The sequence below is a fragment of the Microbacterium sp. SWDP-B6 genome (genome assembly GCF_059803615.1).
This window is the reverse complement of the sequence record NZ_JAPFGV010000010.1, coordinates 1-115343: the sequence shown is the minus strand read 5'-3', so window position 1 is coordinate 115343 and position 115343 is coordinate 1. Positions and strand designations below refer to the sequence as shown.

Genomic DNA, 115343 nt, shown 5'->3' with positions numbered 1-115343 from the left:
TTCCGCCGCGCCCCGCAGATCCGGCCGCACCTCCGGCCGCACCGCCGATCGACACGCCCGACCCCGGCAAGCCCGGCCTCCCGCCCACCTCGGCGGGAACCGTCTGATGTCCGACGCAGACCGCGCGTCCGACCCGTCGGCGACACCCGCACACCCCGCAGTACCTCCCGTGCCTCCCGCGCCTCCCGCGCCTCCCGCGCAGGGCCCGATTGCACCGGCGCCTGTGTACGGCTACGCGCCGCCGCAGCCTCCGGGATATGCGCAGCAGCCCGCGTCGCAGTCACCGGGGTACGCGCCGCCCGCCGCTCCCGGCCAGGCTCCGGCGCCTCAGCAGCCCGTCGGCTATACCCCGCCGCAGATGCCTCCTTCCCAGGGGCATCCGGCACCCGGCTATCCGGCACAGGGCTATCCGGCACAGGGCTACCCCGCGGGGACCTATCCCGCCGCGGTACCGCCGCGCGGGCTTCTTCCATGGGCTCTCGGCCTTCTGATCCTGATCCCGTTCCCGTTCGTCGGCGGACTCGCGTCGGGGATCGCCATGGCCGTCAGCGGCGGGACATCGCGTCGCTTCGGAGGCGTGGCCGGCGAGAACGCTCGGGCGGCCGCGAACTGGGGGCTCACATACCTGCTGGTGTCGACGGTTCTGCTCATCTCGCACTTCGTGATCCTGTTCTCACTCACGGCCGATTCTCCGTCGAGCGGGTTCTACCCCATCGGCATCCCGATCACGATCTACTTCGCGCTGTCGGCCTTCCACGTCGTCCTGGTCATCATGGGCATGGTGAAGGCGTCCGGCGGCAGAGTCATGCGCGTACCGTTCGCGATTCCCTACCTGCGCGCCTGATGGTCGAGATCCTCGTCGATCTGCCCGCCGGACCGGTCGCCATCTCGGCTGACTGGTCGGCAGGGGACAGCGGATCGACCGTGATCGTCGCGCACGGCGCAGGCACCGGCAAAGACCACCCCTTCCTCACCGGCTTCGCCGAAGAGCTCGCCTCCCGTGGACACGCCACGCTGCGCTTCAACTTCCCGTACGTCGAGCAGGGACGCCGGATGCCAGGGCCGGCGACTCATGCGATCGCGACCTGGAACGCCGTGGTCGCGTTCGCGCGTGAGCAGGACCCGGATGCGGCCATCTGGGCGACCGGCAAGTCGTATGGCGGGCGGATGGCGTCGATGGCCGTCGCGCAGGGACTCTCCGTCGACGGTCTCGCGTACCTGGGATACCCGCTGCACGCACCGGGCAAGCCGGAGAAGCCGCGCGCCGAGCACCTTCCGGCCATCAGCGTTCCGCAGCTGTTCATCGAGGGCACGAACGATCCGTTCATCCAGCCGCTGGCGCAGTTCGAGGAGGTCGTCGCAACCTGCCAGGACGCGCGCATCATCTGGATCGACGGCGGCGGTCACACCTTCGAGGTGAAGGGACGCAAGCGCCCCGCATCCGAGATCGGCGCGTCGCTCGCACCCTTCGTCGCGGAGCTCGTGCACCCCTGATGAGGGGTCTGCACCATGTCGAGATCTGGGTGCCCGATCTCGACGAGGCTTCGCGAAGCTGGCACTGGCTGCTTACTCGATTGGGGTTGCAGGCGGCCCGGATCACTACGCCGGGTGGGTCGAGAACGACCAGGGATTCAAGGTCGAGATCGTTGCGGATCCGCCGGCGTAGGCATCACGTGAGCGACATCAGCTCTGCGTCGTCGAGCAGACGGCGCACCGTGGAGAGTCCGAGAGCACTCATCGCGGGACTCGAGTCCTCGTAGTACCAGCCGAGTCCCATCGCCTGCTGCAGCGCCCACCCGGCGCCCCGCTGCCATTCGACATCCGACGCTCCGACGCGCTCGCGCACCATGCATCGGCGAGACGCGTCGAACAGATGCCAGGCGGCGACCAGATCGAGAGCGCGATCAGCAGGGCCGAATCCGCCGCCGTCGAGGACGCCCACAACGCGATCGCCCGCGACCAGCAGGTTGAACGGGGTGAGATCGCGGTGGCTCATCACATCCTGACCGGAGCGCGGCAGACCGCGCAGAGCCCGCCACAGTCGTCGCACCCGGGCCGGATCGACCAGATGAGCGCTTCTCTCGATGCAAAGTGCGACCCACTCGTCGTGATCTGTGAGGACGCCACCACGCCCCTGACCGTCGAACTCGCGCCCGCGCACATCGGCGGCCCGTAGCGACGCGATCAGCGCGGCGACGTCGAGCGCCAGGGCATCAGAAGTCGCGTGAAGGTCTCGGCACGCTGTGTCGCCAGGCACCCATGTCTGCACCGACCATGCGGATGGATACTCTGCCGTCGGCATGCCGATGCCGAGAGAGCGAGGCGAAGGCACCGCGCAGACGTCTGCGAGCTCCTCCATCGCCGCGGCCTCAGCAGCGAGTGCCTCTGCCGATTCGACGACGAGGGGGAACCGCGCCGCGAACTCGTCGCCGATCCGGGTGATCGTGTTCACGGTGCCCGCGGTGCGTATGCGCTCGACCGGCAGGTGGGCGAGCGCGGGAAACCGCTGCGCGATCAGTCGCGCAGCGGTCTCCTCCGTGAGTGCGAGCTCGCCCTCGTGCATGCAGCGGGCTCAGCTCTGGATGCGAGCGATCCAGGCCTCGACCTCGTCGGCGGTGCGGGGGATGTCGGCGGACAGATTGATCGGACCGTCCTGCGTCATCAGGATGTCGTCCTCGAGGCGCACGCCGATGCCGCGGTACTCCGCGGGCACGGTGAGGTCGTCGATCTGGAAGTACAGGCCGGGCTCGATCGTGAACACCATGCCGGGCGCGAGGATGCCGTCGTAGTACATCTCTCGACGGGCCTGAGCGCAATCGTGCACATCGATGCCCAGATGGTGCGACGTGCCGTGCACCATGTAGCGACGGTGCTGTCCGCCGGCATCTGCGTCCAGCGCCTCCTGCGCGGTCACCGGCAGCAGGCCCCATTCGGCGACGCGGGCGGCGATCACGCGCATGGCGGCCTCGTGCACCTCGCGGAACCGCACGCCGATCCGTGCCGCGGCGAAGGCGGCGTCCGCAGCCTCGCGCACGGTCTCATAGACCCGGCGCTGGACCTCGCTGAAGGTGCCGGAGACGGGGAGAGTGCGGGTGATGTCCGCGGTGTAGAGGCTGTCGGCTTCGACGCCCGCGTCGACGAGGATCAGATCGCCGGGGACCACGGTGCCGTCATTGCGGGTCCAGTGCAGGTAGCAGGCGTGGGGACCCGATGCGGCGATCGTGTCGTACCCCTCGCCGTTGCCGTCTTCGCGGGCGCGGCGATGGAAGACGCCCTCGACGACCCGTTCGCCCCGAGCGTGCGCGATCGCGTCGGGAAGCGAACGGATGACGTCTTCGAAGCCCTGGGCGGTGATGTCGACGGCACGACGCATCTCGGCGATCTCGTACTCGTCCTTGACGAGACGAAGCTCCGAGACGAACCGGGTGAGGTCGTCGTCCTCGTCGAGCACGAGTTCGCCGTCAGCGCTCGTGAACTCCGCGAGGTGCTCGGTCGCGACATCGAGGTCTGCGGCGACCCCGGCGAGCGAGGGGCGCGGGCCGATCCAGAACTCCCCGACGGTGGCATCTGCGTAGAACTCGGTCGTGGTGCGGTCCGCGCGCTCGCGAAAATACAGCGTGACGTCGTGGCCTGAGTCGGTGGGATCGAACACGAGGATCGAGTCGGGTTCGGCGTCCGATGCCCAGCCGGTGAGGTGTGCGAAGGCCGAGTGGGCGCGGTACGGATAGTCGGTGTCGTTGCTGCGCTGCTTGAGCGACCCGGCAGGAATGACCAGGCGCTTGCCGGGGAATGCTGCCGAGACGGCTGCGCGGCGCACGGCAGCGAACGGCGCCTGTGCGCGGGGCGCGGGGATCGACTCGGGGCGCTCGGCCCATCCGGTCGAGATCGTGTCGAGGAACCCGCGGGGGAAGGGCTGCTTCCGGTTCGTGGTGGTGGCTTCGACGGGAGTCTCGGTCGTCGGCTCTGCGATCGTGTCGCGTTCTGCGGTGCTCATCCCTCCAGTCTGTCACCTGCGTGACGACTGCGGGATGTCAGCCTGCGGGCTCGAGCTGCACGACCAGGCCGCGGTGATCGCTGCCACCCCCGCCTCCGATCACGACCGATCCGGTCGCCGTCCAGCTGGGCGATGCCATGACGTGGTCGATCGGCGTGCTCAGCAGAGCCGGCAGCGAGCTCGGCCAGGTTCCGCTGAAGCCGTTGCCCGATCGGGTCGCTGCGTCGCGGCAGTAGCCCATGTCGCCGCCGTCGACCCCGAGGCCCGCCATGTGGTCGATCGTCGCGTTGAAATCTCCGGCGAGGATGAAGTCGCCCGCGGGGCACTGATCGGCGATCCAGCGCAGATCGCTCTGCCACTGCGCCATGTCGTCCATGCGCGGTGCGACGGCATGCACGGCGACGATGGTCGGACCTGCGCCATCGACCGGCATCAGCACCGCACTGGGAACCGAGCCGGTGTTGTTCGAACCGTCTTCCGACGACGCGATCACGGAGTACTCGCCGAGGTCGGGGGATACCAGGACGGTCGTGTGCCACGATTTCGGGCCGTCGACGACGTCGGGTTTGAACTGCACGTGGTGCACCCACATCGGGTGGTCCTGATCACGCAGCAGCACAGCGACCTGTTCGCCGACCTCCTCCGTGGTCTCGGGGAGCGCGACGATATCGGCGCCTCGATCGAGGATCTCGCGGGCGATCTCCTCGGCTGACACCTCGTCGCCGGCGGTGTTCCAGGTGAGCACGCGGAGGCTCGACTCGGTGGGGGCGGGGAGCGTGTCTGCGCCGAATCCGCGCAGGAAGCCGATGGCTACGGTCGCCCCGGCTCCGAGCAGCGCGACGATCAGGACCGATGCCGCGAAGCCACGCAATGGCTTCGCGAAGAGGAGAAGCAGTGACAGCGCGGCGATGACGAGGAATGCTGCGAGCACGACTCCACGGGCGGCGACGATCTGAGCGAAGGGGAACGTCTGCTCGAGATGGAAGAACTGAGGCCACACCACGACTGCCGTCGCGATCGCGAACAGCACGGTGAAGAGGATCCCCAGTAGTCGAAACATCCCCACCAGCCTAGAAGTCCCCCCTGTGAAGTCCCTAGAGCGACGGCATGCGCGACCGGCGTCCGCGGTCGTCGGTACGCTCGGAGCATGGCCTCCGCTCCCTCACGCCGTTTCGCCGGTCCGTCCGACCTGCACATGCACTCCAATCACTCGGACGGTACAGAGACGCCCGCTGAGGTCGTGCGCCAGGCGCACGCGTACGGCTTGCGCACCGTGGCGCTGACCGACCACGACCGCAGCACCGGGTGGGACGAGGCGGCAGCGGCCACCGCAGGACTGGGGATGACGTTCATCCCCGGCATGGAGCTCTCGGCGAAGCACGAATGGCGCAGCGTGCACGTGCTCGGCTACCTGTTCGACCCGCTCGACGAGGCGCTCACAGCCGAGACCGATCGGATCCGGGGCGATCGGATCGGCCGAGCAGAGAGGATCGTCCGCAGCATCGGTCGCGACTACGACCTCGACTGGGACGACGTCCTCGCCCAGACCACGCTCGACGCGACGGTCGGCCGCCCGCACATCGCCGACGCTCTCGTCGCTCGGGGAATCGTCCGCGATCGCACCGAGGCGTTCGACGGGATCCTGCATCCGCGTGAGGGCTACTACGAGCCTCACTACGCTCCGGATCCGCTCACCGCGGTGCGTCTGATCACGGATGCCGGGGGAGTGGCGATCATCGCGCACCCCGCGACCGTCGGCCGCGACCACATGATGCCCCTGCACTTCATCGAGCAGCTGATCGCCGCCGGTCTGGGCGGTTTCGAGATCGACCACCGCGAGAACACCGCGTCGGGCAAGAAGGCGCTGCATGCGATCGCGGCGAAGCACGACCTGATCATCACGGGCTCGAGCGACTACCACGGCACCGGAAAACCGAACCTGCCGGGCGAGAACACGACCTCCGACGAGATGGTGCAGCGGCTCATCGAGCGCGCGAGCGGAACCGCACCGCGCTACGCCTGACGCCGGGCGTTCCGTCGACCGCTCGGTGCGGTGTGCCCGGGGAGACGGCAGAGGGGGCGGATGCCGCTGCTGCAGCATCCGCCCCCTCTGAGGTCGATCAGGCTCCGGAGACCGGAGCCGCTCCCGCTCCGCCCGAACCGCCGCGACGACGACGGCGACGGCGCGCGGGAGCCGGCTTGCCGTCGTGGTGCTCCTTGCCTGCGCCGTCGTGGGTGCCGGCGCCTTCGGCACTGCGGTCGGCTGACGTCGTGGACTGCGAGTCGTCGGCTGGCGCCTCGGAGGTGCCTTCTGCGAACGTGGAACCCACCGGGGTCGAACCGCCCCGACGACGCCGACGGCGACGGGTGCCGCCCTCGTCGGTGCCCTCTGCTGCCACGTCTGCTGCACGCTCGGGGCGCGGAGCCCGCTCGGTCTTCACCGACTGCGTCTTGGGCGCAGACACCAGACGGCCCTTCGTGCCGGCGGGGATGTCGAGGTCTTCGAACAGGTGCGGGCTGGACGAGTACGTCTCGGTGGGTTCGGGCTGGCCGAACTCGAGGGCGCGGTTGATCAGCGCCCACTTGTGCAGGTCCTCCCAGTCGACGAACGTCACGGCGATACCGGTCTTGCCCGCCCGACCGGTGCGGCCGACGCGGTGCAGGTACGTCTTGTCCTCGTCGGGGATCGTGTGGTTGATCACGTGGGTGACGTCATCGACGTCGATGCCGCGGGCGGCGACGTCGGTCGCGACCAGCACGTCACGCTTGCCGGCCTTGAAGGCCGCCATCGAGCGCTCGCGCTGATCCTGGCCCATGTCGCCGTGCACGCCGCCGACGTTGAATCCGCGGTCGGAGAGCTCGTCGACCAGACGCTGCGCGGCACGCTTGGTGCGCGTGAAGATGACGGTCTTGCCGCGGCCCTCGGCCTGCAGGATGCGCGCGATGATCTCGTCCTTGTCGAGCGAGTGAGCCCGGTAGACGAGGTGCTTGATGTTCGCCTGGGTGAGGCCCTCGTCGGGGTCGCTGGCGCGGATGTGGATCGGGTTCGACATGAACCGACGAGCGAGCGCGACGATCGGGCCGGGCATGGTCGCCGAGAACAGCTGCGTGTGCCGCACCGCGGGGACCTTCTGGAAGATCTTCTCGATGTCGGCGAGGAAGCCCAGGTCGAGCATCTTGTCGGCCTCGTCGAGCACGACCTCGGTCGCGTTCGACAGATCGAGAAGGCGCTGGCCGGCGAGGTCGATCAGACGACCCGGCGTGCCGACGACGATCTGCGCGCCGGCCTTGAGCTGGTCGATCTGACCCTCGTAGGCCTTGCCGCCGTAGATCGCGACGACGCTGGTCGAGCGGTTGCTCGTGAGCAGGTCGATGTCTTCGTACACCTGCACCGCGAGCTCGCGGGTGGGAACGACGATGAGCGCCTTGACGCCGTGCTCGGGGTTGAGCCCCAGTCGCTGCACGACAGGGATGCCGAATCCGAAGGTCTTGCCGGTGCCGGTCTTGGCCTGGCCGATGATGTCCTGGCCGGGGAGGCCGAGGGGGATGGTCTGCTCCTGAATGGGGAAGGCGTCGACGATGCCCTTGGCGGCGAGTGCGTCGATGATGTCCTGATCGATTCCGAGATCAGCGAAGGTTGTCAATGTTCAGAGTGCCTGTCCGGCGACCTGCGAGGATCGCCACGTTCACGGATCCACGCCGTCTTTGTGCCACAGGCGCGGGCCCCGCTCCGACGGCGGGGACACCGACAGCCTACCCGAGGGGGTGGCGGCGCCCGGAAGGCCCCTCTCGTCCGAGTATTGTGAACCCCGTGGTGAACTGGTTCTGGAAGCGAAGGACGCCCCGGCGCACACTGACGTTGCGCAGTCGAGGGGATCAAGGCGCAGCGACGCGCGTCGACTTCGCCGAACTCGCGCCGGAGCTGCCACGATTCCTCGGACAGGCCGCGTACCTGCAGCTGGGCTACTTCGAGACGCTCACCCGACTGATCAGGGCGACGCCCGAGCTCTCCGAGAAGGAATCCCTGTCTCGCGCGGCCGGCGCCGCTCTCACGAAGCATCGAGCCATCGTCGACCTGATCGCCGAGCGCGGTGACGATCCGACGCAGCTCATGCTCCCGTTCCGCGAGAACCTCGATGCATTCCGTCGCAAGACGATCGGGGCGCGTCCACGTGAGACGCTGCTGGCCGTCTACATCACCGCAGGGATGCTCGACGACTTCTACTTCGCGCTCGCCTCGAGCTACGGAGAGACCGGCGAGCGGGTGGCAGCCATCCTGGGCGAGGACGACGCCCGTCACGAGATCGTCGCGATCATCCAGGAGACCATCGACGGCGACGGGGAGTGGCGATCGCTCCTGTCGATGTGGGCGCGCCGCCTGGTCGGCGACACGATCCTGGTGTGCCGTTCAGCCCTGCGTCAGCCCGAACTCGCGGCCATGAGCGAAGACCGCGTCGAGCTGGTCTACACCGAGCTGATGGGCGCGCACGCGCGTCGCATGGACGCGATGGGGCTGGCCTCCTAGCCCGCAGCGGTCTGCGTGCGCATCCGCTCGAGCCGCCTGGTCAGACGCCAGGCGGCGACGGCGGGGACTGCGCCCACCACGCCGAATGAGATGTCGATGAGCTGCCAGCCGAACGGGATGCCCCGGATGCTGCCGGCGATGAGCGCGAGCGGCACGACATGACACCGCTGACCACGAGGTCGAGCATCAGCACGCCGACGCTGACGCGGATCCACCGCAGCGTGCGACGCTCGCTCACGAATGCTCAGATGCCGAGCGCGGCCCTGGCCGATGCGTCCGACCGACGGCGCGACGCGACGATCGCGACCGTGAGGCCTGCGGCGACCGCGACGGATCCGACGATGCTCGCGAGCCACAGCCAGATGCTGTCCTCTCCGACGCCCAGCCACTGCATGCCCGTATAGAAGAGCGCGGCGAGGGCCGTGGCCATCGCGGGCGTCAGTGCGACCCCGCGCAGCTCCCGGCCACCGATCATGTAGTGGGCCGCGATGCCGAGCGCGCACGCTCCGACGAGAGCGAGGAGGATGTACATCGTGGCGTCAGGCGAAGAAGCCGACGCGACGAGACTCCTCGGTGCCGAGCTCGATGTACGCGAGGTTCGCGGTCGGAACCAGGTAGGAGTTGCCCTTCACATCGGCGAAGCTCAGGTGAGAGGTGTTCTGCTCGAGAGCCGAGGAGACCTGTGCGCGAACCTCGTCCGCGCTCGAAGCGGTCTCGAAGCTGAGCTCGCGGCCGGTGTTGATGATGCCGATGCGGATTTCCACGCGTACTCCTGTATTCCAGTCGACGATGCTGTGGTCGAGTCGACCTCGGAGGTCGACGACTGCGCCCAACTCTACCGGGCGGCGAGACGACGGGATCCGCCGATCGGGTGGGTTTCGCCCTGAGCGCACAGCGTCGTGAGACGGCGGCGGGCGGCGATGTCCGTGCGCCGCAGTAGCGTGGAGGACATGACAGAGGACGCCGCGCAGAACGCCGTGATCGGCGCAGAGGTGTCGGCATCCGGTGTCATCATCGGGGCGCCCGGAACGGGCAAGACCCGCACCCTCACCGAGCGTGTGGTGCATCTGCTCGACACCGTCGGGATGCGCCCCGAGCAGCTCCTCGTCCTCACGCCGAGCAGGCAGGCGGCCACCGCGTTGCGCGACCGCATCGGAGTCAGAATCGGTCAGGCCACCCCCGGCCCGCTGGCCAGGTCGCTCGGATCGTTCGCCTTCCAGGTCGTGCGCGGAGCGATGGTGCGCGCAGGAGCAGAGCCGCCGGCCCTGCTGACAGGGGCGGACCAGGACCGTCTGATCGCCGAGCTGCTCGCGGGCGATGCGGAAGACGAGCGCATCGTATGGCCGCAGGCGCTGAGCCCCGCGGTTCGCGCATCGAAGGGCTTCCGTTCCGAGCTTCGTGCGTTCCTCGCCGAGTGCGTCGAGCTCGGCGCGCAGCCCGTGGAGCTGCGCGCGGCCGACGATGCGGCCTGGTCGGCCGTCGCCGACTTCCTCGTCGAGTACCGCGCGGTGCTCGATCTGGCGCGGGCATCCCACCGTGACGCCGCAGATCTGCTCGCCGAGGCGCGCACGATCCTGCAGACGGCCGAGTCGACTGTCCTGGGGCCCCTCGCGGATCTCAGGGTGGTGCTGATCGACGACGCGCAGGAGCTGACACGTGGCGGGATCGCGATGGTCGAGGCGCTGCGCGCGCGAGGCACGGCAGTGCTCGCGTTCGGCGACCCTGACATCTCCTCCGGAGCCTTCCGCGGTGCGAGCCCGGAGCTGTTCGCTCAGCTCGCCGCCGCGCTCGGCGAGGTGCACGTCCTCGACAGGCCCCATCGGCAGGCGCCCGCTCTCACCGCGCTCACCCGCACCGTCACTCAGGCGATCGGGGCGTCGGGCCGCATCGACCACCGACGCGCCCCCCAACCGCTCGACGCACAGGAATCAGGCGCCCCCACCGACGTCAGCACCTTCATCGCGCCGTCGCCGCACGAAGAGCTCGACCGCATCGCCGGCGTCATGCGCGAATGGCATCTCACAGACGGTGTTCCGTGGGATCGCATCGCGGTGATCGCGCACGACACCCGGCAGGTGACGCACCTCGAGTCCGAGCTCGCGGCACGCGAGATCCCGACGAGAGCCGCGGGTGTGCAGCGGCCCCTCGGCTCCGAGCCGATCGTGCGCGACATCGTCGGCATCGTGCGCCTGGCCCTCACCGCACCTGACGACCGGACCTCCCAGGACTGGGAGGAGGCGCTCCGCACTCCTTTCGGCGGCATGGATGCGATCGGTCTCCGGCGTCTGCGGGCACGTCTGCGTCATATCGAGCTCGACCTCGGCGGGTCCACGCCGGCTCGGGAGCTGCTGCGCCAGGCGCTGGCCGCGCCCGACCACTTCACTCTCATCGATGCGCAGGAATCCCGCCTGGCCGCGCGCTTCGCCTCGACCATCGCCGAGGTGGCCTCCGCGGCGGCTGACGGCGAGACGATCCACGATCTTCTGTGGCGGGTCTGGGATCAGTCCAGGGCAGTCGACGGGCGCAAGCTCCAGGTCGCGTGGCGCGAGATGTCGCTGCAGCCCAGCGGTGCGGAGACCGCGAGAGCCCTCGACGCCCTCGTCTCCCTGTTCGGTGCGGCGAAGCGGTTCGTCGAACGCACCCCGAATGAGAAGCCCGAGGTGTTCGTGCGAGACATCCTCGACAGTGAGGTGCCCGAAGACTCCCTGTCGAGTCCCGATCGGCCGGGACGGGTGACCCTGCTCACACCTGCGACAGCGCTCGGCACCGAGTTCGACGCCGTCGTGGTGGCCGGAGTGCAGGACGGCATCTGGCCGAACGTGCGTCTGCGCGGCGGGATGCTGCAGACCTGGCGCCTCGCCGATGCGCTGCTCGCCGCCCGCACCGGAACCGTCGAGCACCCGCCCGAGACCCTCGACCGGCGCCGCGCGGCACTCCACGACGAACTGCGGCTCTTCGTGCGCGCGATCTCTCGCTCGCGCCGCCGGCTCCTGGTCACCGCGGTCGACGACGACGACCTGATGCCCAGCCCGTTCTTCGGTTTCCTCCCGCCGCCCGATCCGCCCGAGCTGCATGCATCGGCGGAGCATCCGCTCACGTTGCGCGGGCTCGTCGCCCGTCATCGCCGGGTGCTGACGACCTCGACCTCCCCGGCCGCGCGAGAGCACGCGTCCGCGCAGCTGGCGGTGCTCGCGAGAGAGGGCGTGCCGGGCGCGGACCCGTCCGAGTGGTACGGCGTGGCTCCGCCGACGACCGACGCCCCACTGCACGACCTCGCGGTCGATGCCGCTCGGGTGTCGCCGTCACGCATGGAATCGTTCGAGGAATGCGAGCTGAACTGGGCGGTCTCCGCGCTCGGCGGCGACACCGTGATGCCGCCGTCGGCGGGTATCGGCACCATCATCCATGAAGCGATGGAGCAGGTGCCCGACGGGGAACTGGATCGCCTTCGCGACGTTCTGGCCGAGCACTGGCCCGAGCTCGACTTCGAGACGGCCTGGATCGGCAGGAAAGAGCGTCGTCGAGCCGACCTGTACATCGATCGACTGCACAGCTATCTCTCGGACGTGGCAGAGGAAGGCGGTCGCGTGATCGCCGGGGAGGTCGAGTTCCGATTCGCGGTCGAGGTTCCGGAGGAGATCGGCGTCCCGCCTGCTGTCCGCCCGGTGAGCACCGAACCGGACGACCCCCACCCGCACCACGCGATCGTCCACGGTTTCATCGACAGGGTCGAGGCGTACACCGCCGGGGGCGGGGAGCATGCGAAGGCCCGAGGGCAGAGATGGACGCGTATGGCCGATGCGCAGGGAGGAGAACGCGTCGTGGTGGTCGATCTGAAGACCGGCAAGTACGAGCCGGAGAGCGAGCAGAAGGTCGCAGACCACGCGCAGCTCGCCGCATACCAGGTGGCTGTGCAAGAGGGGCTCATCGAGGGAGCGGATCCGGCGGCGCTGGCCGGAGCGCGGCTCGTGCTGGTCGCCAAGACCCTTGCCGGGAGCGATTTCCGCGTCGCACACCAGCACACCCTCGCCGGCGAAGAGCGGGTGCAGTTCCTCGGACGCATCGCCGAGGCCGCGCGAGGCATGTCGGCGTCCAGCTTCACCGCGCACGTCGAGGCGCACTGCGCAGACACCCAATGGCGGGTCCAGCCGTGCCGCATCCACACCGTCGCCGCGGTGAGCGCGTGACTGCGTGGACGGGAGCGGGGCACGGGATCTCTGCACTGGACGTCGCCGCCGCTCTCGGCCTCCCGGCGCCCACGGAGGCGCAGCAGAGGGTGATCGAATCGCCACCCGCACCTGCGCTCGTGGTCGCGGGAGCGGGCAGCGGCAAGACCGAGACGATGGCCGGTCGCGTCGTCTGGCTCGTCGCGAACGGGCACGTGCGCCGCGATCAGATTCTCGGGCTGACCTTCACCCGCAAGGCCGCCGGTGAGCTCGCCGAGCGGATCGGCGCCAGGCTGGCGCTCATCGACGAATACGGAAGAAGGGGGCTGCTGCCGCACCTTCCCGAGATCGTGGCGAGCCACGCTCTCGATCGCGTGTCGAAAGCAGCGAACGGCCGTCAGCGCGAGGTCGTCCGATCGCAGGTGCTCGATGAACTCGCCCAGCGCTTCGGCACCGCGGGCGACTCGGCCCCCCTGTCGGCCGAGGACCTGCTGATCCGTCCGAAGGTATCGACGTACAACGCATTCGCAGACGGCATCGTGCGCGAGCACGCGGCGCGCATCGGCCGCGAGTCCGACGTCGCGATGCTCAGTCAGGCGGCGTCCTGGATGCTGGTGCGCGACGTCGTGCTGCGCGCCGACCTCCCCGAGCTGGAACAGATAGACCGATCTGTGGCGGGAGTGGTCGATGCGGTGCAGAGGCTGGCCGGTGACTCGCTCGACCACAGGGTCGACCTCGACCGCGCGGACCGGATCGCGCTGCGTCAGGCCGAGGCGTTCGAGCCGTACTCGAGCAATGCGGATGTCGCGACCGCGGTGGCGAATCTTCGCGCTCTTCCCGCTCTGTCGGTGCTGGTCCGCGACTACATCGCCGAGAAGGAACGACGTGGTGTGCTGGACTTCGCCGACCAGGTGAGCGGCGCCTACGACATCGTCGAGTCGTCACCCGATGTGCGCGAAGATCTCCGACAGCAGCATCAGGTCGTGCTGCTCGACGAGTACCAGGACACCTCTGTGATCCAGACGCAGTTCCTCGCACGGCTCTTCCGAGACTCCGCCGTGATGGCGGTGGGCGATCCCCACCAGTCGATCTACGGATGGCGAGGCGCCAGCGCCGACAACCTGCACGCCTTCGCGCGGACCTTCTCCGAGCAGGAGACCGTCGGGAACTACAGTCTGATGACGAGCTGGCGCAACGACCGGAGCATCCTCGGCGTCGCCAACCGCATCCTCGGTCCTCTTCGCAGACCTGGGCTGGACGTGCCGCCCCTCGAGGCCCGCCCGGGTGCGGGCCCCGGGGCGGTCGAGGTGGATTTCCCGCTCACGGTCGATGAGGAAGCGCGCGCGGTCGCCGAGTGGTTCGCCGCGCGTCGTGCAGCACACGACGACCCAGCCAAGCCGCACACCGGGGCGGTGCTGTTCAGGTCGAAGCGCCACATGCAGACCTTCGCGGCAGCCCTGGCCGCGCAGGGCATTCCCCACCGGATCCTCGGCCTCGGTGGTCTCCTGGCCACGCCCGAGGTGGTCGATGTCGTCTCGACACTGCGGGTGCTGCACGATCCCACCGCCGGCTCAGCTCTGATCAGACTCCTCGTCGGCCCTCGCTTCTCGGTCGGGGTCGCCGACATGGCCGCGCTGCAGGGGCTTGCAGCGGAGCTCTCGCGGAGAGACAGCGGTCTGCTGCCGTTGGACGACGAACTCCGAAAGCGCATCCGCGCGTCACGAGGCGCGGACGAGGCGCTGTCCATCATCGACGCCGTCGATGTGCTCCGCGGCCTCAGCGATGACTACCGCCTTCTGTCGGGCATCACACCGGAGGGTCGCTCTCGCATACGCGCAGCGGGGGAGATGCTCGAACGTCTTCGCAGAGCCTCGTCGCTGCCGCTTCCCGACATGCTGAGGCTCATCGAGCTCGAACTGCGTCTGGACATCGAGCTCGCTGCGAACGAGACGAGGGGGCCGGCTCGTATCGCCGCCACCCAGCTGCGTGCGTTCACCGACGAGGTCAGGTCGTTCCTCGCCGCCGACGAGCGCGGGACGATCTCGAGCCTCCTCGCCTGGCTCGAGAAGGCCGAGAGCACGGATGAACTGGTGCCGCGCCCGGAGCCGCCGGAGCCGGGAGTGGTTCAGCTTCTGACCGTCCACGGTTCCAAAGGCCTGGAATGGGATGCGGTCGCCGTGGTGCGCATGGTCGAGGGGGAACTGCCGTCGCGACCGACGGACACCTCGGGGTGGTTCGGCTTCGGGGTGCTGCCCTTCGCGTTGCGCGGCGACAGCGCGGCGCTGCCGACGTTCAGTTGGATCGCCCCCTCTGACGAGGAGCTCGATCCGGCCAAGCGGCTGAAGGCCGGGATCGCATCTCTGACGAGCAAGAGCAAGACGGCGCCGGGCGCGATCACCGTCTTCAAGGACTCCTATCGCGAGTATCAGCAAGAGGAGGAGCGCCGACTGGCCTACGTCGCCGTCACCAGGGCGCGCAGCCACCTGCTCCTGACCGGAGCGCACTGGGCGGGGCAGAAGCAGCCGAAGGCGCCGAGCCCGTACCTGATCGAGGCCATGGAGGTGCTCGGTCGCAGGCCGATCGAGCCCGTGGATCCTGACGAGAACCCCTATGAAGGTCCGGGCGCCACGCTCACCTGGCCGCTCGACCCACTCGGTGCTCGGCGAGGCATCGTCGAGTCCGCGGCCGCAGCTGTGCGCGCTGCCGCCGAGGGCGACCCTGTGGCCTCCCCGGAGCTGGTCCGTCTGCTCGCCGAGCGTGCCGCTCGACTGCACGGCGTCGATGCGCCACCCCCGACTCGCGTGCCCGCTTCCCGCTTCAAGGACTACGTCACCGACTTCGCCGGCACGGTGTCTTCCCTCGTCCGCCCGATGCCCGAGCGACCCTATCGGCAGACTCGCCTGGGCACGCTGTTCCATGCCTGGGTCGAGCGGCGCAGCGAACTGGTCGGCGTGGGCCAGCGCGTCGACGAGGCACTCTGGGAGGTAGACGAAGACGACCTCTCCTTCGGCGAGAGCGCAGGCGGAGCGGAGGTGTCGTCAGCCGACGCCGCAGACCTCTCGACTCTGCAGGAGATCTTCGAGGCCAGCGAGTGGGGATCCCTCAAGCCCATCGCGGTCGAGATCGAGATCGACTTCGCGCTGGGTGGCGGCGCGCTGCCGGGCGATGAGGGCCATATCGTCATCTGCAAGCTCGATGCGGTCTACCGACGCGAGGACCGGGGCGGGCGCATCGAGATCGTGGACTGGAAGACGGGCAAGGCCCCGCGCACACCCCAGGAGCGGGAAGAGCGGATGCTGCAGCTCGCGCTGTATCGCCTCGCCTACCATCGCCGATTCGGCGTGCCGCTCGACGAGATCGATGTCGCGCTCTACTACGTCGCAGACGACCTCGTCATCCGCGGTGACCGGGTCTACTCCGAGCCGGAGCTCTTCCAGCGCTGGAGCGCTGCTCGGGCGGCCCGCTGAGCTTCATCTTCCGGCGACCCCTCGTCGGAGCCATCCGCCTTCTCGGGCTTGTCGGCATGATGAGCATCGCCGGTCGTGCGCTGCTCCGCACCGCGGTCTTCCGAGAGCTGGTCGCGCACCCCGGACAGGTCCTCGGTCTCGAGGCCACCCACCTGGAGGCGATGGGCGGCATCCGCCGTCTCACTGAGATCGCTCGTGCTCTGGGCGTCGCTGTCGTCGCGCCAGAGGTCGTCCGGGTTGTACGCGTCGGTCTGCATCGATGTGTCGACCCCGGAGACGGCGCTCGACGGAACCCGGTCGAGCGCATCGAGAGCAGACTCGACACCCTCGTTGCGCGATGCGATCACGCCGAGATCGTCGCTGTGCAGTCCGTCTGCGAGCGCCTCGAGGAGAGCGGCGGCATCGTCGACGATGTCGGGTCGGTGCAGCGAGTCCCCATGCACCAGCCAGCGGGCGAACTCGAGCTCGGCGAGCAGCCGAGCGCGCACCTCGAGTGCTGCGTCCGGGCCGCGATCGGCGGCACGAGCATACGACGCGTGGACGTCATCTGCGGCATCAGGGGCGGTCGACAGCCACGAGAGGTCGATCGCCGGGTCGCCCACAGCCAGCGAATGCCACCCGACGAGTCCGGTGACCTCGGGGCCGAGCTCCGGGTCGTCGCGGAAGATGAACGAGGTGGACTGCACTCCACCCAGCACGACCGTCGATTCGAAACGCCAGAGGTCGTCGTCGGCGATGGCGTCGCGCCACCTCACCGTGAGTCGAGCGGGGACGCGCCCGGTCGATGCGGCGGCGTCGACGAGTCGAGCGAGTTCGTCGCGACTCTCCTGAGCAGACCGTGTGGTCAGACCGGCGCCGCGCACGACCGACGTGGGGAGCGCGTGGACGGCGGCGATCGCCGCGCCCATCGATTCGGCGGCGCCCCGGCCCGCTGGCACCATCGCGGCTTCGATCTGGAAACCGGGCAGCAGCTCGGTCACCAGTGCGTGTGCGTCCGCCAGCCGGGTCTCGCCGATGTACTCGGGAGCTCTGAAGGGCAGCATCGCCCGCGCACCGGCCGTCAGCGCTCTGAGGGCGAGGGCCTCGGCGGCGAGCTCCCGAGAGGTCTCGTCGTCGTCTGCCACGCGGATCGCGAGCTCGCGTCCGTCGGCGAGCGTGGCGACGGCGGAGTCGAAGCGGCCGTCGCCGTCGGCACTGAGCGCGCGCGCCCCGGTCACCTCGGCGCCGGGCAGTGCGGCAGTCACCGCCGCGGCTAGAGTGAATGGAGAGCGTCCCATGCCTCCAGGGTAGGTGGACGTAGGGGCGGTCCCGCTTCCGCCACGCCCGTGAGAGAGGAGCCGATGATCGCCGACAGCAGCACTTCCCTCGACCGCGCAGCCGATCTGCGCATCGAGCCAGGGATCCTCGATCGACTCCGCGCAGAGGAGGCGACGAGGGTGATCGCCGTGCGCGATGGTCGGGTGCGCATCTCGGGCGCCGATCTCGATCCGGCCACTCTGCTGCGGGTGCCGGCCTCCGAGATCGTCGACGCCACCTGGGCGCTCCTCGGGCGCGACGGTGACGGAACCGCTGTGCTTCTCGCGGTACTGCCGCCGGAGGGCGACACCGTCGACACCGCCCCGGATGAGGTCTGGCTGGGCCTTCGCGACCTGGGCGCGCGTCTCGGCTCCGGCGACACAGAGCTGCTCATCGAGGCCCTCGCGCTCGGCGGCTGGTTGCGCGACGCGCCGTTCTGCCCCCGCTGCGGGGGAGCGACCGAGCTGCGGCAGGCCGGATGGTCGCGCCGATGCCTCGTCTGCGGTCGCGAGCACTTCCCCCGCACGGACCCTGCGGTCATCGTCGCGGTCGAGAGCTCGGACGGCGAACGGCTCCTGCTCGGAGCGAACGCGAACTGGGGCGGACGGATGTACTCCTGCTTCGCCGGATTCACCGAGGCGGGCGAGTCGCTGGAATCGACGGTGCATCGGGAGCTCGAGGAGGAATCGGGCGTACGACTGGCCTCACTGCGCTACGTCTCGTCTCAGCCCTGGCCTTTCCCCCGCTCGCTCATGCTCGGCTTCCGTGCGGTGGCGCTGGACGATCACGTGCTGCGTCCGGACGGCGAGGAGATCATCGACGTGCGCTGGTTCTCTCGCGACGAGATCGGGTCCGCTCTCGCAGGCGACGGACCGGTCGGTCTGCCTGGGCCCGCATCGATCGCGCGCGCACTCATCCTCGAGTGGTTCGAGGAGCGCGCGTGAGCGCGCTCGAAGCCCTCGACGATCGACAGCGGGAGGCGGCATCCGTTCTGCGTGGTCCCGTCGCCGTGCTGGCCGGCGCGGGAACGGGCAAGACGCGTGTGATCACCCATCGGATCGCCCACGGCGTCGACACCGGGGCGTACTCGCCGTCTCGGGTCATGGCGGTCACCTTCACCGCGAAGGCCGCGGGAGAGCTCAGGGGACGCCTGCGCGCTCTCGGTGTCGAGGGGGTCGCCGCGCGCACTTTCCATGCCGCCGCGCTCGCCCAGCTCAACTTCTTCTGGCCGACGTTGGCCGGCTCGCCCGCGCCGTCGATCATCGACAACAAGGTGAGACTGCTCGGCCAGGCTGCGGACTCGATGCGTCTGCGCCCGAGCACTGCGACCCTCCGCGACATCGCGTCCGAGATCGAATGGCGCAAGGTGTCGATGCTCTCGGTCGAACAGCACTCGCTGCTCGGTCGCACGGTGAGCGGGATCGACTCCGCGCAGTTCGTCGAGCTGCAGCAGCGCTACGAGGCGCTGAAGGACGAGCGGCGCCAACTCGATTTCGAGGACGTGCTGCTCGCATGCGCCGGGATGCTCGAAGCGGAGCCGCGCGTCGCCGCCTCCGTGCACGAGCAGTATCGCCACTTCACGGTCGACGAGTATCAGGACGTCTCTCCGCTCCAGAACCGACTGCTCGAACTCTGGCTGGGAGACCGTAAGGACATCTGCGTCGTCGGCGATGCGAGCCAGACCATCTACTCGTTCGCCGGCGCGGAACAGCGCTTCCTGCTCGAGTTCGAGCGGCGTCATCCGGATGCCACGGTCGTGCGGCTCGAGACGAACTACCGTTCGCAGGCGCCGATCCTCGAAGCGGCCAATGCGCTCATGAAGGGTCGGCCGGGCGCGCTCGAGCTCATCCCGGCGAGAGAGACGTTCAACGCGGAATCACCCACGGTCACGGCCTACGACTCCGAGCGCGACGAGGCCGAGGGGATCGCCGCTGCCGTGGCGGCGCGGATCGAATCCGGCGCGTCGCCTTCGGAGATCGCGGTGCTCTATCGCGCCCATGCCCAGTCGGCGGTGCTGCAGCAGGCGCTCGCCGCAGAGGGGATCCCGACCTCGGTGCTGGGCGGAACGCGGTTCTTCGCCATGCCGGAGGTGCGTCAGGCGATCCTGGCGCTGAGGGCCGCCGCCGTCGCCCCGACGGAGCAGGGGTTCCTCCCGGGTGTTCAGCGAGTCCTCCGCGAGCTGGGGCTCTCCGACGAGCCACCCGCGGCCGGTGGCGCGCAGCGCGACGGGTGGGAGGCTCGGCGCGCGATTCTGCGTCTCGCCGAGGATGCGGGGCCGGACGAGAACCTGCGCACCTTCAGCGATGCGCTCATGGCACGGGCGAAAGACCAGCACGAGCCCACGATGCGCACCGTGACGCTCTCGACACTGCACGCCGCCAAGGGTCTCGAATGGCCGCACGTCCACCTGGCCGGGTGGGCAGAAGGCGCGCTTCCGATCTCGTACGCCACCGGCTTCGAGGCGATCGACGAAGAACGCCGCCTCGCCTACGTCGGCGTCACGCGGGCCGCGCGTACTCTCTCGCTGTCGTGGTCACGCTCAGCGGGGCGAGGGGAGCGGGCGCCGTCGCGGTTCCTGGCAGAGATGGGAACGACTGCGCGCGGCACCGGCATTCTGCATGAAACGTCACCGAACGCCACTCGCGCCGGCCATCGCCGCTGACGTCGACGAACGAGCCCGCTGATGACGTCTCCGCAAGGAGCCGCGCGACGAGCGTCGCCGCGTCCGCGATCCGAGCGACGCTGATCGGACCCGACGCTCGCCCGATGAGCTGCGCGTGCATCCGCGGCCAGGCGTCGTCGCGCTCGCGTTCGTGCTCGTCGCGGCAGGTGAGACAGGGGGTCTCGCCGGGCACCACCAGGGGGCCGACGGTCGTCCGCCCTCGCTCGAGTGCCACGGGGAGATGCGAGGTGTCGTCGCGAAGGTAGCGGGCGAAGTGCAGGGCGGCTGCTGCGCCTTCGACGAGCACGACTCCGATGTCGGCGGGGTTCTCCCGCGCCCCGGCGGCGATCCCCTCGTCGAGAAGTGCTTCGCGCATGCGGTAGTCGCAGCGCGCGTCGGCGACGTCGATGCTCTCCACCCATGCGGCCCTCGGCGCCGGGGCGTCGTCGACGAGCAGCGGTTCGAGTCGTGAAAGGAGCATCCGTGCCTCCGCGCGCGGTGCCCCTGCGGCGTGCGCGACCACATCGAAGGCCGTGCGCCGGAACCCGGCAGCCATCCGACCGATCAGTCGCTCGACCCACGGCTCGGACGCCGCGATGCGCAGCGTGCCTTCGATGCCGATCTGCAGTGTCTCACCGTCTCGCCAGAGCAGCGGAACGGCGGGATCCAGGCGGGTGATGGTCTTGGGTGTCAGAGGAGACATCCCTCGATTCTGCGCAAAGCCGAACTTCCGGTGGGGGAGTCTCGGGCATCCGTGGAAAAGTCAGCGCACCCCGCTCCCGCCCCGCTCACACCGGGCGATCGCCTCCCGGGCCGTCACCGCCGTCGGAGTCCTGCTCATCCTCCGAGGCGTCAGATCTCTCCGGCTGCTCGCTCGAGAAGTCGTCGCCGTCCAGCAGACGGGCCAGGGCCTCGTCGAACTCATCTGCGACGGGCTGCTCGCCTCGTGCGCTCGCCTGAAGTCGTGCGATGAGCGCAGACGGGTCGTCGATGTCCTCCGAGGTGGGCATGAGGTCGGGGTAGTCCCAGAGCGCGTCGCGTCCTGCGATGCCGGCGGCGTCGGTCACCGCCTGCCACATGGCCGAGGCCTCGCGCAGACGACGAGGCCGCAGCTTGAGGCCGACGAGCGCGCCGAGAGCGTCCTCGGCCGGACCGCCGACCGCGCGGCGACGGCGGGCCGCCTCGGCGATCCGTGCCCCATCGGGGAGGCGAGACGTCGCCTGAGCCGTCACCACGTCGACCCAGCCGTCGATCGTCGCCACGAGGTTCTCGAGACGCGCGAGGGCCTCGCGCTGCGCCTCCGTCTGCGTGGGCAGCAGAGCACCGCCCTCGATGGCCGCGCGGAGTTCCTCGGGATTCGAGGGGTCGAGGCGGCTCGCGACGTCTTCGAGTGCATCGACATCGACCGTGACTCCGCGTGCGAAGTCGGTGATCTGGGCCATGACGTGCAGGTGCAGCCACTTCGAATGGCGATACAGCCGGGCGTAGGCGAGTTCGCGGGTCGCGAGGTAGAGGGTGATCTGGTCTTCGGGGATCTCGAGACCGTCGCCGAACGCCGTCAGGTTCTGCGGGATGACAGCCGCGGTTCCGGCCGGAAGCACGGGGATGCCGACGTCTCCGCCCGACACCACCTCGAGCGCGAGGTTGCCGAGCACCTGCCCGAACTGGGCGGCGAACACCGAGCCGCCGAGACCGCGCATGAGCTTGCCGGCGCCTTGCACGACGTCGCGCATCTCCTCGGGCACCTGCGTGTCGAGGGCGCTGGTGAGCGCATCGGCGATGCTCGTCGACACCGGGCCGGCGATCTCCTTCCACACCGGGAGGGTCGCTTCGACCCATTCGCCGCGTGTCATCGCCTTGGGCGACTCGCTGAGCTCGGAGATCGTCGTCGCTTCGCCGAGCCACAGGTCGGCGAGTGCGAACGAGTCGACGAGCGAGCTCCGCGAACCGTCGGTGATGCCGAGGCCGTCGCGGTTGGCGATGTGCAGCGCCTGACGCAGCGCGTTCTCCCAGGCGTCGCCGCCGAACGCGCCCTGCAGCTGCGACATGATGGTCTGCATCATCGCCGGGTCGAACTGGATTCCATCCATGCCCGCGAAGGCGTTCTGCAGCGCCTCGGGGTCGATGTCGCCGGCACCCTGGCCGGACATCATTCGTCGGAGGAACTCCTGGAAGTCCTCGGGGGTCGGGTCGTTGTCTGACATGTCGCTCGCCTCTCAGCACGCCTAAAGCCGTGGCATCTACGCTAGTCACAGGATCGGCCGCGAGACCCCGAAGCGGGCAGATCGCTGTACGCCGCCCGCGAACGACGGAGGAACCTGTGGATCGAACCCGGCCTGTGAAGCTCGGACTTGGCGTCTGGGCGCTGGTCGTCGCGTTGATCGCGCTCGTCGTGCTGACCTTCCTCCCGACGCCGTACGTCATCCAGCGTCCCGGCCCGGTCTACGACACCCTCGGCACTGCGGCGGGCGCAGACGGCGAGCAGGTTCCGCTCATCCAGGTCGAAGGCACCGAGACGTTCGAGACCGCCGGATCGCTCGACCTCACGACGGTGCAGGTCGTCGGCAACCGCGAGCGCACGCCGAGCTGGTTCGAACTCGCGTTGGCCTGGATGGACTCCTCCCGAGCGGTGGTCCCTCTCGACTCGGTGTTCCCCGAGGGCGTCACGACAGAGCAGCGGGACGAACGCAACGCGACGCTCATGGTCGACTCGCAGCACGAGGCGACAGCCGCGGCGCTCAACGAGCTCGGCTACGACACCGGAGCCGAGGTCGTCGTGCAGGAGGTCGTCGAGGATGCGCCGGCCGAGGGCGCTCTCGAGGCGGAAGACGTCATCACGGCCGTCGACGGCACCGCAGTGGCCTCGGCCAAGCAGCTGCGTCAGGCGATCCAGGATGCTGCCGGTGCGCCGGTCGAGCTCACCGTGCAGCGCGGCGGCGAAGAGCAGGTCGTCGAGGTGACGCCGGCGAAGCAGACCGACGGCGACGTGACGACGTGGCTGATCGGCGTGACCCTGCGCACGGATTACGACTTCGAGATCGATGTGACGCTCCAGCTCGACAACGTCGGCGGCCCGAGTGCCGGGATGATGTTCGCACTCGGCATCATCGACACCGTCACCGAGGGAGAGCTCAACGGCGGGAAGAATGTCGCGGGCACCGGCACGATCGAAGCCGACGGCACCGTCGGACCGATCGGCGGCATCCGGCAGAAGCTCTACGGCGCTCGAGATGCGGGGGCGGAGTACTTCCTCGCACCGTCGACGAACTGCGACGAGGTCACCGGCCATATCCCCGACGGCCTGACCGTGATCAGCACGTCGAGCCTGGAGGAATCGCTCGCCGCGCTCGATGTGATCGCCGAGGACGGTGACGTCGGATCCCTGCCGTCATGCGACGTCGTGACCTCCCCGTGACAGGGATGACAGCCGCAGCACAGTAAGGCGTGCCTAGGATGGGACGGTGACCTCGACTTCTGCACCGAACCCGGCCACTCCCCGAACCTCGCGACGAATCTTCGGCATCTCGTTGGCGATCATCGCCGCACTGATCGCCGGCTTCTTCGTCTTCGCGTCGCTCTACACCGAATACCTCTGGTTCGACCAGGTGGGCTTCGAGGGAGTTCTCACCACCCAGTGGATCGCCACGGCGGTGATGTTCGTCGTCGGATTCCTCGGCATGGCAGTGCCCCTGTTCGTGGCCATCCAGCTCGCGTACCGGCTGCGCCCCGTCTACGTGCGGCTCAGCTCGCAGCTGGACAGATACCAGGAGGTCATCGAGCCGCTGCGCCGCCTCGCGATGTGGGGCATGCCGATCTTCTTCGGTCTGTTCGCGGGCTTCTCCGCGGCCAGCCAGTGGAAGACCGTCTGGCTCTGGGTGAACGGCGTCGCCACCGACACCGTCGACCCGCAGTTCGGTGTCGACACCGGCTTCTACATGTTCGCGATGCCCTTCTACTCGATCCTCCTGGCCTTCGTGTCGGCGGTCCTGCTGCTCACCCTCATCGTGACCGCCCTCGTGTCGTACCTCTACGGTTCCGTCCGGATCGGCCAGGGCGAGCTGCGCATCTCGAAGCCCGCCCGCATCCAGCTCGCGATCATCGCGGGTCTGTACCTGCTCGTGCAGGCGGCGAGCCTGTGGCTCGACCGCTACAAGACCCTCGTCGCCCAGGACGACCGCATCGTCGGTCCTGCGTACACCGGTGTCAACGCGACGATCCCCGGTCTCGCGATCCTCACGATCATCGCGGCGATCGTCGCGATCCTCTTCTTCGTCACGGCGATCATCGGTCGCTGGCGCTTCCCCCTCGCCGCGACGGCGCTGCTGATCGTCGCCTCGCTCGTCGTGGGCGTCGGCTTCCCGTGGGCGGTGACCACCTTCCAGGTGGCGCCGAACCAGAACGCGTACCAGGCGGAGTTCTACCAGCGGAACATCGACGGCACGAAGGAGGCGTACGGGGTCGCCGACCTCGAGACGACGCCTTTCGAGGCCGAGACCGACGCCGAGGCCGGCCAGCTGCGTGAGGACGCCGAGACGACGGCATCCATCCGCATCGTCGACCCCGCCGTGATCAGCCCGGCCGTGCGCCAGCTCGAGCAGTACCGCGGGTACTACCAGTTCCAGCAGAACCTCGACGTCGACCGCTACGAGATCGACGGCGAGATGCAGGACACCGTGGTGTCCGTCCGTGACCTCGACATGGAAGGCGTCGATGTCAGCAACTGGAACAACCGCGCCGCCGTCTACACGCACGGCTACGGCCTGGTGGTCGCAGCGGGCAACCAGCGCACGTCCGACGGCGAGCCGGTGTTCCTCGAGCGCGGCATCCCGTCCGCGGGCTTCCTCACCGAGCAGGAGAAGTTCGAGCCGCGCGTGTACTTCGGCGAGAACTCGCCCGAGTACTCGATCGTCGGCTCGCCGGACGGCACCGACCCCGTCGAGATCGACTACCCGCGCGGCAAGGACGGCTCGACCGAGACCAAGACCACGTTCGAAGGCGACGGCGGACCGCAGATCGGCAGCACCTTCACGAAGCTGCTCTACGCTCTGAAGTTCCAGTCGGAGCAGATCCTGTTCTCCAACCTGGTGAACGAGGACTCCCAGATCCTCTACGACCGCGACCCCAAGACGCGTGTGCAGAAGGTCGCACCGTATCTCGAGCTCGACAGCGACCCGTACCCCAGCGTGGTCGACGGACGCGTGGTCTGGATCGTCGACGGCTACACGACGAGCGCGACCTACCCGTATTCGACGAACGTGAGCCTGTCGGAGGCCATCGCCGACTCGAACCTCCCGTCGCCCACGCTCGCGATCGACGACATCAACTACATCCGCAACTCGGTCAAGGCCACGGTCGACGCGTACGACGGCTCTGTGACGCTGTATGCCTGGGACGACGAGGATCCGGTGCTGCAGACATGGCAGAACATCTACCCCTCGACGCTGAAGCCGGTGAGCGACATGTCGGCTGATCTCATGAGCCACGTGCGCTACCCGACCGACCTCTTCAAGGTCCAGCGCGACATCCTCGGGATCTACCACATCGACACCGCGGGCTCGTTCGCGCAGCAGGACAACCGCTGGCAGACGCCCAACGACCCGCGCAGCGACGCGGTCCTGCAGCCGCCGTACTACCTGACGATGCAGATGCCGGGGCAGGACTCCCCGCGGTTCTCGATGTTCTCGACGTTCATCCCGTCGGCGACGGGAAGCGGTGGCAACCGCGACGTGCTGATGGGCTACCTCGCCGTCGACTCGGACGCAGGATCCGAGGCGGGCGTCAAGGCCGAAGGCTACGGTCAGCTGCGGATGCTCGAGATCGACACCGATACGACGGTGCCCGGCCCCGGCCAGGTGCAGAACACCTACAACTCCGACACCGCTGTGGTGCCGCAGCTCAACCTGCTGCAGCAGGGAGAGTCCGAGGTGCTCTACGGCAACCTGCTGACGCTTCCCGTGGGTGGCGGTCTGCTCTATGTGCAGCCGGTCTATGTGCAGTCCTCCGAGGGCACGAAGCTCCCTCGTCTGCAGAAGGTCCTCGTGGCCTTCGGAGACAAGGTCGCCTTCGAGGACACGCTGACCGCGGCGCTCGACACCCTCTTCGGGGGTGACGCGGGCGCGGCCGGTGGAGACGATCAGGTCGAACCGACCGAACCCGATCCGGACACCGGTGAGGTCCCGACCGAGCCGACCGTGCCGACCGACGCCGAGGCCGAGGCCCTGGCGGCCGCGCAGCAAGCGCTGACCGACCGCGAGGCAGCGCTCAAGGAAGGCGACCTGACCAAGTTCGCCGAGGCCGACAAGCGGCTCACGGATGCTGTGAACACGCTGCTCGGATTGGAACAGGGCGCGGGGGAGTAACCCTCTGCAGTGCCGGATGCCGCTCCTCTCGAGGGGCGGCATCCGTCGTATCCGGCAGGATCACGAGCGGTATCGGGGACGCCGCCGGCGAAGGTGGCCGGGTGGTTCGCGTCCTAGGCCGGATGACCGCTCCGGAGTCGCTCGGTCGCCGAGCAGCGCGTGGATACATGCGAAAAGCCCCTGATCAGGATTTCTCCCGATCAGGGGCTTTTCTTGTGTCGCATTCTCGTTGCGGGGACAGGATTTGAACCTGCGACCTCCGGGTTATGAGCCCGGCGAGCTACCGAACTGCTCCACCCCGCGGCACGTTTTATAGCCTAACACGGGAATCAGGAGTCCGCGAATCGAGGCGCGGCCGGCGCGATGGGGGAGGATGTGAGCATGACCGAGACCGCTTCCGCCGCCGTTCCCGTCGCCGTCTGCCAGTTCGCGCCGACGTCGTCGCGAGAAGGCAATCGCGACCGCATCGCGGAGTTGACGGCGGATGCCGCGGCGCGGGGTGCGCGGCTGATCGTCTTCCCCGAGTACTCGAGTTACTTCGTGGATCCGATGGACGAGTCCCTTGCGGCGAATGCGGAGAGTCTCGACGGTGATTTCGTGTCGACCCTGACGGCGCTCGCGGCGGACCACGGCGTCGTGATCGTGGCGGGTCTCGTCGAGACTGCCTCGGACGCCCAGCATGTCCACAACACCGTGGTCGCCGTGCGCGGCGACGGGATCCTCGCGAGCTACCGAAAGCAGCACCTGTACGACGCGTTCGGCCAGACCGAGTCGGACTGGATCGAAGCAGGCGATCTGGGGGCCGCCACCTTCGAGCTCGCCGGCATCCGCTTCGGGCTCATGACCTGCTACGACCTGCGCTTCCCCGAGGTGTCGCGCACCCTGATCGACGCCGGCGCCGACGCTCTCGTGGTGCCGGCCGAATGGGTGCGCGGTCCGCTCAAGGAGCATCACTGGACGACGCTCCTCGCGGCGCGAGCGATCGAGAACACCGCGTATGTGATCGCCGCCGACCATCCGACCCCGATCGGCGTCGGTCACTCGCAGATCATCGATCCGCAGGGGGTCGTGCTCGCCGGAGTGGGAACGACCGAGGGAATCGCGGTCGCGGCCGTCGAGCGGGCGACCATCGAGCGCGTGCGCGCTGTGAATCCCTCGCTGCGGGTGCGCAGATACGCCGTCGGACCGCGCTGACTCGGCCGAGAGGTCAGAAGCTCGACACGAGCCTCGTCGCCGCCTCCTCGAGGATCTCCACGCGTTTGCACGCCGCGAAGCGCACCAGTCCGGCGTAGTCCTCTCGGTGCGCCTCCGACACGAAGGCAGTCAGCGGGATAGCCACCACTCCCGCGCGCTCGGGGAGCGCGCGGCAGAATTCGGCCGCATCCGCTCCGCCGAGCGCTGACGCGTCGGCGACGGTGAAGTAGCCGCCCTGCGGCGCGAACACGGTGAACCCCGCATCACGGAGTCCCTCGCCGAGGATCTCGTGCTTGTGCGCCAGCGTCGCCGCTGCACCCGCGAAGAAGTCGTCTCCGAGCCGCAGGCCCACCGCGATGGCCGGCTGGAAGGGCGAGCCGTTCACATACGTCAGGTACTGCTTGACCGTCAGCACCGCGGTGATGAGCTCCGCGGGGCCGTGCACCCATCCGATCTTCCAGCCGGTGGCCGAGAACGTCTTGCCCGCAGACGAGATCGTGAGCGTGCGCTCTGCGGCGCCGGGGAGCGTCGCGATCGGGGTGTGCGGACCTGTGAACGCAAGATGCTCGTAGACCTCGTCCGTGACGATGATCGCGTCGTGCAGCTCCGCGAGACGGACGACCTCCGCGAGCACCTCGCGATCGAAGACGGCACCCGTGGGATTGTGGGGATCATTGATCAGGATGATGCGTGTGCGGTCGGAGACCGTGGCCGCCAGGCGCTCGAGATCCGGCTGGAAGTCGGGGGCTCTCAACGGCACCGTGCGCAGTCGTGCACCTGCGAGAGCGACCGCGGCCGCATAGGAGTCGTAGTAAGGCTCGAAGACGACGACCTCGTCGTCCGCACTCTCGATGAGGGCGAGCAGAGTCGCGGTCAGCGCCTCTGTCGCGCCGGCCGTCACGATGACCTCGCGCGAGGGGTCCACGTCCAGTCCGTAGAAGCGACGCTGGTGCTCGCTGATGGCGTCGAGCAGATCGGGGGTCCCTCTGCCGGGCGGGTACTGATTCATCCCGCGGGAGATCGCCTCCCTGGCAGCCGCGAGCACCTCCGCGGGGCCGTCCTCGTCAGGAAACCCCTGCCCGAGATTGATCGCACCGGTTCGAGCCGCAGCAGCGGACATCTCTGCGAAGATGGTGGGCGCGACGCTTCCGTCTGGTGCGAGCAGACCGGCTCCCGCTGCCGTGCGCCGCCATGCTCCGGGGATGACACTCATGAAGAACAGGCTAAGGCCATAGGTGAAACTCATCTTCGCCATACGAAACGCACAGATACAGGCGTCACTCTAAGAGGGCGTTGTTGAAGGAGCACACACCATGAACGAAGACAGCACCCAGGACCACTCGGCACCTGCGTCGAATGACGCAGCGCCGTCCACCGAGGCAGCAGAGGTCGTCGACCGTTCGACGACGGATGCCGCCGCTGAGACCCCAGGCACCGTCGCCGCTCCGGGGCCGTACCAGGGACACCACGTCCCCCCGACGTTCGCGTCGTCGCCGGCACCGGCATTCGAGGCTCCGAGCGCCCCGGTCGCACCCGTGGCCCAGACGGTGCCCCAGCCCTACTTCGGAGCTCCCGGACATCAGGCAGGACAGCACCAGCCAGGACCCCAGGCCGGACAGCACCAGGCACCCGTCGGCGGCCCGACCGCGACGTCGCCCGGTGCGGCATTCGGTCTCCACACCGCGGCCGAGCCCGGCCAGCCGGTCGATGGCTCCACCAAGGTCAAGGAGACGAAGCCCCGCGCCGGAGTGAAGTTCGCCGCGATCGTGCTCGCGGCCGCCCTCGTCGGCGGCGTCGCGGGGTTCGGCGGCGGAGCGATCCTCAACGGGATCTCGGATCAGGGGTCGACGGGCGTCGCCCAGGGCCCCGAGACCATCACCGTCAACAACCCCGGGTCGGTCAACGAGACCACCGCCGTCGCGACCGAGGCACTCCCGTCGGTCGTCACGATCGAGGTGGCGGGCTCCGACCAGGGTGGCAGCGGGTCGGGCGTCATCATCAGCGACGACGGCTACGTGCTCACGAACACCCACGTGGTGACCCTCGGCGGTGCCGTGGCCGATCCGACGATCCGGGTCACCACCTCTGACGGCCGCATCTTCTCGGCGACCGTCGTCGGGACCGACCCGATCTACGACCTCGCCGTGATCAAGCTCGAGGATGCGACGGATCTCACTCCGATCGACTTCGCCGACTCGTCGAAGCTCAACGTCGGTGACACCGCGGTGGCTCTGGGAGCGCCGCTCGGTCTGTCGAACTCGGTCACGACCGGCATCGTCAGCGCCCTGAACCGCAGCATCCAGATCGCGTCGTCCGCTCTCCCCGACTCGTCGTCGGAGGATGCTCCGCAGAACGAGCAGGAGACGCCCGAAGAGGGCGAAGGCCCCTTCCAGTTCGATCTGCCTGGCAACACCTCGCAGCAGAGCTCGGAATCGATCTCGATCGCCGTGATCCAGACCGATGCGGCGATCAACCACGGGAACTCCGGCGGTGCGCTCGTGAACGCCAAGGGCGAGCTGATCGGCATCAACGTCGCGATCGCGAGTTCCGGGAGCTCGGAGGAGTCGGGTTCGATCGGAATCGGGTTCGCGATTCCCGCCAACATCGCCCAGCGCGTGTCGGAGGAGATCATCGCCGATGGTGCGGCCAGCCACGGCCTGCTCGGAGCGTCCGTCAGAGACGCCGCCAGCGTCGAGAACGCCGACGTCTCGGGGGCGTACATCGCCGAGGTCACCGGGGGCGGCGCTGCCGCGGCCGGCGGGCTGAAGGCCGACGATGTCGTGACCGCCTTCAACGGAGTGCCCATCACGAGCGCCAGCGACCTCACGGCGCAGGTGCGCGCGGCCGCCGCGGGCAGCGACGCGAAGGTCACCTACATCCGTGGAGGCAAGGAATACGAGATCGAGGTCACCCTGGGCGAGCTCGCCGGCTGACTCGGGCGATCCCGCTCACCGAGAAGGGCGTCACCCCGCGATAGGCTCGCGGGGTGGCGTCCTTCTCTTTCGGCTCCGGCAATGCGGCCAAGCTGCTTCGGATACCGCTCTACCTCGCAGGGCGCGCCGGCACGCTCGTCATCCCTCGTGGCACGCGCTGGGTGTTCGGGTGCGGGGCCGGCGTCGGAGACGGGGCTCTCGCCCTGCAGCGCCTCGTCGCGGCAGAAGGGCACGACACCGTGTGGCTGACGTCCTCCGAGCGGGAGGACAGCGACGCCGCGGCGCTCGGCATCCGCACGACGCGCAAGAACAGCTTGCGAGGCTGGTGGGCCACGGCGCGCGCCGGCGTCGTCGTGGTGACGCATGGACTCGGCGACGTGAACCGCTATGCGGTGTCCGGTGCCTTCGTCGTGCAGCTGTGGCACGGCATCCCGCTCAAGCGCATCGGTCTGGACTCGCCTGCGACCACTCAGGTCCCGGACATCCCCGGGGCTCCGGTCCTGCGCCGCCTCATCGGCATCCTCTACCGGCGTGCGGCTCAGCGCATCCGAGTGCTGCCGGCCGCGTCACACCGTTCGAGGGGGCGTCTCGAGTCGGCCTTCGCGCTCGGTGACGGCCGAGTCGTCGTCACCGGCGAGCCGCGTGTCGACGTGCTGTCGTCGGGTGACCCGATCGAGCGTCGGGCGAAGGCATCCGACGTTCTGAACCGTGCGATCGGCGGACTGCCGACCGGCTCTCGGATCATCCTCTATGCGCCGACATGGCGTGACGGAGCTGACGACCCGGCGGTCCCGACGGCTGCCCAGTGGGTGCAGATCATCCGGGTGCTCGAAGAGAGTGACGCTGTGCTGCTCGTTCGCTCCCACCCGCTCGGCGAGGGCGGGTACGCGCCTCCGCTGCCCAGCCGACGGGTCAGGATGCTCGGATCCGGAGTGCTCTCCGATGTCACGCCCGTGCTGCCGGCGGTCGACGTCCTGGTCACCGACTACTCGTCGCTCGCATATGACGTGGGGCTTCTGCGGATGCCGGTGCTCTTCCTCGCCCCTGACGCCGAGGACTATGCCCGCACGAGAGGCTTCTACGGCCGATTCCAGGACGTCGCGGGCGAGGACGCCCCGACGAGTTGGGACGCGCTTCTGCCGCAGCTGTCGGCGCTGCTGGACGATGACGACGTCTTCGCCGCGCGGTCCGAGCGTTCCGGTACGCTCAGCGCGGAGATGCACGCCTTCCGCGACGGAGGCAACACCCGGCGCGTCTACGAGAAAATCCGTGCGCGGGGGATCCCCGCGCCGAAGGGAGCAGCATGACCACGGCCAGGATCGATGAGGCGGCAGAGACGCTGGTCATCGCAGGCGCCGGTCAGCGCCCGACCACTGCGGAGCTGATCGGGCCGCGGGCCCGTGTCGACGCTCGGGTCACCGGCGGGGGAAAGATCTGGAAGGCGACGTTCCCGCTGCGCGCGTCGCGGTGGGGCGGCCCGGAGCTGCCGCTTCCCACGGGGGACTACGAGCTGCGCATCGCGGGTGCCGAGTTCGGTGATCTCCTCCTCGCCCCGGAGGTGCTGGCGGGTGTGCGGATCGCCGTCGACGGCGCGACAGTGCGGATCGCTGCGCCGATCGACCCTGCGTATGAGACGAGTGAGGGGCAGGCGACCCTCGAGGGGCGCTATGTCGCGCATCCCGGAGCCACCGAGAACGCGGTCTTCTTCGAGAGCTTCTACGGCCGCACCGTCGGCTGCAACCCTCAGGCGATCGACCGCGCCCTCTTCGCGCAGGCACCGGATGTCGTGCGCTACTGGAGTGTCGTCGATCTGTCCGTGGCGGTTCCGGACGGGGCGATCGCGGTCGTCGAGGGCAGCCCGGAGTGGTGGCGGGCCCGTGCAGCGTCGCGGCTGCTGGTCGTCAACGATTGGCTGCGTCGCAGGTTCGTCCGCAAGCCGGGGCAGAAGGTGCTGCAGACCTGGCACGGCACTCCGCTGAAGCGGCTCGCCCTGCACCGACCCGGATTCGACCCTCGCCGCATGGCGGCCGTCGTCAAGGAGTCCCGCCGCTGGGACGTGCTTCTGGCGCAGAACACCTACTCCGAGCGCATTCTGCGCAAGGCATACGCGTTCTTCGGACGACCGATCTGGGTCGAGGGATATCCGCGGAACGACGCACTCGTCACCGGTGACGCCGCCGGCATCCGCGGCGACCTCGGCATCGCCGACGGCGAGCGGGTGCTTCTGTACGCCCCGACGTGGCGCGATGATCTGACCGAGATGGTCGACTTCATCGACCCGGAGGAGCTCGCCAGGCAGACGGACTCCGTCGTGCTCGTGCGTGGTCACTCGCGCACGATCGACACCGGGCGGGATCGAGCCGGTGCCCGTGTCATCGATGTCACCGGGTATCCCGAGACCTCGAAGCTCCTGCTCGCGGCCGACGTCCTGATCACCGACTACTCGTCGGTGATGTTCGATTTCAGCGTCACGGGAAAGCCGATGTACTTCCTCGTGCCGGACCTCGATCACTACCGAGGAGAGCTCCGAGGGTTCTACTTCGATCTCGCGACCCGCGCGCCGGGGCGGCTCGTGCATTCCCAGGACGAACTCGTCACCGCGCTCGCCGACAGCACGCATGAGAGCGTCTACGCCGAGCGCTACGCCGCCTGGCGGGCGCAGTTCAACTCGCGGGACGACGGGCACTCGGCGGAGCGGGTCGTCGCGCGCATCCTCGACCAGGGGTACGTCACCAGGTGATTCGCCCCGCGCCGCCGGCGGTGCGCTAGGGGAGTGGCGTGTTGCGGGTGCCGAGACGCGATGCGTCGACGGTGTCGCGAGCACCGCGCAGCACGCCGCCGAGGAAGCCGAGGCCCCACGAGAGGTGCATGGTCGGCAGCACGAGCAGCGTCCAGAGCCTCTGCCGTGGGCCGCCCCCGCCGGGCAGGCAGGCGACGACGATCACCAGCATGAGGTACGCCACCAGCGGCAGATAGACGACGGCCGAGACGATCAGCGACAGCACTCCGGTGAGGACGCCGGTGAGCTGAAGGATCCCGGTGACGACGGCGACGGCGACGAGGACCACCAGCGCGGGGGGAGCGAAGAAGCGGATGCCGTTGCGGCGCCCGTATCGGCGCACGAGCTCGCCGCGCCATGCTCCGGTCGCCCGGAACTGACGCGCGAGGCGCAGCCAGCTCTCGCGTGGCCAGTAGGTCACGGAGAGGTTCGGGTCGAACCAGACGAGGTGCCCTGCCTGGCGGATACGGAGATTGAGCTCCCAGTCCTCGCCGCGGCGGATCGACTCGTCGAAGAGCCCCACTTCTTCGAGCACCGTCCGGCGCATGACGCCGAGGTAGGCGGATTCGGCTTCACCCTCGTGAGTGCCACCGTGATATGCGCCGCCACCGAGACCGACCGGCGAGTTGTAGAGGCGCGCCACCGACGTCTGGAACGGTGTGCGGCCGTCAGCGCGCATCACGCCTCCGACATTGGCAGCGCCCGTGCGCTCGAGGGTCTGGAGCGCGAGCGCCGCGTACCCGGGAGCGAGCTCGGAATGCGCGTCGACGCGGACGATCGTCGCGAAGCGGCTGGCCCGGATCGCCGCGTTCAATCCGACCGGGATGTGCGCGGCGGGGTTGTCGACGAGCCGGATCCGGTCGTCTTCCGCTGCGAGACGCTGAGCGAGCTCCGTCGTGCCATCGGTGGACGGCCCGAGCGCGAGCACGAGCTCGGCCGGAACGCTCAGCTCCTGCGCCAGCACGGAGGCGATCGCGTGCTCCAGGTAGGCGCGTTCGTTGAGCACGGGCATGACGAACGACACTCCGTTCTCGGGGGTGGCGATGTCGTTGTCAGGCACATGACGATCATGGCATGCACTGCTCGGACGTTCGCTGATTCGAGACAGCGAGGGTCTCGGGGAAGCCGTCGGCTCGACCGCTCGTACTCGGTATCCTGGAGGGATGGGTGCAGTGTCCGACGTGAAGAAGGCCTACCGTCTGCTGAAGCGGGCGCTCGCCTCGCGCAAGGCTGTACAGCGAGTGCGACGGCGCCTCGCCGAACGCGAACCGCACCAGCCGGAGCACTACCAGGTGGCGGTGTACTTCGCCGACGGCGATGTGAACATGTACCAGATGCGGCAGTGGTACCGCCCGCTCGCCGAGCTGTCGAAGCGGTGGCCGGTCGTCGTGCTGTCCCGTTCGGCGACGGGTGCCGACAAGCTGCTCGACGAGGACGGCCCCCCGGTCGCCTTCGTCCCCACGATCCGTGACCTCGAGAGGTTCATCTCATCGCAGGACATCCGCGTCGTCCTGTACGTGAACCAGAACACCCGCAACTTCCAGATGTTCCGCTACGGCAGGCGCTGGCACGTGTTCATCAACCACGGCGAGTCCGACAAGATGTACATGACCACGAATCAGTACAAGGCGTATGACTATGCGCTTGTCGCCGGGCAGGCCGCACGCGACCGTCTGTCGCGGACGCTCTGGGACTGGGACATCGATCGGCGCACGATCGAGATCGGCCGCCCGCAGGCCGACCACTACTCGGGGACACTCCCGTACGTGCCCGACGAGCGCACGGTCGTGCTCTATGCCCCGACGTGGGAAGGCGACCGCCCGAGCGCGCACTACGGGTCGATCGCCACGCATGGCGAGACCCTGGTCACGACGCTGCTCGCGTCCCGCGGACACCGCGTGATCTACCGGCCGCACCCCCGAAGCGGGGTCGTCGACGACGAGTACGGCGCAGCGCACCGTCGCATCATCGCGGCCATCGCCGCCGCGAACGCCGCCGACCCCACGGCCCAGCACGTGTACGACAACGGGGCGGAGCTCGGATGGCAGCTGGCTGCCGCCGATGTCGCAGTCGTCGACATCTCGGCGATGGTCTACGACCGCCTGGCCGTGGGCAAGCCGCTGATGATCACGCGACCGGCAGACGAGCGTGCGTCGATCGACACCAACGGCTACCTGTCGGACTGCGAGTGGCTCAGCGCGGACGCTGCGGGGGACATCGTCGCCGAGGTCGAACGCGTCCGTGCCGACGAGGTGGCCATCGCCAGGCTGCGTATGTGGGTGCAGCACTACTTCGGCGACACGACGCCGGGTGCCGCGACCGAGAAGTTCCACGCCGCGATCGAGCGCCTCATGAAGGAGTGGGATCAGTGGCAGGCGCACGAGGTCGGGGCGGTGCGCGGCGACGAGGACGACGACGACGAAGAGGCCGACGAAGAGGAGGTCTGACGATGGACCTTCCGCTCACCGCTGCAGTCGCCTCGCATCTCGAGGTGCTGACCGACGCGGGCTCGACCAATGAGATCCTGAGCGAACGCGCGCGCGAGTCGTTCTCGAGCCCGCACCTGTCGGTGCTCCTCACCGACAACCAGACGGCGGGTCGCGGTCGACTCGGCCGCTCCTGGACGGCCGCGCCGGGCGCGTCGCTCGCCGTCTCCGTTCTACTGCGGAGGTTGCCGTCGGCCGATGCGCGCGGCTGGATCCCGCTCGCGGCCGGGGTGGCGATGGCGGATGCGATCGCCGAGCAGCTTCTCGACCACGCGGTGGCAGTCAAGTGGCCGAACGATGTGCTGGTCGACGGTCGCAAGATCTGCGGGATCCTGGCGCAGGCGACACAGGATGCCGTGGTCGTGGGAACGGGTGTGAACACGGCGATGACAGCGTCTCAGCTGCCGGTGCCGACGGCGACCTCCTTCGCCGTGATCGGCGTGGAGGTCGACGCCGATCGCCTGCTCGCCACCTATCTACGAGCGCTCGACCAGCTGGTCGCCGACCTCGCCGCAGCGGGCGATGCCGTCTCGAGCGGCCTTCATGCCGCGGCGAGCGAGCGCTGCGCGACGATCGGTCTCGACGTGAAGGTCTTGCTCCCCGGCGACTCCGTGCTCGTCGGAACAGCCACAGCACTCGATGCCGACGGTCGACTGCTGGTGCTGTCGGAGGGCGCTGAGCGGCCGATCTCCGCGGGCGATGTGGTGCACGTCCGGCCGGCGTGACCCTGACACGCCCGGCGTGCGAGCGGCGATGTCGGCGGTTACGGGCACAATAGAGGGGTGACTCAGCCCGTGACTCTCGGCGGAAGGCCGACGATGCCACCGCCGGGTGCGCCCGCCGAAGAACTGCTCATCGCTCGGTTCCGCGCACATGCCCGGAGGCTGTTCTGGTCCGCGCTGGTGCTGGTCGCGGTGTTCGGGGCCACGACCTTCTTCTATGACAATCTCCCGGCGCCGTTCGAGAACTGGATGCTGCTGAGCGCGGCCGCAGCGATCGTCCTCCTGCTGGTGGTCGTGCCCTGGGTCGTCTGGTACTCGCGTTCGGTGACGCTCACCACGCGGCGGGTCATCGTGAACCACGGCATCGGTGCGCGCAACAGGCAGGAGATGTCGCACGCTCGCGGCTATACGATCGGCGTCCGCCGCGGCGTGATCCAGCGGATGTGGGGAGTCGGCACGATCACCCTGTCCAACGGGGTCGACGCGCCGCTGCGGCTCGCCAACGTCCCGAACGTGACGCTCGTGCACGAGACGCTGGCCGATCAGATCGAGGTCAGTCAGATCCTGGCGCACCGCGATGCGCAGGCGGGCAACGACGGGACCGCGGGGTTCTGAGCAGAGCCTCGCTTGGCCGTGGTCGGCGCGACGAGTGAACGGCGTGCGCGCCGATGCGCGAGAATGGTCAGGACGAATGGAGGCGGCCCATGGCGCTGCGCGTTGGTGTGATCGGTGGAGGCCAGCTGGCTCGGATGATGATCGCTCCGGCGGTCGAGCTCGGACTCGACCTGAGGGTGCTCGCTGAAGACGAGGGGATGGCGGCGCAGCTCGCCGCGACCGAGGTCGGCGACTATCACGACCTCGAGGTCGTCCGCGCGTTCGTCGCAGACGTCGACGTCGTCACCTTCGACCACGAGCACGTCCCTCAGCAGGTGCTGCGGGCTCTCGTCGCCGAGGGCGTCGCGGTGCACCCCGGGCCCGATGCTCTGCAGTTCGCCCAGGACAAGCTCCTCATGCGGGCGCGGCTCGAAGAACTCGGCGTTCCTCAGCCCGACTGGGCGCCGGTTCGCGATGCGTCCGAGCTGCAGGCGTTCCTCGATGAGCACGACGGGCAGGGTGTCGTGAAGACGCCGCGCGGTGGCTACGACGGCAAGGGCGTGCGCGTCGTCCGAGCGGCGAGAGAGGCTCAGGACTGGCTCGACGGGCTCGCCGACGGCGAGGCGCTGCTGGTCGAGGAGCTGGTCGGATTCGTTCGCGAGCTCGCGCAGCAGGTGGCCCGCCGTCCCAGCGGCCAGATCGTCGCCTATCCGGTCGTCGAGACCGTGCAGCGCGAGGGCGTGTGCGCCGAGGTGATCGCGCCGGCGCCGCATGCGACCGACCGTCTCGCCCAGGTCGCCGAAGAGATCGGGCGGTCGATCGCCGAAGGACTCGGGGTCACGGGCATGCTCGCGGTCGAGCTCTTCGAGACCGACGACGAGCGGATCCTCGTGAACGAGCTGGCGATGCGCCCGCACAACAGCGGCCACTGGAGCCAGGACGGCGCCGTGACCGGACAGTTCGAGCAGCATCTGCGTGCGGTCGCCGATCTGCCCCTCGGCGACACCGCGCCTCACGCCGCCTGGTCCGTGATGGTGAACATCCTCGGAGGGCCGCAGAGCGGCTCGCTCGGCGAACGCTTCGCGGGAGCGATGGAGGCGCATCCGTCGGCCAAGATCCACACCTACGGAAAGGCCCCGCGTCCTGGCCGCAAGGTCGGACACGTGAACGTGACAGGCGACGACCTCGACGATGCGGTGTACGTGGCCCGTGCGGCAGCGGCTCACTTCGACTGAGGGTGCGTCGAGGGGTGTGCCGTTCGGGGTTTCTCCCAGCACCAGACCGTAGCCTGAGTGGGTGACTGAGCCATTGCACTCCTCCACCGCGCCCCTCGTCGGCGTCGTCATGGGATCCGACTCCGACTGGCGCGTGATGAGCGACGCCTCTCAGTCGCTGACGGACTTCGCGATCCCGCACGAGGTGGAGGTCGTGTCTGCGCACCGCACCCCTGACAAGCTCATGCAGTACGCGAGGGAAGCGCGCGGTCGCGGCATCCGAGTGATCATCGCAGGCGCCGGTGGCGCCGCACATCTTCCCGGGATGCTCGCCTCGATGACGGCGCTGCCGGTCATCGGCGTCCCCGTGCCTCTCGCCTACCTCGACGGGATGGACTCGCTCCTGTCGATCGTGCAGATGCCCGCCGGCATCCCTGTCGCGACGGTGTCGATCGCGGGAGCGCGCAACGCGGGTATCCTCGCCGCACGTATTCTCGGCACCTCCGACGACGACCTCGCCGATCGCATCGAGGCGTACGCGCTCGATCTCGAAGCGCAGGTCGAGGAGAAGAACGATCGGCTGAAGGGGTCCCTGTGACCCTTGCGCCGCCGCGAGGGTCGGCGCGACCGCTGATCGAGACCCGCCCCCTGCGGCATCCGAACACCGCGGATCCAGGGATGATGACCAAGCGCGGCTGGTGGCTGGTGCTGTTGAACATGCTCGTGCCCGGTTCTGCTCAGGTGCTGGCCGGCAATCGCCGGCTCGGGCGCATCGGTCTCGGAGCGACGCTGCTCGCGTGGTTCCTCGTGATCGTGGGCGCGGGTTTGGCGCTGTTCGCGCGGCCGGTGCTGCTGTGGCTCACCGTCGGTGGCGGCTGGTTCTCGGCGGTCGTCCTCACGCTCGTTCAGGTGCTACTGATCGCCTACCTCGTGCTGTGGGTGGTGCTCACCTTCGACGTGCTGCGTCTCGTCAGACTGATCAGAGTCCCCGGTCCCTCGAAATTCGCGATCCCTCTCGTCGCCCTCCTTCTGCTCGGTCTCGTCGGAACGGGCACCGGATACGCCGCGTCCTATGTCGGCACCGCGCGGGGCACGATCAACACGATCTTCGGCCAGAGCGGGCCGAGTCTGCCGCCGAGCGAGGGGTACTACAACATCCTGCTGCTCGGAGCGGACAGCGGTGAGGGCCGCGACTCGATGAGGTTCGACAGCATCTCGGTGGTCTCGGTGAACGCGACCACCGGCGCCGTCACGATCACCGGCATCCCGCGTGAGCTTCCCAATGCGCCCTTCAGCGAGGGAAGCCCGATGCAGGCGCTGTACCCGAATGGCTTCGAGGGTCACAGCTCGAGCTCATGCGGATGGAACGGCTGGATGAACCACGTGCGCAACGCCGCGGAGATCTGCCGAGACGACAACGGCGCCTCGCTGTATCCGGACGCTGCGGCGCACGGTTCCGATGCGGGAATCGAGGCCACCAAGGATGCGGCCGAGGGCGTTCTCGGCATCGAGATCCCGTACTACGTCTTCGTCGACATGCACGGTTTCGCAGCGCTCGTCGACGCACTCGGCGGCGTGGACATCAATGTGACGGAACGGCTTCCCAAGGGCGGTCCGCCCGAGGGCACGGACCCCTACGACGTGGATGCGTGGGCGATCGGCTGGATCGAGGTCGGTCAGCAGCACATGGACGGCGACACCGCCCAGTGGTACGCGCGATCGCGCTACACGACGAGCGACTGGGACCGCATGAAGCGCCAGCGCGAACTGCAGGAGGCGATTCTCGCGCAGTTCACACCGCAGACCGTGCTCACGCGGTTCAACGAGGTGGCTTCTGCGGGAACAGCGCTGATCAGCACCGATCTGCCTCAGGACAAGCTGCCCGAGTTCTTCGACCTGATGACCAAGGCTCGTGAGCAGCCCGTCACCACGGTCGAGCTCACCCCCGAGCAGGGTGTAGACGAGCACGCTCCGGACTACGGTTTCATCCACGAGATGATGCAGCAGACGCTGCATCCTCCGACGGAGACCCCGACCCCGACGCCGTGATCGGCCGTGCCGTGATCGTCGACGCGTGGTCGGCGGTCGCCGGTCGCGATGCCGCGAGCGGCGTCGGCGTGGTTCGACCATCAGGAACGCATGAGTGAGCCCACGGCCACCACCTGAGAGTGAAGGTTGTGGCCGTGGGCCTCCGGTGCATGACCGGATTCACCAGACGACGGTGATCGGAGGGGGAGGGATCACCGTCGTCCAGTCGACTCCCGCTGAGAGCGGGAATCTGATCTAGGCGCGCTTGCGGCGGGTGACGCCTGTCGCGACGAGCACTCCACCGGCCACGAGTGCGGCTGCCCCACCTCCGAGGACCCACGGCGACACGCTGCCGCCCGTGAGTGCCAGCTCGAGCCCACCGCCGGTGAGCGGAAGCTCTGTGCCTGCGGATGCGACCCCGGGGTCGTGGTCGCAGCTCACGGCGGAGTCATGGCCGTGTGAGACCGTGATGGTCGCCGTGTACGACCGCGAACCGCTGAAGGCCAGGGCATAGGAGCCCTCTCCGTCGGACGGCGGGCGGAACGTGACCACGAGGCTGCCGTCGGCGGCCGCAGTGTTGCCCGAGACGGCCGAGTCGCCGGCGTTGAGGCCGGAGACGGATACGCCGACGTTCTCGGACGGCAGGAAGTAGCCTGCGCCGAACGCGACAGTGGACACTTCGCAGATGTCGATGATCGGATCATCGACGGTCACGCGCGGTGTGCCCGCGTACGAGTCCGACTCGGTCGGAACGACCGGCGCGGCAGAGGCGACAGCAGGGGCCATGAGCACGAGTACGCCAGCGGTAAGGCTGATGGCAGCCAGTTTCTTCAGCATGATTCTCCCCAGAAATACACGCGGAATCGCCTTCGAATACACCCCTGCATCCGACTGCGTGAGTTCTTCCTGTCCCCACGACAGAATTGCAGAACTCAGATATTCCCCAGTGGGATTGACACTACATCATGGAATCGGGAAAGTCACGAGGCGCAGCGCAGTTGCTCGCGAGTTGTCTCCGGAGTGTTCACCATGGGCGTGTGGTCGACCACCGTCAGTCGTTCTCCAGCCCCGGTTCCCTGGAATTCGACGGTGATCTTCGACGATTCCCCCGGGGCCAGGAGGACCTCCTGCTGAACCGCCGATCGGGAGCCGAGCAGAGCCGTCTGCACGCCCACCTCTTCTCCGTCGCGGTCGATGTGAGACGGAGTCGCACCTTCGGGGCCGTACACGGTCACGAGCGTCCGGGTCGACCCGGCAGGTACTCCGTAGAACCCGTCAGCGGTCACGTAGGGCGGCAGAGATGTCCCGGCGTCGGCAGGTGCATCGTTCTTCCAGGTCACCGTCACCTGCGTGGTCTGCTCGCCATCGCAGGTGCCGATCGAGGTCGTGATGGTGGCATCGGCATAGAAGTCCATCTTGCCGCCGGTGGTGTCGTTCAACAGGACGCCCACATGGGTCTGAGTGTCGTCCTCCGGCAGCGCCCCGCCGAGAGAAGAAGCCGACAGGATCGCCTCCTCGTCTTCATGCGCGCTCCAGATGCGGATGCGCCGCTCGTCGGCTGACGCCGAGAGAGCGGCGACGAGATCCTTCGGATCCGCCTCGGTCAGCGCGGCGGAGAGAAGCGCTCCTGCCGCTTGCGAGAAGATCTCGTCCTGTGCGAGAGGATCGGGCACCGCGGCGTAGATCTCGGAGAGCAGCAGGTCGACCACGGTGTCTTCAGTGGCGGTGAACGGCCCGAACGCGAGCGGTCCCGTGGCTGCGACGAGGTTCTCGGTCATCACGGCGTCGACCGCGATGACACCGTCGACCGGCTGACCGAAGCGGTCCTGCCATCGCTTCGCGATCGCGGGTCCCGCCTCGGTGAAGTCGGGGATGCTCGTCAGGTTCTGCATGTAGCGACCCGGACGATCCTCGAAGAGGGCGACGGTCGACTCGCTGAGCGGGATCGGCGTCTCGAGGGCGGGGAAATCCGGGACGGAGGCCTGTTGTACGAGTGTGATCCGGCCGTTCTCGGCGTGAAGAAGCGCGATCGCACCGATGATGCCACCGGACGATCGCAGCTCGGCATTGTTCTGCATCGCGAGCACGTAGTTCCGTGGCCCTTCCGCGCCGAGCATGCTCGGCAGCAGCGCGGACGCGCCGTGCAGCGCTCCGACCACCGTGGCGGCCTGCGTGACGGTCGTCCTCATCTCTCGCACTGCATCGGCGAGCGGGGGCAGGGTCGCGTCCGCGTCGATGCCGAGGGCGCGTGTCTCGGCCGAGGTCAGCGTCGCGCTGGCCTCGGCGAGAGAGGGCTCGATCTGCGCGAAAGGCGTCAGATCGATGGCGCCGCCCGAGAGTCCGAGACTCGCGAGGTCGAGTGCATCAGCGGCCTCCAGAACGGGGACGAGAGCATCCGAGGCGACGTCGTCGGCGATCTCGGCGACCTCGCTCACCGCCGAGAAGTTCGGACCGACCCACGGCAGCAGTCCGAATCCGAGCCAGATCGGGTCGGACGTCAGGTCGTGGGCCGACTCCGCATGGTGGGCGATGCGGGAGGACAGCGATGCTGCCTTCTCGAGGTCGCCCTGGCCGATCGCCTGCTTGAGCTTCGATGACGACGCCGCGACCTCCTGCAGGTTGTTCACCGCGCCGATGCCGCGGATGGCGACCCAGCCGACCGCGAGCACGAGGAAGATCACGATCACGCCGATGGTCCACCGCAACCACCGACGACGTACAGGCAGGCGTCCGTCACTCACCCCTGCATTCAAGCACGAAGCGACATATCGGGGGTGCGGAGCTGTCCGATCCTCGTCGCTCGCGGTCACGCTCCCAGGTTCAGGGTGGTCGGGCGATTACTGTTGTCGCATGGGTGCTCGGCTGCGTGTGGTTCTGGATCAGCTGACGCATGTCGTGCACGCGGATCACGCATCGGCGGCATCCGACCTCACCGCGGCGCTGATCTCGACAGCCCCCTCCGGGTGCGATGTCGAGGCGATCGTCCCCTCCGGCGTCGAGGTGCCGATCCCCGGTCTCGCGGATGTGCGCAGACTGTCGCTCGCGCGCCGCGAGCTCGCGGCGTCGTGGCAGCTGGGGATCGTGCGGGGGGTCGGCGGAGGTCTCATCCATTCGCCGACGCTGATGGCCCCGCTGGTGCGGCACGATCGCCTGCACGACCACGACCAGACGACCGTGACGCTGTGGGACCTGCAGGCGTGGGAAGAGCCGGACTCTCTCTCGAAGACCGCCGTCGCCTGGCAGCGGGCGATGCTGAAGCGAGCCGTCAAGCACGCGGATGCCGTCGTCGTGCCCTCGCACGCCGTCGGCGCGCGCCTGGCGGAGATAGCGAAGCTGAGCGGACGGATCCGCGTCATCCCCGGTGCTGCCCCGTGCGGCCTCGTGGTCCCGTTCGACGCGACCGCACGACGAGCCGCCCTTTCTCTGCCCGCGGGCTATCTGGTGCTCACTGGCTCCGCCGATTCGCTCGAGCACGGTTTCCGGGCGGCGATCGCAGCAGGCAAGGAAGCCGTCGTGCTCGACGCGCCAGAAGGCTCCGAGCCGAGGCTGGCCGAGGTCGCAGCGGCCGCAGGACTGTCCGAATCGAAAGCGCACATCCGCGGGTCGCTGTCCGTCGAAGATCGGGCAGCCGTCCTCGCAGGCGCGTCCGCGCTGGTGGCGACGAGTTCTCGCGCCGCGTGGCCCTGGCGTGCTGTCGAGGCGATGACCCTCGGTGTGCCCGTGGTCGCCGTCGAGAGCGGAGTGCACCATGACGTGATCGCCGACGGGGGAGTGATCGCCGAGCCGACGGAGATCGCCGAGGCCGTGGCTGACGCGGTCGGTGACGGCTCGCGCCGCCTGAGCGTGCTCGGCGCCGACCGGTCTCGCTCTTTCTCGTGGCTGGGCGCGGCCGAACGCGTGTGGGGACTGCACGCAGACCTGTGAGCCCCGAGACCTTCGGCCTCGGGCGTCGGGGCCCGCTCAGGAGCGCATGACCGCTACGGCCTCCGCGCTGGGGCCGTCGAAGCGCACCTTGCCCTTCTGAAGCAGGATGCCGCGATCGCAGAGGTTCGAGACCATGTTGAGATCGTGGCTGACGACGACGAGCGTCTTGCCCTGGGCGTGCAGCTCGCGCACGCGGGCGAGGCACTTCTTCTGGAACGGCTCGTCGCCCACGGAAAGGATCTCGTCGATCAGCAGGACGTCCATCTCGGTGTGGATCGCCACGGAGAACGCCAGTCTGAGGAACATGCCGGACGAATAGTGCTTCACCTCGGTGTCGATGAACTGCTCGATCTCGCTGAACGCGACGATCTCGTCGTACCGCGCCTCGGTCTCCTTCTTGGTCATGCCCAGGATCGCGGCGTTGAGGAAGATGTTCTCGCGTCCGGACAGGTCGGGGTGGAACCCTGCGCCGACCTCGATGAGGCCGGCGACGCGGCCGCGAGTGAGCACGGTGCCCTCATCCGGTTCGAGCACCCCCGAGATCAGCTTGAGCATCGTGGACTTGCCGGATCCGTTGAACCCGAGAAGAGCGACGGATTCGCCCTGCTGGATATCGAACGAGACGCCGTCGAGCGCGTGGAAGTCCGTCGTCAGCGGCTTGCGGCGGATCGCGGCGAGAGCCGTCTCCTTGATGGAATGCGTGTGCCGGAGCTTGAAGGTCTTGTGGACGTCGTCGATGATGATCCGCGGGAGAGGCTGCGCATCAGAGATCTTGGGCAAAGCGGCCCTCCAGTCGGCGGAAGACGAGCTGGCCGATGACCAGCGCGATGAGTGACGTCACGAGTGCGATGAGCCCGTACAGCCAGATGTCGGGGATCGGGGAGGCGTCGGGTCCGAGCGGGAACCAGACTCCGTAGTGGAACAGCTCGACGGCGGCGGTGATCGGGTTCAGCCGATAGAGGACGAAGAGCCACTCCGGCACGACTCTGGCGACCTGGGTCCACTCGTACATCACCGGAGAGGCCCAGATCGCGACCATCACGATGATCTCGACGAAGCTCTGCGCGTCGCGGAAGGTCACGTTGATGGAGCCGAAGAAGAGGCCGAGGCCGCTGGCCAGAACGGCGATGATCACGAGAGCCAGCAGGATCGCGCCCAGGGAGGCGAACGAGGGGGCCCAGCCGAAGAACAGCGAGATCGCGATCACGACGATGATCTGCGGCACCGTGTTCACGGCGGCGATCATCATGCTCGCGATGGGGAACATCTCGCGGGGCAGGTAGATCTTCTTGATGAGCGCCGCATTGTCGACCAGCGAGCGGGTGCCGTTGGAGAACGCCTCGTTGAAGAATGTCACGACCGTGATGCCCGAGAGCAGGTAGATCGGGAAGAAGTCGACCCGGTCGTTCAGACCGAGGAAGACACCGATCGCGACGAAGAAGACGACGAACTGCACGAGGGGCTTCACGTACGACCAGAGCCACCCGAAGATGGATCCCCGATAGCGGATCTGCACTTCCTTGCGCACGATGAGCGAGAGCAGATGCCTTTGCCGGAAGACCTCGAGGAGCCCTCGATTCGCGCCAGGAGTCGTCATTCTCTGGTCGTCGGCTGTGCGAGCCTGTTGCACCGCGATTCCACCTTCCGAGGCGCCGACGGTCTCGGGCGCACCGAGAGCAATCATACGATCCCTGACGCATCGTCCCTGGCAGATCGATGGGGAAGCCGCGAACGCACAGCACAGGCTCAACCCAGGGTCGCAGGGGCGGTCGCTGGTAGGATCGCGGAGGTCTCGTGCGTCCGTCGATCCGAAAGCAAACTGTATCCGTGACACCTCTTCAAGCTCTCGATCAGCCTGCACTCTTCCGATTCGAGGACCCGCAGACGGGTGCGAATCTGTCGGAGCGCGAACGTCGCCTTCTCGTCGGTGCGCTGAACTTCCACGCGCTGATGGCGCCTCAGCGGACGCTTCGGATCCATCTCTACGACGGCTCGGTGGAGACGACGCCTCGACTGACCGACGACAGCACGTTCGACGGACTCTCTCGGAACAACCGTCACCGGATCGAGAGCTTCGACATCGTCAGCTCCGTCTCCGTCGAAGAGCGTGAGCCCGAACTCACGGAGGCTGCCTCAGCCCGGCTCGTGGCGTCGCCCGCCAGGCATCTGCACGTGTCGTCCGACGGCGTTCTCGACTCCGATCCGTACCGCCCGCAGCGCCCTGGCCTCGTCGGCGGGATCGCACGGAGTGTCAAGTCGCGCGCTCCGCTCCTCTATGACGATGCGCGCGATCTCTCGCTGCTCAGATTCCGACGCAAGCTCACGACCGCGATCGAGCCTCGCGACTATGAGGCGGAGTTCCGCCGTGGGGGTGCGCACGAGGACGAGGTGATCGTGCCGGCCGGCCCCGCCCCCGAAGGGGCGCAGAAGGCCGTGATCATCGGCCTCCACTGGTTCGAGCTCGGCGGCGCCGAGCTCTGGGCATTCGAGACCGTGCGTCTCGTGCGCGAGGCGGGTCTGCTCCCGATCGTGCTGACGAATCGGGACTCCCACCAGCCGTGGGTCACTCGTCCCGAGCTCGACGGGGCGCTGCTCATCCCCTTCTCGGAGCCCACCGTCCAGTCTCAGACCGCCGGCGTCGAACCGCTTCTCCGATCGCTGCTGCGCACCTTCGACGTGCGCGGTGTCGTCATCCATCACAATCAGTGGCTGTACGACCGGGTGGCGTGGATCGCGGCCTCGCGTCCCGGCATCCCGATCATCGACAGCACGCACATCGTCGAGTACACGGGCGGCGGCTATCCACTGAGCAGTGCGATCGCATCGAAGTCGATCACCACGCACCACGTGATCTCTCCGAGCCTCGCCCGCTGGATGACGGACGTGCAGCGGATCCCCGCCGATCGCGTGGTCATGGCACCGCTCGGCGGACTCACCGTGAAGCCGAAGGATGCCGTGTTCCGCCCGCGGGCCGCGGGGGAGCAGTTCACCGTCGCGTTCATCGGCCGGATGGCACGGCAGAAGGCGCCGGAGGTCTTCATCACGATGGCGCGAAGGCTGAAGCGTCAGGGCTACTCGCTGCGTTTCATCCTCCACGGTGGCGGCGAGTTGTCGAGCTGGGTCGATGACATCATCGAGGCTGAGGGACTGACCGCCGACATCGTTCGGCGAACCTCGGACACTCCGGTCGCGGAGACTCTCGACGAGGCGCACGTTCTCGTCGTGTCGTCTCACAACGAGGGCCTCACACTCACGACCCTCGAGGCGATCGCGCACGGCGTGCCGGTGATCTCGACCGATGTCGGCGCCCAGAGCGACATCATCCCGGCGTCCGCGCTGGTTCCGCGTCACGCTCGTCTGGCCGCTCGTCGGCTCGCCGAGGCAGTGGCCCCGCTCGTCGACGACGAAGAGGCGAGGGAAGCGCTGTGGCGCAAGGAGCGCAAGGCTGAGAAGAAGCTGCTGTCTCAGCAGTCCGCGAGTTCATGGTTCAAGGAAGAGGTGGGCTCGTGGTGAGTGTCGCTGGAGTGGTCGTCACGTTCAATCGGCTCGAGAAGCTGAAGACCGTGATCGCATCTATAGAGGCGCAGACGCACCCCGTCGAGACGCTGTTCGTGATCGACAACGCCTCGACCGACGGCACGGCGGAGTACCTTGCCGCGCTCGAGACAGCGGTGCCCCTCGAAGTCGTGAGCATGTCGACCAACTCCGGGGGAGCGGGCGGGTTCTCGGAGGGGATGCTGCGCGGATACGCGTCCGGGGCGGATCATGTCTGGATCATGGACGACGACTGCTATCCGAAGCCGGAAGCGCTCGCGAGCCTCATCGCCGGTTTCGACGGGGCGGTCCAGGAGCTCGGCGGCGACGTGCCCTTCGCGTGCTCGGTGGTCGAGTTCACCGACGGCAGCATCTGCGAGATGAACAACCCGGTGACGACGTGGGACTGGGGACGCCTGCTCGTCAAGGGGCAGAAGAACGTCATGGTGACCGCGTGCTCGTTCGTCTCGGTGCTGATCCCGCGGTGGGCCATCGCGGAGTACGGGCTTCCCTATTCGGAGTACTTCATCTGGTTCGACGACCGTGAGTACACGCTTCGCCTCACCGCGCGTTGCCCCGGTGTGCAGGTGCTCGACAGCGTCGTCGTCCATGACATGGGTGACAACCGAGGCGTGAACTTCGCCATGGTCGATCGCAAGAGCCTGTGGAAGTTCTCGTACGGTGTGCGCAACGAGGCTTCCTGGCAGCTGCACCACCGTGGGTTCCTCTACTTCATGGAGTTCGGTGCGCGACTCTTCGTGAGCCTTCACCGCGGCCGCGTTCCGCTGGATCTGCGCGCCAAGCTGCTCGGCAAGTGGGTGAAGGGCATCACCTTCAACCCGAAGATCAAGTATCCAGAGGCGGAGGCGGCGTGAGCTGGGTCTCGATCCTGCCCGCGCTGATCGTCACCGGCGCTCTCCTCTTCCTTCCGGGTCTGCTGCTGGGCTTCCTCCTCCGCCTGCGCGGAATGAGGCTTCTCGCGCTGGCCCCCGCGCTCAGCGTCTCCCTCGTCGCGGTAGCTGCTCTCGCGGCTCCGTTCGTGGGTATTCGGTGGAGCATCCTGCCCGTCCTCATCCTCACGGCGGTCGCTGCGGTCGCCGCATACTTCTGGTCGAAGCACGTCGGAAAGCCGGCCCTGCTCCGTCAGAGCTCGAACGCCAGACAGCTGGTCGCCGTGATCGTCTCGATCGTCGTGCCCGCCCTGCTCATCGCGTTCGTGCTGGTCAGAAGCATGCACGACCCCGAGTTCTTCTCGCAGCGCTACGACAACTTCTTCCACCTGAACGCGGTCCAGTACGTCCTCGACACCGGGAACGCGTCGCCTCTGTGGCTGGGCAGCATGACATCGCCGGCGGGCGTGCCCTTCTACCCGTCGGGCTGGCATGCGATGGTCTCGATCATCGTCGCGCTGAGCGGAGCCTCCGTGCCGCTTGCCAGCAACGCCATGATCATCGTCGTCGCGGCGGTCGTCTGGCCGATCGGCGCCGTGTTCCTCGTGCGCGAGCTCCTGGGGCGCAATCAGATCCTGACGGTGATCGCGGGAGCTCTGGCTGCCGCCTTCCCGGCCTTCCCCTTCCTGCTCCTGCACTACGGCGTGCTGTACCCGCTGTTTCTCGGCCTCGCCGTCGCCCCCGCCGCCATCGTCGTCGCGTGGTGGCTGCTCAGGCCCGGGCGGGTTCCGCGTCGTCAGGACTGGGCGCTTCTGCTGGTGCTCGTCGTGCCCGGCCTGGGAGTCGCACACCCTGGTGCGCTCATGGCCGTCGTCGCGCTCACGGTGCCCTTCGTCCTCGCGAGGCTCCTGCATCAGATGAGAACTCCCGGTCGACCGCGACTGATCGGGATCGGCCTGCTGGTCGCATACGCCGCGGCGGGAGTCGTCCTCCTGCAGGTGGTGCGGCCCCCGGCGAGCCAGATCTACTGGCCCATCATCAACACCGTTCCCGACTCGATCGGCGAGGTCGTCGCGGCGAGCGTGTACGGCTACCCGAGCTCGCTCGGAATCACCGCCCTGATGATCATCGGCGCGTACAGCGTGATCCGTCGAGGCACCTATGCGCGCTGGTCGATCCTCGCGATGGCCGTCATCTCGGCGGTGCTCTACATCATCGTCTCGGCGTCGCCGTATGAGACGCTCCGCTTCTGGTTCACGGCACCGTGGTACAACAATCCGCCCCGTATCGCCGCCTTCTGGGCGATCGGTGTCCTGCCCCTCGCAGCGCTGGGCGGAATCGTCCTCGTCACGTGGCTTCTCCGGCAGCGACTGCTGGTGCCGGTACGGCGGTTCTTCGAGCGCCTGCCCATCGTCCTGATCGCCATCGTCGTGATCGCGCTCGTCGGAGTCACCCAGAACGCCGCCATTCGCCAGGCGGCCGCCGACATCGAGTTCACCTATGAGCTCCGACCCGGCGGGCCGATCCTGTCTCCGGACGAACTCGACCTCATGGAAGATCTCGCGGAGCTCGTGCCGGAGGATGCGGTCATCGCGGGAGACCCGTGGACGGGAGCCTCGTTCGCCTACGGTGTGAGCGGACGCCGGGTGCTCATGCCCCACCTTCTGATGGACCTCACTGACGATGCCGAAGCGATCAACACGATGCTGAGCACAGAGGGCGACTCGCCGGAGGTCTGCGCCGCGCTCGAGGACACCGGTGTCGGATACGTCCTCGACTTCAGCGCGGACGGGGACTTCCAGGAGAACGACGGAGACTACTCGGGACTCGATGACCTCGACAGCTCGCCCTACGTCGAGCTGGTCGAGCAGCGCGGCGACGCGAAGCTCTTCAAGATCGTCTCGTGCGGGCTCGGGTCATGACCTACGAGATCTTCGTGCCGTTCTGGGGAGACCCGGATCAGCTCTATGAGACCGTCGAGTCCGTGCGCGCTCAGACGGACCCGGACTGGCGGTTGACGATCATCGACGACTGCTATCCCGATGACTCGGTCGCAGCTCACTTCAGTGAAGAGCGGGACGAGCGGATCGTCTACACCCGGAACGAGCACAACGTCGGGATCACCGAGAACTTCCGGGAGTCCGTTCGGCGCGCGTCAGGGGACTTCGTCACGATCCTCGGGTGCGACGACCTTCTGCACCCGAACTATGTGGAGGTGGTCCGCGCGGCGGCCCGCGCAGTGCCGCACGCCGACGTCATCCAGCCGGCAGTTCAGGTCATCGACGAGGACGGGGCTGTCGTCCTTCCCCTCGTCGATCGGATCAAGCAGCGCCACCTGGCTCCGAAGGGACGGGACGTGACGGTCTTCAGCGGCCCTGACATGGCCACCACGCTGATCCGTGGGAACTGGCTCTATTGGCCGTCGCTCTCGCTTCGAGTCGAGACACTTCGTCGTATCGACTTCACGGACGACCTTCCCGTCATCCAAGACCTGGCATTGCTGATGGACATCGCCTTCGACGGCGGCACGTTGGCCTACACGCCGACGCTCGCGTTCTCATATCGCCGCCATCTCGAGAGCGCATCCCAGAAGACGCTGCTGGACGGCAGCCGTTTTCTCGATGAGCGGCGGTATTACCGCATCGCGCGCCGATCGGCCGCTGAGCGAGGGTGGAGTCGCACAGCGCGGACCGCTCGGGTGCGCCTCATGTCCCGCCTGCACGGGATCGCCGCACTGCCCCTCGTGCTGAGGCACGGGACGGCGCGGGGCCTGCGATCGTCGCTGGCGCACGTGGCCGATCTGAGCTGAGTCCGGGGAACCCGAGCGGCGGCTCAGCGGAACCGCGCGGTGGCGTCAGCGCGCGGAGCGGACGCGACGCGCTGCTTCGCGCCATGCGCGGAGGAGCATCCACCGCGACTGCAGTGCCTTGCGGAGTCCTCGCGGCTTCGGGGCCGACGCGTTGGCGTCGTGCAACCGACGCCGCAGCACCGGGCTCTGGACGTGGGCGAGCCCGCGAGCCGTGTTGCCGACGGTCGCGATCCACAGATCATGGGACTCGACGAGGAACTCGGGAAAGGGCAGGATGAGGTCTCTGGCCTCGCGGCGGAACGCCATCGCGCACCCGTAGTAGGGCGCATCGCCGGCGAGCAGACGCAGCTCATTGGCCAGAGAGCCGCCTGAGGGCAGCGCATCGAGGTGCCAGGGGCGTCCGGTGAGCGGAGAACGCAGTGGTGCGTCGTCAGGCAGCAGCACGAGGTCGCCGGCCGCGATCGATCGGTCGCGAAGTGCCTCGACCAGCAGCGCACGGCGGCCAGGAACCCACTCGTCGTCCTGGTCGGAGAGGAAGATGATCTCGCCGGTCGCCTCGGCTATCGCGGCCTCGAAGGCCTTCACATATCCGCGGTTGGTCTCGGAGCGGATCAACCGGATGCGATCGTCTCCGACAGCGGCCACGACGTCTGCGGTGTCGTCCGTGCTCGCATCGTCGACCACCACCACCTCGTCGCCAGGGTGGAGTCCGTCGAGGATCGATTCGAGCTGGTGCCTGACGAATCGTGCACCGTTGTAGGTCGCCATGCACACGCTCACGGTCGTCGTCATGCGATGTCTCCCTCAGCCGGGGCGACGAGGGCGAAAGCCGATCGCCTCTCCAGGAGCAGATGATGTGTTCCGGCTGTCACGACGACGGCGAGGATCACGAGCTCAGAGGCCGCGAGCCCGGCGATGATCCCGCTGAGGCCCCACTGGGCGCCGAGGACCATGAGCGGGACCCCGACGAGAGCAGCGCCGAGGGTGCCGAAGAGCACGTAGCGGTTCAGGCCTGCCGGGACCAGGACATTGCGGATGAAAGGCGTCGTCAGACTGGTGAGCGCGAAGGTTGCGCCGAACCCGAGGAACACGGCGATCTCGGGCGTCGCCTTCTCGCCGAACAGCAATGAGGAGAACACCGGGCCGAGCACCGTCAGCGCCGCGCCTCCGATCAGGGCGAGGGCGGCGTGGAGCCCGAAGGCCACGAAGTGGCGCCGCAGCCGACCATGAGCGTAGGAGACCTCGAGCACCCACTTCTGAAGGGTGTTCGACAGAACGGTGACGGCGAAGAGGGCGATGCGGAAGAACTTGTCCGCAGACGTGGCCTGACCGCTGGCCGTCGCGCCGAGTATGCCCTGCGCGAGCGGGATGGGTGCAGAGGTGTAGGAGCCGCCGATCGTCTCAGCCGCGGCGACCGAGAGGTTCGCGCGGTATGCGCGCAGGATCCGCCGCCCTGCGAACGGGGGCAGCGGCCGACGATAGAGGCGGAGGTTCAGAAGCAGAGGGCCGGTGAGGAATCCGATCAGCGTGAGGATCGGGTACCACAGCAATTGCTCCGTGAGCAGGAGGAGGGGGATCGCCAGAGCCACGCTGATGCTCACCGGGAGGGTCTCGAACAGCAGAACCACTCGCGCATTGCCCACGCCGACCGCGTACCAGACGACGGTCATGGCCGCAGCCGTGGTCGCCAGGGTGACGAGTGCGGCGACGAGGCGGAACTCGGCGGGGACGAGGACCGAGCTGAGCGCGGCGCCGACCGATCCCGCCGCCACGACGAGCAGGCCGCGGCACCAGAACGAATCACCGAAGATCTGACGCCGGGCGGCATCGTCGGCGCTGAGCGCGATGCGCGCACCGCCGGAGATGTTCCAGCCGAACCCCGCGACGATCGCGCAGACGGTTCCCACCGCCTGAGCCGTGCCCACGGAGCCCCATGCCGCCAAGCCGAAGACGTTCGGGATGATGGGCAGCAGGAACAGAGGGGCGATGAAGGAGATCAGAGGAACGGCGCTAAAGCCCGCGAAGCGTGACAGTAGAACCTTCATCGATGGGACTCCTCGGACCATTGCGGCCCAACACCATTCGGGATGGCGGGGACGTGAACGCGTGCGACCCTAGACTACTTGAGTCGGCTTTACGGAGAGGTCAGGGACCAATGGTTGGAGTTATCGTGCTCGCCGCCTATCGACCCTCCAAGGAACTGTTCGCCCGTCAGCTCGCCTCGATACGCGATCAGACGGTGACCGACTGGGAGTGCATCATCTCCGTCGACGGAGAACTCGAGACCGTCGAGGAGGTGCTCGCCGATGTCGCGGCCGGAGACGAACGCTTCCGGATCCTCGCAGACGGCCGTCGACTGGGCTTCTACCTGAACTTCGAGAGGGGTCTCGCGGCAGTTCCCGCAGCGGCGGAATGGGTGGCGCTGAGCGACCAGGACGACTTCTGGTATCCGCACAAGCTCGAGACCCTGCTTCCGCATCTCTCCGAGTCTGCGATCGTGTCGGGCCAAGCCCGGCTGGTGGCCCACCCCGGTGACGAGGTGCTCGGATTCACCGAGCGACGGCAGCTCGATGCCGCGTCGACGATGATCGTGAATCAGTTCACCGGCTCGTTGTGCGTGTTCCGCGCCGAACTGCTGTCGACCGCGCTGCCCTTTCCACGTCTCTCCTCCCACACCGTCGCGCACGATCACTGGCTCGCCGTCGTCGGGATGGCTCGGGGAGGCGGCCGCGTCGTCGAGGACGTCGTGCAGGACTACGTGCAGCACTCCGCGAACGTGTTCGGTGATCCGAGCCGGCTGCGTCTCGGCCCGATCGCGACCCTGCGACGAGCCTGGGGGAACGCCGTCGAGTTCTCGGTGCGGTACGAGGGCGCCGCGTCGCCGTGGGCGATGGCACGGATGCTGTTCTGGATCTACGTGGGGTGGCGCCAGCTCATGGCCCAGACCCTCGTGGAACGTGATCCTCGCTCGCCAGCCGCGATCGAGGCGGATCGGCGCTTCGGTGCGGGCCGGCGGCTGCGCGACACGCTGGGGATGCTGCGTCGAGTCCGGCGCGCACAGGTCGTGCCGACGCCGTTCGTCATCGCATACCTGGGGAGCTGGGCGTCGGGGTGGCTGATCCGGGGGCGTCGACGGACACCCACCGTGGCGCCGTAGACGGCCTCAGGCAGATTCCGCGTCAGGGAGGGGGCGAGCCCGCCACGTGACACGGGCAGCCTCCGTCATGAGCGCAGGCCCCATCCTCCCCATGCGTTCGGCTCGTCCGTCGCGGAATCCCGCGACGAGCAGCTTCCGCATGGTCGAGTGGGGCCTCGCCAGCATCCACGCGATCAGGAAGTACGCGTAGTCGGCTCGGGCGTCGCGGCGCAGGCGCGCGCGATGCCGCGGGTGGCGCCGCGCCAGCACGATGCGATTCCTGGCCCTGTAGTAATACCGGAACGGAGTGCTCAGCGTGAGGGTGGGAAGGAGTGCCCCGAGCGGCCCCGGGAACCGGTAGCGCGCACCCAAGCGGTGCGGCAGTCGGAGGCCGGGGGCGACGATGCACGGCAGGTCCGCGTCAAGGCAGCGGAGCTCGAAATCCGTGTCCACGAGGTCGATGAAGAGAGCTTCGTCCATCAGCCCGACCTGGTCGACCACTCCCGCGGGGAGATACATGCCGGACTGGATCGCGTGAGCGGCATGGACCACTCCGTGTCCTGCCGGCGGTCCGGCCTGGGAGACGTCGGCGAAGAACTCCGGAACCACGGGGCCGGCGGGGACGCCGTGAGCGCGAGCATGTTCCCACGCCGCGCTCAGAGCGTCGACGAACCCGGGAGCGATGGTCGAGTCCTGATCGAACGTCACGATCGCGCTCGCGCCCTTGTCGAGGGCGCAGCGGATGCCGCGATTGAGCGCGGCGCCGATGCCGGAGTTGCGCTCCAAGGCGAGCACCAGCGCTCCGCTCGCCGCGATCTCCGCGCGGATCGAATCGAACTCAGAGCCGCTGCCGTCGTCGACCACGATGATCCCGGTGACTTGGGGAGCGAGATCAGCGAGCAGCGGAGGCACCTGCGCGGGGCGATGAACGGTGACGACGCCCCAGACGCCGTCGCTCGAGTGTCGCGACGTCATGCCGGGGGAGCGCTGTCGGCGCCGCCGCCCCGGTGCTGAGCCTCCAGGGCCGCGATGCGGCTGTCCAACCTGTCCACCTCTGCGCGCGACAGCGCCGCCTCCTCCGCAACGCGACGGATCTCGTCCTCCGCCTGGGAGAGCTCCCAGGAGAGATGCAGCGAGACACCGAGGAGCAGGGTGATCGCGAGAGCGAACAGGAGGTTTGCCGGCACCTGAACACCGAGAAGCGCGGTCGCCCAGAGCAGAAGCTGCGGGAAGATCCCGAGCAGCAGGACGCTTAGCGCGATGACGATCCACATCACCGCGTACTTCTCGCGAAGGCGTCGCGTCAGAAGCATCCAGAAGACCAGCACGAGGATGAACAGCGAGAGGGCGATCCCGACGACGACGATCACTTTGCGTCCTCCTGTTCGCGGACACCGGTGGATTGGCTCGTCGAGCCGGTGCGACGCAGCATGGCCAGGCCGAGCGTGAACACCGAACGCAGCAGATAGATCGATGCTCCGACCGGACCCTGGCTCGGCGTGCCGTGGACTCGCGGCCGCATGGCCACGGGAACCTGCGTCACCGTCAAACCCGCGTGACATGCTGCGACGAGGGAATCGATGGTGTCGCCGAGGTACTCGGCGGGGTAGTAGCGGACATACTGCTCGATGGCTCGGCTGTTGGCGGCGCGGAAGCCGCTCGTCACATCGGTGAGACGGGTCTTGGCGACCCTGGACACCGTCTTCGCCAGGAACAGCATCGCCCAGTGGCGAGGGCCCCGAACCGAATAGTCGCCGACGTCCGCGAACCGAGCGCCGATCGAGATGTCCGCGGTGTCGAGACCGGCGAGGACGCGGGCGATGTCGAGCGGGTTGTGCTGCCCATCGGCGTCGACCTGGATCGCGCGGGTGTAGCCGTGACGTTTCGCGTACGTGAAGCCGGTGCGCATCGCGCCGCCGACCCCGAGGTTGAAGGGAAGGGAGATGACCGTCGCACCGGCTTCTCGGGCGACCGCACCTGTGTCGTCCGTGGATCCGTCGTCGACGACGAGAAGATCGAAGTCGGCGTTCGCGGCGCGGACCTCGTGCACGGTGCGTCCGACGTTGCGGGCCTCGTTCCATGCGGGGACAATCACGAGGACACGGTCCGACGACAAGCTCATAGTTCCCCGATCCTATCGGATCGACCTGTCACGTGATCGGTGTGCCCGCCGCGTAGTCCGCTTTGAATGCGGGCGCAATCTGGAGCACCGCGGGTGCGCGTCCGCCGCCGAGTCTGAGGAGGACCGACACCGACGTCACGTGCCTGAGCTTGCCGTTGTCGTAGAAGTAGATCTCGGGCGCGCCGGTGAACTGCACGAAGTCGGCTCCGCTGGTGAGCAGGGGCGACCCGACCTTGTAGCGCGAGAGCTGGTCGCCCGGGAGCACATACTCGCGTGGCGGCGTTCCTCCGTTCAGCTGGAGGAGGGTCTTGATGCTGCGGACGTGACGCAGCAACCCGTTCTCATACCGGTAGATCTCTTCGCGTCCGGTGAAGCGCACGAAGGAGTTCGCGGGGAGATTCGCTGCGCCGGTGCCGAACCACTGGACGGTGCCCCGCGACCAGGGCAGCACCTGCAACGGTCTGGAGCCGTTGAGCGCGAGCAGATCGGCGGGGGACTGCACATGCCGCAGCGTGCCTCCCGAGATGACGTAGATCTCGGGTGCCCCCTGCGGCTGGATGAACAGCGGATCGGAGACCGTCGTCTTGGCGCGGGGCATCGCGCCACATTCTCCGCTGCCGAGCTTCGTCGGCTTGATGTTCCCGAACTGCGTGCCCGACACCGGATAGACCTTGCCGCCCGCGGCGATCAGTGTGCTGTTGCCGCACATGACGACCGGGGTCAGCGTCGACCCGACCTTCGAGTTGGCTGCGACCGAACTGCGCGGCACGACGGTGAGGCCCGTGGCGCCGAACTCACCCGCGAGCGCGGTGCTGGGTATGTGCAGCAGGCGATCGCCGAGGAGGGTGAGGTAGATGTCATTCGAGTCCGCGGCACGCACCAGGCTGTTCGCCTTGATCACGAGGAGGCCGTTGCCGATCGCCGCGGCCGCCGACGGTTTCATCGAGGCGACGTATCCCGGCGTGCCCCGGGAGACCTCGGCCCAGGTCTGCTGGTTGGCGACATGCCTGCGCAGACCTGACTGATAGAGGTACACCTCCGGCTCCGCTCCCGAGCGGAAGAACGACCCGACGGGAGCACCCTCGGAGAACCGGTCCGCTGTGGCGCCGGTGAGGTTCACGTACGAGCTGAACGAGTATCCGAACAGGGCGACCTGGGCCGCGTCGACGAATCGATGCCGGGTGCCATCCGGTTCCAGAAGGTAGAGCGTGCCCGTCCGAGGGTCGTGCACATAACGCGTGACCGGCTTGCCCTCGGGCAGGGGATCGAGGTACGTCGCGGCCACGGACACGGCCCCACCGAGCCTCGCTCGAAGCGCGGCGTAGTCCTCGCCCGCGACGACATGGTGACGCATGCCTGACTGCACCAGATAGATCTCCGCGCGACCCGGGACCTGCGCGAGGGTGGCCGCAGCGCCGCCCGCCGTCTGCGTGCTGCCGAACCAATCGGTGAAGAACTGGTAGAAGTTGCGATTGCCGTAGCTGGAGCACCCGTCCCCGCTGCCGTAGCCGGCATTGAGCGCCGCTCGATTCGGCTGATACGGGGTGTAGTAGTAGAGCGCGGCGGTCGCCTTGTTCTCGACGCGGACCGGTGCCGAGCCGCAGGCCCTGTTCGGGTGATAGAGGATGTTCCAGGTCTTTCCCGGCGCGTAGTACGTGAACCAGCGTCCCTCGGCGTAGATCTGCATCTGCCTGGCCGCACCGTAGATCTGGTAGAAGAAGCCTGCATATGCCGGATCGCACGGCGCCGTGTCAGGGCAGCCCTGACCGAGTGCCATGTCGAAGCGCCAGCTGCTCGGCCACGTGTGCGTGACGAGGCTCTGCTCCTTCTCGAGCATCACGATGAGCACCCGCGGGTTGATGCCGCAGGACTGCGCGACCCGCGCGATGATCGTGGCCGCCGACTCGTTCGCCGCCCCGGTGTAGCCACGGCAATAGCTGTCTGCCGGACGGTTCGGCGTGTTCTGGCGGTAGTCCTTGAGGCAGACGTATCCGCTGCGGCACGACGCGACTTTTCCGCGGAAGAACGAGTCGATCTGGCCCGCAGACATCGTGTCGCTCTGGAAGAACACGGCATCGGAGATGATGTTCCCCGACTTGAACTGCGCCAGGTTCGCGGTGTCGCGTATGGATGCGTCCACTGAACCGGTCGCCGTCGCCGTCGACGATGTCTGCGCTGTCGCGGCGGCCGACAGGCCACCGGAGGATGAGGGCGAGACGGCACTGGCCGGCGTCGCCACGAGCAGGGATGCGGCGAGGACGACAGCCGCTGCACTGGCGAGGAGGCCGAGCAGGTGGGGGGATTTTGAGCCGGTCACCTGCTCATTGTGACGGAAATGCACAGATGATGCCAGTGTGAACGGTGTGACGCAAGTAAATCGCCTCTTTCTGAGTGCCAGCTGGGATGTGGCACGATATGGGGGTGAAAGGCATAATTCTCGCTGGCGGCTCAGGAACTCGACTGCACCCGATTACGATCGGCATCTCCAAGCAGCTGATTCCCGTGTACGACAAGCCGATGGTCTACTACCCGCTGTCGACGCTGATGCTGGCGGGGATCCGGGACATCCTGATCATCACCACGCCTCATGACGCGGAGCAGTTCGAGCGTCTGCTCGGCGACGGTTCGCAGTTCGGGGTGAACCTCACGTTCGCGCAGCAGCCGTCGCCGGATGGTCTCGCCCAGGCCTTCGTCATCGGCGCGGACTTCATCGGCGACGACAAGGTCGCCCTCGTGCTCGGCGACAACCTGCTGTACGGTCCGGGGCTCGGCACCCAGCTCAAGCGCTACACGGACGTCGAGGGCGGTGCCGTCTTCGCCTACTGGGTGGCAGAGCCCAACGCCTACGGCGTCGTCGAGTTCGATGCCGACGGTCGCGCCGTCTCGCTCGAGGAGAAGCCGGAGCACCCCAAGAGCAACTACGCCGTGCCCGGACTCTACTTCTACGACAACGACGTGGTCGAGATCGCACGCAACCTCGAGCCGAGTGCTCGCGGCGAGTACGAGATCACCGACATCAACCGCGCCTACCTCGAGCGCGGTGACCTGCAGGTCGAGGTGCTTCCTCGCGGAACGGCGTGGCTCGACACCGGGACGTTCGACCAGATGTCGGATGCCGGCGACTACGTGCGCACGATGGAACGCCGCACAGGTCTGCGCATCGGAGTCCCGGAAGAGGTGGCCTGGCGTCAGGACTTCCTCACCGACGACGACCTGCGTGAGCGGGCCACCAAGCTCGTGAAGTCCGGCTACGGAACCTACCTGCTCGAGACCCTGGAAAGAGGTCGTTGATGTCGAACATCCTCGTCACCGGAGGCGCCGGTTTCATCGGCTCGAACTTCGTCCACTACGCGGTCGAGCACACCGACCACACGGTCACCGTCCTCGACGCGCTGACCTACGCCGGCAACCGGGCCTCACTCGCGGGGCTTCCCGACGATCGTGTGCGGTTCGTGCACGGCGACATCACCGACGCCGAGCTGGTCGATCGGCTCACCGCCGAGGCGGACGCCGTGGTGCACTATGCGGCGGAGTCGCACAACGACAACTCGCTGCACAGCCCCCGTCCCTTCCTCGACACCAACATCATCGGCACGTACACGCTGCTCGAAGCCGCGCGCAAGCACGAGACGCGGTTCCACCACATCTCGACCGACGAGGTCTACGGTGACCTCGAGCTCGACGACCCTGAACGGTTCACCGAGCAGACTCCGTACAACCCGTCGTCGCCGTACTCTTCGACCAAGGCCGGCAGCGATCTGCTCGTCCGCGCCTGGGTCCGCTCGTTCGGCGTGCAGGCGACGATCTCGAACTGCTCGAACAACTACGGTCCGTACCAGCACGTCGAGAAGTTCATCCCGCGTCAGATCACCAACGTGATCCGCGGCATCCGGCCCAAGCTCTACGGGGCAGGCGAGAACGTCAGGGACTGGATCCACGCGAACGACCACTCGTCCGCGGTGCTGACGATCCTCGAGAAGGGTCAGATCGGCGAGACGTATCTGATCGGCGCTGACGGCGAGCGCAACAACAAGGACGTCGTCGAGCTGATCCTCGAGGAGATGGGCCAGCCGCGAGACGCGTACGACCACGTCACGGACCGGGCCGGTCACGACCTGCGGTACGCGATCGACTCCACGAAGCTGCGCACGGAGCTGGGATGGAAGCCGGAGTTCGCCGACTTCGAGTCCGGACTGGCGGCGACCATCGCGTGGTACCGCGACAACGAGTCATGGTGGGCGCCTTCCAAGGATCAGACCGAGGCGTTCTACGCCTCCAAGGGACAGTGACCCGATGAGCGAGATCGACTTCGGCAAGTCCCTGAATCGCACCGAGACGACGATTCCGGGACTGGAGATCTTCGATCTGCCGGTCCACGGCGATTCGCGTGGGTGGTTCAAGGAGAACTGGCAGCGCGAGAAGATGACCGCACTCGGCCTCGCCGATTTCGGCCCGGTCCAGAACAACGTCTCCTTCAACGACGCCGTCGGGACGACTCGCGGTATCCACGCCGAGCCGTGGGACAAGTGGGTGTCGATCGCGACCGGCCGTATCTTCGGCGCATGGGTCGACCTGCGCGAAGGCCCGACGTTCGGCGTGGTCTTCACCGCCGAGCTCGATCCCTCCAAGGCCATCTTCGTGCCACGGGGTGTCGGCAACTCGTATCAGACCCTCGAGCCCGATACGGCCTACACGTATCTCGTGAACGACCACTGGTCACCCGACGCGTCCTATTCCTTCCTGAACCTCGCAGACGAGACCGCCGCGATCGAGTGGCCCATCCCGCTTGCGGATGCCGAGGTGTCCGCGAAGGATCTCGCGCACCCGCGCCTCGCAGATGTGGAACCGGTCGCTCCGCGGAAGACTCTCGTGATCGGCTCGGCAGGACAGCTGGGAACAGCACTGCGGGCCGAGTTCGACGGCGTCCAGAGCGTCGAATGGACGACGCGTGACGATTTCGATCTCGGGTCGACGACGCTGGCCGAGGCGCGCCGCTGGCGCGACTACGACACGATCATCAACGCGGCCGCATACACGGCCGTCGATCGTGCGGAAACGCCGGACGGCAGGCGCGACGCCTGGGCGGTCAACGCCGCAGGGCCGGCCGCTCTGGCTCGCATCGCCGCAGAGCACGGAATCACGCTCGTGCATGTGTCGAGCGACTACGTGTTCGATGGATCCGCCGATCGGCCGTACGCCGAGGACGACCTCGTGTGTCCTCTCGGCGTCTACGGCCAGACCAAGGCCGCCGGTGATCTCGCGGTCTCGACGGCCCCTCGTCACTACATCGTCCGCACCTCCTGGGTTATCGGGAGCGGAAACAACTTCGTCCGCACCATGGCCTCGCTGGCAGAGAAGGGCGTGGACCCGAAGGTCGTCGACGACCAGCGCGGGCGCCTCACGTTCGCGACCGAGATCGCCCGCCTCATCCGCACGCTGGTCGAGACCCGTCCGTCGTTCGGCGTCTACAACCTGACTTCCGAGGGCGAGGTCGTCACCTGGGCCGACGTCGCCCGCCGTGTGTTCGAGCTCGCCGGCCATGATCCGGCACGGGTCACGGGTGTCTCGACGGAGCAGTACTTCGCCTCCGCGACATCGCCTGTCGCCCCGCGCCCGCTGAACAGCGTGCTCGATCTGACGCGAGTGCACGGCATCGGCTTCCGTCCACGCGCGGGAGACGATCTTCTTCGGGAGTATCTCTCGCCGTGAGCGCGTCGTTGCGGACCGCGGATACTCTCATCGCGGCTCCGAAGGCGCGGGTCTTCCGAACCGACATCCAGGCGCTTCGCGCCGTGGCCATCGGCTTGGTCGTGCTCAACCACCTCTGGCCGGTTCGCCTCCCTGGCGGCTACGTCGGTGTCGACGTCTTCTTCGTGATCTCCGGCTTCCTCATCACTGGACACCTCGTGGGGGAGATGCGGCGGACCGGGGGAGTGCGACTCGGGGCGTTCTACGCGCGACGGATCAGGCGACTGCTTCCGGCCGCGCTTCTCGTACTCGCAGTGTCGCTGGTGCTCATGGTCGTGCTGCTTCCCTACCCTCGGTGGGAGCGGGGCGCCTGGGAGGTCGCGGCGAGTGCGGGGTACGTCGAAAACTGGTTCCTGGCATCGATGTCGGTCAACTACTCGGCGCTCAACGACGCGGCGAGCGTCGTCCAGCACTATTGGTCGCTGTCGGTCGAGGAGCAGTTCTACATCGTCTGGCCTCTGCTGCTCTTGGCGGCGCTCGCCGTGGCTCGGCGCACCGGAGGCCCGACGACGCGCCGCGGAGCGAGGGCGAGGACGACCACCGCGCTCGTCGCGGTCGTGGCGGTGGTGGGCGTGCTCTCCTTCGCCGCGAGTGTCATCTACACGATCGTCGCGCCGCCTCAGGCGTACTTCGCGACCTTCACGCGCGGATGGGAATTCGCGGTCGGCGGCGCGATCGCGCTCTTCGGAAGTCGGGTACCCCTCGGGCGCACCGCCGCTGACATCGTCAGCCTGCTCGGGTTCGCCCTCATCGTCTTCGCCGCGCTCGTCTACGATCACACGACCGCTTTTCCCGGATACACCGCGCTGGTGCCCGTGCTCGGCACCGCGGCGGTGATCCTCGCCGGCGAGAGATTCGCATCGCTCTGGCATGCGAAGGTGACGGCCCTGCGTCCCGTGCAGTGGCTCGGCGGCGTCTCGTACTCGCTGTATCTGTGGCATTGGCCGCTCATCGTCGTCGCGCCGTTCGTCATCGGCGGCGAGGCGACCACCCTGTCGAAGCTCATGGTGTTGGCGATCGCGCTGGTGCTGGCGGCGCTGACGAAGAGGTTCGTCGAGGATGCCGGCCAGTCATGGGGATACTGGCGTGGCTCCTCGCGCCGGGCGTTCGGTCTCATGATCACAGGGATGATCGTCATCGCTGCTCTCGTGGCAGGCGTTCTCGCGACCTACAGTGCACGTGTCGCGGCCGACGGCCCACCGGACGACCTCGTCGCATCGACCTGCGAGGGGCCCTCGGCGCTCGCACCGGGCGCAGACTGCGCAGACCCTTTCGGGGCCGCGGACTACTCGGTGATGACGAAGAAGAACGAGTACTTCTACACCCCAGGGGAGTGCGGCGAGTTCCTGCCGCTCCTCACCTATGGGGATCTGAAGACCACGCACGAGTGCGACTTCTCGCGCGGAGCAGAGGATCCGACTCGGGTCTGGTTGATCGGTGACTCTCACGCGCAGCAGTGGCAGGGAGCCGTGTTCGACATCGCCGAGAAGAACGGCTGGATCGTCGATACGAGCTACTACGGAGGGTGTCCCGTGGCGGACGTCGAGTTCATCGGATTCCGCAGCGCGTGGGGTGCCGCTGATGTCGAGAGGTGTCGCGAGTGGTCGAGGGACCTCGCCGAAACCGTCACCGAAGACGACCCCGACCTCGTCATCACCGCGATGGCGGCTCGGCTTCAGCTCGTGGACGACGGGACTGACAGGCCGCAGATCGATCAGATGTCGCAAGGGCTGTTGGACTACTGGAAACGCTGGAACGATGCGGGTATCAAGGTGCTCGCGCTCGCGGACCCTCCTTTCAACGCAGAGGTCAGGAGCCCCGACTGCGTGCTCCACAACGCCGACGAGCCGCAGTCGTGCGCACGTCCTCGCGCCGAGGCGCACCCCGCCGACCCGATGGTCGTCGCCGGAGCGTCGGCCGGCTCGGAGTCGGTCAGCGTGCTGGATCTGACGGATCGCTTCTGCGACGCGACCTCCTGCTACGCCGTGGTGGGCGGCATCCCCGTGTACTACGACGCGGATCACCTCAACCTCGAGTACGCCAGACTGCTCGGACCCGACATCGAAGCGGCTGCCGAGGCACTGCTGACGCAGAGCAGATAGGCTGAAAGCGGCAGACCGTCGACCCGAGACGACTGCGGCGACACCCACCGCCGATACGCCCACTCTTCATGAACCCGACGCGACCGATATGGCTTCGGCCTCCCGACGCTGGCTTCGTGCGCCCCGCGACGCACCGCGCGGACATCGACGGTCTCCGTGCGCTCGCGATCCTGCTCGTCGTGGCGTACCACGTGTGGCTGGGTCGCGTCTCGGGCGGAGTCGACGTCTTCCTGATGGTGTCGGCGTTCTTCCTCACCGCGTCGTTCGTGCGGCGGGTAGAGACCCAGCGCCCGCTCGCGCTCGGGTCGTTCTGGCTGCGCCGCTTCCGACGGCTGCTGCCCGCAGCCGCCGTGACGATCGTCGGTGTGCTCGGCGTCGCGCTCGCGGCGTATCCGCAGACCGAGTGGCCGCGCGTCTGGCGTGAGGCATGGTCGAGCCTCTTCTACGTCGAGAACTGGACGCTGGCGCTGTCGGAGGTCGACTACTACGCGCGCGAGTCCGTCACGCCCAGTCCGTTCCAGCACTTCTGGTCGCTCTCGGTCCAAGGGCAGGTCTTCATCCTCTGGCCGCTGATCATCGCGGCGGTGTGGGTGGTGCTCCGCAGGCGACGGCGCATGATCGTCCCCGCCTTGGCATTGGTGTTCGGCGCCATCTTCATCGCCTCGCTCGGGTTCTCGGTCGTCGAGACGATGCGGGCCCAGTCGTTCGCCTACTTCGACACGCGGACGCGACTGTGGGAGTTCGCGGCCGGCTCGCTCGTCGCACTCGCTCTTCCCCACGTCCGTGTCCGTCCGACGATCGGGGCGATCCTCGGATGGATCGGCATCGTCGGCATCGTGATGTGCGGAATCGTGCTCGACGTGCAGGGCGGATTCCCCGGATATCTCGCTCTGTGGCCGGTGATCTGCACGGCGCTCGTCATCATCGCCGGGCGTGACCGCCCGCGAGGCGGCCCCGCGATGATCCTCGAGTCGGCGCCGCTGCGCTACGTCTCACGCGACGCGTACGCGCTCTATCTCGTGCACTGGCCCGTGCTCGTGACGTGGATGATGCTGAGCGGTCGTACCGAGCCGGGATGGCTCGCCGGCATCGGAATCGTCCTCCTGTCATTCGTGCTGGCGAGACTCGTGTCGATGCTGGTCGAGCGACCGATCAGAGACTCCGCCGTCCTCGATCGATCGCATCGGCTCGGTGCGCTCGTTCTCGCCGCGTCCGTCCTCGTCGTCTCCGCACCGCTCGGCGCATGGCAGCTCACGATCGAGCAGCGTGAGGCGGCGCTGCGTGCCAGCGACAGCGGCGGATACCCGGGGGCGGCGCAGATCGACACGCCGATCGACCTCTCGGGCGCCGATCTGCCGCTGATCCCGCTGGCCACCGCGCTCGATGAGGAATGGGTGGATCTGAAAGGAAGCTGCGCGGGCGAACTCGAGCCCGTGGAGCCGGTGCTGCAAGGCAGCTGTGCTCAGACCGCGAATGCAGCGGACTCGGATGCATGGCGGGTGCTCGTGATGGGGGACTCGCACGCGCAACAGCTCATGTCGCCACTCACGGTTCTCGCCGATCAGCAGGGGTGGGGCATCGTCGCCCTGTTGAAGGGAGGATGCGCGATCGGCATCGGAGCGCCGACGTGGTCGGCCGCCGGCCCGCCGTGCGAGGAGTGGCGTGCCGCTGCGATCGAGTACGCGACGAGGGTGCAGCCCGATGCCGTGTACCTCGTCGTGACTCGGGCGACTCCTGCCGCTCGCGAGGTGCTCGTGGAGGGGATCCGCGAGATCGCAGACGAGCTCACCGCGAACGGCATCCAGGTGATCGCCGTACGAGACAATCCCCGCTTCGACTTCGACATGTACGAGTGCGCCCTGGAGGAGTCGGAGATCGCTCCCGACGCTGATGCAGCATCGTGCGACGTTCCCGAGCCCGGGTTCGCCGTCGGGGAGGATCTCGACGATCTCGCGGCGGTCGACGGGGTCACTGCTGTGGACTTCCGCCCCTGGCTCTGCCCGGACGGCGTGTGTCGGGGATCCATCGGCAACGTCGCCGTGTACATCGACGACAATCACATCTCCGACTCATACGGGCGCACTCTCGCTCCGATGCTGCAGGAGATGCTGGAGGTCGGAGGGCCCCTCGGTGCCGAGGCGCGCTGACAGGTTGCGTCGAGTCCGCTGCCGGTAGAGTTGTCTGCTGTGTGCCGCGCGATGCCGTGCGGATCTGAGCCTCGTGGGCAGAAAGCAGCAACATGGATCTTCTTGTCGTCGGGTCGGGCTTCTTCGGCCTCACCATCGCAGAACGTGCCGCCAACGCCGGCCGCAAGGTCACGGTCATCGACCGTCGCCACCACATCGGCGGGAACGCCTACAGTGAGGCGGAGCCTGAGACGGGCATCGAGGTCCATCGCTACGGCGCCCACCTCTTCCACACCTCGAACGCCACGGTGTGGGAGTACGTGAACCGGTTCACGAGCTTCACGAACTACGTGCATCGGGTCTACACGACGCACAAGGGAACGGTCTTCCCGATGCCGGTGAACCTCGGCACCATCAACCAGTTCTTCCAGTCGGCCTACACGCCCGACCAGGCGCGGGCCCTCGTGCGCGAGCAGGCGGGGGAGTTCGACGTCAAGACGGCCGCCAACTTCGAAGAGAAGGGCATCGCCCTCGTCGGGCGGCCGCTGTTCGAGGCGTTCTTCAGGGACTACACCGCCAAGCAGTGGCAGACCGACCCGCAGAAGCTCTCGGGCGACATCATCAGCCGGCTCCCCGTGCGCTACACCTACGACAACCGTTACTTCAACGACACGTGGGAGGGCCTGCCGACAGACGGCTACACCGCGTGGATCGAGCGGATGGCCGATCACCCCAACATCGAGGTGAAGCTGAATGTCGACTACTTCGACGAGAGCCAGCCGCTGAACAAGAAGGCGACGGTCGGGCAGCTGCCCATCGTCTACACGGGTCCCGTGGACCGCTACTTCGACTACACGGCGGGCGCCCTCAGCTGGCGCACGCTCGACTTCGAGCAGGAGGTGCTGAACATCGGCGACTTCCAGGGCACCAGCGTGATGAACTACCCGGACATGGACGTGCCCTACACGCGCATCCACGAGTTCAAGCACTTCCACCCGGAGCGCAAGGACGTCTACGAATCCGACAAGACCGTCATCATGCGCGAGTTCTCTCGTTTCGCGAACCGCGAGGACGAGCCGTATTACCCCGTGAACACCCCGACGGACCGCGACGGCCTGCTCGCGTACCGTGAGCTCGCGAAGGGGGAGCGGGACGTGCACTTCGGCGGACGCCTCGGCACGTATCAGTACCTCGACATGCACATGGCCATCGGCTCGGCGCTGTCGCTGTGGAACAACTCGCTCTCGTAGACTCGGCACTGTGAGTCACACTGCTGCCGGGGCCCCCGGAACGCCCCGGCGCTATCTCCATTCCCTGTGGCTGCTGTCAGCCAGGGACCTGAAGGTGCGGTACTCGACGAGCCTGCTCGGCTACCTGTGGTCGGTGCTCGATCCGCTCGTGATGAGCGTGATCTACTGGTTCGTCTTCACGCAGATCTTCAACCGTGATGTCGGTGAGGATCCGTACATCGTGTTCCTCATCAGCGCCCTGCTGCCCTGGGTGTGGTTCAACACGTCGGTCACGGATTTCACTCGCGCATTCAAGAAGGACGCGAAGCTGGTGCGCTCGACTGCGATCCCTCGCTCGATCTGGGTGAACCGCATCGTGTTGAGCAAGGGCGTCGAGTTCCTGTTCTCGCTCCCGGTGCTCGCGGCATTCGTGATCATCAACCTGCTGGTGGAACAGGACCCGGCGCACACGGTCCAGGTCGGCTGGGGAATCCTCTGGCTTCCCGTGGCGGTGTTCCTGCAGACCGTTCTGCTCGTGGGCCTGGGGCTCCTCATCGCTCCGCTCTGCGTCCTGTTCGTCGATCTGGAGCGCACGACCGCGCTGATCCTGCGCGCCATGTTCTACGCGACTCCGATCATCTACAACGTCACGGATCTTCCTGGCATCTTTCAGACGCTCGGTGCGTTCAATCCACTCGCCGGGATCTTCATGCTCTACCGGATGCCGTTCTTCCCCGACCAGTGGAACCTCTTCACGCTGCTCGTCAGCGTGGGGATGACCCTCGTCATTCTGGCGCTCGGCGTATGGACGTTCCGGTCCCTCGAGCGCACCGTGCTGAAGGAGTTGGGATGACCGTCGCGATCGAGGCCAGCGGGCTGGGCGTCCGCTTCCGCCGCAACCGCCGTGGGCGCCAGAACTTCAAAGACCTGTTCGCCCCTGCGGCGCGGCGGTCGCGCTCCGGAGAGTTCTGGGCGTTGCGCGACGTCTCGTTCACGGTGCAGCAGGGGGAGTCGATCGGCGTCGTCGGGCGCAACGGCCAGGGCAAGTCCACTCTGCTCCGTCTCGTCGCGAAGGTGCTGCTCCCCGATGAGGGGTCGGTGAAGGTGAAGGGCGGAGTCGCTCCGCTGATCGAGATCACCGGCGGGTTCGTCGGCGACCTGACCGTACGCGAGAACGTCGCATTGATGGCCGGACTGCACGGAATGCCTCGGGACGCGGTCGCAGAGCGCTACGACGGCATGATCGCCTTCGCAGAGCTGGCGGGCTTCGAGGACACCCCGTACAAGCACCTGTCGAACGGTATGAAGGTCCGACTGGCTTTCTCGGTGGTGTCGCAGCTCGACGAGCCGATCCTGCTCGTCGACGAGGTGCTCGCGGTCGGAGACAAGGCGTTCCGCGACAAGTGCTACAAGCGGATCGACGAGCTCCTCGCCGAGGGGCGAACGCTCTTCTTCGTCAGCCACAGCGAGCGCGACCTCCGCCGCTTCTGCACCCGCGGTCTCTACCTCGACAAGGGCGGGCTCGTTCTCGACGGTCCGATCGCAGACGTCCTCGACAGGTACAACGCCGACTACAACCGCGGCTGACGCCGGCGGGCGGCCGTCCTCTCGGTCATTCGCCGAGTTTCTTCTGCTCCACGTGTGCGTTGATCGCGGCGAGCTCCGGATGAGAGTCGAGGACGGCCACGATCTCGGAGACGTCCAGCCCGGCAGCGCCGTGGTCCTCGATGAGCGCCCGGATGACGGTGAGATCCTCCGGAGTGTCCAGGGTCACCCGATAGTGCGAGGCATCGACCTGCTGGGTGATCGAGTGGATGCTCGAACGCGGCGATCGTCCTGTGTAGAGGTACGGGGTGACGTGTTCGCGCTCGGACGGCTCGGTGGCGTTCCTGTCGGCCTCGGCGAGGGCGGACGCAGCGAAGACCTCGAAGTCGAACCCGCGCGGGTACGTCCGTTCGAGGACGTTGGAGACGTGGGCGTGAGGATCATCCAGCTCGACGAACCGGCGGACGCCATCGGAGATCAACGCGGCATCGATCAGAGGGCAGTCCGACGTCACTCTGACGACGACATCGAGCCCTGCGGAAGATGCCGCCCCCGCGAACCTGCTCAGGACGTCACCCTCGCTGCCGCGGAAGACCTCGATCCCTCGCCGATTCCCCAGGTCCGCGAGAGGGTCGTCAGCGGCGTTCGTCGTCGTGGCGAGGACGACGGGCATATCGGCGCTGCTGAGCCTGTCGATGTGGTGATCGAGCATCGAGCGGCCGCCGGCCGGGATCAGCACCTTTCCCGGAAGGCGACTGCTGGTCATCCGCGCCTGGGTGATGATCCCGATGCGTGTCAACGCAGAGCCCTGACGAGCGACTCGACGACCTGGTCGACCTGGTCGTCGGTCAGTTCCGGGTGGATGGGGAGCGAGAGCTCCTCGGCGTAGAACGCTTCGGCATTGGGGCACATGCCGCGGCGGTAGCCGGCATCCGCATAGACGGGGTGCCAGTACACGGGCATGTAGTTGACCTGCACACCGATGCCGTCTGCACGCATCCGGTCGAAGACCTCTCGACGGCGCTGATCGAGGATGCGGACCGGGTAGAGATGCCGGATCAGTTCGACGTCGTCGCGCTGGATCGGCGTGCGAACGCCGTCGATGCCCGCGAGGGCCGCGTCGTAGCGACGAGTGATCTCGGCGCGTCGCCGTCTGAACGTGTCGAGCCGTGCCAGCTGGGAGAGGCCGAGTGCGCAGGCGATGTCGTCGAGGCGGTAGTTGAAGCCGAACTCGTGCACCTCCTGATGCCAGGCGCCTTCGGTCGTCACCGCGAAGCGGTCCGCGTCGCGCACGAGCCCGATGAAATGGAACTCGTGCGCGCGCTGTGCGATCAGCGGATCCTTGGCGACGAGGGCGCCGCCCTCGCCGGTCGTGAGGTTCTTGGTGGGGAAGAACGAGAAGGTCGTCAGATCCGCGAGATCACCGACCGGTCGGCCCTTGTACGTGCTGCCGATCGAATGCGCGGCGTCATCGAGGACGAGCGCGTCGACCCGTGCGGCCGCAGCGGAGAGCCGGTCGTAATCCGCAGGATGGCCGGCGTAGTCGACGGCGGCGATCACCTTGGTGCGCTCATCGACGAGCGCGTCGACCGCATCCGGGTCGATCAGCGCCGTGTCTTCCTCGACATCGGCGAAGACGATGTTCGCACCGAGGACCGACGCCATCGCCGTCGTGGCGATGAAGGTCATGGGCGTCGAGATCACGGTGTCACCGCGGGTGACCCCTGCGGCGCCGTACGCCATGTGGAGCGCTGCCGTTCCCGAGGTCGCGGTGATCGCCCGGTGCCCTCCGGCGACCTCGCCGAGTCGCGCCTCGAAGGCGGCGACCGCCGGACCCGTCGTGAGCCAGTCGCCGCGGAGCACGTCGACGACGGCCTGGATGTCGTCCTCCGAGATCGACTGACGTCCGTACGGCAGCACGGTCAGATCCCCGCCTCGATGATCTCCGCGATCTCCGCCTGCGAGTACCAGCGGTCGTTGCTGTCCGAGCGATAGGCGAAGCCCTCGGGCACAGGCACGGCGCCGGCGGGCATCTGATAGCCCCACGAGGCGAGGTCGGGCTGGATGATGAAGTACTTGCCGTCGCTGACCGTCACCGCGCGGCGGCCCTCCTCCGGGCTGATCATCTCCTCGTGCAGCTTCTCGCCCGGGCGCAGACCCACGTCGACGAGCTCGGCTCCCGGCACGACGGCGTGGGCGAGGTCCGTGACCTTCATCGAGGGGATGCGGGGGACGAGCAGCTCGCCGCCCTGCATGAGCTCGAACGTGTCGACCACCATCTCGACGGCCTGGGGGAGTGTGATGAAGAACCGGGTGCACCGCAGATCGGTGATCGGCAGCGGCTTGCCCTCGGCGCCCAGACGGGAGAAGAACGGGATGACCGAGCCGCGTGATCCCATGACGTTGCCGTAGCGCACCACCGCGAATCGCGTGTCGTAGGCGGCGGCGTAGTGGTTGCCCGTGATGAAGAGCTTGTCGGCGGTGAGCTTCGTCGCGCCGTACAGGTTGATCGGGCTCGAGGCCTTGTCGGTCGAGAGCGCCACGACGCGCTTCACTCCGGCATCGATCGATGCCTCGATCACGTTCTGACTGCCCAGGATGTTCGTCTTCACGAACTCGAACGGGTTGTACTCGGCGGTGTCCACCTGCTTGAGCGCCGCGGCATGCACCACGTAGTCGACGCCGTGCAGCGCACGAGCGAGACGTCGTTCGTCGCGGATGTCGCCGATGAACCATCGCAGCCGGGGGTCGTCGCCGAACTGCTGTCGCACCTCGTACTGCTTGAGCTCGTCACGCGAGAAGATGACCAGACGCCGGGGGTTGAGGTGGGCCAGGGCGTGCCGTATGAACGCCTTGCCGAACGACCCGGTGCCGCCTGTGATGAGGATGCTCGCGCCCTCGAGAACCGACACTCTGTCTCCTCAGCGTTGTCGTGATCGCATGGATGCTCGGGTTGTTCCATGCCCGGCCTATCCTATCGGGTGGGCGCAGGCGCGCCCCGGAGGAGAGGGACGAGCGATGAGCGGGCGACGGGTCCTCCTGCACTGCAACGCCGGTGTCGAGTCGGGCATCGGACACCTCATGCGGACGCTCACGGTGGCTCGCATCGCGCGCGACCGCGGGTGGTCGGCGACGGTGTTCGGCGATGTCGACGAGGCAGGTGCGGCCATCCTGCGCCGGATGGATCCAGACCTGCCGCTCGTCACGACGCAGGGCGCCGAGGCGAGCATCGGCGACTTCGCCGATCTCGCGCGTGGCGTCGACGTGATCCATCTGGACAGCTACCGGGAGATCCCGGATCTCTCGTCCCTCGGACCGCTGATCAGCAACATGCAGGACGGTCCGTTCGGCGTGCGCGATGCCGATCTCGCGATCGATGCCAACCTGGCATCCGAGCGCACTTTCGTGGACCCGGAGCGCAGCCTGAGCCATCTGGCGGGCATCGACGCCGCGGTCGTGCGCGCACAGGTGCTGGCGCAGCGCGATGTGCGGACGACACCCTCGGCCGTGCCTCGGGTGCTCGTCGTGATGGGCGGCACGGATCCCCACGGTGTGACCGCTCGTGTCGTCGCCGCCTTCGATCGCCTGCCCTCCGAGGTGCAGATCACCGTGATCGACCCCCGACGCCGCGAGGAAGTCGTCTCAGCGGCCGAATCTTCGCGCCACGCCGTCGAGGTCCTGGGTTTCGTCGACGACCTCCCCGCGATCGCCCGAGACCACGATCTGGCCGTGACCGCGGCGGGAACTTCCGTCTGGGACTTCGCGTGCATGGGCCTTCCGATGGCACTGGTATGCGTGGCGGACAATCAGCGCGTCGGCTACCGCCAGGTCGTCGAGCGTGGGCTCGCCATCGGGCTGGGAGAGCCGCCCCATCAGAGCCTTGAGGAGCGTATCGGCCTGCTCGCCGATCTTCTCGAATCGCCGGAATCGCTCGCCGAGACGGCTGCCGCCCTGAAACGCATCGTTGACGGCCTCGGCAGCTGGCGCATCGTGACCTCCTGGGAGCAGCTGCTGAGCACGCCTCCTCAGGTCGGACCTCGGACTGCGCTGAGCGCTCGTCCGGCGATGATCGACGATGGCCAGAAGCTCTTCGAGTGGCGCAACGACCCCACAGTCCGCCTGAACTCCCGCTCGCGCGGCGAGATCGACCGAGGATCGCATGATGAGTGGCTCGCGAGAAGCCTCGAGGATCCCGATCGTCTGCTGCTTATGATCGAGTCAGACGGGATGCCGGTCGCCACATGCCGCTGGGACAGGAGGTCGGCAGACACATGGGAGATCTCGATCACGGTCGCCCCCGAGATGCGTGGTCGCGGTGTCGCTGCATCGGCGGTCCAGGCGGCGGAGAGCGCGCTCGCTGAGCTGCCCCCGATCCGGCTGGTCGCTGTCGTGCACCGCGACAACGCGGCGTCTCGTCGGCTGTTCGAGCGCGCCGGCTATCTTCCGCATCTGCCTGCGGATGAGGACGGCTTCCTCACCGTGGCGCGATGGCGACTGTCGTAGCGGCGTGACCTAGAGCACGTCCCAGGTCAGCGGCGTGCCGCGTTCGACGTCTCTCGTGAACGTGCGTCCGCTCACGAGGGCGAAGTCATCGGGGCGGAGTCCTCCGGCCGGGCGGATCGAGCGCACGTTCTCAGGACCCACGCTGTCGCCGGCACGCACGTCGGCGACGACGAACAGAGACCGGCGGAGGGCGAGAACCGCCTCTTCCTGGGCTGTCGGTCCGAACGATACGCCGCTCGCCGACGCGACACGCGCCTGCTCGGAGGCGATGACGAGGGCGTGGAACTCGTCGGGCGTGAGAGAGAAGTCCGCGTCGACGCCGCCATCCGTGCGGTCGAGCGTGACGTGCTTCTCGATCACGACCGCACCGAGGGCTGCAGACGCGACTGCGACTCCGATGCCGAGCGTGTGGTCCGAGAGCCCCACCGGGACATCGAATGCGTTCCGCAGCGCCTCGATGTTGCCCAACCGCGCCTCCTCGGGAACCGCGGGGTAGGCGGCGGTGCAGGCCAGGAGCACCAGCTCCGTGCCGCCGGCGCCGCGGATCGCGGTGACGGCCGCGTCGATCTCCGACAGCGTCGCCATGCCGGTGGACACGATCATCGGCTTGCCGGTGCGGGCGACCTCGCGGAGGAGCGGCAGGTCGATGATCTCGGCGGACGCCGTCTTGTACATCTCCACGCCCAGCTCCTCGAGGAACGAGACCGAGCTCGGGTCGAACGGGGTGGAGAACGGGATGAGTCCGTGGCTCCGTGCGCGCTCGAAGATCGGCGCGTGCCACTCCCACGGCGTGTGGGCCTCCTGATACAGGGAGTACAGGTTGCGGCCGCCCCACAGGCCGTGGTCGCTCGCGACCTGGAAGGCGGGCTTGTCCGAATCGATCGTGAGGGTGTCGGCCGTGTACGTCTGGATCTTGAGGGCATCGGCACCCGTGGCGGCGACGGCGTCGACGATCGCGAGCGCGCGATCGAGGTCGCCGTTGTGGTTTCCCGACATCTCAGCGATCGTGAACACCGGCGAGCCGGGGCCGATGCTCGCCGTGGAGAGCTGAATGGTCTGCGAAGAAGTCACGCCGACAACTCTAGACGCGTCCTGTCGAGGACTCACCGCCGTGCCGCGGGAGTCGCTGTCGGCGTGCCCTAAGCTGAGGTCTCATGGGGCGTGTGACGGAGCTTGTCGGTGATGACACGGCGATGGCCGGTGAGGCGGAGTTCTACGACCGCCTCCGTCCTCTCGTCAGCGCGTACGCCAGGACGGCCCCGGTGCGCCGGATCGCCGTCGTCGGCAATCAGCCGCTCGAGCCGTCCGGCCACAGGGCCGAGATGATCGATACGGCGGACGTCGTGTTCCGAGTCAACGGCTTCCGCGTGGATGACGTCGACGGAGCACCGTCGGTCGGGCGCCGTGCCGACGTTGTGGTGTTCAACCGCGGTGTGCGGCCGACCCCCTGGTTCTTCGACGGGTATTCCGAGCGCCTCTATCTCATGATCGAACCGGGGCGCCTGCTCTGGGAGAATCCGAAGCTTCCCGCTTTCTGGCCTGCTGATCTCGGGATCGTGACGATGCCGAACCGCGAGGTGGTGCTGCCCCTCGGTGAGGCGATGGGCGCCGATCCGCGCAGCGGCGGCCAGTGGGCGACGACGGGAACCGTGATGCTGTGGATCGCGACGCGCCTGTTCCCTGAAGCTCAGGTCGATGCCGCCGGATTCTCATTCGTCGACGCCCCGGATCAGACATCCTGGAACCACGCCTATGGCGATCCCTCGGCTGTGGGCGCGGAGCACCGGATCGACTTGGAATCGGAGCTCGTGCGAGGCTGGATCGAATCCGGCCGCGTCGGCTATCACCGCTGAACTTCACAGACCATCGACAATCACCCGAATGATTGAGGACTGAATGCTGAACCGACTCCGTCGCAGACTGGACGCCGTCGTCGAACGCCGTGTGGACGCGAGAGTGGACGCCAGGCTCGGCCGCGCCGTCGAGCAGTTCGAGAACGCACAGCGCGATTACGAGGCGCGCCTCGCCGGCACCCAGGCGGACTTCTCGTACATCAGATCCGAGTTCGATCGCATCGCCCCCCAGGTGGCGGCGCTCGAGCAGCGCTTCGAGTGGCTTCGTGTGCGGCTCGATGCGGGGGACCTGGATCCCGACGGCGCGCTCAGTCGTGCTCAGGCAGAACACGAGCGCGCGCGAATCCGACTCGAACTCGCCGCCCACTACGAGGAGCGCCTGCGCCGCCTCGAGTCCGGCGTCGACTGAGCTCGCTCGGAGCAGGACTCGCTCGCGGTCAGAGTCCGACGAGGCCGCGGAGCTCGTTCACGGTAGAGCGTGCATTGTCGACTGACGCAGGTCCGCCCGCGGCGACCTCCGAGCGCAACGCGCTGAGCCGCTGGATGTAGTCGTTCACCGCGGTGCCCCAGGCGGAATCGATCGACGCAGGAGCTGCGGTCTCTCCGAGTCGCTGCGCGTCGGCCTGGAGGCTCTCGATCACGGACGTGGCGTCCTGACCGCTGGTCTCACTCGCGATCTGAAGCCCCGTCAGAGCGTCGTCGAGCCACCCCTGCACCTGCCCGCGGAAGGCGTCGACCGAGGGGTCTGCGGCGGGTGGCGGGGTCGTGATCGGCGTCGGCTCAGGCTCCGCCGTCGGCTGTGGGACCTCGGTCTGGGTCGGCGTCGGCGAGGCCGAGGGCGACATCGACGGGGACGCCGACGGTGACGCGGAAGGGGACGGTGACCCGCTGGCGCCGGGGGTCGGAGATTCTCCGCGCGGCAGAAGGAAGAACAGCAGCACGCCCACGATCACGAGCGCGGCGACGACGAGTCCGACGATGAGCCAGACTCGACCACGATTGCGCGGCTTCGGCTCCAGAGGGGCCCAGCGGAGGTCCGGCTGCGGTTCGTCGGTCATGCTGTCAATCCTCCAGAGCGGGCATGGGTGTCCAGGAGCGATCGCGGCCGAGCTTGCCGCCCTCCTTGAGTCCCCGGAACAGATTGCTCGTTCCTCGCACCGTGCGCTCGACGAACAGCAGCCTGATGAGCTCCTTCGCGAACGTCATCGACGTCCCGAGTCCGAACAGCACAGGGTTGTAGTTGCCGTGCACGCGGTAGTAGTTCTTGATGTACGCCCGGTTGCGCATGATGTAGAAGCGGTAGGCGTTGCTCGAGGCGTTCATGTGACGGATGCCCATGTCCCATTGCTTGATCTCGCGGGTGCGTCGCAGGACGAACTCGTCGACGATCACCGCAGTGGTCTTGCGCGAGGCGAGCCACCCGTACATCTGGTCATCCCAGTAGATGAAGAAGCGGTGGTCGGGCAGACCGATCTGCCTGACGATGGACCGGTGGATGAACATCCCCTCGAAGCATCCGCTGTTCATCTCTTTGAAGCCGGAGGCGTCGAAGCCGGACGGAGCGAACGGGATCGGGATGCCCATTCGTTCGGCGATCCGGTACTGCCAGTAGAACTCACTGCCGTCGTAGTCGTAGCGGCGGCCCTGGATGCTCTTGAAGCGCGGAGCCCACTTGCCCATCTTGGCCAGGCCGTCGGTGACGACCTCGACGTCGTCGTCCATCATCCAGATCCACTCGGAGCCGAGTTCGTACGCGGTGCGCATGCCCTCGCTGAAGCCTCCCGAGCCGCCGGTGTTCGTCTCGAGTCGGCGGTACACGACCTCCGTGCCGAGCTTCGGCCGGAAGGACTCCACGACGTCGGTGGTGTCGTCGGACGAGGCATTGTCGATGATCACGACATGGCCAGGCTTCGGGTCCATCGCGCTGATGCTCTCGAGGAGACCGGTCAGGAGGTGAGACCGGTTGTACGTGACGATGACGATCGTCGCGGACGCCGGGTCGAAGGGGGCGTGAGTCACGAGGTGCAATCTCCGGTGGCTGGGGGCCCGCAGGGCGCCGCGAGCAGCTCCACCCTACCTGGAGCAGTTCGGAATCCGCCGAGGGCGCGGCGAGTGGTCAGCGTTCGGGGCGCAGGGTCGGGATCGCACCGGTGTGCGCAGCATCTATGCTCTCGCGCCACGACCTCGTCTGGCCGGCCCGCAGAGCGCACAGCACCAGCATGAACCACCCGGCTCCGACCAGGGTGAAGCTCTCGAACATCGACTCCACAGCGAGAGTGACGAGCATGAGAGGCGTCCAGGCGTAGACCACCGAACGTCGTACGCTCGCGACGAGCCACGATCGGACGGTGGCGATGCCTCCGAACAGCAGGAAGAGCACCAGTCCTGCCGTGCCCAGCTGCAGCAGGACGTCGAAGTAGGCGTTCAGCGCGCTCTGATGGTGGTCGTCGAGCAGGAAGTTGATGTAGGTGAAGGGGAACTCGCCGCGGGCCCAGGATCCGAACCACCCCCATCCCTCCACCGGCTTGAGAGCGACGAAATCGAGGATCGTGTTCCACAGGGTCGCCCTGATCGAGAAGTCAGACCCCGCGTCGAGCAGTGCGATGATCACGTGGCGCAGAGCGAAGGCCGCAGCGAGGGCGAGGGCGACGAGAACGCCGAGCACCCATTGCACGATGGTCCGTCTCTCCGCAGGCGCATGACGGACGATCGCGAGAGCGACGGCGACGACGCCGACCGCGGCCGCGAGCACCAGCACCGTGGGGGAGGACGAGAAGAACGCCAGCAGCGACGCGAGAGCGATCGACGGGACCGCGAGGCGAGCCGTCAGCGACTGGGAGCGCCACTCGACCACGAATGTGATCAGTGCGATCACCGTGACGAATCCGAGCATGTTCCTGCTGCCGAAGATTCCCTGCACCGGGCCGCCGACGGCCAGGTCGCCCTGGATTCCGAGGAAGGTGAAGGGGGTGTCGAGCAGCACGCCGGACAGGATCTCCAGGCCGAGCGACACGAGCAGGAGGAACCTCAGCGAATCGCCGAGGGCGCGGACCGTCTGGAGCGTGTCACGGATGTGGCCGACCGTGACCGCCAGGAACGCGAATCCGAAGAGCTCCATCCACCCGAAAGCGGTGGACGACTTGTCGGTCGTCCACACGATGCTGACGAGCGCCCAGGCGAGGAAGGCCAGGAGCGATGACGGAGCGATGCGCAGCAGCGAGAGCTCTTCTCGACGCACCCACAGGACCCAGGCGCCGAGCACGCAGAGGACGGCGATGATCGTGGCGAGGGTGACGTGGGAGGCCGCGTGTTCGATCGTGAACGACGAGAAGACCGCGGTGAGGGCCACCACCGTGTACGCGCGAGCGAATTCGGCCGAGCCGAGCAGATCGCTCAGACGACGTCGCGTCGTCACGGAACCCGCCGGCTTCGCTCGCCGCGCTCGATCACGCGCTCCCGTTCGCCCACGCCGACCAGGGGCACCACCTTGATCTTGAACGTCAGCATCACCAGCAGCATCCAGCCCCAGAGCATGATGGGCGTCGACTCAGTGAGGCCCTGCACGAGCAGCACGACGGTGAAGAGACTCGGAAGCAGTGTGATCGCCGAGAAGGTGCGGTCGGACTTCAGGTCCCATCGAGGTCTGTCGACCGCGAAGAACCACGAACGCCAGAGCAGGCTGAGATAGGCGAGCGCAACAAGGACGACACCGACGACGCCGAGCTGCATCAGCACGTCGAGCCACATGTTGTGCGCGTGGAAGACGGTGATGCCGTGATCCTCGATCCACCCGGCGAAGGCGGGGTCGAAAGGCACCCAGGGGCTGGAGAAGCCGTTGCCGAAGATCGGGTGCTCGGCGGCCCGCGCGAGGACCTTGTCCCAGATCGTGTCGGAGCGACCGGTGAGGTCTGCACTGCGCCCGAGGAGGGCGAAGAGCGGTTCACGAAGCAGCCAGGCTGCGGCTCCTGCGATCGCGACGCCGCCGATGGACACCACGTAGAGCCTCGTCCGCGCGCCCGGCGTCTTCGTGCGGCGCATCAGCAGTGCGACGACGAGCACCAGGACCGCGGCCGCCGCGCATGCGTACGCTGTGGCGGATCCGGCTCGGAGGAAGAAGTACCCGGCCAGCAGAGTCCAGAGGGCCAGAGTCGTGCGCCATCGCGCACGGGCGGCGAACAGCACACCGAACGTGAGGATCGCGAACAGGCAGACGATGGCGAGCACGTTGGAATTGCCCACGATCCCCTGGATGCGGCCGCCGTCGAGCAGGTTGCCCCTGACCCAGTACCAATGCGCATTCGTCTCGCCGTCGGGCCGGACGAAGAAGTTCGGCAGGATCGGAGCGCGCACCACGAGCGCGACCCACAACTCGAGCGCGAGGGACAGTCCGAGGATCCACTTGAAGGCGGAGGCCAGTGCTCGCACGATCTCCTGCCACGACAGCACGTGCACGATGAACAGGGCGTTCACTGTGACGGTCGCGAGCAGGAACCAGGTGATGATCGTCGCCCCCCGCCATTGCGACCACGCGACCGAGAGCAGAGCCAAGGCGGTGTAGGCGATGGCCGCCCATGGCAGTCGCCGCCAGGCGAACGCGGCAGGACGGCGGCGGGCGACCATCGGAACTCCGATGGCTAGCGTGGAGATCAAGAAGACGATGAGGGTGACGAAGGCGCCGATCTCGCCGACGAGGTTGTACACCGCCGAGTGAGCAAAGGTCGCGAAGAGGACCAGCCCGATGTATCCGCGCAGCAGAAGATGCCCCGTCGACTCGCGCTCTGGAGCGGTGGGCGGGGCGGCGACCGGGTGCTTCGTATATTGCGCCATCGCGTTCAGGCTACAGCGCGGACATCGCGACGAACCTGATGCAGTACGTCGTGGCACGGCGAGTTCGCATGCCAATACCCTGGTGACATGCTTCTCAGCCTCTCGAACGTGCCCCGTGACTACGCCTGGGGGTCGCCTACGCTTCTCGCCGACCTGGAGGGCCGCACCCCCACGGGGGGTCCGGAGGCCGAGGTGTGGTTCGGCGACCACCCTGGAGACCCTGCGGATGTGCAGGGCGACGGGACGCTCGACGACGTCACCGGCGGATCCCTGCCCTACCTGCTGAAACTGCTCGCGGCCGCATCGCCGCTGTCGATCCAGGTGCACCCCACCATCGAGCAGGCGAGAGCGGGGTGGGCGCGGGAATCGGCGCTCGCTGCCACGGACCCGAATCGCAACTATCGCGACGACAATCACAAGCCGGAGCTGCTCGTCGCCTTGAGCGATCGCTTCGAGTCGCTGAGCGGGCTGCGGCCCGTCGAGGATACGCTGCGCCTGCTCGACGTGCTGGGAGAGAGCGCGGGGGTCGCGGAGCTCGTCTCTCGTCTCGACGGCCAGGGTGACGTGCTGCGCGACACGATCGGCTGGCTGCTGTCGGGTGACGCGCAGGCGGTGGTGGATGACGTCGTGGACGCGGTGCACACGGCGGCAGGCTCCGCGTCGGGCGAGTGGGCCGCCACCCTTCGTGGAGTGGCTGCGATCGCGGAGACCTACCGGGGTGACCCGGGCGTGGTCGTCGCGCTCCTCATGAACCACGTGGTGCTGCGCAGGGGAGAGGGCGTCTTCCTGAAGGCCGGTCTGCTGCACGCCTATATCTCGGGGCTCGGGGTGGAGATCATGGCGGCCAGCGACAACGTGCTGCGCGGAGGCCTCACTCCCAAGCGCATCGATGTGCCTGAGCTGCTCTCGATCCTCGATACGACGACGGGTGAAGTGCCCGTGCTGCGTCCGGCGGCGGCTGATGCCGTCACCGTGTACCCGGTGCCCGTCGCCGACTTCTCGCTCAGACGGATCGAGCTCGACGATGCGAGTGTCGTGATCGACGTGGACGGACCCACCATGGTCCTCGCCACGGTCGGTCGTGTCGTGGTGAGCGGCGCAGACGGCGAGCGGCGTGAAGTCCCGGTCGGCACGGTCGCGTTCGCGACGCCCGAGGAGGAGCGCCTGACGATCAGCGGTCGAGGCGAGGTATTCGTCGCCGCTCCCGGCGATCCTGCCGCAGAAGGGTGACCCTCGGCGCGGGCGTGCGACACGCCGTGTGGTGGTCAAGAACCTTCAAGACCGGATTGAGGGTTTACGATCCGCGACTTGACCGATGCGAATGACACGGGTGTAATTAGTTGAGCACGGCCCGCCGAGGGGGCGGAATTTAGGGGTTGGAGAGCGAGATGACGGGTTACCGTTCAGACGTACCGGAGAACTGGTTCGTCGATCCGATCAACCTCGGTGTCCCCGGGGTTCGGAAGATCGAGACCGACGACGACAATGCTCTGGCATGGCAGAGCGATGCGCTGTGCTCGCAGACCGATCCCGAGGCCTTCTTCCCCGAGAAGGGCGGGTCCACCCGCGACGCCAAGCGGATCTGCACATCGTGCGATGTCCGCGGCGAATGCCTCGAGTACGCGCTCAACAACGACGAGCGCTTCGGGATCTGGGGCGGCCTCTCGGAGCGCGAGCGCCGCAAGCTCAAGCGTCGCGCCAGCTGATCCGGTATGCGACGGCCGTCGGGAGGCGCGCTCCGAGCCGCTCCCAGGGACACGTCGCCCGAGGCGACTCGCGATTCTCATAGCTTCGCGGCCACGCCGAAGCAGGTATGCGTCGGAGTCCTGCCGCGCGCATAGGCTGACCAGGTCATGCCAGCCCGAGTTCATGCAATCATCGTCGCGCGCCCCGGTTCTTCCGCCCGCGCGCAGCTGCTCCGCACACTCGATGCGTTGCGCTCCCAGACCACACCCCCAGCCGCGATCACCCTGGTGATGTGCGGCGATGCGGCCTCGGCTCGTGAGAGCGGGGCCATCGCCGGCGCTGTCGAAGGCATCATCCAGGCACGCGGCGGTACGTCCTTCGCCGATGCGGTCGAGCTGGCCAGACCTCGCATCCTCGAGGGGAGTGCCGTCTGGCTGCTCGCGCATGACACCGCGCCGCACGAGCGCGCTCTGGAGCGCCTGGTCGGAACCCTCGAGCGCTCGCCGTCTGCGGCGATCGTGGCGCCCAAGCTCGTGCACACGGACAACGAGCGCGAGATCGTCTCCCTCGGTGTCAGCATGACGACTCTCGGACGCGCCGTAGAGCTGGCAGCCGGTGAGCTGGATCAGGGACAGCACGACGGCAGCGACGACGCGCTGGGTGCAGACATCCGCGGCATGCTGATCCGCGGCGAGGTCCGTGACGCACTTCGGCCGGATCCGGCCCTCGCCGGAGCGGATCTGGGACTCGATCTCGGAGTCCGCGCCCGACTCGGCGGCGGACGTGTCGTGCTCGCGCCGTCGGCGAGAGTGTCGGTCTCGCCCGATGGACCAGCGGCACTGCCGACCGCACGAGGCAGGCGCGCCTTCGCGACCAGACTTGCGCAGCTGCACCGCCGGCTCGCCTACGCCCCGGCGATCGCCGTGCCGCTGCACTGGTTGAGCCTGCTCCCGCTCGCACTCTGGCGATCGATGACCGATCTGATCGGCAAGAGGCCGGAGGCGGTCGCTCCCGAGTGGGCGGCGGCAGTCACGGCGATGTTCCGCTTCGGCGCGATCGCTCGCTCTCGTGCGCGCATCCGTTCGTTCCGGACATCGAGCTGGTCGAGCATCGCACCGCTGCGGGTGAGCAGCTCCGACCTGCGTCGACGGCTGGACGACGGCCATGGCAGCGAAGGCGGATCCGCCAGCGAACTTCGATTCTTCTCGGGCGGTGGCGCCTGGGCGGTGCTCGCCGCGCTCGTGGTCAGCCTCGCCACCTTCACCACGATCCTCGCGTGGCCGGTGCTCGGTGGCGGGGCCCTGCTTCCGCTGCGCGAAACGGTCGGAGCGCTCTGGAACGACGCGGCCTGGGGGCTGCGAGGTCTCGGAGTCGATGTGGTGGGTCCGGCCGATCCGTTCGCCGGTGTGCTCGCCGTGCTCGGCTCGCTCTGGCCGGGTGCCCCGTCGTTCTCCCTCGTGCTGCTCTGGGTGCTGGCGCTGCCGCTTGCCGTGCTCGGCGGCTGGTTCGCCGCAACGCGTGTGACGGATCGAGCGGGCCTGCGCATCTTCGCCGGAATCGTGTGGGCGCTCGCGCCGACCTTCCTCACTGCGCTGGTCGACGGTCGCCCAGCAGGAGTGCTGGTGCACCTTCTGCTGCCGTGGCTCTTCCACGCAGCAGCCGTGGCTCACCGTTCATGGGGCGCGGCGGGAGCCGCATCCCTCCTCTTCGCCGCGGTGGCGGCGTGCGCGCCGTCGCTGGCCCCGGCGCTCCTGCTGCTGTGGGTCGTGGCGCTCGGCATCACTCTGGCCGGGGCGCGGATCCGCGGGGCCGTCCGCCTGCTGTGGGTGCCTGTTCCTGCCGTCGCGCTCTTCGCGCCGCTCGTGCTCTGGCAGCTTCGCCACGGTGACATCCTCGCGGTGCTCGCCGATCCCGGTTCGGTCTGGAACGGTCCGCAGGCGACGGCCGATGCGGCAGGAAGGCTCGCCCTGGCCACGGGGTTCCCCACCGGAGACATGGCCGGATGGGCCTCCTGGCTCGGCGTCGAACTCGCGCCGTGGGTCGCGGTGCTGCTGGCCCCTCTGGCACTTCTCGCTCTCGCATCGTCGGTCGCTCCTCGCTGGCGGGCGGGGATCGCCCTTCTGGTCGTCGCACTGTCCGGCCTCGCCACCGCATTCCTCGCCGTCGGCGTCGCAGTGTCCTTCGCCCAGGGGGAGCCTGTCGCGATCTGGCCGGGCTCCGGTCTCAGTCTCGCCTGGGTCGGCGTCACGGGAGCCGCCCTCGTGACCCTCGACACCGCGTTGTCGATGCCACGGGTGCGAGTCCTGAGCGCGGCGGTCGCCGGACTGTCGATCGCGGTGTGCGCGGTTCCGGCGCTCGCCGCATTCCACTCGGACTCCTCCGAACTGACCGACGGCCCTGCGTCGACGCTGCCGGCGTACGTCGCCGCACAGGCGGGCGCTGACCGTCAGATCGGCACGCTCGTGCTCACCCCCCAGAACGACGGAGGGCTCGCGACCGAGGTCGCGTGGGGCGGAAGTGAGACGCTGAGCGCCCAGACGACGATCCTGTCGACAGCGACGGAGCTGCGCGGTGCCGACCTCACGACGCTGGCGGTCGACCTGCTCTCGGCACGCGATTTCGATGCCGCAGACGAGCTGGGGATGACCGGGATCTCCTACGTCCTCGTCGCTCAGGTCTCCGGCGAAGAGTCCGATCGTGCCCGCTCCCTGCGCACGGCGGCCGTGACATCGCTCGACCAGCGGGCGGGATTCGTTCAGGCCGGTTCCACCGACCGCGGTGTGCTCTACCGGCTCGAGGCCGATGCCTCGCCGCGTGCCCCGCTCTCGTCAGCTGAGCAGGCGACGGCCCGGCTCGTGATCACGATCCAGCTCGTGCTCGTTCTCGCCGCCCTGCTGCTGTCGGTGCCGACGCGTGCCTCGCGACGGGCGGCGCGTGCCAGGTCGCGAATCGTGGGACGTGCACCGGAAGAGCCGCTCGTTCTGCCGCGACACCCCGAGGACCGCGAAGACTCCGATGATCGTGAAGATCCCGGCACGTCGCGCGAGCATGACGGGGTCCCCGCGGTCGCCGGGACTACGGACGATGGATCCTCCGAGACACCAGAACCCGATGCGTCCTCGGAGTCCGGTTCCCCGAGCAGTCTGCATCAGGACGCCGAGACCGATCCTGTCGACGCCGTCGACGATGCCGACCACGACGCGGGCACGAAGGGTCATGTCGGCCCGGACTCCGAACAGGACGAGAGGGAGCGACGATGACCGGCAACCGTGCATTCCGGGTGGCGGCCACCGGCGCTCGAGTCCTGACTGGCGCGGTCGTGGCAGGGGCGTGCGTCGTCGGCGTCGCGTTCGGCGTCACGGCGACGTGGCCGACGGTCGTGCACGAGCCCGCTCAGGCACAGGTGACGCCTCTTCCGGGTGACACCGTGCTCGTGTGCAACGGCGATTTCCGCGCCGTCGGACGCGATCCGTCGAATCCACTCGAGATGGTGTCGGCGGCAACACCCGAACTGACGGTCGAGGGCTCGTCGGGCAGACCGGAGTCGAGCCCCCTGCTTGCGAGGGACCTCGCCGACGGCGGAGCCGCCCTGCGCCTCGTCGGCATCGTCGACGGACGCCAAGCCCCCCTGCTCGGCGCGACCGAGTCCGCGAGTCTGGCAGAGGCGGATCTGTCCGGCCTCGCCGCGGCTCCCTGCCGCCCTCCGAGCATCGAGTCGTGGCTCGTGGGGGGAACGGTCGCCACAGGAACCGAGGATCTCATCGTCCTCACGAATCCGGGCGTCGTGCCCTCGACCGTGTCGCTCGGCGTCTACGGGTCGGTGCGGGCATCGAGCACCGTGATCGTCCCCGCGGAGTCGCAGGTCGCGCTCCCGCTGACATCGATCGCCGCCGGCTCCGACTTCCCGATCGTCAAGGTGACAGCGACAGGCGCGCCGGTGCGTGCCGTGCTGCAGTCCTCGCTCACCCGAACGCTGGACCCAGCGGGAATCGATCTGCAGGATGCGGTTCCCGCCGCGCAGCGTCAGCCGGTGCTCCCGGGCATCGAGGTGTTCGAGAACCAGGGCGACAACGCCGACATGGCTGTTCTGCGTCTGATGTCGCCCGAGGTGGACTCCGATGCCGTGGTGAGGGTCAGCGAGGTCGGGTCGTCGACGGTCGTCGACGAGTTCACGGTGCCGCTCACCGCTGATCTGCCGACGGAGCTCTCGCTGTCGGCGCTCTCGCCCGGCAGCTACACGATGAGCATCGAGTCCGACAACCCTGTGCTCGCCGGCGTGAGACAGCAGGACGGCGCAGGCCCGCAGGACGACTTCGCCTGGGTCACACCGGCCCCGGAGCTCGAAGACGACGTCTACATGGCTGTTCCTTCCGGACCGAATCCCCGCCTCGTGCTCGTCAATCGTGAGGAAGCCGATGCAGTGGTGCAGGTCGCACCCGCACCGGGGGGAGAGCCGACCGCGGTCACCGTACCCGCGGGCTCCTCCGTGTCGGTCGATGTGAAGCCGCGCACCGTCTACTCGATCTCGACACCGACACCCGTGCACGCCTCGGTCACGATGGCCGCGACCGGTGAGCTCGCGGTGTGGCCCATCTGGCCCGCGGCGGGGGCGCAGCAGAGCATCACCGTCTACCCGTGACGACCTGGGCGGTGATGGTCGATCCGCGACCTCAGTGGTCGTGACCGCCCATGTCCCAGGGTTCACGGCCGACGTACTCCGCCGCGGCTCGGAACACGGCGCTCTCGATAGCCATCCGCCGGTGAGCGCCGTCGTCGTGCCCTGGCGGCAGCAGGCGCTCGATCGGAAGACGGAAGAGCACGATCCGAGCCTTCTCGTGATCGAGGTGCCAGCGCGGCACTTCATCCGTCGCCTCGAACGCCGGCATGGCGCCGATCTCGAACCTGACCTCCTGCAGCTCCGGCCAGGTGCCGCGAAGGAACTCCACCGCCGTGCCGACGGTCAGATCGAATCGGTCGATGCGCCCGTCGAGAGGGGCCAGCGGCGGACGCACGACCTCACTGCGTCCGAGTCGCCCATGCCTTCCGTGCCTCGCCCCGCGTCGGGGCGCTTCGGAGGTTCGGGGACGACGGGGCATAGCGAAAGTCTAGGCCGAGTCTGTCGGCCGGGGCGGCGCGGCATCCGGTCGACCGGAGAACCTGGACGTAGCCTGGCGTGAATGGACGGAAGACTCTGCTCGAAGGTCGGCTGCGCGCGTGAAGCCGTGGCGACGCTCACGTACGACTACGGCGATCAGATGGCGGCGCTCGGGCCACTGGGGATAGCGCGGCATCCGAACGCTCATGACCTGTGCGCGCAGCACGCGGATCGGCTGTCAGTGCCCGCGGGATGGCTCGTGATCCGTCATGAGGCGCTTCGCGCCTGAGTTCTTCACTTCGGTGGATGAGACACGCCGCCCCGCGGCGGCGAGTCCCCGGAGCACCCGGCTACGCTGACCGCGGATGCGCCAGGGCGGCGCCGCCGGAAAGGCAGCTGTGATCGTCTGGCGACGCTGGATCTTCCCTCTTCTTCTCGTGCTCGTCTTCGGAGCATGCGCCGCGGCTCTCGTGAAGATCGCGTTCTTCCCGGACAGCAGCGAAGCGATGGTCAGTCCTGAGGCGTCGATCGGAGACCCGGTCATCCCGGTCGAGCGAGGCTCCGTCGTGAACGCCCTCACCCTGAGCGGCAACGTCGCCCGCGACGAGGCCTTCCCGGTGCGCGCAGAGGTCACCGGGACGGTCATCGCGGTGCACGTGCCGGAAGGGGCGACGGTCGCGGCAGGCCAGAAGCTCTTCACGATCAGGCAGGACGAGCCGAAGAAGGATGTGGATGTCGTCGCTTCCGAGGCGGGCGACGTCTCGGAGATCGCTCTGGTCAAGGGGCAGGCGACGTCCGCGGGCACGGAGATCTTCACGCTCACGCCGGCGCGCTACCACCTGCTCGCGACGGTGGAACCGGTTCAGCTGTATCGCCTCGTGAACGCGCCGTCCGAGGCATCGGTGACCATCACCGGCGGACCGGCGCCGTTCGCCTGCACGGGAGTCCGCGTGCAGGTGAGCGCCGAGGGCACCGCGAGCGTCAGATGCGCGGTGCCGGGCGACCAGGTCGTCTTCGCGGGCCTGCCTGCGACGATGGATCTCGCGCTCGGACAGGTCGACGACGCCCTGGTGGTGCCGGTCACGGCCGTGCAGGGCGGGGCCGGCACCGGCAACGTGTGGGTCGACGCCGGCGACGGCGCCGAACCCGAGGAGCGGCCTGTCGAGCTCGGCGTGAACGACGGAACCATGGTCGAGGTCGTCTCCGGTCTCGAAGAGGGCGAGTCGATCAGACAGTTCGTTCCCGGATTCGTCGCACCGGTGGAGGAGTTCTGCTACGAGATCGAGCCCGGCGTGGAGCAGTGCGACAGCGGGGTCAGCTGGTGACGCTCGTCGCACTCAGTGATGTGACCAAGAGCGTCCGGCTCGCCGATGACTCGGAACTGGAGATCCTTCGGGGCATCTCGTTGGAGGTGAGTGCCGGTGACCACGTGTCGATCGTCGGCAGGTCGGGCTCGGGCAAATCGACGCTGCTCAACATCCTCGGGATGCTCGACGCTCCGACCACCGGGTCCGTGTCGTTCGAAGACCGCGAAGTGCGGCGCATGCGCTCAGGGCGGCTGGACAGGCTGCGCGGGGACAACGTCGGCTTCGTCTTCCAGCAGTTCAACCTGCTGCCTGGGCGCACGGCGCTCGACAACGTGATGATGCCGCTCGGGCACGCACGGGGGCGGATGTTCTGGAACAGGAGACAGATCGCCGCCGACATGCTCGAGCGGGTCGGCCTCGGCCACCGCATCGAGCAGGTCGCCGACCGCCTCTCCGGAGGCGAGCAGCAGCGGGTCGCGATAGCCCGGGCCCTCGTGCGCCGCCCCGTGCTGATCCTCGCGGACGAGCCGACCGGAGCTCTCGACATCGACACGGGTGCGTCCGTCATGTCGTTGCTCGACCAGGTGGCGACCGAGACCGACGCCGCACTCGTCACGATCACGCACGACCTCCATGTGGCCGCCCGAGCCAGGCGGCACTACCGGCTCGACGCCGGAGTGCTCCAGACCGCGGATCTCAGCCGCGCCTTCGAGGCCTCCACGCTCGCCGCCTCCGTCCCCTCCGCCGCATCGGCGGACTCGGGGGCATCCGCGCCCGCCACTGTGCCCGCCATGCCGGCTATGCCTTCCTCGCGTCGCGGAGCAGTGTCGTGACCGGCATCCTCGGCGCCCTCTCGGACGCCTGGTCGGAGATCCGTGTTCACAAACTGCGGGTGCTGCTCAGTCTGATCGGCATCGCGGTCTCGGTGGCGGCACTCACCGGGGTCGTGGCCATATCCGAGTATCAGCGCCAGTTCCAGGCCGAGCAGTCGGACCGCTGGGGTGGTCGGGCAGCGACGCTGGTCGTCACGATCAGCAGCGACGACGGCGCACCCGTCGACTTCGACGCCTTCGACGAGCGGTTCACCGGCGTCGCTGAGCGATTCGAGTTCAGCCACACCGCGCGGATCGCGCAGGGCATGGTCGTCCCCGTGCAGCTCCCTGACGGCATCGTCGACGTGAACTCGCGATTGATCGACCCTCTCTACTCGCAGATCCACCGCGAGCAGCTGCTCGAGGGGCGCTGGATGCGCGATGCGGATTCCGACGCGCTCGCACCGCCCGTCGTGATCACGGAGGCGCTGTGGGACCGCATCGGGCGGATACCCGTCGCTCAGCACCCGACGCTGACGCTCGCAGGGCCCGCAGGCGGCACGTACCAGGTCGTGGGCGTCGTGCCTCGCCAGGGGTTCGGCGACGAGGAGCTGCGCGTCGACATCCTCTACGACGCGTATCGTGCTCGCGTCGATGCCCTGCCGGAGGGAGCCTGGCCGCAGTACGAGATCTGGCTGGGCCAGGGTCAGGTCGACGAGATCGCACCCGTGCTCGCGATGGATCTGCGGGCAGGACTTCCGGAAGGGCAGACCGTGTCGGTCAGCCGCTCGGACTGGGCGGCCCAACCCGGCGCGCTGGATGCGCAGGCGACGTTCGAGATGGTCACAGGCGGCATCGCGGCGGTCATCCTCGCGCTCGGAGCGCTGAGCCTGATCAACATCCAGCTGGTCGCCATGCGGCAGCGGGTGCGTGAGATCGGCGTGCGTCGCGCGTTCGGGGCGACGTCGGGCAGGGTCTTCTTCTCGGTGTTCCTCGAGAGTCTTGTGGCGACCACGGTGGCCGGGCTCGTCGGCATCGCGATCGTGGTCGCGGTGCTCCGCTCCGATTGGGTGGTGACGTCGCTCTTCTACGGCATCCAGGACATCCCGCCGTTCCCGATGCGAGCGGCCTTCGTCGGTCTCGCGGCGTCGATCCTGGTCGGTGCCGTCGCCGGCTTCATCCCGGCCCTGGTCGCACTGCGGGTGAAGGTGATCGACGCGATCCGATTCTGACGTGCGTCCGGCGGCCTCCCGACCGGACGAGCGCTCAGACGCCGACGCGACGCCCGGTGAGCTTCTCCGCTCGGCGATCGGCGTTCTGCAGCGCTCTGCGCTCCCGCTCGCGACGGAGCACGGTGATGCCGATGAGCGCCACCTCGGGCGCGGCCTGGGGCAGGGGTGAGATGAACGGCGAGGCCTCGGAGAGCAGATCCTGCGCCACCCTCGCTCGTGCAGACGGCACCATTCGCGGAGCGCTCTGCAAGAACTGGGAGATGCGACGGGCGAGGCGGTCGGGCAGGCGGGCCACATCGGCGATCTGGGCCCAGCCGGCGAGCATCGGCGGCAGCACCGGGACGCTGGGGATCAGCTTCGGCGTGCGCACGCGCTGGCTGTAGGTGCCCGCGACCATGTCTCCGAGGCGCTGGGATCGGGCGCTGAACGCCCCGGCGAGCACCGCGACGCTGCCCAGCGTCATGTAGATCTCCAGAACGCCCAGAAGCGCCCGGATGAAGGCGTGCCGGAATCCGGTCGCGCCCCCGTCGAGGCGTACGATGCGACCACCCACCGCGAGCTTTCCGAGGCTGCGGCCCTTGAGAGCGACCTCCATCGTGATCGGCAGCACCACGAAGCTGATCACGATCGAAGCGATGAAGGCGATCGTGTCGGTCGCCTGGTCGAGAACTCCGATGTCCAGCAGCCAGATGCGCAGGAACAGGGTGAGCACGAAGACGGCGATGCCGACCAGGAGATCGATGATCGCCCCCGCGGCTCGCAGGACGAATCCGATCGGCTGCACGTCGATCGCGACGGCTTCGCCGGAGAGAACCTCATCGGATGCATCGAGCGGGACGGACATGGGTACAGTAAATCAGGTGGATGCCGATGCGTTGACAGATGCACGCCGCGCCGAGTGGGAGCGACTCGACCAGTTGAGCCGCGCCCGCCTCGACGGGGCGGGCGTCGACGAGCTGATCGTCCGATACCGTGCGGCATCCGCTGACCTCGCGGAGCTGAAGACCTCGGTGGGCGCATCGCCTCAGGGCGCGTATCTCTCGACGATCCTCGTGCGCGCACGGCTGCGACTCACGGGCGCATCCGACAACATCCTCACCCAGACCGGCCGCTTCTTCTCCCTGCAGCTGCCGGCTGCCCTCTATCGACTGCGCTGGACGACGCTCGTGGTCGCGGTGTCGTTCATCGCGGTCGTGGTCGGCACCGCCGCATGGATCTCGTCAGACCCGGCGCTTCTGGCCACCCTCGGCCCGCCCGACCTGCTCGAGCAGTATGCGGACGAGAGCTTCACCGGCTATTACACCGAGAACCCCGCGGCGGTCTTCATGGGCATGGTCTGGTGGAACAACGCCTGGATCGCCCTGCAGTGCGTTTTGTTCGGCATCACCGGCCTCTGGCCGATCAACGTGCTCGTACAGAATGCGATGGGTCTCGGGGTATCCGGCGCGGTCATGGCCGCCCACGATCAGGTCGATGTGATGATCCTCTACATCCTCCCGCACGGCCTTCTCGAGATGACGTCGATCTTCGTCGCCGCGGCCGGCGGACTCCACCTCTTCTGGTCGTGGGTCGCTCCGGGGCATCGTTCGAGAGGGGAGTCTCTCGCCGCCGAGGGACGCTCGCTCGCGACGGTGGCGATCGGGCTCGTCTTCGCGCTGTTCGTCTCGGGCCTGATCGAGGGTTTCGTGACCGGGTGGGCTCTGCCCTGGCCGATCAAGATCGGCATCGGCGTGGCCGCGCTCGCCGCGTTCCTGATCTACATGCTCGTCATCGGCGGTCGCGCGTATCGCCGAGGCGAGACCGGCGACCTCGTCGAGTATGAGGCAGGGACACCGCGACTTCTGGCCGGCTGAGGTCTCAGCGGTTCACAGCCGCCCTGAGGCCTTCAGCTCGAGGTATCGGTCGGCGATCCGAGGCGGCAGTGTCTCAGGATCGGCGGCGATGGCCTCGCCTCCGGCGCGACGCACCGCATCGGCCACGTTCTCCGCATCGCGCATGGTGCGTTCAGCGGCGGCGGCGAGGTAGATCTCCTCACGCGAACCACGCTGCATCGCGAGATCCGCGATGCCGTCGTCCGTGACGGATCCGACGAGGATGGACGTCGCCCTGCTCGCATCGGGGAAGGCACCGAGGAATCCGCGTGCCGACTCAGCGGCATCCTGTGCGGTCAGCACGACGATCAGCGCGGGGCGGGTCGTGAGGGTACGAACCGCGGCGAACGCGCCCGGCCAGTCGGTGTCGACGAGGCGGGCGTGCACCGGGGCCATCGCATCCGTCAGGGCGGGCAGAAGCGCGGCGCCGTCGACGCCGGTGACTCGAGCCCGCACGACACGGTCGTACATGAGCAGATGCACGTGGTCACCCGCTCGCGCCGCGAGGGCAGCGAGCAGAAGCGATGCCTCGAGGGCGGCGTCCACTCTCGTTCCGTCGCCGACGCGCGCAGCCGCGGTGCGCCCCGTATCGATGATGATCACGACGTGGCGGTCGCGCTCGGGTCGCCACGTCCTCAGCATCGTGGTTCCCGCCCGGGCGGTCGCCCGCCAGTCGATGGACCGTACGTCGTCGCCCCGGACATACTCCCGCAGAGAGTCGAACTCGGTCCCCTGACCGCGCACCTGGATGCTCGTGTTGCCGTCCAGCTCCCGCAGCCGTGCCAGCCGCGAAGGCAGGTGCTTGCGCGACGAGAAGGCAGGGAGCACCCGGACGGTTCCCCGCACCGTGTGACGGGCCTGCCGTCCGGCGAGGCCGAGCGGACCCCGCGACCGGATCACCACGAACTCGCTCGCGAGCTCCCCTCGACGCCGGGGAAGCAGCGGCATCGAGACGCGTCGCCGTTCGCCCGGTGGGATGCTGAGTCGCTGACGCGCCTCGCCCGCGCCCGCCGTCGGCTGCCATGCATCACGGATCACCGCGTGCAGGGTGCGGCTGCCCTGATTCTGCAGCGCGACGCTCACCGGAACCAGTTCTCCGATCCGGGCGCGGGCCGGCACGCGCCTCGTCACGACGACGGAGCGAGGGCTCGGTGCCAGCAGCACGTCGAGCACCACCAGCAGCACGCACAGCAGCACCCAGATGCCCAGCGCGGCATACGGCGGGAACTCCGCGAGCCCGGCGAGGACGAGCGGGACGATGCCGACGGCGACGGCAAGCGCGAGACGGCCGGTGACGAACACCTAGATCGGCACCCTGGTCTGCTGCACGACGGACGTGAGCACGGCATCCGCCGATACGCCCTCCATCTGCGCGTCCGGACGCAGCTGCAGTCGGTGTCGCCAGACCGGCACGAGCATGGTCTGCACGTGATCAGGGGTGACCGCGGTCGATGCGTTGAGCCACGCCCACGCCTTCGCGGCGGCCAGCAGGCCCGTCGAGGCGCGAGGACTCGCGCCGAGCTCGACCGAGGGCGACTGGCGCGTCGCCCTGGCGAGATCGACGACGTAGCCGAGGACGTCATCGGTGACCTCGACGCGCCCGGCTGCATCCTGCGCCGCCCGGATCTCGTCGGCCGAGACGGTGGCCTCGACGCCGGTGAGCTCGCGAGGCGAGAAGCCCGATGCGTGCTTGCGGAGCACCGACACTTCGGCGTCCCGCTCAGGCATTCCCACGACGAGCTTCATGAGGAAGCGGTCGAGCTGCGCCTCCGGAAGCGAGTAGGTGCCCTCGTGCTCGATCGGGTTCTGCGTCGCCGCGACGAGGAACGGATCGGGCAGTGGGCGGCTGACGCCGTCGGCGGACACCTGCCGCTCCTCCATCGCCTCCAGCAGGGCGGCCTGCGTCTTCGGGGGCGTGCGGTTGATCTCGTCGGCGAGCAGGATGTTCGTGAACACCGGGCCCGCACGGAAGTCGAACTCGCCCGTCCTGGCGTCGTACACGAGCGAGCCGGTGACGTCGCCGGGCATGAGGTCGGGCGTGAACTGCACGCGCTTCGTGTCGAGGCCCAGCGCTCGCGCGAACGAGCGCACGACCAGTGTCTTCGCCACCCCCGGCACGCCTTCGAGCAGCACGTGTCCTCGTGCCAGCAGCGACACCAGCAGGCCGGTCACGGTGCCGGCCTGGCCGACGACAGCCTTGTCGACCTCCGTGCGCACACGGTGCATGGCCTGACGCAGTTCGGCGTCGTTGAATGTCTCAGCGGTCACGTGGTGTCCTCGGCTTCCGTTCGGATGGATGGACGGCGGTTCGGTGGGTTCGGCGGATCATTCGGATCTCCGCTCCGTGAAGGAGGAGGCGTCGACCGCGCTCTCGAGTTCTTGCAGGCGCCGCGCGAGGTCGATCAGCGATGGATCATCGGCAGGCGTCGCACCCCCGAGCAGGTCGTGCAGAGATCCGCGGGGGATGCGCAGCCGATCGGCCGCGGCATCCGCGACCTCCTCGGCGCCCGCGGTCACGGCGAGTCCGAGCCTGCGCGCGAGCCGACGCCTGCTGCCGTCGCGGATCGCCTCGGCCGCATGCGCGGCGTCGCCTGCCTTCGCTGTCAAGCGCGCCCGTCCGTGCATCGTCTCCGAGGCGCGCACGGTCACCGGAAGAGTCTCGGCGACGAGAGGTCCGAAGCGCTGTCCGCGCCACAGCGCTGCTGCGACGCCGGCGACCATGAGCAGCAGGATGGCGGGCGTCACCCACCCGGGCGTGAGCGAGCCGAGCGTGTCGTCGGTCTCGCCTTCGATGTCGGTGTCGTCGAAGCTGGGGACGTACCAGACGACCCGGTCGGTCTGACCGAGCAGAGCGAGTCCGAGGGCGGCGTTCCCGTCTTCCGCGAGGTAGGCGTTGCTGAAGAGACGCGCGCCCTCGACGACGGCGTGCGTCTTGCCGTCGGTCTCGTCGATGAGCACGGCCGCCGCGTCGCCCGCGCCGAAGCAGCCCTCCACGCCGTCGGCCGGCGTGAACAGTCGATCAGGGCGGATGGTGCCGACATCCGCGAACTCACGGGCGTCGCAGTCGGCCGGCACCGGAGTCGAGTCCGGCGTGGCGTTCTCGCCGATGCGCAGAAGGGTCAGCAGATGAGTGCTGCTCGAGAGGAACACGACTCGCTGGGCCGGTTCGATCAGCTCGGATATCGCGTAGTCGGAGAGCGTATAGGGATTGGCCATCACGAGTGTGGTGTCGTCGTCGAGCGCAGCTCGTGCCTCGTTCCGCGAGCGGAACACCGAGACCTCGACGCCGTTGTCCTCCAGGATCCGGGCGATGGCCATGGCTCCGGAATCGCCCACGCTCTCCGGATCGAGTGAGCCGCGTTGATCGGGCATGCGCACGCCGACCTGTATCGCCACGAAGACGCCGCCGAGAACGAGCGCCACGACGATCGCCCACCCGAGCAGCGACCGGGATCTTCTGCCGCGAGGCGCGCGTTCGGCCGTCGACGTCGGGGCATCGCGCTGCTCGACCACGCTCACGCGGGCACCGCCTCTGGGCGCAGCGCACTCAGACGGTCGTCGGTGGCCGCGAGCTCGGCGTAGCGCTCAGCAGTCGCGGGATGCCGGAGGTAGCGCACGTCGTCGAAGGAGATCGCAGCCTGGCGCACCGGTGTCGTCTCCGCAGGGAACACGACCGAGACCTCGCGCGCGATCGCCTGCGCGGTCGCTCCCGGGGAGGGATCGATGAGGTCGCGCTCGAGGAGCCCTCGGGCGAGCGCGCGGAATCGCAGGATGGTCGCCTCGTCCCAGTCGCCTCCGCGTGCACAGCGATCGGCATCGGCTCGCAGCTGCGCGGCCGAGCGGTCGTCGTCCGCGCCGAGGAGGCCGGACCCGGGCCGACGGACAGCCTGGGCGCGGCGCGGGCGGCCCCAGATGATGAGCGCCGCCACGAGGGCGCTGAAGACGACGATGCTCACGATGATCAAGGCGGAGGGCCCCACGCTGGCGCCGTTGTCGGAGCTGAACAGGTCGGCGAGGAATCGTCCGATGTCACGCGCGACGAGGTCGAACCAGGTGGGCTTCGCATCGGCGTAGCGCGGATCGGAGAGCTCCTGCTCGGCCCACTGCCGCGCATCGTCTCCGTCGGGGACCCACACGTCGTCGAGCGAGCGGATCATGCAGGTCCTTCGCTGCCGGCTCCGGGCGCGGCCCAGGTGGATTCGTCGGGGGAAGCCGGCGAAGCCGCAGGAGCCGGGGGAGCAGCAGGGGGCGAGTACGCGGGCGGCGCCGAGGCGCCCGCGGGCGACTGAGGCGGGGCAGGTGCGACCGCTCCCGGATACGGCGGCTGCGCCGGGTATGACTGCGCCGGGTATGACTGCGCCGGGTACTGCTGCGCCGGGTACTGCTGAGCGTAGGGCGGCCGCCCTGAGTTCGGCTGCGCCGGGTAGGGCTGCGCCGGGTACTGCGGCGCCGGGTATTGCTGGGCGTAGGGCGGCTGCCCTGAGTACTGCTGCGCGGGGTATGGCTGTGCCGGGTACTGCGGCATCTCATAACCGGCGGCCGTCATCGTGGCCCATTCCGGGATCTGCTTCGGCGGCGGAGCGCTCGAGACGGCGCGTGCCGGATCGACGGCGAACGGATCGCCGAGCTGCTCGTCCGTCCATCCGAGATCGCGTCTCTCGACGTGACTGATCAGTGCCTGATCGAGACCCTCGTACCGCATCCGGCTGTCGAGATACACCAGGGTCCCGGCGGTGCTCTGCACCACGAGGGTGATGGCCTGCAGCACGAGCAGCAGGATCTGCGGGGCGAGGAGCGCGAAGACGAATCCCATGATCGCCGCGGTGTCGGCAGAGCCGGTCGGAGCGATGGTCGACCCGAGCATCGAGCTCACCAGTGAGACGGGCAGATTCACGAGCTGCATCGCCACACCCATGATGGCGCCGATGAGGAAGGTGACTCCCCAGGCGATCCAGAAACGACCGCGGGTGAGGCGCCACGAGCGCACGAGCGCATCGCGGAACTTCGCTCGCTCGAGCACGAGGATCGACGGCACGAGGAGCAGTTTGGTCGTGAGCCAGACCATGAGGGGGACGATGGCGAGCAGCAGGACCACGATGAGGATGACGATGCCGCCGATGGCTTCGACGGAACCGCCGAGCCCACTCGCGACGAAGCCGGCGATGATGACGAAGAGGATCACGATCACGCCGAAGACGAAGATGACGGAGAGCGACGCGAACGCCGCGAGCCGCCAGAACGACGGGATCATCTTGCGCCAGAGGGTCTTGAGGCTCGCCTTCACCCCGATCGCGGCGAAGCCGACCTCGGCTGCGACGACGCCCTGCATCAGGGCGGTGAAGGCGACGGATGCGAGGCCCACGGCGATGCCGGCGACGATGTTCATCGCGATGGTGCCTGCGAACACGGCCTCGAAGTCCGCAGAGGAGGGCGACAGCGACTCGAGTCGCGTGAACGTGGTGACGAACACGAAGCCCATCACCGTGGCGCTCAGCACGACGACCGCCAGCTGGATCACGACCCCGAAGCCGAAGAGGACCTTGGGGTTGTGCCGCAGCGCGACGAACGACTTGCTCAGCAGCATCCCGAATGTCAGCGGATGCAGGGGGATGATGCCCTTCTTCGGGGCAGGGGTCCACGTCTGGCCGCTCACCGGCACTCCCTCCGTCGTGCGCTCCCATCGTGTCACAAGACCCGTCGGCGCGTAGACATGGGGGCTGTGGTACTGAGTGCCATAAGGTAACAGTTATGACCTCACGCATTCTTGTGGTCGACGACGACACCGCGCTCGCCGAGATGATCGGCATCGTGCTGCGCACCGAGGGCTTCGAGCCGGTGTTCTGCGCCGACGGTGCGCGGGCGGTCGATGAATGGCGCGCACAGCGCCCGGACCTCGTGCTGCTCGACCTGATGCTTCCAGGCATGGACGGCATCGAGATCTGCTCCCGGATCCGCGCCGAATCCGGCGTCCCTGTCATCATGCTCACCGCCCGCAGCGACACGGCAGATGTGGTGCGAGGGCTCGAGGTCGGAGCCGACGACTACATCGTCAAGCCCTTCAACCCGAAGGAGCTCGTCGCGCGCATCCGTACGCGGTTGAGGCCTACGTCGCAGAACGTGGGGGAGCAGCTGCGAGTGGGAGACCTCACCGTCGACGTCGATGCCCATGAGGTGCGCCGTGGCACGGCTCCCATCGCCCTGACGCCTCTGGAGTTCCAGCTGCTCGTCGCGCTGGCTTCGAAGCCGCAGCAGGTGTTCTCGCGAGAGATGCTGCTCGAGCAGGTCTGGGGCTATCACTACAAGGCCGACACGCGCCTGGTGAACGTGCACGTGCAGCGCCTGCGGGCGAAGGTCGAGCTCGACCCGGACAACCCCAAGATCGTCATGACGGTGCGGGGCGTCGGCTACCGTGCCGGGGGCGCGGGCTAGGACCACGATGGCCGCGACCACAGCGACCACCACGGCGGTCGCTGTCATCCGCGACTGGCGTGGTTGGCCGACCGTCCTCCGGGCGCTGTGGCGCAGTTCCCTGCGGTTCCGAACGCTGACGATCACGCTTCTGCTGACGTCGACGGCGATCCTGATCACCTGCGTGACCATGGCGCTCGTGATCCAGAGCGATCTCTTCGAGTCGCGCAAGAACGAAGCGCTCGAAGATGCGGCGCGCTCGGTGAATCAGGCTCAGGCGACCCTCGACGCCACTGCGCTCGGCGACGATCCGGCCGCCCTCCCCGAACTCTGGGACAGCGTGCAGGAAGACCTGGGACGCAATTCGACGGCCGAGGGCCTCGCCGGATTCCGCATGGAGGTCGACCCGGACATCCCGCTCAACGGCTTCACCGCAGGGCTCAGCGACAATCTGATCAGCTCCGGGCTGAGAAACAGGGTGGTCGAGTTCGACGATTGGCAGTCGTGGCAGTCCGTGTCGCTCGAGGTCGGCGGTCGGGAAGTCCCAGGGATCATCGTCGGCCAGCAGCTGCGAGTGCCCGAGGCCGGTCCGTTCGCGATCTACTTCGCCTACGACCTGGCCGATGCCGACAACACCCTGCTGTTCGTGCAGCGCACCCTCTGGGTCGCCGGCATCGGCCTCGTCGCCATCGTCGCCGCGATCTCCTTCATCGTTCTCCGCACGGTGTCGACCCCCATCGTCGAGGCCGCCGAGACGAGCGCGCGACTGGCCTCGGGCGACCTCGGAGTCCGCATCGACGTGCACGGCGAAGATGAGATCGCCACGCTCGGACGCTCCTTCAACGCCATGGCCGACAGCATCGAGTCCCAGATCAAAGAACTGGGCGAGCTGTCGCTCGTGCAGCAGCGCTTCGTGTCGGATGTGTCGCACGAGTTGCGGACTCCGCTCACCACGATCCGTCTCGCGGCCGACATGCTGAACGACCAGCGGGGTGCCTTCGACCCGACGACCGCACGCACCACCGAACTCCTCCACACGCAGGTGCAGCGGTTCGAGACTCTGCTGTCGGACCTGCTCGAGATCAGTCGCTACGACGCGGGCTCCGTGCAGCTCGAACTCGAGGCCACGAGTCTCGCGCATCTCGCCGAGGACATCATCGAGCAGATGCAGCCTCTCGCCGACGACCGGGGCAGCGAGCTGAGGCTCGTGGCACCGGGCGGGTACTCGCCGGTCGACATGGATCCGCGGCGTGTGCGCCGAGTGCTTCGCAACCTGATCGGCAACGCGATCGAGCACGGCGAGGGCAGGCCGATCGTGGTCACCGTCGACAGCAACCAGCACGCCGTGGCCGCCGGTGTCCGGGACTTCGGTCTCGGCATGGATCCGGCCGATGCGGAGCGGGTGTTCGACAGATTCTGGCGGGCGGACCCCTCTCGCCAGCGCACGCTGGGGGGCACGGGGCTCGGACTGTCGATCGCGCTCGGCGACGCGACTCTGCACGGTGGATCGCTCGATGTCTGGTCCGAGCTCGGGGTCGGCACGAACTTCGTGCTGACACTGCCTCGTCGGGGTGACGCGACGGAGGGCCCTTCGCCCATCCCCATCGAGCCTCAGGAGCGTCTCGGAGAACCCGGCGACGCCACGCAGCCGATCCAGCTCGCCGACGTTCCGGCCGAGCTCTTCGATCGAGGGAGCATCGAATGACGGCCAGGACCCGACGCACGCTGCGCGGGCTCGCTATCGCGACAGCTGCGCTTCTCCTGTCTGCGTGCACGGGCCTCCCGACGACCGGAGACGTACAGAGGGGCAATCCGCTCGGGGCGTCCCCGGAGGGTCAGGACTTCCTCCCGCTCGCCTCAGATCCCGTCGACGGCGCAGGCCCGGAGGAGATCGTCGAGGGCTTCATGGAAGCGGCGATCACTCCCGCTGACAACTGGGACACCGCTCGGAGATTCCTCACCCCGGAACTCGCGTCGACCTGGCGTCCGAACACCGGGGTGTCGATCGACGTGAGCGCCGCGACGCGTTCGTTCGTCTCGAACGTCGAGGACGACAGCGAGGCGGAGGACGGAGACACCGCCGACGTGCGAGTCGCCTTCGACCAGATAGCCAGCGTCGACGCGACCGGGGCCTACTCCGAGGCCTTCGGCGCCTCCAACTCCGCCTTCGTGGTCGAGCGCACGAAGGGCCAGTGGCGGATCGCCGAGGCTCCGGACGGTGTGGTGATCGACGAGTCGAGGTTCGCGCGGGTCTATGACGACTACGCACTGCAGTACTTCGACCAGACCTGGGAGCGTCTCGTGCCCGACGTGCGCTGGTTCCCCAGACGCGCCACGGTCGCCACGACCATCGCGCAGTCGCTGATCGGCGGGGCACCGCGGCCGTGGCTCGACCCCGCCGTGCAGAGCGCGTTCCCACAGGAAGTGCAGCTCGCCCGCGACGCCGTTCCGATCGACCCGGATCAGATCGCCGATGTCGCACTGAACCGAGCGGCCCTCGGTCTCGACCCCACGACCCTCGCACGCATGCGCACGCAGCTTCAGGCCACCCTCGTCGCTGCGGGGGTGCAGATCGACCAGGTGCGTTTCACGGTCGACGGGCGGGCGTTGGAAGCCGGTGTCGTCGAGGTCGTGACCGATACGGCGGATGCAGGCAGTCTCGTGATCAAGGACGGGACGTTCGGGATGCTGGTGGGTGGCGAGATCACCCCGATCCCGGGTGTCACGGATCAGATCCTCAACGCGGGTCAGCCGGTCACAGCGATCGACGTGTCGGTCGACAGCTCTCGCGCGGCCGTGCAGCTGATCGACGGGCATGTGTGGCTCGCTGGAGACGGCGGCTTCGATGAACTGGATGCGCGCCCGTCGCTGGTGCGGCCGTCGCTGGACCCCTACGACTACACCTGGTCGGTGCCCTCGAATGCGCCTGCCGCTCTGCAGGCGATCGGGAGCGACGTCGCCCCGCAGACCATCGCGGGCGCGTGGCCCGAGGCGTCGACGGTCTCCGCCATCCGAGTCTCCGCCGATGGCGCCCGAGTGGCTGCAGTCGTCGTGATCGGAGGAGAACGCTGGATCGTCGTCTCCTCGGTGATCCGCGACGAGACAGGACTGCCCACCGAACTCGGCCCGACCGAGCCGATCGCGCAGCTCGACGGCAGCGCCGTGGGGCTGGTCTGGCTGGGGGCCGACCGCCTGGGCCTGCTGACCGACCCGGGCGACCGGATGGTCGTCACGCAGGTGGTCGGAGGGCCGGGCGAGACCGAGGTCGGCCCGACGGGCGCGGTGTCGATCGCGGGTGCGCGAGCCGCCACCGGCCTGCGGGTCCTCGGCGCCGAGGGTGCTGTGTTCGCGCGAACCGGGTCGGCGTGGAGCGAATCGGTCACGGGAGTCTCGCTTCTCGCCACCCGAGCAGGTCACTGAGCGCGACTGCCTCTGCACGGCGGGCCTGTGAGGGCTGAGCACTCACAGCCGGCGGGTTCCGCACAGGGCTGCGGTCAAGAGGCCTCGGCCGGTGCGGCAGGATCGACGGATGCTCTCGCATCCGCTCGCCCGTGCCATCGGTGTGGAGGTGCTCGCTCTGCTGCTCGCAGCGACCTGCGCAGGCTGCGGTCGCCCTGAGACGATGCTGTGCGACGCGTGTCGAGAGGGCATCCGAGCAGCGCCCTTGATGCGACGCACGCCGAGCGGCCTGCTCGTCCGGGCCGCCATGCCGTTCGAGTCCATCGCGTCCCGGTGCATCCGCAGGCTCAAGGATGACGGCGAGACGATGCTCGCGCGCCCGCTCGGAGCGGCGTTGGGTGAGGTTCTCGCGGGCATCGTCGATGCGCAGGCCGAGCTCGATGACCTGGTGCGTCTGGTGCCGATCCCCACGTCGCAGAGTGCGTTCCGACGACGGGGCTACCGGGTTCCCGATCTGCTGATCAGGCGGGCGGGTGCGGCGCCGGATCGCCTGCTCGTGCGGAGGGGGCGACGTGCGGATCAGCGCGGACTCGACTCGGCGAGCAGGGCGGAGAACGTGCGGGGGAGCATGCGATCACGACCGGCCACCGGGGGCGGGGCGATCGTGCTCGTGGACGACGTCGTGACCACGGGAGCGACTTTCGACGAAGCGGCTCGCACGCTGAGAGAGGCCGGCGCCCGGGTCGTCTCGGCGGTCGCGCTCGCCGCGACACCCCGTCTCGGCGAACGGAATGCGAACGCATCGGAGACACGCAGCAAATGACCCGTGACATCGGAGGTCAGGCGGACTACCGTTGGGGGTCACAAGGCGACCACGGTCCGCCCTTGGCCGGGAGGACCGGGACAAGGAGGCAGCAATGGAAACGAGCATCGTTGGCGTCGGGGTGGGTATCACCGACCGATTCCGCACCGTTGTCGAAGAGAAGATCGCCAAGATCCAGACGTTCGCGTCCCGTGCGCAGCGGCTGGATGTCAAAGTCACCCACCGGGTGTATCGCAACGGTCATGTGCCGGATGAGACCGTCGAGCTGACGCTCATCAGCAAGGGGCCCGTCGTTCGCGCCGAGGCCACGGACGGAGACAAGTTCGTCGCACTCGACATGGCCGTCGACAAGATGGCCGAACAGCTTCGTCGGGCCAAGGAGAAGCGAGTCGACGGACGCCAGCATCCGCGTGGGGCGCACTTCGAGAAGGAGAGCGGTGCGCTCGAGGGCATCGACGTCCAGCCGGCATCGGTGGAGGTCCTTCGCGCGGTCGCGACGGGCGCTGTGCCGATCCAGAACGACGACGACGAGGTCTACTCGCCGGTGGTCATCCGCACCAAGAACTTCGGAGCGGAATGGATGACCGTCGAAGAGGCCGTCGACCGGATGGAGCTGGTCGGGCACGACTTCTTCCTGTTCGTCGACGTGCGCACCGATCACCCGAGCGTCGTCTACCGCCGCAAGGGCTGGGACTACGGTGTGATCGCGCTCGAGACGCAGGCTCCGCCCACTGAGGCACTCGCCTCCTGAGGCTGATACGACGACGGCCCGGCTCCAGAAGGAGTCGGGCCGTCGTCATGTGCTGAGGATGCGGGTCAGTCGAAGATTCCGTCGAGAATGCTCCCGATGACCAGGCCGCCCAGAATCCCGGAGGCGACGTCGCTGCCCCCGCCGCGTCGGCCGCCGCCGCTCCAGCCGCCTCCGCCCCAGCCGTCGCCGCCACCCCAACCCTGGTCCTGCGGACGGGATGAATCGATGTCCCGCTGCGCGAGCTGCAGGGCTTCCGAGGCGAGGTGCGCGACGCGCCGAGCGCTGGCCAGCGCTTCATCGCGGGTCTCTTCCGCCGGAAGCAGGTCTGAGAGATCGACGCGCAGCCTCTCGGCCTCTGCGAGGCGAGTGCGGGCATCCGCACCGATCCAGCCCCTGTGCCCTGCGATGAGTCCGCGAGCGACGCCCAGCTGACGATCCGCGTCGTCGATCGCGTGCTGCACCTGCTGGATGCTGGGCAGCGGGTGCGCTTCACGGTGGCGGGCGGTGGCGATCGCATCGTCGAGCGCGGTGTTCGCCTCGCGCAGCCGCGACAGTTCCGCGAAGGGGTCACCGGGTGAGCCTGCGGGCGACAGTGCGCTGAGTGCGTCCTGGAGGGCGGAGACCGCAGCGGTGACCGCCGGCACCTGCGGAGCGGTCCGGGCTGCGATGAGGTCACTGCGCGAGTCAGCGACGACCTCCGCGAGGGTCGACTCCGCGCGCAGCGCCTCGATCTCGAAGTCCTCGACGGCATCCAGCAGAGCGGAGGCGCGGCGCGTCGCCTCGGTCGCGGTCTCGAGGGCGAGGTTCGCCTCCTCGTTCTGCTTCGCGGCGCGTCGACGCTCCGACACGGCGGCGCCATGAGTGGCGAAGGCGATCAGCTGCTCGGCTTCCGCGGCGCTGGCCGCGATCTGGTGCATCGCCGAATCCGCGTATCGCGAGGAGAGGCGGGCGACGGTCTCGTTGGTCTGCGGGATCCGCGCGCTCAGCGTCTCGGCATCCGCTCGCACCTGGGCGATGACCTCGGGCGCTCGACGCACCTTCGAGATCGATGTCGCGAGGTCCGACGTCTTCTCATCGAGCAGGTCCTGCGCCCAGTCGCACAGCTGCATGATCCGCGCGTTGCGGGTGCGGAGCTCCTCTGGAGTGTCGGGGATCTCGTCGTGGTTGAGCTGGTGGAGCTGAAAAGCCTCGCGCAGGTGAGTGCGCACCGCGCTCAGCGCCTTCTTCAGATCCCGAGTCAGCTGCTCGCCGAGCTCGGCCTCCGCGAACGCCAACTCGTCGGAGGTGCTCCTGATGCGCTCGTCAGCGGAGACGAGTGCCTGCTCTGCGCGGCGAGCCAGGTCGGCGTCCTGTGCGGCCAGTTGTTCCTGCTCGCGCTTGCGTCTGCCCCATATTCCAGCCATAGGACTGATCCTAGTTTCCCGGGCGACGTCACTGGCTGTGCATACGCTTGAGGCGAACTGCGCTCAGGCGAGCGCCGCGACCTCTGTCCTCGACGGACGGCCGCGCTTCGGTCGCTCGGTCGTGAGCTCCAGAGCGAGCGCGTGCTGGGGATGCTGTGCGAGACGGGTCTGCACATGGTCGAGCCAGCGGAGCTCTGCCTCTGCGGTGAAGATCATCGAGTCGACGACGAGCGACCACGCGAGCCCCTGGGGACTGTCGTCCTCGCGTGACTCCCTCGCCGTGGTGAGCTCCCCGAGATGCTCTTCAGACGCCGCGCGCTGGGTCTCGATCACGCGAGTCGCATCCGCGCCGGGAAGCGTCGCCGCGACGGCCAGCTTGATCGCGAGCTCGTCGCGGGTGGCCTGGCTCCGCGCGACGGGGGAGGCCAGCCAACGGTCGACCTCGAACGACCCGGCGTCGGTGATCTCCCAGTACACGTGGCCCTGCAGATCGGCGGCTCCACGCTCGACGAGTCCGTCGCGCTCGAGGCGCTCGAGCGTGTTGTAGATCTGACCGACGTTGAGCGGCCAGACCGAGCCGGTGCGTCGGTCGAACTCGTGACGGAGCTGGTAGCCGTAGCAGGGGCCCTGCGCGAGGATCGCGAGCAGACTCTGTCGGACCGACATGTGGACCTCCCGGTGTCGAGGAACAATATATACATACTCGGAAACGTCATGGCGGCGCGCCATGCGGACGACGTCCAGGTCACGGACGGGTAACATGACAAGGTATGCCTGGCACGCGCCCGACAAGCGGCGCCGCCGGAACCATCGACAGGGAGATGACATCTGTGGCGAATCCTCTTGAGAAGCTGCTGCGCGCTGGAGAAGGGCGGGTCATCCGTCGCCTGAACCAGGTGGTCAAGGCCGTGAACGCGCTGGAAGAGGACATCTCCAAGCTCACGGACGACGAACTGCGCAACGAGACCGCCGAGCTGCGCGAGCGGTTCGCGAAGGGCGAGTCTCTCGACCAGCTCATGCCCGAGGCGTTCGCCGCGGTGCGTGAGGCGGCGAAGCGCACGCTCGGCATGCGTGCGTACGACGTGCAGATCATGGGTGGTGCCGCACTCCACCTCGGCAACATCGCCGAGATGAAGACCGGTGAGGGAAAGACCCTGGTCGCCACATTCCCGGCTTACCTGAATGCGATCGCGGGCGAGGGCGTCCACGTGATCACGGTAAACGACTTCCTCGCGAGCTACCAGGCCGAGCTCATGGGCCGCGTGTACCGGGCACTCGGCATGTCGACGGGCATCATCGTCTCCGGTCAGACGCCGGCTGTCCGCCGCGAGCAGTACGCGTCTGACATCACCTACGGGACGAACAACGAGTTCGGCTTCGATTACCTTCGCGACAACATGGCGTGGCGCAAGGAAGACCTCGTCCAGCGTGAGCACTACTTCGCGATCGTCGACGAGGTCGACTCGATCCTCATCGACGAGGCTCGGACGCCGTTGATCATCTCGGGCCCCTCGTCAGGTGAGGCCAACCGCTGGTTCGCCGAGTTCGCGAAGATCGCCCGCACCCTCGAAGCAGGCGTCGACTACGAGGTCGACGAGAAGAAGCGCACCGTCGGCGTGCTCGAACCCGGCATCGAGAAGGTCGAGGACTACCTCGGCATCGACAACCTCTACGAGTCCGCGAACACCCCGCTGATCTCGTTCCTCAACAACTCGATCAAGGCTCTCGCGCTCTTCAAGAAGGACACCGACTACGTCGTCATGAACGACGAGGTCATGATCGTCGACGAGCACACCGGCCGCATCCTGGTCGGCCGCCGCTACAACGAGGGCATCCATCAGGCCATCGAGGCGAAGGAGGCCGTGCCGGTCAAGGCCGAGAACCAGACTCTCGCCACCGTCACGCTGCAGAACTATTTCCGTCTCTACGACAAGCTCGCCGGCATGACCGGTACCGCCGAGACCGAGGCGGCCGAGTTCATGTCGACCTACAAGCTCGGCGTCATCCCGATCCCCACGAACCGGCCGATGATCCGCAAGGATCAGTCGGATCTGGTCTACAAGAACGAGACCGCCAAGTTCGCCCAGGTCGTCGAGGACATCGCCGAGCGCCACGCGAGCGGCCAGCCGGTGCTGGTCGGCACCGTCAGCGTGGAGAAGAGCGAGTACCTGTCGCGACTCCTCGCGAAGAAGGGCGTCAAGCACGAGGTCCTGAACGCGAAGAACCACGCGCGCGAGGCCGAGATCGTGGCACGCGCCGGACGCCTCGGCGCCGTCACCGTCGCCACCAACATGGCCGGCCGTGGAACCGACATCATGCTCGGCGGCAACGCCGAGTTCCTCGCCGTGCAGGAACTCAAGGGCAGAGGGCTCGACCCGGTCGAGACGCCCGAGGAGTACGAGGTCGCGTGGGACGAGACCTACGAGTCGATGAAGGCGATCGTGGCCGAGGAGGCCGAGAAGGTCATCGAGGCCGGCGGCCTCTACGTCCTGGGCACCGAGCGCCACGAGTCGCGTCGGATCGACAATCAGCTGCGAGGCCGTTCCGGTCGTCAGGGCGACCCGGGTGAGAGCCGCTTCTACCTGAGCCTCACCGACGACCTGATGCGTCTCTTCCAGTCGGGGGCCGCCGAGGCGATCCTGGCTCGAACCAACTTCCCCGACGACGTCCCGATCGAGTCGGGTCTCGTGTCGCGGGCCATCCGCAGCGCCCAGTCGCAGGTCGAGTCCCGCAACGCCGAGATGCGAAAGAACGTCCTCAAGTACGACGACGTCCTGAACCGTCAGCGTGAGGCGATCTACGCCGACCGTCGCCACATCCTGCAGGGCGACGACATCGCCGACCGGGTGCAGCACTTCATCGAAGACGCGATCAGCGGCGTGGTGCGGGATCACACAGGCGAGGGGCACAACGAGAGCTGGGACTTCGACGCACTCTGGACGGAGCTCAAGACGCTCTACCCGGTCAGCGTGACGATCGACGAGGTCGTGTCCGAGGCCGCCGGCCGCAAGGGCGGTATCACTGCGGACGGTCTGACCCGCGAACTGCTCTCGGACGCGAAGATCGCCTACGAGACCCGCGAAGAGTCACTCGGAGAAGCGGCCACCCGTGAGCTCGAGCGTCGTGTCGTGCTCCAGGTGCTCGACCGTCGCTGGCGCGATCACCTCTACGAGATGGACTATCTCAAAGACGGCATCGGTCTTCGCGCGATGGCGCAGCGCGACCCGCTCATCGAGTACCAGCGCGAGGGCTACGCGATGTTCCAGTCGATGATGGGCCAGATCAAGGAGGAGTCCGTCGGGTACCTCTACAACCTCGAGGTCGAGGTCCGCCGGGCGGGCGACTCGCAGACTGCCGAGGTCGAGGCCAAGGGCCTCGCCGAAGGCGGCGGAGACCAGCGCCTCGAGTACTCAGCGGCGAACGATGCCGGCGAGGTCGAGGTCCGAGACGACCGAGGACAGGTTCAGCAGGCTGCGACCGAGAAGCTCCGTCAGGCGGCCGCCGCGCGTCAGGCGCCGGCCGAGCCGGCCGAGGCCGAGGATGCTCCGCGCGGTGCGTTCGGCCAGCGCACGGAGGCCCCCGCAGCACCTGCCGGCAACCGTGAGCAGCGCCGGGCGCAGAGCAAGAAGAAGAAGTAGCCAGGAAGTTCGATGAGGGGCCGGTCCGGATGGATCGGCCCTTCTTCGCGTCATTGTAGGCTTGCGCAATGACACCAACGCGCCACTTCGACCAGTCGTCGAAGCTCAAGAACGTCCTGTACGAGATCCGTGGAAACACGCTCGTCGAGGCGGCGCGGCTCGAGGCCGAGGGACACCGGATCCTCAAGCTCAACACGGGAAACCCCGCCATCTTCGGCTTCGAGGCACCCCACCAGATCGTGCACGACATGCTCGCGGCGCTTCCGACCGCGCACGGATACAGCGACAGCAAGGGGATCATCTCGGCACGCCGCGCCGTGGTCAGCCGGTATGAGGAGATCCCCGGGTTCCCCCGGTTCGATCCCGAGGACGTCTTCCTCGGAAACGGCGTGTCCGAGCTCATCACGATGACGATGCAGGCGCTCCTCGACGAGGGCGATGAGGTGCTCATCCCGGCCCCCGACTATCCGCTGTGGACTGCCATGACGAGTCTGGCTGACGGCACTCCCGTGCATTACCTCTGCGACGAGGACAACGGCTGGCAGCCCGACCTCGAGGACATCCGATCGAAGATCACTCCTCGCACCAAAGCACTCGTGATCATCAACCCCAACAACCCGACCGGCGTGGTCTACTCTCGCGAGGTCCTCGAGGGGATGGTTCAGATCGCGAGGGAGAACCAGCTGCTGCTGCTGTCCGATGAGATCTACGACCGCATCCTGTTCGACGGTGCGGTGCACATCCCGACAGCCACGCTGGCGCCTGATCTCCTGTGCCTGACGTTCAACGGGCTCTCGAAGACCTATCGAGTCGCCGGATTCCGGTCCGGATGGCTTGTGATCACCGGGCCGCAGGACCACGCGAAGGGGTTCCTCGAGGGGATCAACCTCCTCGCGTCCACGCGCCTCTGCCCGAACGTCCCCGCGCAGTACGCGGTGCAGGCGGCTCTCGGGGGAGTGCAGTCGATCGATGCGCTGATCGCTCCGACCGGACGCCTGCACGAGCAGCGCGACATCGCGTGGGAGGGGCTCGAGTCGATTCCCGGTGTCTCCTGCGTCAAGCCGGTCGGTGCCCTGTACGCCTTCCCTCGTCTCGACCCGAATGTCCACGAGATCAGGGACGATGCGAAGCTGGTCTACGACCTGTTGGTCTCCGAGCACATCCTTCTCGTGCAGGGGACCGGCTTCAACTGGCCGACGCCCGACCACCTCAGGCTGGTCACGCTCCCCGAGCCTCGTGTGCTCGCAGAAGCCGTCGAGCGCCTCGGGAACTTCCTCTCGAGCTACCGCCAGTAGACGTGTGCGACGTCGCCGAGCTGTACGTCTCGGCGATGCGACGCACGCCGGCGATCAGGGTCGAACGCGGGGTGAGGTCTGCCATCGGGCGGGCGTGCAGCAGAGCGGAGTCAGCGGCGCGCTGATCGAACGGCAGGAACGCGATGTCGGTGATGCCCGCGAATCTCTCGAGAGTGCGCCGGATCTGACCACGCGCGTCGATGCCCAGGGGGCCGGGTCGGACGCGGTTCACCACGACCCTGATGGGCGTGGGGGCCGTGAGTCGTCGGAGCTCGGCATGCTCCCTCACGAAGCGACTGATGCCGAGCGGGTCGGCCGACGCGACCGCGATGATCGCATCCGCCTCCTGCAGCGCCGCGACCGTGGCCGCGTGACGGCGCGGTCCGGCGAGGTCGTAGGTCGCTTCGTCGTCCGCGTCGAAGGCGCTCGCCACGTCGACGACGGTCTCCTCCGCCCAGCTGCGGCAGGCGCGCAGAGTGGTCTGCAGACGACTCGCTCCGAGTTCCGGCCAGCGCCCTGGCCGATTGATGCCGCCGAGGACCTCGATCTCGCCTGCGCTCGTCGCGAGGATCGTCGCCAGCCTCGTGAGCTCGGCTGAGTCGAGTGCGCCGAGTTCTGCGCGTCGGCACGCGGCGGCGATGCCGGGCGCATCGTCGCTGAGCCCCAGAAGCAGCGCAAGTGACGGAGCGACGGTGTCGGCATCGACCAGGGCGGCGCGCCGCCCCGTCCGGCAGAGTTCGACGGCGAGTTGGATCGCGATGGTCGACCTGCCAGGGGCGCCGGAGGGGCCCCAAACGACCGTGACGCGATGCGGAGGTGATGCTTCATGCCCGGTGATGCGCGGGATATCAGCGGTGAGTGCTGCCGCGACTTCCCAGCCGTTCGCATCAGCCGGAAGCGCGGTGGTGAGTCCGTAGCGTCCGAGCAACCTGCTGTCGCTGTCGCCGAGCGGGATGATCCGCACGCCAGCCCTGTCGCACTCGGCGACGAGCTCGGATGTCAGAACGGCGCGGGTGGCGACGACGATGGCCGCATCGACGCCTTCGGGCAGAGGAAGGACTCTGTTCGGCGGCACGACGGAGACCACAGTGATCCCCTCCATCTCGAGCTCGTCGGCCAGACCTCGCGCGCGGGCTTCCGGAACAGCGACGAGGACCGAGGTCATGAGGTCGAACCGATCGGCACGACCGAGAGGACAGAGCCGCCGGTGATCGCGGCCAGCACCTCGGCGACATCCGCTCGGTCGATCACGACCTCGGCGGTCGTGCCGTCGGCCGAGAGCATCCCCTCCGCCTTCGTGACCGATGTGACGATGGCGTCGGCCACGAGGATACGAGGCGGACCCTGACTGCCGCTGTCGTCGACCGGTGGCGAATGCCAGAGCTCGATGACGCTCCCGGCGGCGACATCGGCCGGGATCCCCGTGCTGCTCTCGACGACGATCGTGGTCGTCCTGTTGGCATCGGCGCTCTCAGCGGCAGAGGTGGCCAGGAGCTCTCCTGCGAAGACCGTGCGGGACGCGACCTGGCCGGCGTGCAGCTCTTGCGGTGCCAGGTAGCGGTCCGTCACCGTGCCGAGTCCGACTTCGACCACTTGGAAGTCTTCCGAGACGAGCGCTTCACCGAGAGCGATCGTGCGCGTCGCCTGAAGCACCGGCGTCGTGGTGCCGGAGGAGGAGACGACGGCCCACACGCCGCCGATCGACAACGCGACGACCGCGATGCCGATCAGAAAACGGGCGTCACCCCAGACGGCGCGGCGGGAACGGACGAACTTGCTCATGTCGACATGGTCACAGAAATCGATGAGCCCGTTCGAGACTTATCCACAGCATCGGATCGGCGCTGGTGCTCCGGCACGGCAGGAGGACAATGGGAGCATGCCTCATTCCTCTCAGCCCGCGCAGGGCTTCCTCGCGCCGGCCCAGGTGGCGGAGCTGCTGAGCATCGAGGTCGACGAAGTCATCGAGCTCGTCTACGAGGGGCGTCTGCGCGGGTCCAAGCTCGGCACACCGGCCAGATGGCGCATCGAGGAGTCGAGCCTTTCGGAGTATCTCGACGAGCAGTCGGAAGAGGCCAGACGGATGGCCCTGTGGCGTCAGGCCAACGAGGCGAGCTTCCCGGAGGTCTGGGGTACATCCCGCCGTCACGGCATCTGATCTCCGACGGTCTGCACCGAGGACACCGCGGCGAACGGGATGATCTGAAAGCTGCGGACGGCCGAGGCGATCCGCGCCTCGCCAGGATCATGCAGAGCGAGGTCCAGATGATCCGCTCCCGCCCTGTCGATCGTTCCGTGCATGTCGGAGTCGTCGACGCTGACTATTCGCACCGGCACCCGCCGCCTGGCGAGATCACGCAGAACGAAGCCGAGCGACATGCGCTCGCGGAGCACAGGCGCGGAGCCGTCATGCTCGTCCAGACTGGACAGCAGCAGGCCATGATCGACGGTCAGCCCGCGCACCGCGTGCAAAGGAACGATCAGGGTCGACCGCGTCGTGGTCGATTCCTCGGCCTGCGCGATCGTCGCGGCGATCCAATCCGAGCCGAGCGCGTCGAGCCGGGCCCGCACACGAGTTCCGCCGGGCAGGTCGATGGTCGTCGGAGCTGCTGCGGAGCAGAGAACCCTGAGACGGCTGCGAAGCTCGAGTCGCGAGATGCGCAATCGTTCGGATTCGGCATCCAGCGCCGCGCGCTCGCTCTCCCACTCCGAGGCGAGCTGGCCTTCGAGGTCTTCGAACAGTCGATCCCAGTGCACGCGCCCCACCGTAAGCGATGTCCGGGAAGGCATGTACGAGTTATCCACATAGATCCCGAACGCGACCCGAACGGCGGCTGGACGCATGCTCTACTTGGCGCAGTCTTCCCGATGGAGAGTGCCTCAGATGATGCTTCACGAGTACTTCGCACCGCAGCCGACGCCTCGCGCCGAGCTGCCGGATCCGCATCCGCTGCTGCGGAGCCTCACACAGGGCGTGCTCGAGGTGCTCGCGGGAGTCAGAGAAGTCGATCAGCTCGCCCGCTGGTTCAATGAAGACGCGTACCGGAGCCTGGTGACGCGGGCGAACCTCTCGGCGAGGGCGCGCAGCGCGAGGGGGGTCTCGCCTGCGCGCCCGACTTTCGAGATCCTCTCGATCCGCGTGACAGAACCCGTCGACGGCAAGGTCGAAGCAGTCGTCGTCGTCGCGGGGCCGGGCCGCACCCGGGCGGTGGCGATCCGTCTCGAAGGACTCGACCGTCGCTGGCGTGCGACGTCGCTGGCCGTTCTCTGAGGCTGCGCGCTCTAGGCTGGTGGGGTGTCAACGCTCAGCGACCTCGCCAATGCCCAGGGCCGTCTTGCCGACAACGATGTCGAGTGGCTGCACCGACTCGCCGGTGACGGTCAGCTTCTCGCGGACCTCGCCTCGGCGGACATCGTGGTCTGGATCGAGACCGACGACGGATCGTTCGTCGCCGTCGCGCACGCGCGTCCGAGTGGAGCAGCCACCCTTTTCTATCGGGACATCGTCGGCGAGCGAGTGCGCCCTCAGTGGCGTACGCAGGTGCAGGGGGCGTTCGAATCCGCGGAGATCGTCGACTCGTCGTCGCCGGACTGGTTCGAAGAGACCCCGACGCGTGTTCGAGCTGTGCCGATCGTCAACGAACGTCGCGGCGGAGAGCACCAGGCCGTGGTCATCGGCGTCGTCACCCGGCACACGAACCTCGGCGAGGCCCGGACCCCGTCTCGGCAGCAGATCACGTTCGACGAGTGCGCCAACGACCTCTTCCGCATGATCGCCGACGGAAGCTTCCCGGATCCGGCGGCTCCGACCTCCCCTCGCCGCGGCGCGCCGCGCGCGTCCGACGGCCTGATCCGCATCGACGTCGACGGGATCACGACGTTCGCAAGCCCGAACGCACTCTCGGCGTTCAATCGCATGGGGTTCGATGACGAGCTCGAGGGCGAATCCCTCGCAGAGGTCACCACGAGGCTCGTGCCGCCGTCCCGACAGGTCGACGAGTCGCTGCCCGTCGTCGTGACCGGACGCGCGCCGTGGCGGACCGACATCGAAGCGCGCGGTGTCACCGTGTCGCTGCGCGCGATCCCGCTCAAGGATCACGGAACCCGCATCGGCGCCATCCTGCTGTGCCGGGATGTCTCGGAGCTGCGCCACCAGGAGCAGGAGCTGATCACCAAGGACGCGACGATCCGCGAGATCCACCACCGAGTCAAGAACAATCTGCAGACTGTCGCGTCGCTGCTTCGGATCCAGGCACGACGCACGCACTCCGACGAGGCGCGCGATGCGCTGACTCAGGCGATGAGACGCGTCGACTCGATCGCCGTCGTGCACGACACGCTCGCCCAGGGCCTGACGCAGAAGGTCGACTTCGACGAGGTGTTCCATCGCGTCCTCAAGCTCGTGGCCGAGGTCGCATCGGCACCGAACACCCGCGCGCGCACACGGTCGACCGGTCGCTTCGGCGTCCTGCCGAGCGAGTATGCCACGCCGCTGGCTCTCGCTCTCACCGAGGTCGTCACGAATGCCGTGGAGCACGGTCTCGCAGGGCAAGAGGGCATGGTCACGATCGATGCGGCGCGCACCGAGGAGAATCTGCGCGTCACGGTGCATGACACCGGCAAGGGCCTGCCGGAGGGGCGGATCGGTCAGGGACTGGGAACGCAGATCATCCGCACCCTCATCCAGGGCGAGCTCAGCGGCTCGATCGAATGGCGGGGGAGCGAAGGCGAGGGGACCGAGGTCGTCATCGACATCCCGCTTCGCTGGCTGACGAAGTAGCCGGAGGATCGGCCACAGCGTCGAGCGGAGACACAGAAGCGGGGGGGGGGGGGGGGGGGGGGGGGGGGGGGGGGGG

At 68.0% G+C, this 115343-nt stretch carries 98 protein-coding genes and 1 tRNA gene (1 of these 99 running past the window's edge); 57 read left to right on the top strand and 42 right to left on the bottom strand.

The features are described 5' to 3' along the window. From OPU70_RS13420 to OPU70_RS13410, 3 genes are all read left to right on the top strand, one after another. On the top strand, positions 1–107 hold the 3' portion of the coding sequence (locus OPU70_RS13420) for a YflT domain-containing protein (RefSeq protein ID WP_498558003.1). 652 nt of this gene lie to the left of the window's left edge; only the last 107 of its 759 coding nucleotides appear in the window; its start codon lies beyond the left edge, outside the window; it ends in the stop codon at positions 105–107. Between the two features lie 251 nt (positions 108–358). Further along, positions 359–844 carry a magnetosome magnetite crystal formation protein family gene (locus OPU70_RS13415; protein WP_475436123.1) on the top strand — a complete coding sequence of 162 codons (486 nt, stop codon included), beginning with the start codon at positions 359–361 and terminating at the stop codon, positions 842–844. Next, positions 844–1494, top strand: coding sequence for an alpha/beta hydrolase family protein (locus tag OPU70_RS13410; RefSeq protein ID WP_475436121.1), 651 nt, complete (start codon positions 844–846; stop codon positions 1492–1494). Before OPU70_RS13415 ends, OPU70_RS13410 begins: the two co-directional genes overlap by 1 nt. Positions 1495–1669: 175 nt before the next feature. Here the strand turns inward: OPU70_RS13410 and OPU70_RS13405 are convergent, their stop codons facing one another. Genes OPU70_RS13405 through OPU70_RS13395 form a run of 3 tightly spaced genes read right to left on the bottom strand, consistent with a single transcriptional unit; the run spans position 1670 to position 5054 of the window. Then, positions 1670–2563, bottom strand: a complete 894-nt coding sequence (locus OPU70_RS13405) for a phosphotransferase (protein WP_498558002.1) — start codon at positions 2561–2563, stop codon at positions 1670–1672. A 9-nt stretch (positions 2564–2572) separates the two neighbouring features. Then, positions 2573–3994 (bottom strand): aminopeptidase P family protein, encoded by a 1422-nt coding sequence (locus OPU70_RS13400; protein ID WP_498558001.1) that lies wholly within the window; start codon positions 3992–3994, stop codon positions 2573–2575. 37 nt (positions 3995–4031) lie between these two features. Beyond that, complete coding sequence (locus OPU70_RS13395; RefSeq protein WP_498558000.1) at positions 4032–5054, bottom strand: endonuclease/exonuclease/phosphatase family protein; 1023 nt, start codon at positions 5052–5054, stop codon at positions 4032–4034. 87 nt (positions 5055–5141) lie between these two features. On the opposite strand from OPU70_RS13395, the gene OPU70_RS13390 reads away from it, so the two are divergent. Continuing rightward, positions 5142–6017, top strand: a complete 876-nt coding sequence (locus OPU70_RS13390; protein WP_042541984.1) for a PHP domain-containing protein — start codon at positions 5142–5144, stop codon at positions 6015–6017. Positions 6018–6114: 97 nt separating this feature from the next. Here OPU70_RS13390 and OPU70_RS13385 read toward each other — a convergent pair whose 3' ends face one another. Further along, positions 6115–7638 (bottom strand): DEAD/DEAH box helicase, encoded by a 1524-nt coding sequence (locus tag OPU70_RS13385; RefSeq protein WP_309687221.1) that lies wholly within the window; start codon positions 7636–7638, stop codon positions 6115–6117. Positions 7639–7805: 167 nt separating this feature from the next. On the opposite strand from OPU70_RS13385, the gene OPU70_RS13380 reads away from it, so the two are divergent. Continuing rightward, positions 7806–8519 (top strand): ferritin-like fold-containing protein, encoded by a 714-nt coding sequence (locus tag OPU70_RS13380; protein ID WP_042542188.1) that lies wholly within the window; start codon positions 7806–7808, stop codon positions 8517–8519. On the opposite strand, the gene OPU70_RS13375 is transcribed toward OPU70_RS13380, so the two are convergent. From OPU70_RS13375 to OPU70_RS13365, 3 genes are all read right to left on the bottom strand, one after another. Beyond that, positions 8516–8674, bottom strand: a complete 159-nt coding sequence (locus tag OPU70_RS13375; RefSeq protein WP_498557999.1) for a hypothetical protein — start codon at positions 8672–8674, stop codon at positions 8516–8518. The two genes, OPU70_RS13380 and OPU70_RS13375, sit on opposite strands and share 4 nt — an antisense overlap. A gap of 89 nt (positions 8675–8763) precedes the next feature. Beyond that, the gene (locus OPU70_RS13370) at positions 8764–9051 is read right to left on the bottom strand and encodes a hypothetical protein (protein ID WP_042541982.1); all 288 of its coding nucleotides are present in this window, start codon (positions 9049–9051) and stop codon (positions 8764–8766) included. A 7-nt stretch (positions 9052–9058) separates the two neighbouring features. Further along, positions 9059–9283: a DUF3107 domain-containing protein gene (locus OPU70_RS13365; RefSeq protein WP_042541981.1), complete on the bottom strand. Its 225-nt coding sequence runs from the start codon at positions 9281–9283 to the stop codon at positions 9059–9061. Positions 9284–9469: 186 nt separating this feature from the next. On the opposite strand from OPU70_RS13365, the gene OPU70_RS13360 reads away from it, so the two are divergent. Next, positions 9470–12706: an ATP-dependent helicase gene (locus OPU70_RS13360; protein ID WP_042541980.1), complete on the top strand. Its 3237-nt coding sequence runs from the start codon at positions 9470–9472 to the stop codon at positions 12704–12706. Next, on the top strand, positions 12703–16152 hold the full coding sequence (locus OPU70_RS13355) for an ATP-dependent helicase (RefSeq protein ID WP_475436109.1): 3450 nt from the start codon (positions 12703–12705) through the stop codon (positions 16150–16152). The genes OPU70_RS13360 and OPU70_RS13355 overlap by 4 nt, the downstream gene beginning before the upstream one ends. Here OPU70_RS13355 and OPU70_RS13350 read toward each other — a convergent pair. Beyond that, positions 16098–17429 (bottom strand): phosphotransferase, encoded by a 1332-nt coding sequence (locus tag OPU70_RS13350; protein ID WP_228385675.1) that lies wholly within the window; start codon positions 17427–17429, stop codon positions 16098–16100. The genes OPU70_RS13355 and OPU70_RS13350 overlap by 55 nt on opposite strands. 63 nt (positions 17430–17492) lie before the next feature. Between OPU70_RS13350 and nudC the strand changes: the two genes are divergently transcribed. Both nudC and OPU70_RS13340 read left to right on the top strand, forming a co-directional pair. Next, the gene (nudC, locus tag OPU70_RS13345; RefSeq protein ID WP_042541979.1) at positions 17493–18392 is read left to right on the top strand and encodes an NAD(+) diphosphatase; all 900 of its coding nucleotides are present in this window, start codon (positions 17493–17495) and stop codon (positions 18390–18392) included. Next, a complete protein-coding gene (locus tag OPU70_RS13340) occupies positions 18389–20110 on the top strand; it encodes an ATP-dependent helicase (protein WP_042541978.1) in 1722 nt (573 codons plus the stop codon). The genes nudC and OPU70_RS13340 overlap by 4 nt, the downstream gene beginning before the upstream one ends. Before the next feature lie 788 nt (positions 20111–20898). Here the strand turns inward: OPU70_RS13340 and OPU70_RS13335 are convergent. Then, on the bottom strand, positions 20899–22314 hold the full coding sequence (locus OPU70_RS13335; RefSeq protein WP_042541977.1) for a zinc-dependent metalloprotease: 1416 nt from the start codon (positions 22312–22314) through the stop codon (positions 20899–20901). Between the two features lie 116 nt (positions 22315–22430). On the opposite strand from OPU70_RS13335, the gene OPU70_RS13330 reads away from it, so the two are divergent. Beyond that, positions 22431–23525 carry a YlbL family protein gene (locus OPU70_RS13330; RefSeq protein WP_153302155.1) on the top strand — a complete coding sequence of 365 codons (1095 nt, stop codon included), beginning with the start codon at positions 22431–22433 and terminating at the stop codon, positions 23523–23525. 46 nt (positions 23526–23571) lie between these two features. Then, positions 23572–26469, top strand: coding sequence for a UPF0182 family membrane protein (locus tag OPU70_RS13325; RefSeq protein ID WP_042541976.1), 2898 nt, complete (start codon positions 23572–23574; stop codon positions 26467–26469). 229 nt (positions 26470–26698) lie between these two features. On the opposite strand, the gene OPU70_RS13320 is transcribed toward OPU70_RS13325, so the two are convergent. Next, positions 26699–26772: transfer RNA gene (locus tag OPU70_RS13320), tRNA-Met, on the bottom strand. 78 nt (positions 26773–26850) lie between these two features. Between OPU70_RS13320 and OPU70_RS13315 the strand changes: the two genes are divergently transcribed. Beyond that, entirely contained in the window at positions 26851–27663 is an 813-nt protein-coding gene (locus tag OPU70_RS13315; protein ID WP_042541975.1) for a carbon-nitrogen hydrolase family protein, read from the top strand. Positions 27664–27676: 13 nt separating this feature from the next. On the opposite strand, the gene OPU70_RS13310 is transcribed toward OPU70_RS13315, so the two are convergent. Further along, positions 27677–28876 carry an aminotransferase class I/II-fold pyridoxal phosphate-dependent enzyme gene (locus OPU70_RS13310; RefSeq protein WP_042541974.1) on the bottom strand — a complete coding sequence of 400 codons (1200 nt, stop codon included), beginning with the start codon at positions 28874–28876 and terminating at the stop codon, positions 27677–27679. 100 nt (positions 28877–28976) lie between these two features. Here OPU70_RS13310 and OPU70_RS13305 point away from each other — a divergent pair, with 100 nt between their 5' ends. From OPU70_RS13305 to OPU70_RS13295, 3 genes are read left to right on the top strand one after another with little or no spacing between them, the layout of a single operon-like run. Next, positions 28977–30596, top strand: coding sequence for a S1C family serine protease (locus tag OPU70_RS13305; protein WP_042541973.1), 1620 nt, complete (start codon positions 28977–28979; stop codon positions 30594–30596). Positions 30597–30649: 53 nt separating this feature from the next. Next, positions 30650–31903 (top strand): CDP-glycerol glycerophosphotransferase family protein, encoded by a 1254-nt coding sequence (locus tag OPU70_RS13300; protein ID WP_498557998.1) that lies wholly within the window; start codon positions 30650–30652, stop codon positions 31901–31903. Beyond that, positions 31900–33336 carry a CDP-glycerol glycerophosphotransferase family protein gene (locus OPU70_RS13295; protein ID WP_498557997.1) on the top strand — a complete coding sequence of 479 codons (1437 nt, stop codon included), beginning with the start codon at positions 31900–31902 and terminating at the stop codon, positions 33334–33336. The genes OPU70_RS13300 and OPU70_RS13295 overlap by 4 nt, the downstream gene beginning before the upstream one ends. Positions 33337–33361: 25 nt before the next feature. On the opposite strand, the gene OPU70_RS13290 is transcribed toward OPU70_RS13295, so the two are convergent. After that, positions 33362–34387: a glycosyltransferase gene (locus OPU70_RS13290; RefSeq protein WP_042542184.1), complete on the bottom strand. Its 1026-nt coding sequence runs from the start codon at positions 34385–34387 to the stop codon at positions 33362–33364. 151 nt (positions 34388–34538) lie between these two features. On the opposite strand from OPU70_RS13290, the gene OPU70_RS13285 reads away from it, so the two are divergent. The 6 genes from OPU70_RS13285 (at position 34539) to OPU70_RS13260 (ending at position 40440) form a co-directional block, all read left to right on the top strand. Beyond that, a complete protein-coding gene (locus OPU70_RS13285; RefSeq protein WP_475436094.1) occupies positions 34539–35822 on the top strand; it encodes a CDP-glycerol glycerophosphotransferase family protein in 1284 nt (427 codons plus the stop codon). Positions 35823–35824: 2 nt separating this feature from the next. Continuing rightward, a complete protein-coding gene (locus tag OPU70_RS13280) occupies positions 35825–36586 on the top strand; it encodes a biotin--[acetyl-CoA-carboxylase] ligase (protein ID WP_498557996.1) in 762 nt (253 codons plus the stop codon). 57 nt (positions 36587–36643) lie between these two features. Then, a complete protein-coding gene (locus OPU70_RS13275) occupies positions 36644–37198 on the top strand; it encodes a PH domain-containing protein (RefSeq protein ID WP_042541968.1) in 555 nt (184 codons plus the stop codon). An 89-nt stretch (positions 37199–37287) separates the two neighbouring features. Then, entirely contained in the window at positions 37288–38412 is a 1125-nt protein-coding gene (locus OPU70_RS13270) for a 5-(carboxyamino)imidazole ribonucleotide synthase (RefSeq protein WP_498557995.1), read from the top strand. A 109-nt stretch (positions 38413–38521) separates the two neighbouring features. Next, on the top strand, positions 38522–38989 hold the full coding sequence (purE, locus tag OPU70_RS13265; RefSeq protein WP_042542183.1) for a 5-(carboxyamino)imidazole ribonucleotide mutase: 468 nt from the start codon (positions 38522–38524) through the stop codon (positions 38987–38989). 80 nt (positions 38990–39069) lie between these two features. After that, a complete protein-coding gene (locus tag OPU70_RS13260; RefSeq protein WP_498557994.1) occupies positions 39070–40440 on the top strand; it encodes an LCP family protein in 1371 nt (456 codons plus the stop codon). Positions 40441–40674: 234 nt separating this feature from the next. On the opposite strand, the gene OPU70_RS13255 is transcribed toward OPU70_RS13260, so the two are convergent. Then, the gene (locus tag OPU70_RS13255) at positions 40675–41256 is read right to left on the bottom strand and encodes an LAVTG motif-containing sortase-dependent surface protein (protein WP_367821056.1); all 582 of its coding nucleotides are present in this window, start codon (positions 41254–41256) and stop codon (positions 40675–40677) included. Between the two features lie 143 nt (positions 41257–41399). After that, positions 41400–43160: a DUF4012 domain-containing protein gene (locus tag OPU70_RS13250; RefSeq protein WP_498557993.1), complete on the bottom strand. Its 1761-nt coding sequence runs from the start codon at positions 43158–43160 to the stop codon at positions 41400–41402. Positions 43161–43269: 109 nt separating this feature from the next. Here OPU70_RS13250 and OPU70_RS13245 point away from each other — a divergent pair, with 109 nt between their 5' ends. Further along, positions 43270–44343, top strand: coding sequence for a glycosyltransferase (locus tag OPU70_RS13245; RefSeq protein WP_498557992.1), 1074 nt, complete (start codon positions 43270–43272; stop codon positions 44341–44343). Between the two features lie 36 nt (positions 44344–44379). Here OPU70_RS13245 and OPU70_RS13240 read toward each other — a convergent pair whose 3' ends face one another. Together OPU70_RS13240 and OPU70_RS13235 are read right to left on the bottom strand one after the other, a co-directional pair. Beyond that, positions 44380–45123 (bottom strand): ABC transporter ATP-binding protein, encoded by a 744-nt coding sequence (locus OPU70_RS13240; protein WP_042541962.1) that lies wholly within the window; start codon positions 45121–45123, stop codon positions 44380–44382. Continuing rightward, on the bottom strand, positions 45107–45940 hold the full coding sequence (locus tag OPU70_RS13235; protein ID WP_042542182.1) for an ABC transporter permease: 834 nt from the start codon (positions 45938–45940) through the stop codon (positions 45107–45109). The genes OPU70_RS13240 and OPU70_RS13235 overlap by 17 nt, the downstream gene beginning before the upstream one ends. Before the next feature lie 230 nt (positions 45941–46170). On the opposite strand from OPU70_RS13235, the gene OPU70_RS13230 reads away from it, so the two are divergent. From OPU70_RS13230 to OPU70_RS13215, 4 genes are read left to right on the top strand one after another with little or no spacing between them, the layout of a single operon-like run. After that, positions 46171–47856 carry a glycosyltransferase gene (locus OPU70_RS13230; RefSeq protein WP_498557991.1) on the top strand — a complete coding sequence of 562 codons (1686 nt, stop codon included), beginning with the start codon at positions 46171–46173 and terminating at the stop codon, positions 47854–47856. Then, positions 47853–48752 carry a glycosyltransferase family 2 protein gene (locus OPU70_RS13225; protein WP_231567649.1) on the top strand — a complete coding sequence of 300 codons (900 nt, stop codon included), beginning with the start codon at positions 47853–47855 and terminating at the stop codon, positions 48750–48752. Before OPU70_RS13230 ends, OPU70_RS13225 begins: the two co-directional genes overlap by 4 nt. Then, positions 48749–50689, top strand: coding sequence for a DUF6541 family protein (locus tag OPU70_RS13220; protein ID WP_079112565.1), 1941 nt, complete (start codon positions 48749–48751; stop codon positions 50687–50689). Before OPU70_RS13225 ends, OPU70_RS13220 begins: the two co-directional genes overlap by 4 nt. Then, on the top strand, positions 50686–51576 hold the full coding sequence (locus tag OPU70_RS13215; RefSeq protein ID WP_475123561.1) for a glycosyltransferase: 891 nt from the start codon (positions 50686–50688) through the stop codon (positions 51574–51576). Before OPU70_RS13220 ends, OPU70_RS13215 begins: the two co-directional genes overlap by 4 nt. 45 nt (positions 51577–51621) lie before the next feature. On the opposite strand, the gene OPU70_RS13210 is transcribed toward OPU70_RS13215, so the two are convergent. Both OPU70_RS13210 and OPU70_RS13205 read right to left on the bottom strand, forming a co-directional pair. Continuing rightward, the gene (locus OPU70_RS13210; RefSeq protein WP_042541958.1) at positions 51622–52368 is read right to left on the bottom strand and encodes a glycosyltransferase; all 747 of its coding nucleotides are present in this window, start codon (positions 52366–52368) and stop codon (positions 51622–51624) included. Further along, a complete protein-coding gene (locus OPU70_RS13205) occupies positions 52365–53621 on the bottom strand; it encodes a polysaccharide biosynthesis protein (RefSeq protein ID WP_498557990.1) in 1257 nt (418 codons plus the stop codon). Before OPU70_RS13205 ends, OPU70_RS13210 begins: the two co-directional genes overlap by 4 nt. Positions 53622–53731: 110 nt before the next feature. On the opposite strand from OPU70_RS13205, the gene OPU70_RS13200 reads away from it, so the two are divergent. Further along, a complete protein-coding gene (locus OPU70_RS13200; protein WP_498557989.1) occupies positions 53732–54733 on the top strand; it encodes a glycosyltransferase in 1002 nt (333 codons plus the stop codon). A 6-nt stretch (positions 54734–54739) separates the two neighbouring features. Here the strand turns inward: OPU70_RS13200 and OPU70_RS13195 are convergent, their stop codons facing one another. From OPU70_RS13195 to OPU70_RS13180, 4 genes are read right to left on the bottom strand one after another with little or no spacing between them, the layout of a single operon-like run. Next, positions 54740–55687 carry a glycosyltransferase gene (locus tag OPU70_RS13195; protein WP_498557988.1) on the bottom strand — a complete coding sequence of 316 codons (948 nt, stop codon included), beginning with the start codon at positions 55685–55687 and terminating at the stop codon, positions 54740–54742. Continuing rightward, the gene (locus OPU70_RS13190; RefSeq protein WP_042541956.1) at positions 55684–56082 is read right to left on the bottom strand and encodes a DUF2304 domain-containing protein; all 399 of its coding nucleotides are present in this window, start codon (positions 56080–56082) and stop codon (positions 55684–55686) included. Before OPU70_RS13190 ends, OPU70_RS13195 begins: the two co-directional genes overlap by 4 nt. Continuing rightward, entirely contained in the window at positions 56079–56834 is a 756-nt protein-coding gene (locus tag OPU70_RS13185) for a glycosyltransferase family 2 protein (RefSeq protein ID WP_042541955.1), read from the bottom strand. The genes OPU70_RS13190 and OPU70_RS13185 overlap by 4 nt, the downstream gene beginning before the upstream one ends. Positions 56835–56862: 28 nt before the next feature. Continuing rightward, positions 56863–59151 carry a hypothetical protein gene (locus OPU70_RS13180; protein WP_498557987.1) on the bottom strand — a complete coding sequence of 763 codons (2289 nt, stop codon included), beginning with the start codon at positions 59149–59151 and terminating at the stop codon, positions 56863–56865. 104 nt (positions 59152–59255) lie between these two features. Here OPU70_RS13180 and rfbA point away from each other — a divergent pair, with 104 nt between their 5' ends. The 8 genes from rfbA to OPU70_RS13140 all read left to right on the top strand — a co-directional run bounded on the left by rfbA (position 59256) and on the right by OPU70_RS13140 (position 69626). Further along, a complete protein-coding gene (rfbA, locus tag OPU70_RS13175; RefSeq protein ID WP_475436070.1) occupies positions 59256–60125 on the top strand; it encodes a glucose-1-phosphate thymidylyltransferase RfbA in 870 nt (289 codons plus the stop codon). Next, entirely contained in the window at positions 60125–61123 is a 999-nt protein-coding gene (rfbB, locus tag OPU70_RS13170) for a dTDP-glucose 4,6-dehydratase (RefSeq protein WP_042541952.1), read from the top strand. The genes rfbA and rfbB overlap by 1 nt, the downstream gene beginning before the upstream one ends. Positions 61124–61127: 4 nt before the next feature. Beyond that, positions 61128–62543, top strand: coding sequence for a sugar nucleotide-binding protein (locus OPU70_RS13165; RefSeq protein ID WP_498557986.1), 1416 nt, complete (start codon positions 61128–61130; stop codon positions 62541–62543). Then, positions 62540–64684: an acyltransferase family protein gene (locus OPU70_RS13160; RefSeq protein WP_498557985.1), complete on the top strand. Its 2145-nt coding sequence runs from the start codon at positions 62540–62542 to the stop codon at positions 64682–64684. Before OPU70_RS13165 ends, OPU70_RS13160 begins: the two co-directional genes overlap by 4 nt. Positions 64685–64800: 116 nt before the next feature. Then, positions 64801–66831, top strand: a complete 2031-nt coding sequence (locus OPU70_RS13155; RefSeq protein WP_498557984.1) for an acyltransferase family protein — start codon at positions 64801–64803, stop codon at positions 66829–66831. A 92-nt stretch (positions 66832–66923) separates the two neighbouring features. Continuing rightward, complete coding sequence (gene glf, locus OPU70_RS13150; protein WP_498557983.1) at positions 66924–68060, top strand: UDP-galactopyranose mutase; 1137 nt, start codon at positions 66924–66926, stop codon at positions 68058–68060. A gap of 10 nt (positions 68061–68070) precedes the next feature. Continuing rightward, positions 68071–68892, top strand: a complete 822-nt coding sequence (locus OPU70_RS13145; protein ID WP_498557982.1) for an ABC transporter permease — start codon at positions 68071–68073, stop codon at positions 68890–68892. Beyond that, positions 68889–69626, top strand: coding sequence for an ABC transporter ATP-binding protein (locus OPU70_RS13140; protein WP_042541947.1), 738 nt, complete (start codon positions 68889–68891; stop codon positions 69624–69626). The genes OPU70_RS13145 and OPU70_RS13140 overlap by 4 nt, the downstream gene beginning before the upstream one ends. Positions 69627–69651: 25 nt before the next feature. Here OPU70_RS13140 and OPU70_RS13135 read toward each other — a convergent pair whose 3' ends face one another. Genes OPU70_RS13135 through pseB form a run of 3 tightly spaced genes read right to left on the bottom strand, consistent with a single transcriptional unit; the run spans position 69652 to position 72496 of the window. Further along, a complete protein-coding gene (locus OPU70_RS13135; RefSeq protein ID WP_498557981.1) occupies positions 69652–70494 on the bottom strand; it encodes a cytidylyltransferase domain-containing protein in 843 nt (280 codons plus the stop codon). Beyond that, on the bottom strand, positions 70380–71504 hold the full coding sequence (locus OPU70_RS13130; RefSeq protein WP_498557980.1) for a DegT/DnrJ/EryC1/StrS family aminotransferase: 1125 nt from the start codon (positions 71502–71504) through the stop codon (positions 70380–70382). Before OPU70_RS13130 ends, OPU70_RS13135 begins: the two co-directional genes overlap by 115 nt. 2 nt (positions 71505–71506) lie before the next feature. Beyond that, a complete protein-coding gene (pseB, locus tag OPU70_RS13125) occupies positions 71507–72496 on the bottom strand; it encodes a UDP-N-acetylglucosamine 4,6-dehydratase (inverting) (RefSeq protein WP_042541945.1) in 990 nt (329 codons plus the stop codon). Positions 72497–72602: 106 nt separating this feature from the next. Between pseB and OPU70_RS13120 the strand changes: the two genes are divergently transcribed. Beyond that, entirely contained in the window at positions 72603–74087 is a 1485-nt protein-coding gene (locus OPU70_RS13120) for a GNAT family N-acetyltransferase (protein WP_498557979.1), read from the top strand. Positions 74088–74096: 9 nt separating this feature from the next. Here the strand turns inward: OPU70_RS13120 and pseI are convergent, their stop codons facing one another. Further along, positions 74097–75158: a pseudaminic acid synthase gene (gene pseI / locus OPU70_RS13115; protein WP_231567646.1), complete on the bottom strand. Its 1062-nt coding sequence runs from the start codon at positions 75156–75158 to the stop codon at positions 74097–74099. A gap of 92 nt (positions 75159–75250) precedes the next feature. Here pseI and OPU70_RS13110 point away from each other — a divergent pair, with 92 nt between their 5' ends. Both OPU70_RS13110 and OPU70_RS13105 read left to right on the top strand, forming a co-directional pair. Then, positions 75251–75940: a glycosyltransferase family 29 protein gene (locus tag OPU70_RS13110; RefSeq protein WP_498557978.1), complete on the top strand. Its 690-nt coding sequence runs from the start codon at positions 75251–75253 to the stop codon at positions 75938–75940. Between the two features lie 43 nt (positions 75941–75983). Further along, positions 75984–76349, top strand: a complete 366-nt coding sequence (locus OPU70_RS13105) for a hypothetical protein (RefSeq protein ID WP_042541943.1) — start codon at positions 75984–75986, stop codon at positions 76347–76349. Positions 76350–76377: 28 nt separating this feature from the next. Here the strand turns inward: OPU70_RS13105 and OPU70_RS13100 are convergent, their stop codons facing one another. The 4 genes from OPU70_RS13100 to OPU70_RS13085 all read right to left on the bottom strand — a co-directional run bounded on the left by OPU70_RS13100 (position 76378) and on the right by OPU70_RS13085 (position 80767). Further along, positions 76378–76998 carry a hypothetical protein gene (locus OPU70_RS13100; RefSeq protein ID WP_498557977.1) on the bottom strand — a complete coding sequence of 207 codons (621 nt, stop codon included), beginning with the start codon at positions 76996–76998 and terminating at the stop codon, positions 76378–76380. Positions 76999–77002: 4 nt separating this feature from the next. After that, positions 77003–77959: a glycosyltransferase family 2 protein gene (locus OPU70_RS13095; protein ID WP_042541941.1), complete on the bottom strand. Its 957-nt coding sequence runs from the start codon at positions 77957–77959 to the stop codon at positions 77003–77005. 97 nt (positions 77960–78056) lie between these two features. Continuing rightward, positions 78057–79355 (bottom strand): O-antigen ligase family protein, encoded by a 1299-nt coding sequence (locus OPU70_RS13090; RefSeq protein ID WP_475436053.1) that lies wholly within the window; start codon positions 79353–79355, stop codon positions 78057–78059. Further along, on the bottom strand, positions 79352–80767 hold the full coding sequence (locus OPU70_RS13085) for an O-antigen ligase family protein (RefSeq protein WP_311879396.1): 1416 nt from the start codon (positions 80765–80767) through the stop codon (positions 79352–79354). Before OPU70_RS13085 ends, OPU70_RS13090 begins: the two co-directional genes overlap by 4 nt. Before the next feature lie 87 nt (positions 80768–80854). On the opposite strand from OPU70_RS13085, the gene manA reads away from it, so the two are divergent. The 4 genes from manA (at position 80855) to OPU70_RS13065 (ending at position 87092) form a co-directional block, all read left to right on the top strand. Continuing rightward, the gene (gene manA, locus OPU70_RS13080) at positions 80855–81997 is read left to right on the top strand and encodes a mannose-6-phosphate isomerase, class I (RefSeq protein WP_498557976.1); all 1143 of its coding nucleotides are present in this window, start codon (positions 80855–80857) and stop codon (positions 81995–81997) included. A gap of 158 nt (positions 81998–82155) precedes the next feature. After that, entirely contained in the window at positions 82156–82473 is a 318-nt protein-coding gene (locus OPU70_RS13075; RefSeq protein WP_079112584.1) for a WhiB family transcriptional regulator, read from the top strand. A gap of 147 nt (positions 82474–82620) precedes the next feature. Next, the gene (locus OPU70_RS13070) at positions 82621–85713 is read left to right on the top strand and encodes a glycosyltransferase (RefSeq protein ID WP_498557975.1); all 3093 of its coding nucleotides are present in this window, start codon (positions 82621–82623) and stop codon (positions 85711–85713) included. Continuing rightward, the gene (locus OPU70_RS13065) at positions 85710–87092 is read left to right on the top strand and encodes a DUF5719 family protein (protein WP_498557974.1); all 1383 of its coding nucleotides are present in this window, start codon (positions 85710–85712) and stop codon (positions 87090–87092) included. The genes OPU70_RS13070 and OPU70_RS13065 overlap by 4 nt, the downstream gene beginning before the upstream one ends. A 31-nt stretch (positions 87093–87123) precedes the next feature. Here OPU70_RS13065 and OPU70_RS13060 read toward each other — a convergent pair whose 3' ends face one another. Further along, positions 87124–87465: a metallopeptidase family protein gene (locus OPU70_RS13060; RefSeq protein ID WP_042541936.1), complete on the bottom strand. Its 342-nt coding sequence runs from the start codon at positions 87463–87465 to the stop codon at positions 87124–87126. A gap of 165 nt (positions 87466–87630) precedes the next feature. On the opposite strand from OPU70_RS13060, the gene OPU70_RS13055 reads away from it, so the two are divergent. The 4 genes from OPU70_RS13055 to OPU70_RS13040 all read left to right on the top strand — a co-directional run bounded on the left by OPU70_RS13055 (position 87631) and on the right by OPU70_RS13040 (position 90899). Then, entirely contained in the window at positions 87631–87837 is a 207-nt protein-coding gene (locus tag OPU70_RS13055) for a DUF3499 family protein (RefSeq protein ID WP_042541935.1), read from the top strand. Positions 87838–87913: 76 nt separating this feature from the next. Continuing rightward, positions 87914–88873 (top strand): efflux RND transporter periplasmic adaptor subunit, encoded by a 960-nt coding sequence (locus tag OPU70_RS13050; RefSeq protein ID WP_231567644.1) that lies wholly within the window; start codon positions 87914–87916, stop codon positions 88871–88873. Continuing rightward, positions 88870–89688, top strand: coding sequence for an ABC transporter ATP-binding protein (locus tag OPU70_RS13045; RefSeq protein ID WP_498557973.1), 819 nt, complete (start codon positions 88870–88872; stop codon positions 89686–89688). The genes OPU70_RS13050 and OPU70_RS13045 overlap by 4 nt, the downstream gene beginning before the upstream one ends. Further along, positions 89685–90899: an ABC transporter permease gene (locus tag OPU70_RS13040; RefSeq protein WP_498557972.1), complete on the top strand. Its 1215-nt coding sequence runs from the start codon at positions 89685–89687 to the stop codon at positions 90897–90899. Before OPU70_RS13045 ends, OPU70_RS13040 begins: the two co-directional genes overlap by 4 nt. Before the next feature lie 34 nt (positions 90900–90933). Here the strand turns inward: OPU70_RS13040 and OPU70_RS13035 are convergent, their stop codons facing one another. Continuing rightward, positions 90934–91743, bottom strand: coding sequence for an RDD family protein (locus tag OPU70_RS13035; protein WP_498557971.1), 810 nt, complete (start codon positions 91741–91743; stop codon positions 90934–90936). 16 nt (positions 91744–91759) lie between these two features. On the opposite strand from OPU70_RS13035, the gene OPU70_RS13030 reads away from it, so the two are divergent. Next, positions 91760–92752: a stage II sporulation protein M gene (locus OPU70_RS13030; protein WP_367821344.1), complete on the top strand. Its 993-nt coding sequence runs from the start codon at positions 91760–91762 to the stop codon at positions 92750–92752. Between the two features lie 12 nt (positions 92753–92764). Here the strand turns inward: OPU70_RS13030 and OPU70_RS13025 are convergent, their stop codons facing one another. The 5 genes from OPU70_RS13025 to OPU70_RS13005 form a co-directional block, all read right to left on the bottom strand. Beyond that, positions 92765–94072 (bottom strand): DUF58 domain-containing protein, encoded by a 1308-nt coding sequence (locus OPU70_RS13025; protein ID WP_498557970.1) that lies wholly within the window; start codon positions 94070–94072, stop codon positions 92765–92767. Beyond that, positions 94073–94996 carry an AAA family ATPase gene (locus OPU70_RS13020; RefSeq protein WP_042542171.1) on the bottom strand — a complete coding sequence of 308 codons (924 nt, stop codon included), beginning with the start codon at positions 94994–94996 and terminating at the stop codon, positions 94073–94075. 99 nt (positions 94997–95095) lie between these two features. Beyond that, positions 95096–96289, bottom strand: a complete 1194-nt coding sequence (locus OPU70_RS13015; protein ID WP_498557969.1) for a DUF4350 domain-containing protein — start codon at positions 96287–96289, stop codon at positions 95096–95098. Continuing rightward, a complete protein-coding gene (locus OPU70_RS13010; RefSeq protein WP_079112588.1) occupies positions 96286–96927 on the bottom strand; it encodes a DUF4129 domain-containing protein in 642 nt (213 codons plus the stop codon). The genes OPU70_RS13015 and OPU70_RS13010 overlap by 4 nt, the downstream gene beginning before the upstream one ends. Further along, entirely contained in the window at positions 96924–98423 is a 1500-nt protein-coding gene (locus OPU70_RS13005; RefSeq protein WP_498557968.1) for a DUF7847 domain-containing protein, read from the bottom strand. The genes OPU70_RS13010 and OPU70_RS13005 overlap by 4 nt, the downstream gene beginning before the upstream one ends. A gap of 95 nt (positions 98424–98518) precedes the next feature. On the opposite strand from OPU70_RS13005, the gene mtrA reads away from it, so the two are divergent. The 5 genes from mtrA to hpf all read left to right on the top strand — a co-directional run bounded on the left by mtrA (position 98519) and on the right by hpf (position 104151). Then, positions 98519–99199 (top strand): MtrAB system response regulator MtrA, encoded by a 681-nt coding sequence (gene mtrA / locus OPU70_RS13000; protein WP_042541929.1) that lies wholly within the window; start codon positions 98519–98521, stop codon positions 99197–99199. Between the two features lie 7 nt (positions 99200–99206). Next, positions 99207–100883, top strand: coding sequence for an MtrAB system histidine kinase MtrB (mtrB, locus tag OPU70_RS12995; protein WP_042541928.1), 1677 nt, complete (start codon positions 99207–99209; stop codon positions 100881–100883). After that, positions 100880–102598: an LpqB family beta-propeller domain-containing protein gene (locus OPU70_RS12990; RefSeq protein ID WP_042541927.1), complete on the top strand. Its 1719-nt coding sequence runs from the start codon at positions 100880–100882 to the stop codon at positions 102596–102598. Before mtrB ends, OPU70_RS12990 begins: the two co-directional genes overlap by 4 nt. Before the next feature lie 109 nt (positions 102599–102707). Beyond that, entirely contained in the window at positions 102708–103400 is a 693-nt protein-coding gene (locus OPU70_RS12985; RefSeq protein WP_498557967.1) for a ComF family protein, read from the top strand. A gap of 94 nt (positions 103401–103494) precedes the next feature. After that, a complete protein-coding gene (hpf, locus tag OPU70_RS12980) occupies positions 103495–104151 on the top strand; it encodes a ribosome hibernation-promoting factor, HPF/YfiA family (protein WP_042541925.1) in 657 nt (218 codons plus the stop codon). Between the two features lie 65 nt (positions 104152–104216). Here the strand turns inward: hpf and OPU70_RS12975 are convergent, their stop codons facing one another. Then, the gene (locus OPU70_RS12975; RefSeq protein ID WP_079112592.1) at positions 104217–105554 is read right to left on the bottom strand and encodes a coiled-coil domain-containing protein; all 1338 of its coding nucleotides are present in this window, start codon (positions 105552–105554) and stop codon (positions 104217–104219) included. Positions 105555–105617: 63 nt separating this feature from the next. Continuing rightward, positions 105618–106220 carry a PadR family transcriptional regulator gene (locus OPU70_RS12970; RefSeq protein WP_079112593.1) on the bottom strand — a complete coding sequence of 201 codons (603 nt, stop codon included), beginning with the start codon at positions 106218–106220 and terminating at the stop codon, positions 105618–105620. Between the two features lie 164 nt (positions 106221–106384). Between OPU70_RS12970 and secA the strand changes: the two genes are divergently transcribed. Then, on the top strand, positions 106385–109192 hold the full coding sequence (gene secA, locus OPU70_RS12965) for a preprotein translocase subunit SecA (protein ID WP_498557966.1): 2808 nt from the start codon (positions 106385–106387) through the stop codon (positions 109190–109192). Between the two features lie 68 nt (positions 109193–109260). Continuing rightward, entirely contained in the window at positions 109261–110487 is a 1227-nt protein-coding gene (locus OPU70_RS12960; protein ID WP_042541921.1) for a pyridoxal phosphate-dependent aminotransferase, read from the top strand. Here OPU70_RS12960 and OPU70_RS12955 read toward each other — a convergent pair. Beyond that, the gene (locus tag OPU70_RS12955; protein ID WP_052493011.1) at positions 110411–111652 is read right to left on the bottom strand and encodes a CpaE/TadZ family protein; all 1242 of its coding nucleotides are present in this window, start codon (positions 111650–111652) and stop codon (positions 110411–110413) included. The genes OPU70_RS12960 and OPU70_RS12955 overlap by 77 nt on opposite strands. Further along, positions 111649–112269, bottom strand: coding sequence for an SAF domain-containing protein (locus tag OPU70_RS12950; RefSeq protein ID WP_042541920.1), 621 nt, complete (start codon positions 112267–112269; stop codon positions 111649–111651). The genes OPU70_RS12955 and OPU70_RS12950 overlap by 4 nt, the downstream gene beginning before the upstream one ends. 97 nt (positions 112270–112366) lie before the next feature. On the opposite strand from OPU70_RS12950, the gene OPU70_RS12945 reads away from it, so the two are divergent. Continuing rightward, a complete protein-coding gene (locus tag OPU70_RS12945; RefSeq protein WP_498557965.1) occupies positions 112367–112645 on the top strand; it encodes a helix-turn-helix domain-containing protein in 279 nt (92 codons plus the stop codon). Here the strand turns inward: OPU70_RS12945 and OPU70_RS12940 are convergent. Further along, positions 112633–113244: a hypothetical protein gene (locus OPU70_RS12940; RefSeq protein WP_498557964.1), complete on the bottom strand. Its 612-nt coding sequence runs from the start codon at positions 113242–113244 to the stop codon at positions 112633–112635. The two genes, OPU70_RS12945 and OPU70_RS12940, sit on opposite strands and share 13 nt — an antisense overlap. Positions 113245–113371: 127 nt before the next feature. Between OPU70_RS12940 and OPU70_RS12935 the strand changes: the two genes are divergently transcribed. Continuing rightward, positions 113372–113758: an Rv3235 family protein gene (locus OPU70_RS12935; RefSeq protein ID WP_181164351.1), complete on the top strand. Its 387-nt coding sequence runs from the start codon at positions 113372–113374 to the stop codon at positions 113756–113758. Positions 113759–113782: 24 nt separating this feature from the next. Beyond that, a complete protein-coding gene (locus tag OPU70_RS12930; protein WP_042541917.1) occupies positions 113783–115267 on the top strand; it encodes a sensor histidine kinase in 1485 nt (494 codons plus the stop codon). The last annotated feature ends 76 nt before the right edge of the window (positions 115268–115343 follow it).

Bases quoted from the DNA above. Each gene is read 5' to 3' on its own strand.
- OPU70_RS13235 (WP_042542182.1), bottom strand. From the start codon at position 45,940: ATGACGACTCCTGGCGCGAATCGAGGGCTCCTCGAGGTCTTCCGGCAA.
- manA (WP_498557976.1), top strand. From the start codon at position 80,855: ATGCTTCTCAGCCTCTCGAACGTGCCCCGTGACTACGCCTGGGGGTCG.
- OPU70_RS13350 (WP_228385675.1), bottom strand. From the start codon at position 17,429: ATGGGACGCTCTCCATTCACTCTAGCCGCGGCGGTGACTGCCGCACTG.
- OPU70_RS13270 (WP_498557995.1), top strand. From the start codon at position 37,288: ATGGCGCTGCGCGTTGGTGTGATCGGTGGAGGCCAGCTGGCTCGGATG.
- OPU70_RS13305 (WP_042541973.1), top strand. From the start codon at position 28,977: ATGAACGAAGACAGCACCCAGGACCACTCGGCACCTGCGTCGAATGAC.
- OPU70_RS13075 (WP_079112584.1), top strand. From the start codon at position 82,156: ATGACGGGTTACCGTTCAGACGTACCGGAGAACTGGTTCGTCGATCCG.
- OPU70_RS13335 (WP_042541977.1), bottom strand. From the start codon at position 22,314: ATGTCAGACAACGACCCGACCCCCGAGGACTTCCAGGAGTTCCTCCGA.
- OPU70_RS12970 (WP_079112593.1), bottom strand. From the start codon at position 106,220: ATGTCGGTCCGACAGAGTCTGCTCGCGATCCTCGCGCAGGGCCCCTGC.
- OPU70_RS13255 (WP_367821056.1), bottom strand. From the start codon at position 41,256: ATGCTGAAGAAACTGGCTGCCATCAGCCTTACCGCTGGCGTACTCGTG.
- OPU70_RS12960 (WP_042541921.1), top strand. From the start codon at position 109,261: ATGACACCAACGCGCCACTTCGACCAGTCGTCGAAGCTCAAGAACGTC.
- OPU70_RS13210 (WP_042541958.1), bottom strand. From the start codon at position 52,368: ATGACGACGACCGTGAGCGTGTGCATGGCGACCTACAACGGTGCACGA.
- OPU70_RS12990 (WP_042541927.1), top strand. From the start codon at position 100,880: ATGACGGCCAGGACCCGACGCACGCTGCGCGGGCTCGCTATCGCGACA.
- OPU70_RS13400 (WP_498558001.1), bottom strand. From the start codon at position 3,994: ATGAGCACCGCAGAACGCGACACGATCGCAGAGCCGACGACCGAGACT.
- OPU70_RS13290 (WP_042542184.1), bottom strand. From the start codon at position 34,387: ATGCCCGTGCTCAACGAACGCGCCTACCTGGAGCACGCGATCGCCTCC.
- OPU70_RS13200 (WP_498557989.1), top strand. From the start codon at position 53,732: ATGGTTGGAGTTATCGTGCTCGCCGCCTATCGACCCTCCAAGGAACTG.
- OPU70_RS13050 (WP_231567644.1), top strand. From the start codon at position 87,914: ATGCGCCAGGGCGGCGCCGCCGGAAAGGCAGCTGTGATCGTCTGGCGA.
- OPU70_RS12935 (WP_181164351.1), top strand. From the start codon at position 113,372: ATGATGCTTCACGAGTACTTCGCACCGCAGCCGACGCCTCGCGCCGAG.
- OPU70_RS13315 (WP_042541975.1), top strand. From the start codon at position 26,851: ATGACCGAGACCGCTTCCGCCGCCGTTCCCGTCGCCGTCTGCCAGTTC.
- mtrB (WP_042541928.1), top strand. From the start codon at position 99,207: ATGGCCGCGACCACAGCGACCACCACGGCGGTCGCTGTCATCCGCGAC.
- OPU70_RS13295 (WP_498557997.1), top strand. From the start codon at position 31,900: ATGACCACGGCCAGGATCGATGAGGCGGCAGAGACGCTGGTCATCGCA.
- OPU70_RS13055 (WP_042541935.1), top strand. From the start codon at position 87,631: ATGGACGGAAGACTCTGCTCGAAGGTCGGCTGCGCGCGTGAAGCCGTG.
- OPU70_RS13070 (WP_498557975.1), top strand. From the start codon at position 82,621: ATGCCAGCCCGAGTTCATGCAATCATCGTCGCGCGCCCCGGTTCTTCC.
- OPU70_RS12945 (WP_498557965.1), top strand. From the start codon at position 112,367: ATGCCTCATTCCTCTCAGCCCGCGCAGGGCTTCCTCGCGCCGGCCCAG.
- OPU70_RS13205 (WP_498557990.1), bottom strand. From the start codon at position 53,621: ATGAAGGTTCTACTGTCACGCTTCGCGGGCTTTAGCGCCGTTCCTCTG.
- OPU70_RS13370 (WP_042541982.1), bottom strand. From the start codon at position 9,051: ATGTACATCCTCCTCGCTCTCGTCGGAGCGTGCGCGCTCGGCATCGCG.
- OPU70_RS13105 (WP_042541943.1), top strand. From the start codon at position 75,984: ATGCTGAACCGACTCCGTCGCAGACTGGACGCCGTCGTCGAACGCCGT.
- glf (WP_498557983.1), top strand. From the start codon at position 66,924: ATGGATCTTCTTGTCGTCGGGTCGGGCTTCTTCGGCCTCACCATCGCA.
- OPU70_RS13035 (WP_498557971.1), bottom strand. From the start codon at position 91,743: ATGTCCGTCCCGCTCGATGCATCCGATGAGGTTCTCTCCGGCGAAGCC.
- purE (WP_042542183.1), top strand. From the start codon at position 38,522: ATGGGATCCGACTCCGACTGGCGCGTGATGAGCGACGCCTCTCAGTCG.
- OPU70_RS13395 (WP_498558000.1), bottom strand. From the start codon at position 5,054: ATGTTTCGACTACTGGGGATCCTCTTCACCGTGCTGTTCGCGATCGCG.
- mtrA (WP_042541929.1), top strand. From the start codon at position 98,519: ATGACCTCACGCATTCTTGTGGTCGACGACGACACCGCGCTCGCCGAG.
- rfbB (WP_042541952.1), top strand. From the start codon at position 60,125: ATGTCGAACATCCTCGTCACCGGAGGCGCCGGTTTCATCGGCTCGAAC.
- OPU70_RS12950 (WP_042541920.1), bottom strand. From the start codon at position 112,269: ATGAGCAAGTTCGTCCGTTCCCGCCGCGCCGTCTGGGGTGACGCCCGT.
- OPU70_RS13245 (WP_498557992.1), top strand. From the start codon at position 43,270: ATGGGTGCTCGGCTGCGTGTGGTTCTGGATCAGCTGACGCATGTCGTG.
- OPU70_RS13085 (WP_311879396.1), bottom strand. From the start codon at position 80,767: ATGGCGCAATATACGAAGCACCCGGTCGCCGCCCCGCCCACCGCTCCA.
- OPU70_RS13405 (WP_498558002.1), bottom strand. From the start codon at position 2,563: ATGCACGAGGGCGAGCTCGCACTCACGGAGGAGACCGCTGCGCGACTG.
- OPU70_RS13260 (WP_498557994.1), top strand. From the start codon at position 39,070: ATGATGACCAAGCGCGGCTGGTGGCTGGTGCTGTTGAACATGCTCGTG.
- OPU70_RS13390 (WP_042541984.1), top strand. From the start codon at position 5,142: ATGGCCTCCGCTCCCTCACGCCGTTTCGCCGGTCCGTCCGACCTGCAC.
- hpf (WP_042541925.1), top strand. From the start codon at position 103,495: ATGGAAACGAGCATCGTTGGCGTCGGGGTGGGTATCACCGACCGATTC.
- OPU70_RS13140 (WP_042541947.1), top strand. From the start codon at position 68,889: ATGACCGTCGCGATCGAGGCCAGCGGGCTGGGCGTCCGCTTCCGCCGC.
- OPU70_RS13100 (WP_498557977.1), bottom strand. From the start codon at position 76,998: ATGACCGACGAACCGCAGCCGGACCTCCGCTGGGCCCCTCTGGAGCCG.
- OPU70_RS13065 (WP_498557974.1), top strand. From the start codon at position 85,710: ATGACCGGCAACCGTGCATTCCGGGTGGCGGCCACCGGCGCTCGAGTC.
- OPU70_RS12985 (WP_498557967.1), top strand. From the start codon at position 102,708: ATGCTCTCGCATCCGCTCGCCCGTGCCATCGGTGTGGAGGTGCTCGCT.
- OPU70_RS13410 (WP_475436121.1), top strand. From the start codon at position 844: ATGGTCGAGATCCTCGTCGATCTGCCCGCCGGACCGGTCGCCATCTCG.
- OPU70_RS13215 (WP_475123561.1), top strand. From the start codon at position 50,686: ATGACCTACGAGATCTTCGTGCCGTTCTGGGGAGACCCGGATCAGCTC.
- OPU70_RS13360 (WP_042541980.1), top strand. From the start codon at position 9,470: ATGACAGAGGACGCCGCGCAGAACGCCGTGATCGGCGCAGAGGTGTCG.
- nudC (WP_042541979.1), top strand. From the start codon at position 17,493: ATGATCGCCGACAGCAGCACTTCCCTCGACCGCGCAGCCGATCTGCGC.
- OPU70_RS13165 (WP_498557986.1), top strand. From the start codon at position 61,128: ATGAGCGAGATCGACTTCGGCAAGTCCCTGAATCGCACCGAGACGACG.
- OPU70_RS13195 (WP_498557988.1), bottom strand. From the start codon at position 55,687: ATGACGTCGCGACACTCGAGCGACGGCGTCTGGGGCGTCGTCACCGTT.
- OPU70_RS13310 (WP_042541974.1), bottom strand. From the start codon at position 28,876: ATGAGTGTCATCCCCGGAGCATGGCGGCGCACGGCAGCGGGAGCCGGT.
- OPU70_RS13285 (WP_475436094.1), top strand. From the start codon at position 34,539: ATGGGTGCAGTGTCCGACGTGAAGAAGGCCTACCGTCTGCTGAAGCGG.
- OPU70_RS13010 (WP_079112588.1), bottom strand. From the start codon at position 96,927: ATGATCCGCTCGCTCGACGACGTGTGGGTCCCCGACGGAGACGATGCG.
- OPU70_RS12975 (WP_079112592.1), bottom strand. From the start codon at position 105,554: ATGGCTGGAATATGGGGCAGACGCAAGCGCGAGCAGGAACAACTGGCC.
- OPU70_RS13120 (WP_498557979.1), top strand. From the start codon at position 72,603: ATGAGCGGGCGACGGGTCCTCCTGCACTGCAACGCCGGTGTCGAGTCG.
- OPU70_RS12955 (WP_052493011.1), bottom strand. From the start codon at position 111,652: ATGACCTCGGTCCTCGTCGCTGTTCCGGAAGCCCGCGCGCGAGGTCTG.
- OPU70_RS13020 (WP_042542171.1), bottom strand. From the start codon at position 94,996: ATGCACCGTGTGCGCACGGAGGTCGACAAGGCTGTCGTCGGCCAGGCC.
- OPU70_RS13280 (WP_498557996.1), top strand. From the start codon at position 35,825: ATGGACCTTCCGCTCACCGCTGCAGTCGCCTCGCATCTCGAGGTGCTG.
- OPU70_RS13415 (WP_475436123.1), top strand. From the start codon at position 359: ATGCCTCCTTCCCAGGGGCATCCGGCACCCGGCTATCCGGCACAGGGC.
- OPU70_RS13185 (WP_042541955.1), bottom strand. From the start codon at position 56,834: ATGAGCTTGTCGTCGGACCGTGTCCTCGTGATTGTCCCCGCATGGAAC.